This is a genomic window from Sphingomonas fuzhouensis (assembly GCF_034659795.1).
Lineage (GTDB): Bacteria > Pseudomonadota > Alphaproteobacteria > Sphingomonadales > Sphingomonadaceae > Sphingomonas > Sphingomonas fuzhouensis.
In genome coordinates, this window is record NZ_JAXSQY010000001.1 from 409,968 (window position 1) to 523,073 (window position 113,106).

Annotated in this window: 105 protein-coding genes, 2 other RNA genes and 1 pseudogene (2 of these 108 running past the window's edge); 51 read left to right on the forward strand and 57 right to left on the reverse strand. The window is 66.6% G+C overall.

Annotated features, from left to right (window positions below; all coding sequences use genetic code 11):
* From coxB to U1H82_RS02035, 5 genes are all read right to left on the reverse strand, one after another.
* Positions 1 to 543, reverse strand: the 5' portion of a protein-coding gene (gene coxB, locus U1H82_RS02015) for a cytochrome c oxidase subunit II (RefSeq protein ID WP_322963255.1). Its footprint begins 426 nt before the window's first position; 543 of the gene's 969 nt are visible here — the first part of the coding sequence; its start codon is at positions 541 to 543; its stop codon lies off the left edge, out of view.
* Positions 544 to 615: 72 nt separating this feature from the next.
* Entirely contained in the window at positions 616 to 1,119 is a 504-nt protein-coding gene (locus U1H82_RS02020) for a TspO/MBR family protein (protein WP_322963256.1), read from the reverse strand.
* 43 nt (positions 1,120 to 1,162) lie between these two features.
* Positions 1,163 to 2,563: a PepSY-associated TM helix domain-containing protein gene (locus U1H82_RS02025; protein ID WP_322963257.1), complete on the reverse strand. Its 1,401-nt coding sequence runs from the start codon at positions 2,561 to 2,563 to the stop codon at positions 1,163 to 1,165.
* Positions 2,564 to 2,573: 10 nt separating this feature from the next.
* Positions 2,574 to 4,763 (reverse strand): TonB-dependent receptor, encoded by a 2,190-nt coding sequence (locus tag U1H82_RS02030; RefSeq protein ID WP_322963258.1) that lies wholly within the window; start codon positions 4,761 to 4,763, stop codon positions 2,574 to 2,576.
* Positions 4,764 to 4,853: 90 nt separating this feature from the next.
* Positions 4,854 to 5,300, reverse strand: a complete 447-nt coding sequence (locus U1H82_RS02035) for a hypothetical protein (RefSeq protein ID WP_322963259.1) — start codon at positions 5,298 to 5,300, stop codon at positions 4,854 to 4,856.
* 168 nt (positions 5,301 to 5,468) lie between these two features.
* Here U1H82_RS02035 and U1H82_RS02040 point away from each other — a divergent pair, with 168 nt between their 5' ends.
* The 3 genes from U1H82_RS02040 (at position 5,469) to U1H82_RS02050 (ending at position 9,563) form a co-directional block, all read left to right on the forward strand.
* Positions 5,469 to 8,063, forward strand: coding sequence for a PAS domain-containing protein (locus U1H82_RS02040; protein ID WP_322963260.1), 2,595 nt, complete (start codon positions 5,469 to 5,471; stop codon positions 8,061 to 8,063).
* Positions 8,064 to 8,130: 67 nt separating this feature from the next.
* Complete coding sequence (locus tag U1H82_RS02045) at positions 8,131 to 8,835, forward strand: hypothetical protein (RefSeq protein WP_322963261.1); 705 nt, start codon at positions 8,131 to 8,133, stop codon at positions 8,833 to 8,835.
* 32 nt (positions 8,836 to 8,867) lie between these two features.
* Positions 8,868 to 9,563 carry an HAD family hydrolase gene (locus tag U1H82_RS02050; RefSeq protein WP_322963262.1) on the forward strand — a complete coding sequence of 232 codons (696 nt, stop codon included), beginning with the start codon at positions 8,868 to 8,870 and terminating at the stop codon, positions 9,561 to 9,563.
* Between the two features lie 162 nt (positions 9,564 to 9,725).
* On the opposite strand, the gene U1H82_RS02055 is transcribed toward U1H82_RS02050, so the two are convergent.
* Both U1H82_RS02055 and U1H82_RS02060 read right to left on the reverse strand, forming a co-directional pair.
* Entirely contained in the window at positions 9,726 to 10,643 is a 918-nt protein-coding gene (locus U1H82_RS02055) for a cell wall hydrolase (protein ID WP_322963263.1), read from the reverse strand.
* 136 nt (positions 10,644 to 10,779) lie between these two features.
* Positions 10,780 to 13,212 (reverse strand): TonB-dependent receptor, encoded by a 2,433-nt coding sequence (locus U1H82_RS02060; protein WP_322963264.1) that lies wholly within the window; start codon positions 13,210 to 13,212, stop codon positions 10,780 to 10,782.
* A gap of 176 nt (positions 13,213 to 13,388) precedes the next feature.
* Here U1H82_RS02060 and U1H82_RS02065 point away from each other — a divergent pair, with 176 nt between their 5' ends.
* Positions 13,389 to 15,062 carry an alkaline phosphatase D family protein gene (locus U1H82_RS02065; protein WP_322963265.1) on the forward strand — a complete coding sequence of 558 codons (1,674 nt, stop codon included), beginning with the start codon at positions 13,389 to 13,391 and terminating at the stop codon, positions 15,060 to 15,062.
* Between the two features lie 21 nt (positions 15,063 to 15,083).
* On the opposite strand, the gene U1H82_RS02070 is transcribed toward U1H82_RS02065, so the two are convergent.
* Entirely contained in the window at positions 15,084 to 15,827 is a 744-nt protein-coding gene (locus tag U1H82_RS02070; protein WP_322963266.1) for an AcvB/VirJ family lysyl-phosphatidylglycerol hydrolase, read from the reverse strand.
* 204 nt (positions 15,828 to 16,031) lie between these two features.
* Between U1H82_RS02070 and U1H82_RS02075 the strand changes: the two genes are divergently transcribed.
* Positions 16,032 to 19,334, forward strand: coding sequence for a trifunctional glycoside hydrolase family 18/polysaccharide deacetylase/glycosyltransferase family 2 protein (locus U1H82_RS02075; protein WP_322963267.1), 3,303 nt, complete (start codon positions 16,032 to 16,034; stop codon positions 19,332 to 19,334).
* A 207-nt stretch (positions 19,335 to 19,541) separates the two neighbouring features.
* On the opposite strand, the gene U1H82_RS02080 is transcribed toward U1H82_RS02075, so the two are convergent.
* From U1H82_RS02080 to U1H82_RS02090, 3 genes are read right to left on the reverse strand one after another with little or no spacing between them, the layout of a single operon-like run.
* Positions 19,542 to 20,867: a sensor histidine kinase gene (locus U1H82_RS02080; protein WP_322963269.1), complete on the reverse strand. Its 1,326-nt coding sequence runs from the start codon at positions 20,865 to 20,867 to the stop codon at positions 19,542 to 19,544.
* 8 nt (positions 20,868 to 20,875) lie between these two features.
* Positions 20,876 to 21,565: a winged helix-turn-helix domain-containing protein gene (locus U1H82_RS02085; protein ID WP_322963271.1), complete on the reverse strand. Its 690-nt coding sequence runs from the start codon at positions 21,563 to 21,565 to the stop codon at positions 20,876 to 20,878.
* Complete coding sequence (locus U1H82_RS02090) at positions 21,534 to 21,944, reverse strand: hypothetical protein (RefSeq protein WP_322963272.1); 411 nt, start codon at positions 21,942 to 21,944, stop codon at positions 21,534 to 21,536. Before U1H82_RS02090 ends, U1H82_RS02085 begins: the two co-directional genes overlap by 32 nt.
* A 367-nt stretch (positions 21,945 to 22,311) precedes the next feature.
* On the opposite strand from U1H82_RS02090, the gene mprF reads away from it, so the two are divergent.
* On the forward strand, positions 22,312 to 24,867 hold the full coding sequence (mprF, locus tag U1H82_RS02095) for a bifunctional lysylphosphatidylglycerol flippase/synthetase MprF (protein WP_445977868.1): 2,556 nt from the start codon (positions 22,312 to 22,314) through the stop codon (positions 24,865 to 24,867).
* 31 nt (positions 24,868 to 24,898) lie between these two features.
* Here the strand turns inward: mprF and U1H82_RS02100 are convergent, their stop codons facing one another.
* Positions 24,899 to 25,921: a glycosylasparaginase gene (locus U1H82_RS02100; RefSeq protein ID WP_322963275.1), complete on the reverse strand. Its 1,023-nt coding sequence runs from the start codon at positions 25,919 to 25,921 to the stop codon at positions 24,899 to 24,901.
* Between the two features lie 354 nt (positions 25,922 to 26,275).
* Between U1H82_RS02100 and U1H82_RS02105 the strand changes: the two genes are divergently transcribed.
* The gene (locus U1H82_RS02105) at positions 26,276 to 29,371 is read left to right on the forward strand and encodes a TonB-dependent receptor plug domain-containing protein (protein ID WP_322963276.1); all 3,096 of its coding nucleotides are present in this window, start codon (positions 26,276 to 26,278) and stop codon (positions 29,369 to 29,371) included.
* Positions 29,372 to 29,803: 432 nt separating this feature from the next.
* Positions 29,804 to 32,887 carry a TonB-dependent receptor domain-containing protein gene (locus tag U1H82_RS02110; protein ID WP_322963277.1) on the forward strand — a complete coding sequence of 1,028 codons (3,084 nt, stop codon included), beginning with the start codon at positions 29,804 to 29,806 and terminating at the stop codon, positions 32,885 to 32,887.
* Between the two features lie 114 nt (positions 32,888 to 33,001).
* On the opposite strand, the gene U1H82_RS02115 is transcribed toward U1H82_RS02110, so the two are convergent.
* From U1H82_RS02115 to U1H82_RS02125, 3 genes are read right to left on the reverse strand one after another with little or no spacing between them, the layout of a single operon-like run.
* Positions 33,002 to 33,943 carry a Gfo/Idh/MocA family protein gene (locus U1H82_RS02115; protein ID WP_322963278.1) on the reverse strand — a complete coding sequence of 314 codons (942 nt, stop codon included), beginning with the start codon at positions 33,941 to 33,943 and terminating at the stop codon, positions 33,002 to 33,004.
* Positions 33,944 to 33,948: 5 nt separating this feature from the next.
* Positions 33,949 to 34,578, reverse strand: coding sequence for a 2-dehydro-3-deoxy-6-phosphogalactonate aldolase (locus tag U1H82_RS02120; protein WP_322963279.1), 630 nt, complete (start codon positions 34,576 to 34,578; stop codon positions 33,949 to 33,951).
* Positions 34,575 to 35,465: a 2-dehydro-3-deoxygalactonokinase gene (locus tag U1H82_RS02125; protein ID WP_322963280.1), complete on the reverse strand. Its 891-nt coding sequence runs from the start codon at positions 35,463 to 35,465 to the stop codon at positions 34,575 to 34,577. The genes U1H82_RS02120 and U1H82_RS02125 overlap by 4 nt, the downstream gene beginning before the upstream one ends.
* A gap of 469 nt (positions 35,466 to 35,934) precedes the next feature.
* Between U1H82_RS02125 and mqo the strand changes: the two genes are divergently transcribed.
* From mqo to U1H82_RS02140, 3 genes are all read left to right on the forward strand, one after another.
* A complete protein-coding gene (gene mqo / locus U1H82_RS02130) occupies positions 35,935 to 37,650 on the forward strand; it encodes a malate dehydrogenase (quinone) (protein WP_322963281.1) in 1,716 nt (571 codons plus the stop codon).
* Positions 37,651 to 37,837: 187 nt separating this feature from the next.
* Positions 37,838 to 38,332, forward strand: coding sequence for a free L-methionine (R)-S-oxide reductase MsrC (gene msrC, locus U1H82_RS02135; RefSeq protein ID WP_322963282.1), 495 nt, complete (start codon positions 37,838 to 37,840; stop codon positions 38,330 to 38,332).
* Between the two features lie 136 nt (positions 38,333 to 38,468).
* Positions 38,469 to 39,428, forward strand: a complete 960-nt coding sequence (locus U1H82_RS02140; RefSeq protein WP_322963283.1) for an RcnB family protein — start codon at positions 38,469 to 38,471, stop codon at positions 39,426 to 39,428.
* Between the two features lie 110 nt (positions 39,429 to 39,538).
* Here the strand turns inward: U1H82_RS02140 and U1H82_RS02145 are convergent, their stop codons facing one another.
* A complete protein-coding gene (locus tag U1H82_RS02145; protein WP_322963284.1) occupies positions 39,539 to 40,804 on the reverse strand; it encodes a M20/M25/M40 family metallo-hydrolase in 1,266 nt (421 codons plus the stop codon).
* Positions 40,805 to 41,044: 240 nt separating this feature from the next.
* On the opposite strand from U1H82_RS02145, the gene U1H82_RS02150 reads away from it, so the two are divergent.
* Positions 41,045 to 41,422 (forward strand): hypothetical protein, encoded by a 378-nt coding sequence (locus tag U1H82_RS02150; RefSeq protein ID WP_322963285.1) that lies wholly within the window; start codon positions 41,045 to 41,047, stop codon positions 41,420 to 41,422.
* A 66-nt stretch (positions 41,423 to 41,488) separates the two neighbouring features.
* On the opposite strand, the gene U1H82_RS02155 is transcribed toward U1H82_RS02150, so the two are convergent.
* The 6 genes from U1H82_RS02155 to U1H82_RS02180 all read right to left on the reverse strand — a co-directional run bounded on the left by U1H82_RS02155 (position 41,489) and on the right by U1H82_RS02180 (position 45,643).
* Entirely contained in the window at positions 41,489 to 42,355 is an 867-nt protein-coding gene (locus U1H82_RS02155) for a manganese catalase family protein (RefSeq protein WP_322963286.1), read from the reverse strand.
* 31 nt (positions 42,356 to 42,386) lie between these two features.
* On the reverse strand, positions 42,387 to 42,908 hold the full coding sequence (locus U1H82_RS02160; RefSeq protein ID WP_322963288.1) for a ferritin-like domain-containing protein: 522 nt from the start codon (positions 42,906 to 42,908) through the stop codon (positions 42,387 to 42,389).
* Positions 42,909 to 42,933: 25 nt separating this feature from the next.
* Entirely contained in the window at positions 42,934 to 43,791 is an 858-nt protein-coding gene (locus U1H82_RS02165) for an SDR family oxidoreductase (RefSeq protein ID WP_322963289.1), read from the reverse strand.
* A 75-nt stretch (positions 43,792 to 43,866) separates the two neighbouring features.
* Entirely contained in the window at positions 43,867 to 44,691 is an 825-nt protein-coding gene (locus tag U1H82_RS02170; RefSeq protein ID WP_322963290.1) for a hydrolase 1, exosortase A system-associated, read from the reverse strand.
* Complete coding sequence (locus tag U1H82_RS02175) at positions 44,679 to 45,374, reverse strand: alpha/beta hydrolase family protein (RefSeq protein WP_322963291.1); 696 nt, start codon at positions 45,372 to 45,374, stop codon at positions 44,679 to 44,681. The genes U1H82_RS02170 and U1H82_RS02175 overlap by 13 nt, the downstream gene beginning before the upstream one ends.
* Positions 45,371 to 45,643: an acyl carrier protein gene (locus U1H82_RS02180; protein WP_322963292.1), complete on the reverse strand. Its 273-nt coding sequence runs from the start codon at positions 45,641 to 45,643 to the stop codon at positions 45,371 to 45,373. Before U1H82_RS02180 ends, U1H82_RS02175 begins: the two co-directional genes overlap by 4 nt.
* Before the next feature lie 105 nt (positions 45,644 to 45,748).
* On the opposite strand from U1H82_RS02180, the gene U1H82_RS02185 reads away from it, so the two are divergent.
* From U1H82_RS02185 to U1H82_RS02240, 12 genes are all read left to right on the forward strand, one after another.
* On the forward strand, positions 45,749 to 47,239 hold the full coding sequence (locus U1H82_RS02185) for an AMP-binding protein (RefSeq protein ID WP_322963293.1): 1,491 nt from the start codon (positions 45,749 to 45,751) through the stop codon (positions 47,237 to 47,239).
* Positions 47,236 to 48,462 (forward strand): pyridoxal-dependent decarboxylase, exosortase A system-associated, encoded by a 1,227-nt coding sequence (locus U1H82_RS02190; RefSeq protein WP_322963294.1) that lies wholly within the window; start codon positions 47,236 to 47,238, stop codon positions 48,460 to 48,462. Before U1H82_RS02185 ends, U1H82_RS02190 begins: the two co-directional genes overlap by 4 nt.
* Positions 48,463 to 48,557: 95 nt before the next feature.
* The gene (locus tag U1H82_RS02195; protein WP_322963295.1) at positions 48,558 to 49,196 is read left to right on the forward strand and encodes an XrtA/PEP-CTERM system exopolysaccharide export protein; all 639 of its coding nucleotides are present in this window, start codon (positions 48,558 to 48,560) and stop codon (positions 49,194 to 49,196) included.
* A 12-nt stretch (positions 49,197 to 49,208) separates the two neighbouring features.
* A complete protein-coding gene (locus U1H82_RS02200; RefSeq protein WP_322963296.1) occupies positions 49,209 to 50,720 on the forward strand; it encodes an XrtA system polysaccharide chain length determinant in 1,512 nt (503 codons plus the stop codon).
* The gene (locus U1H82_RS02205) at positions 50,717 to 51,769 is read left to right on the forward strand and encodes an AAA family ATPase (protein ID WP_322963297.1); all 1,053 of its coding nucleotides are present in this window, start codon (positions 50,717 to 50,719) and stop codon (positions 51,767 to 51,769) included. The genes U1H82_RS02200 and U1H82_RS02205 overlap by 4 nt, the downstream gene beginning before the upstream one ends.
* Complete coding sequence (locus tag U1H82_RS02210) at positions 51,766 to 53,487, forward strand: hypothetical protein (protein WP_322963298.1); 1,722 nt, start codon at positions 51,766 to 51,768, stop codon at positions 53,485 to 53,487. Before U1H82_RS02205 ends, U1H82_RS02210 begins: the two co-directional genes overlap by 4 nt.
* A 19-nt stretch (positions 53,488 to 53,506) precedes the next feature.
* Positions 53,507 to 54,814, forward strand: a complete 1,308-nt coding sequence (locus U1H82_RS02215) for an ExeA family protein (protein ID WP_322963299.1) — start codon at positions 53,507 to 53,509, stop codon at positions 54,812 to 54,814.
* Positions 54,804 to 55,676, forward strand: a complete 873-nt coding sequence (locus tag U1H82_RS02220; protein WP_322963300.1) for an XrtA system polysaccharide deacetylase — start codon at positions 54,804 to 54,806, stop codon at positions 55,674 to 55,676. Before U1H82_RS02215 ends, U1H82_RS02220 begins: the two co-directional genes overlap by 11 nt.
* A complete protein-coding gene (locus tag U1H82_RS02225) occupies positions 55,673 to 56,710 on the forward strand; it encodes a FemAB family XrtA/PEP-CTERM system-associated protein (protein WP_322963301.1) in 1,038 nt (345 codons plus the stop codon). Before U1H82_RS02220 ends, U1H82_RS02225 begins: the two co-directional genes overlap by 4 nt.
* Positions 56,707 to 57,882, forward strand: coding sequence for a TIGR03087 family PEP-CTERM/XrtA system glycosyltransferase (locus U1H82_RS02230; RefSeq protein WP_322963302.1), 1,176 nt, complete (start codon positions 56,707 to 56,709; stop codon positions 57,880 to 57,882). The genes U1H82_RS02225 and U1H82_RS02230 overlap by 4 nt, the downstream gene beginning before the upstream one ends.
* An 11-nt stretch (positions 57,883 to 57,893) precedes the next feature.
* Positions 57,894 to 59,414, forward strand: a complete 1,521-nt coding sequence (gene xrtA, locus U1H82_RS02235; RefSeq protein WP_322963303.1) for an exosortase A — start codon at positions 57,894 to 57,896, stop codon at positions 59,412 to 59,414.
* 6 nt (positions 59,415 to 59,420) lie between these two features.
* Entirely contained in the window at positions 59,421 to 61,307 is a 1,887-nt protein-coding gene (locus U1H82_RS02240; RefSeq protein WP_322963304.1) for an XrtA/PEP-CTERM system amidotransferase, read from the forward strand.
* Positions 61,308 to 61,425: 118 nt separating this feature from the next.
* Here U1H82_RS02240 and U1H82_RS02245 read toward each other — a convergent pair whose 3' ends face one another.
* The 4 genes from U1H82_RS02245 to U1H82_RS02260 all read right to left on the reverse strand — a co-directional run bounded on the left by U1H82_RS02245 (position 61,426) and on the right by U1H82_RS02260 (position 65,151).
* A complete protein-coding gene (locus U1H82_RS02245; protein ID WP_322963306.1) occupies positions 61,426 to 62,409 on the reverse strand; it encodes an alpha/beta hydrolase in 984 nt (327 codons plus the stop codon).
* 125 nt (positions 62,410 to 62,534) lie between these two features.
* Positions 62,535 to 62,681 carry a hypothetical protein gene (locus U1H82_RS02250; RefSeq protein ID WP_322963307.1) on the reverse strand — a complete coding sequence of 49 codons (147 nt, stop codon included), beginning with the start codon at positions 62,679 to 62,681 and terminating at the stop codon, positions 62,535 to 62,537.
* On the reverse strand, positions 62,681 to 63,730 hold the full coding sequence (locus U1H82_RS02255) for a 1,9-bis(guanidino)-5-aza-nonane synthase (RefSeq protein ID WP_322963309.1): 1,050 nt from the start codon (positions 63,728 to 63,730) through the stop codon (positions 62,681 to 62,683). The genes U1H82_RS02250 and U1H82_RS02255 overlap by 1 nt, the downstream gene beginning before the upstream one ends.
* 185 nt (positions 63,731 to 63,915) lie before the next feature.
* Positions 63,916 to 65,151, reverse strand: a complete 1,236-nt coding sequence (locus U1H82_RS02260; protein ID WP_322963310.1) for a type III PLP-dependent enzyme domain-containing protein — start codon at positions 65,149 to 65,151, stop codon at positions 63,916 to 63,918.
* A gap of 141 nt (positions 65,152 to 65,292) precedes the next feature.
* Here U1H82_RS02260 and U1H82_RS02265 point away from each other — a divergent pair, with 141 nt between their 5' ends.
* The 3 genes from U1H82_RS02265 to mtgA all read left to right on the forward strand — a co-directional run bounded on the left by U1H82_RS02265 (position 65,293) and on the right by mtgA (position 67,188).
* The gene (locus tag U1H82_RS02265; RefSeq protein ID WP_322963311.1) at positions 65,293 to 66,255 is read left to right on the forward strand and encodes a threonine ammonia-lyase; all 963 of its coding nucleotides are present in this window, start codon (positions 65,293 to 65,295) and stop codon (positions 66,253 to 66,255) included.
* Positions 66,255 to 66,419: a hypothetical protein gene (locus U1H82_RS02270; RefSeq protein ID WP_322963312.1), complete on the forward strand. Its 165-nt coding sequence runs from the start codon at positions 66,255 to 66,257 to the stop codon at positions 66,417 to 66,419. The genes U1H82_RS02265 and U1H82_RS02270 overlap by 1 nt, the downstream gene beginning before the upstream one ends.
* Before the next feature lie 94 nt (positions 66,420 to 66,513).
* Positions 66,514 to 67,188: a monofunctional biosynthetic peptidoglycan transglycosylase gene (gene mtgA / locus U1H82_RS02275; protein ID WP_322963313.1), complete on the forward strand. Its 675-nt coding sequence runs from the start codon at positions 66,514 to 66,516 to the stop codon at positions 67,186 to 67,188.
* Positions 67,189 to 67,509: 321 nt separating this feature from the next.
* Here the strand turns inward: mtgA and U1H82_RS02280 are convergent, their stop codons facing one another.
* The 8 genes from U1H82_RS02280 to U1H82_RS02315 form a co-directional block, all read right to left on the reverse strand.
* Positions 67,510 to 67,761 carry a hypothetical protein gene (locus U1H82_RS02280; protein ID WP_322963314.1) on the reverse strand — a complete coding sequence of 84 codons (252 nt, stop codon included), beginning with the start codon at positions 67,759 to 67,761 and terminating at the stop codon, positions 67,510 to 67,512.
* Positions 67,762 to 67,834: 73 nt separating this feature from the next.
* A complete protein-coding gene (locus U1H82_RS02285) occupies positions 67,835 to 68,158 on the reverse strand; it encodes a YbaB/EbfC family nucleoid-associated protein (RefSeq protein ID WP_322963315.1) in 324 nt (107 codons plus the stop codon).
* Between the two features lies 1 nt (position 68,159).
* Positions 68,160 to 69,830, reverse strand: a complete 1,671-nt coding sequence (locus U1H82_RS02290) for a DNA polymerase III subunit gamma/tau (protein WP_322963316.1) — start codon at positions 69,828 to 69,830, stop codon at positions 68,160 to 68,162.
* 119 nt (positions 69,831 to 69,949) lie between these two features.
* Positions 69,950 to 70,047, reverse strand: an RNA gene (ffs, locus tag U1H82_RS02295) — signal recognition particle sRNA small type.
* Positions 70,048 to 70,118: 71 nt separating this feature from the next.
* Positions 70,119 to 70,448: a hypothetical protein gene (locus tag U1H82_RS02300; protein ID WP_322963317.1), complete on the reverse strand. Its 330-nt coding sequence runs from the start codon at positions 70,446 to 70,448 to the stop codon at positions 70,119 to 70,121.
* Positions 70,449 to 70,546: 98 nt separating this feature from the next.
* The gene (locus U1H82_RS02305) at positions 70,547 to 70,852 is read right to left on the reverse strand and encodes a 2Fe-2S iron-sulfur cluster-binding protein (RefSeq protein WP_322963319.1); all 306 of its coding nucleotides are present in this window, start codon (positions 70,850 to 70,852) and stop codon (positions 70,547 to 70,549) included.
* Complete coding sequence (locus U1H82_RS02310; protein ID WP_322963320.1) at positions 70,849 to 71,910, reverse strand: cysteine desulfurase family protein; 1,062 nt, start codon at positions 71,908 to 71,910, stop codon at positions 70,849 to 70,851. Before U1H82_RS02310 ends, U1H82_RS02305 begins: the two co-directional genes overlap by 4 nt.
* Positions 71,907 to 72,953, reverse strand: coding sequence for a cysteine desulfurase family protein (locus U1H82_RS02315; protein ID WP_322963321.1), 1,047 nt, complete (start codon positions 72,951 to 72,953; stop codon positions 71,907 to 71,909). The genes U1H82_RS02310 and U1H82_RS02315 overlap by 4 nt, the downstream gene beginning before the upstream one ends.
* A 121-nt stretch (positions 72,954 to 73,074) precedes the next feature.
* Between U1H82_RS02315 and U1H82_RS02320 the strand changes: the two genes are divergently transcribed.
* Both U1H82_RS02320 and U1H82_RS02325 read left to right on the forward strand, forming a co-directional pair.
* Positions 73,075 to 73,731, forward strand: a complete 657-nt coding sequence (locus tag U1H82_RS02320) for an alpha/beta hydrolase (RefSeq protein ID WP_007404127.1) — start codon at positions 73,075 to 73,077, stop codon at positions 73,729 to 73,731.
* 42 nt (positions 73,732 to 73,773) lie between these two features.
* Positions 73,774 to 74,949 carry an alpha/beta hydrolase family protein gene (locus U1H82_RS02325; RefSeq protein ID WP_322963322.1) on the forward strand — a complete coding sequence of 392 codons (1,176 nt, stop codon included), beginning with the start codon at positions 73,774 to 73,776 and terminating at the stop codon, positions 74,947 to 74,949.
* A 50-nt stretch (positions 74,950 to 74,999) separates the two neighbouring features.
* Here the strand turns inward: U1H82_RS02325 and rpoH are convergent, their stop codons facing one another.
* Both rpoH and U1H82_RS02335 read right to left on the reverse strand, forming a co-directional pair.
* The gene (gene rpoH / locus U1H82_RS02330; protein WP_007404166.1) at positions 75,000 to 75,905 is read right to left on the reverse strand and encodes an RNA polymerase sigma factor RpoH; all 906 of its coding nucleotides are present in this window, start codon (positions 75,903 to 75,905) and stop codon (positions 75,000 to 75,002) included.
* A gap of 68 nt (positions 75,906 to 75,973) precedes the next feature.
* Entirely contained in the window at positions 75,974 to 76,921 is a 948-nt protein-coding gene (locus U1H82_RS02335; RefSeq protein WP_322963323.1) for an RluA family pseudouridine synthase, read from the reverse strand.
* Positions 76,922 to 76,938: 17 nt separating this feature from the next.
* Between U1H82_RS02335 and U1H82_RS02340 the strand changes: the two genes are divergently transcribed.
* The 10 genes from U1H82_RS02340 to U1H82_RS02385 all read left to right on the forward strand — a co-directional run bounded on the left by U1H82_RS02340 (position 76,939) and on the right by U1H82_RS02385 (position 86,597).
* The gene (locus tag U1H82_RS02340) at positions 76,939 to 77,391 is read left to right on the forward strand and encodes a M67 family metallopeptidase (RefSeq protein ID WP_322963324.1); all 453 of its coding nucleotides are present in this window, start codon (positions 76,939 to 76,941) and stop codon (positions 77,389 to 77,391) included.
* Positions 77,388 to 78,032: a histidine phosphotransferase family protein gene (locus U1H82_RS02345; RefSeq protein WP_322963325.1), complete on the forward strand. Its 645-nt coding sequence runs from the start codon at positions 77,388 to 77,390 to the stop codon at positions 78,030 to 78,032. The genes U1H82_RS02340 and U1H82_RS02345 overlap by 4 nt, the downstream gene beginning before the upstream one ends.
* 70 nt (positions 78,033 to 78,102) lie before the next feature.
* Positions 78,103 to 80,430 carry a chemotaxis protein CheA gene (locus U1H82_RS02350; protein WP_322963326.1) on the forward strand — a complete coding sequence of 776 codons (2,328 nt, stop codon included), beginning with the start codon at positions 78,103 to 78,105 and terminating at the stop codon, positions 80,428 to 80,430.
* On the forward strand, positions 80,430 to 80,858 hold the full coding sequence (locus tag U1H82_RS02355; RefSeq protein ID WP_322963327.1) for a chemotaxis protein CheW: 429 nt from the start codon (positions 80,430 to 80,432) through the stop codon (positions 80,856 to 80,858). The genes U1H82_RS02350 and U1H82_RS02355 overlap by 1 nt, the downstream gene beginning before the upstream one ends.
* A gap of 82 nt (positions 80,859 to 80,940) precedes the next feature.
* Positions 80,941 to 81,306 (forward strand): response regulator, encoded by a 366-nt coding sequence (locus tag U1H82_RS02360; protein WP_322963328.1) that lies wholly within the window; start codon positions 80,941 to 80,943, stop codon positions 81,304 to 81,306.
* Positions 81,307 to 81,340: 34 nt separating this feature from the next.
* Complete coding sequence (gene cheB, locus U1H82_RS02365) at positions 81,341 to 82,450, forward strand: chemotaxis-specific protein-glutamate methyltransferase CheB (protein WP_322963329.1); 1,110 nt, start codon at positions 81,341 to 81,343, stop codon at positions 82,448 to 82,450.
* A gap of 56 nt (positions 82,451 to 82,506) precedes the next feature.
* The gene (locus U1H82_RS02370; RefSeq protein WP_322963330.1) at positions 82,507 to 83,349 is read left to right on the forward strand and encodes a CheR family methyltransferase; all 843 of its coding nucleotides are present in this window, start codon (positions 82,507 to 82,509) and stop codon (positions 83,347 to 83,349) included.
* Positions 83,350 to 83,416: 67 nt separating this feature from the next.
* Entirely contained in the window at positions 83,417 to 84,106 is a 690-nt protein-coding gene (locus tag U1H82_RS02375) for an N-acetylmuramoyl-L-alanine amidase (protein WP_322963331.1), read from the forward strand.
* 72 nt (positions 84,107 to 84,178) lie between these two features.
* Positions 84,179 to 84,560: RNase P RNA component class A (gene rnpB, locus U1H82_RS02380), an RNA gene on the forward strand.
* A 54-nt stretch (positions 84,561 to 84,614) separates the two neighbouring features.
* Complete coding sequence (locus U1H82_RS02385; RefSeq protein ID WP_322963332.1) at positions 84,615 to 86,597, forward strand: energy transducer TonB; 1,983 nt, start codon at positions 84,615 to 84,617, stop codon at positions 86,595 to 86,597.
* Between the two features lie 21 nt (positions 86,598 to 86,618).
* Here the strand turns inward: U1H82_RS02385 and U1H82_RS02390 are convergent, their stop codons facing one another.
* From U1H82_RS02390 to U1H82_RS02400, 3 genes are all read right to left on the reverse strand, one after another.
* Complete coding sequence (locus tag U1H82_RS02390; protein WP_322963333.1) at positions 86,619 to 87,695, reverse strand: hypothetical protein; 1,077 nt, start codon at positions 87,693 to 87,695, stop codon at positions 86,619 to 86,621.
* A 69-nt stretch (positions 87,696 to 87,764) separates the two neighbouring features.
* The gene (locus U1H82_RS02395; protein WP_322963336.1) at positions 87,765 to 88,403 is read right to left on the reverse strand and encodes a carbonic anhydrase; all 639 of its coding nucleotides are present in this window, start codon (positions 88,401 to 88,403) and stop codon (positions 87,765 to 87,767) included.
* A complete protein-coding gene (locus tag U1H82_RS02400; protein ID WP_322963338.1) occupies positions 88,400 to 89,938 on the reverse strand; it encodes a SulP family inorganic anion transporter in 1,539 nt (512 codons plus the stop codon). The genes U1H82_RS02395 and U1H82_RS02400 overlap by 4 nt, the downstream gene beginning before the upstream one ends.
* A 229-nt stretch (positions 89,939 to 90,167) precedes the next feature.
* On the opposite strand from U1H82_RS02400, the gene U1H82_RS02405 reads away from it, so the two are divergent.
* Positions 90,168 to 90,707, forward strand: a complete 540-nt coding sequence (locus U1H82_RS02405; protein WP_322963339.1) for a J domain-containing protein — start codon at positions 90,168 to 90,170, stop codon at positions 90,705 to 90,707.
* Positions 90,704 to 90,997 carry a (2Fe-2S) ferredoxin domain-containing protein gene (locus U1H82_RS02410; RefSeq protein WP_322963340.1) on the forward strand — a complete coding sequence of 98 codons (294 nt, stop codon included), beginning with the start codon at positions 90,704 to 90,706 and terminating at the stop codon, positions 90,995 to 90,997. The genes U1H82_RS02405 and U1H82_RS02410 overlap by 4 nt, the downstream gene beginning before the upstream one ends.
* A gap of 222 nt (positions 90,998 to 91,219) precedes the next feature.
* Here U1H82_RS02410 and U1H82_RS02415 read toward each other — a convergent pair whose 3' ends face one another.
* Genes U1H82_RS02415 through U1H82_RS02460 form a run of 10 tightly spaced genes read right to left on the reverse strand, consistent with a single transcriptional unit; the run spans position 91,220 to position 95,067 of the window.
* Positions 91,220 to 91,621 carry a SufE family protein gene (locus U1H82_RS02415; protein ID WP_322963341.1) on the reverse strand — a complete coding sequence of 134 codons (402 nt, stop codon included), beginning with the start codon at positions 91,619 to 91,621 and terminating at the stop codon, positions 91,220 to 91,222.
* A gap of 38 nt (positions 91,622 to 91,659) precedes the next feature.
* A complete protein-coding gene (locus U1H82_RS02420) occupies positions 91,660 to 92,328 on the reverse strand; it encodes a hypothetical protein (RefSeq protein WP_322963342.1) in 669 nt (222 codons plus the stop codon).
* Positions 92,329 to 92,330: 2 nt separating this feature from the next.
* Positions 92,331 to 92,570 carry a hypothetical protein gene (locus U1H82_RS02425; RefSeq protein ID WP_322963343.1) on the reverse strand — a complete coding sequence of 80 codons (240 nt, stop codon included), beginning with the start codon at positions 92,568 to 92,570 and terminating at the stop codon, positions 92,331 to 92,333.
* A gap of 33 nt (positions 92,571 to 92,603) precedes the next feature.
* Positions 92,604 to 92,861: a hypothetical protein gene (locus tag U1H82_RS02430; RefSeq protein ID WP_322963344.1), complete on the reverse strand. Its 258-nt coding sequence runs from the start codon at positions 92,859 to 92,861 to the stop codon at positions 92,604 to 92,606.
* Between the two features lie 28 nt (positions 92,862 to 92,889).
* A complete protein-coding gene (locus tag U1H82_RS02435) occupies positions 92,890 to 93,186 on the reverse strand; it encodes a hypothetical protein (protein WP_375339478.1) in 297 nt (98 codons plus the stop codon).
* 15 nt (positions 93,187 to 93,201) lie between these two features.
* Entirely contained in the window at positions 93,202 to 93,498 is a 297-nt protein-coding gene (locus tag U1H82_RS02440) for a hypothetical protein (RefSeq protein WP_322963345.1), read from the reverse strand.
* Positions 93,499 to 93,539: 41 nt separating this feature from the next.
* On the reverse strand, positions 93,540 to 93,923 hold the full coding sequence (gene pspC, locus U1H82_RS02445; protein WP_322963346.1) for an envelope stress response membrane protein PspC: 384 nt from the start codon (positions 93,921 to 93,923) through the stop codon (positions 93,540 to 93,542).
* A gap of 1 nt (position 93,924) precedes the next feature.
* Positions 93,925 to 94,218 (reverse strand): envelope stress response membrane protein PspB, encoded by a 294-nt coding sequence (gene pspB, locus U1H82_RS02450; protein WP_322963347.1) that lies wholly within the window; start codon positions 94,216 to 94,218, stop codon positions 93,925 to 93,927.
* A 2-nt stretch (positions 94,219 to 94,220) separates the two neighbouring features.
* Entirely contained in the window at positions 94,221 to 94,889 is a 669-nt protein-coding gene (gene pspA, locus U1H82_RS02455) for a phage shock protein PspA (RefSeq protein ID WP_322963348.1), read from the reverse strand.
* A gap of 31 nt (positions 94,890 to 94,920) precedes the next feature.
* Positions 94,921 to 95,067 carry a hypothetical protein gene (locus U1H82_RS02460; protein ID WP_322963349.1) on the reverse strand — a complete coding sequence of 49 codons (147 nt, stop codon included), beginning with the start codon at positions 95,065 to 95,067 and terminating at the stop codon, positions 94,921 to 94,923.
* A 174-nt stretch (positions 95,068 to 95,241) separates the two neighbouring features.
* On the opposite strand from U1H82_RS02460, the gene pspF reads away from it, so the two are divergent.
* Both pspF and U1H82_RS02470 read left to right on the forward strand, forming a co-directional pair.
* The gene (gene pspF, locus U1H82_RS02465) at positions 95,242 to 96,285 is read left to right on the forward strand and encodes a phage shock protein operon transcriptional activator (RefSeq protein WP_322963350.1); all 1,044 of its coding nucleotides are present in this window, start codon (positions 95,242 to 95,244) and stop codon (positions 96,283 to 96,285) included.
* Between the two features lie 66 nt (positions 96,286 to 96,351).
* Positions 96,352 to 96,963, forward strand: a complete 612-nt coding sequence (locus tag U1H82_RS02470; protein WP_322963351.1) for a superoxide dismutase — start codon at positions 96,352 to 96,354, stop codon at positions 96,961 to 96,963.
* Positions 96,964 to 97,154: 191 nt separating this feature from the next.
* Here U1H82_RS02470 and U1H82_RS02475 read toward each other — a convergent pair whose 3' ends face one another.
* From U1H82_RS02475 to U1H82_RS02490, 4 genes are all read right to left on the reverse strand, one after another.
* Positions 97,155 to 97,769, reverse strand: a complete 615-nt coding sequence (locus U1H82_RS02475; protein ID WP_322963352.1) for a septation protein A — start codon at positions 97,767 to 97,769, stop codon at positions 97,155 to 97,157.
* Entirely contained in the window at positions 97,766 to 98,701 is a 936-nt protein-coding gene (ftsY, locus tag U1H82_RS02480; RefSeq protein ID WP_230481486.1) for a signal recognition particle-docking protein FtsY, read from the reverse strand. The genes U1H82_RS02475 and ftsY overlap by 4 nt, the downstream gene beginning before the upstream one ends.
* On the reverse strand, positions 98,698 to 99,957 hold the full coding sequence (gene mtaB / locus U1H82_RS02485) for a tRNA (N(6)-L-threonylcarbamoyladenosine(37)-C(2))-methylthiotransferase MtaB (protein WP_322963354.1): 1,260 nt from the start codon (positions 99,955 to 99,957) through the stop codon (positions 98,698 to 98,700). The genes ftsY and mtaB overlap by 4 nt, the downstream gene beginning before the upstream one ends.
* Before the next feature lie 169 nt (positions 99,958 to 100,126).
* Positions 100,127 to 101,602, reverse strand: coding sequence for a putative bifunctional diguanylate cyclase/phosphodiesterase (locus tag U1H82_RS02490; RefSeq protein WP_322963764.1), 1,476 nt, complete (start codon positions 101,600 to 101,602; stop codon positions 100,127 to 100,129).
* Positions 101,603 to 101,910: 308 nt separating this feature from the next.
* Here U1H82_RS02490 and ffh point away from each other — a divergent pair, with 308 nt between their 5' ends.
* The 3 genes from ffh to rimM all read left to right on the forward strand — a co-directional run bounded on the left by ffh (position 101,911) and on the right by rimM (position 104,591).
* Positions 101,911 to 103,434, forward strand: coding sequence for a signal recognition particle protein (gene ffh, locus U1H82_RS02495; RefSeq protein ID WP_322963356.1), 1,524 nt, complete (start codon positions 101,911 to 101,913; stop codon positions 103,432 to 103,434).
* Positions 103,435 to 103,491: 57 nt separating this feature from the next.
* Complete coding sequence (rpsP, locus tag U1H82_RS02500; RefSeq protein ID WP_322963358.1) at positions 103,492 to 103,878, forward strand: 30S ribosomal protein S16; 387 nt, start codon at positions 103,492 to 103,494, stop codon at positions 103,876 to 103,878.
* A gap of 152 nt (positions 103,879 to 104,030) precedes the next feature.
* Complete coding sequence (gene rimM / locus U1H82_RS02505; RefSeq protein WP_322963359.1) at positions 104,031 to 104,591, forward strand: ribosome maturation factor RimM; 561 nt, start codon at positions 104,031 to 104,033, stop codon at positions 104,589 to 104,591.
* Here rimM and U1H82_RS02510 read toward each other — a convergent pair.
* Positions 104,581 to 105,489: an NAD(P)/FAD-dependent oxidoreductase gene (locus U1H82_RS02510; RefSeq protein ID WP_322963360.1), complete on the reverse strand. Its 909-nt coding sequence runs from the start codon at positions 105,487 to 105,489 to the stop codon at positions 104,581 to 104,583. The genes rimM and U1H82_RS02510 overlap by 11 nt on opposite strands.
* 86 nt (positions 105,490 to 105,575) lie before the next feature.
* On the opposite strand from U1H82_RS02510, the gene U1H82_RS02515 reads away from it, so the two are divergent.
* From U1H82_RS02515 to rplS, 4 genes and pseudogenes are all read left to right on the forward strand, one after another.
* Entirely contained in the window at positions 105,576 to 105,848 is a 273-nt protein-coding gene (locus U1H82_RS02515; protein WP_322963361.1) for an AbrB/MazE/SpoVT family DNA-binding domain-containing protein, read from the forward strand.
* Positions 105,841 to 106,224 carry a type II toxin-antitoxin system VapC family toxin gene (locus U1H82_RS02520; RefSeq protein WP_322963362.1) on the forward strand — a complete coding sequence of 128 codons (384 nt, stop codon included), beginning with the start codon at positions 105,841 to 105,843 and terminating at the stop codon, positions 106,222 to 106,224. Before U1H82_RS02515 ends, U1H82_RS02520 begins: the two co-directional genes overlap by 8 nt.
* A pseudogene (trmD, locus tag U1H82_RS02525) lies at positions 106,221 to 106,936 on the forward strand (tRNA (guanosine(37)-N1)-methyltransferase TrmD); the annotation flags it as partial. The gene U1H82_RS02520 and the pseudogene trmD, both read left to right, overlap by 4 nt.
* 15 nt (positions 106,937 to 106,951) lie before the next feature.
* Positions 106,952 to 107,344: a 50S ribosomal protein L19 gene (gene rplS, locus U1H82_RS02530; RefSeq protein ID WP_175310865.1), complete on the forward strand. Its 393-nt coding sequence runs from the start codon at positions 106,952 to 106,954 to the stop codon at positions 107,342 to 107,344.
* A 105-nt stretch (positions 107,345 to 107,449) separates the two neighbouring features.
* Here rplS and U1H82_RS02535 read toward each other — a convergent pair whose 3' ends face one another.
* Entirely contained in the window at positions 107,450 to 108,091 is a 642-nt protein-coding gene (locus U1H82_RS02535; protein ID WP_322963363.1) for a peptidylprolyl isomerase, read from the reverse strand.
* 181 nt (positions 108,092 to 108,272) lie between these two features.
* Here U1H82_RS02535 and U1H82_RS02540 point away from each other — a divergent pair, with 181 nt between their 5' ends.
* Positions 108,273 to 109,304 carry a TonB family protein gene (locus U1H82_RS02540; protein WP_322963364.1) on the forward strand — a complete coding sequence of 344 codons (1,032 nt, stop codon included), beginning with the start codon at positions 108,273 to 108,275 and terminating at the stop codon, positions 109,302 to 109,304.
* A 131-nt stretch (positions 109,305 to 109,435) separates the two neighbouring features.
* On the opposite strand, the gene rpoD is transcribed toward U1H82_RS02540, so the two are convergent.
* Entirely contained in the window at positions 109,436 to 111,463 is a 2,028-nt protein-coding gene (gene rpoD / locus U1H82_RS02545; RefSeq protein ID WP_322963365.1) for an RNA polymerase sigma factor RpoD, read from the reverse strand.
* 142 nt (positions 111,464 to 111,605) lie between these two features.
* Positions 111,606 to 113,106 carry the 3' portion of a DNA primase gene (dnaG, locus tag U1H82_RS02550; RefSeq protein WP_322963366.1) on the reverse strand. Its footprint extends 347 nt past the window's final position, so 1,501 of the gene's 1,848 nt are visible here — the last part of the coding sequence; the start codon falls outside the window, past its right edge; the stop codon is at positions 111,606 to 111,608.

Genomic DNA, 113,106 nt, shown 5'->3' on the forward strand with positions numbered 1-113,106 from the left:
GACCAGGCTGTTGATGCGGCCGGGGATCATGTCCATCTTGCCCGCCAGTCCCGGTATCCAGAAGCTGTGCACGACATCGCCGCCGCTCAGGCGAAAGGCGACGGTGCGGCCGGTGGGAATACGGATTTCATTGGCGCTGAGGACGGGCGGGCGGCCGGGCGGCGCATAGGCGACGCGCCACCAGAATTGCTCGCCATCGACCGCGATGGTCAGGTCGGCGGGCGAGGTCGGGCGGGGCCGCATATAGGGCAGTGAATAGGCGAGCAGCCCGAGCAGGATGATGGTCGGGATGATCCCGCCCAACCACAGGACGATCCGCATCCCCTTGCGATGGTCGATCGATCCCTCGGGCGCGCGGACGGCATGGCGCATCAGCAGCGCGACTCCGCCCGCAATCACCACCGCGCCGATCAGCATGATGATGAAAAGGTGGCGAATATCGGCCGCATCCGCCCCGAATGGCGCCAGCGTGGATTGATGCGTGTTGCATCCCGCCAGCAAACCGGCCGTCAGAATCAGAGTGGCGCTGCTTTTCCCCCGCATGGCCCCCGAACGTTTCCTTGGCGGAATAGTTCATGTGGGCTTCATCTAAAATTCATGTTTGCGGCATTTCTGCTATCGATTGTCGTTGCGGCGCCACACCTCCCCGGCCAGCAGGGTCGCAAAGCCCAGCCAGGCCGCCAGCGGCATGACGCTGACCGAGGCCGGGCGATCGACTTTCCATGCAGTCGCCGCGAGCGCCGTGGTGCCGAGCGCCATCGCGCCAGCGGCGGCAGTGCTGGCGCCGGTGCGGCGTTCGCGGAAGAACAACTCGGTCCAGCCGCCGATCATCGCGCTGTTGCCCAGCCATAAAGCGACCGAGGCATTGCGGGCGGACGATGCTGGCTGGCGGAGCAGGCGATAGCCGCCGACCGCCGCCAGCGTCTCCAGCACGGGCCACACCGCGCCGAACACTTTGTCGGGCGGGGTGAAGCCGGGCTTGTCGAGCCGCGCATACCAGCGGCGGATGCGTGGGTGCGACGGGTCGGGGGCGTTGCGCCGCCCGATCACCGCGCTCAACCCCAGCACACCCGCTGCGATGCCGCCCGCCACCAGCGGTGAGAATCCCTGCTTCTTCATGGCCTTCGTCCCTTCCGAATGTCGGGGGGATAACGGCCATCGCTCAAGCCTGTTCAACAGCGATGCGGCGGCGGCTCCACAGCAGGACACGGTCGAGCAGGCCGATGACGATCAGCGACAGGCCGAACAGCGGCAGTGCGATGCCCGCTGCCACCAGCGATACGAGCAGCCCGCCGACCCGCGCGCCTGACAGCTTGGGCGGTGCGCCGACGCGTCCGGCCGGGCGTCGTTTCCACCACATGGCGACGCCGCTGAACGTCAGCACCCAGATGGCGATGCAGGGGATCAGCATCAGCAACTGGTTCGCACGGCCGAAATAATTGCCCATGTGAAGCTGGACACCGGATTCCACCGCACGGCCCAGGATGCCGTAATCGGCATAGCGGACCTCAGGCCCGATGGGTTTGAAGCTATAGCGGTCGATATAGAGCGTCTTCTGCCCCACCGGCCGGTCGGGATAGGTGAAGACGGTATAGACCCCGTCTGCTCCCTTGGGCAGGAACAGTCGGTAGCTGCCCGTCCAGCCATGTGCGCGCAGGATGTCGGTCACCCGGTCGGTGCCGCGAATAACGGCGGGGTCGTGGGTCGCGCCGGGCATTTCGGGACCGTGATCGGCATGCTCGCCGCCCATGGCAGGCATCGCCGAGTGGGGCATGGGGGCGTCTTCGAGCGTCCAGGGCGCATCGCCCAACGCGGCCTTCATCGGCACGCTATGGGGAATGTTGTACTGGCGGAAGGAAGGAGGATAACCCACGCCGAGGGCTGCACCGACCCGGTGGACCATCGGCCCGCTGATCCCGGCCCAGGGCAGGCCGGTGACGATCAGGAAGCCGATCAGCGCGACGGTCCATACGCCGAACGGCCCATGCAGGTCGCGCCAGAAACGCCGCCCGCGCCCGCGCAATCTGGGCCAGAGCGTCCCCGCCGCCGTGAACCGCCCGCGCGGCCACCACAGAATGACACCGGTGACGAGCAGCACCAGCGCCCAACTGACCGCCAGTTCGACCAGCCGCTCGCCGAACACACCCATCAGCATCGACCGGTGCATGGCATCCGCCCAGCCGACCAGCGTGCGGTCATAGACGACGCTGCCCAGCACCTTGCCCGTGCCGGGATCGACTGCGACCCGGCGCGGCGGTCCCTCGGTCGGCTGGACGAACACCACCGCCGAGCGGTCGTTCGTTTGGGGCATATCGACGCGCGATGCGCTGCCCGGATAGGCGGCGAGCGCGGCCCCGATCATCCGCGACATGGGCACATCGGCGCGGTGCGGCGCGACGAAGCGGAGTTCCGGGTAAAGTGCATCGTTCAACTCGTCGTTGAACAGATAGATGGCCCCGGTCAGGCTGAGCATCAGCAGGACCGGCGCGACCAGCAGCCCGGCCCAGAAATGCCAGCGCCAGATAGTCCGGTGAAAGGCGGCGTGGCGGGATGCGGGTGTCATGACATGCTCCTCACAACCGGGCCGTCAGCGCGATGTCGAAGGATCGCGGCGCGCCGATATAGATGTTGGTCGACGGATAACCGGAATATTCGCCGTAGAAGCGATTGGTCAGGTTCCGCCCGCGCAAGGTCAGGGTGGTGCGCTGACCGACCGGCAGCGACAGGCTGGCGTCAAGCAATGTGTGACCCGCGACATGAATGCTGTTCGCGGTATCGGTATAAAAGCCACCCGCCTGTCGCAGAATGCCGCCCAAGGTGACGTCGTGCGGCAGGGTGTAGAAGGCCGAGGCGAACAGCGTCGTGTCGGGCACGTTGATCGGCCGGTTGCCGCTGCGATCGATCCGCACACCGCCGACCAGCTCCGACAATGCGTCATAGCGCGCATCGACATAGGATGCCCCCGCCGTCAGCCGCAGCGACGGGACCGGGCGAAGCTCGCCGGTCAGCTCAACCCCGCGCGATGATTGCCGCCCGCCCTGCACGCTCAAGGCCGGGTTGGTCGGATCGCGGGTCAATATGTCCGACTGGGCGATGCGATAGACCGCACCGGTCAGCGTCGCGCGATTGCCCCAGCCGCTCGCCTTGAACCCCGCCTCGACCGCATGACCCTTGGTCAGGCGGAAGCGGCTATTGGCGATCGAGGCGAGCAGGATGGTCGACACCGGCGAGACGGCGGTGGTGTATTGCGCATAGAGCGTCACACCCCGCACCGCGTCCCAGGTCGTGCCCGCCCGCCACGACACCGGATCGAAGCGCGGCGCATTGCGATCGGTCGCACCGCCGACATTCTGGATCGTCGCCCGGTCGAGCGCGATATGGTCCCAGCGGACGCCGCCGACGAGCAGCCAGCGCGCGGTCAGATTGACTGCATCCTCGGCAAAGACCGATGCCTGTTTCAACCGCGAGCGGAAGGTCACATTGCCGCTGGTGAATACGGCCGCTGCGGTCGGCGCGACGATCAGCGCGGGGGTGCGCAGATCGACATCGAGCAGGGTGCCGAGCGGCGCCTGCTGGCGAAGGCTGGTGAAGTCGGTGGCGTTATACTCCGCACCCAGGCTGAAACGGTGGCGGAAGCCAGCGATCCGCCCGTCGCGCCCGATCACCGCGCGCGCGTTCCAGAAATGATGGTCGTGACGGAAATCCTGATAGCTTTGCCGGATGCTGCCATCGGGGAAGGTGGCGCTCGGCGCGACGAAGCTCTGCGTATCGGCGAGCAGGAAGGCGCGGCCGGCGGTATAGCCGGTCAGGTCCAGCGCGGCGGCCCAGCCGTCGCCCATCGCCCAGTCCAGCCGTGATCGGATCGTCGTCTCGTCCGCGCCGGACCAGCTCCCTTGCGGGTTATAGTTGCGCTGCCTCAGGCTCCGGTCGGCGACCAGCCCGCTGGTCGTGCGCACCGCATCGCTGGGGTCGAGCGCATAGCGCGTCGGGATCAGCGGCAGGCCCTGATAGGTCGCGTCATAGCGATCCTCGAAATGATCGACCGCGACCAGCAGCGACAGGCGGTCGCTCGGCCGGAACAGCGCGCTCGCGGTCAGCCCGGTGGACATGGTGGCATTATGGTCGACATCGTATAGGCTGTCGGATCGCTGATAGCTGGCATCGGCGCGCACGGCGATGTTGGACGATACCGGCAGGTTGACGCCGCCACCGGCAAAGACGGTGCCGAAGCTGCCGCCCGACACCATGAGGTCCAAAGTGCGTTCGCCGATCACGGGCTTGCGCGTCACCTTGTTGATGACACCCGCCAATGCGCCTTCGCCGTACAGGACGGAGGCGGGGCCCTTCAGCACCTCGATCCGGTCATAATGCCAGATATTGGTGTCGCGCTGGGCAACGGTGGAGGCCGCGATCCGCACGCCGTCTTGCAACACCGCGACGGTGTTGCCCGCAAAGCCGCGCATCGTGACGACCGCTGGATTGCCCGGCACATTGCCGGATATGGCACCGACGACCTGGTCGAACGCCTCGCGTGCGGTGCGGACGCCGCGCTTCTGCAGCTCATCCTGGGTCAGGATTTCGATGCTGGCGGGGGTTTCGCGGATCGACAGGGGCAACCGACTGGCGGCTTCGGCCCGATCGTCCAGCGTGTTGCCGGGCCGCTCCGCCGTCACGACGATCAGGGGCGACGAAGGCGGCGGCAGAGGCGGCGGTGCCGCCTGACCGGACAGGACCATGTCCGGCATCGCAAGGGGAAGAATCATGGAGGATGCTTTCGACCGACCCCCCGGCAGGGCGGGGGGGCAAGGTTCATGAGGACGCCGCGCGGAACCGCGACACCGGATGAAACGGGGTCAGGAAAGCGTCGGTGGCCCTCGCAAGGGCGGCCGCAGATAGGGCGTAGCGCGCGGTCGGGGCGCGACCGGCATCGCCAGCCCGATCGCCATGACGAAGGCGATGAACAGCGCCAGCTGGATCGGATCGGTCGCGGCCAGGCTCGGCGCGGCGAGCCCGGCAAAGGCGCAGGGCATGTCGTGCCCATGGCTCTTGTCGGAATGCCCCGCCGGATGACCGGCCGGGTCATGATGCATGACCATGGGGCCCATCGCCATGCCCGCGCCGTGCGGCATCGCTGCGGCCTCGGGCGCGGGCGTCGTGCTGGGGCACAGGATGATCGCCGCATGGCCATCGACCTGGCCGATCATATAGCCCGCAGGAATCAACAGCTTGAGCAACAGGGCCGCCGCGCAGAGCAGCACGGCCAGATGGCGTTGCGCGAACAGGCTGCGGATCGCCGTCACGGGGGCGAGGGGTAATGGAGGCGATCGGCCTTGTCACTCGGCCAGATCAGTTTTTGCCGAAAACCGGGAAGCAGACTGGGAATTTAACGGAAAATTCCTATTTCTCGTTTTGATACAGTTGGATAACAGGCGCTGGCGCTCGGCCGTGCTCTGTTGCAGAATTGAACCATGGTGCATTCCTCCGCTTTTGATTTCCTCGACGGCGTCGCGGGTCAGGTCGTCGACGAGATCGTCGCGTTCGACTGGACGACGACCAGCCTCGGCACGCCCGAGGCATGGCCGGTCGCATTGCGGAGCCAGTTGGCGACGATGATCGCCTGTCCGGTGCCGATGTATCTGGTCTGGGGGCCGGACCTCATCTCCTTCTATAACGACGCCTATCGCCCGATCCTGGGCTATCGCGCCGCCACCGCGATGGGCACGCCGTTCCGCATCCTGTGGGGCAGCATCTGGGACGAGATCGCGCCCCTGGTCGACATCGCCCTGTCGGGCCGGGTCGCGCAGATGACCGACATGCGCCTCGACCTGGCGCGTGAGGGGCGGCCGGAGGAGAGCTTCTGGACATTTTCCTATTCGCCGGTCTTTGACGATCACGGTGCGATCGCCGGCATGGTTTGCGTCACCGGCGAGACGACCGCGCGCGTGCTGGCCGAGCGGCGGCAGCGCGAGGCGGACGAGCGGCTGGAACTGGCGCTGAGTTCCGGCGCGCATGTCGGCATGTGGGACTGGGACGTGTTGAACGACTCCGTCCGCTCGGATCGGCGCTTCGCGTCCATGTACGGCGTCGATCCGACCGCTGCCGAGACGGGGATGCCGATTGCCGAGTTCTTCCGGGGAATCCACCCCGAAGACCGCGACCGGGTGGAGCGGGAAGTCGCCGAGGCGATGGCCGGAACCGGCGACGAGGCAGGGCGCTTCGTGTCCGAATATCGGCTGGTCCAGCCCGACGGCACGATCCATTGGGTCTCGGCGCGGGGTCGCTGCATCACCGACGACAGCGGACGCTGCGTGCGCTTTCCGGGCGTCAGCTTCGACATCACCGACCGTATCCGTATCGAGCAGCAGTTGCGGGAGAGCGAGGCACGCGCCCGGCTGAATGCCGAGCGGGTGCAGCTGGCGCTGGAAGCGGGCGCGATCATTGGCACCTGGTTCTGGGACCTGCCCTCCGACCGGTTCACGGTGGACGAGCCGTTCGCGCGCAATTTCGGGCTGGACCCGGCACTTGGCCATGACGGGTTGACCCTGGCCCAGGTGGTCGAGACGGTGCATCCGGACGATCAGGCGGGGCTGGCCGAGGCGATCGAAGAGGCGATCGCGCGCGGCGGCCCCTATGCGCATCAATATCGCGTGCGGCGGCATGACGGCCGCTATCACTGGCTGGAGGCCAATGGCCGGGTGGATCATGCGGCCGACGGTACGCCGCTGCACTTTCCCGGCGTGTTGATCGATGTCGGCGTCCGCCGGGCGCTGGAGGCCGAGCGCGACACGGCCATCGCCGAGCTGCGCGCCCTGACCGACCAGCTGGAACAGCGCGTCGCCGATCGCACCGCCGAACTGATGCGCGCCGAGGAGGCACTGCGCCAGAGCCAGAAGATGGAGGCGGTCGGCCAGCTGACCGGTGGTCTGGCGCACGACTTCAACAATCTGCTGGCGGGGATTTCGGGCTCGCTGGAACTGATGGCGCTGCGATTGTCGCAGGGACGGGTGAACGATCTCGACCGTTATATGGACGCGGCGCAGGGGGCGACCCGGCGCGCGGCGGCGCTGACCCACCGGCTGCTCGCCTTTTCCAGGCGGCAGACGCTGGCGCCCCGGCCGACCGATATCGGGGCGCTGGTCGCTGGTATGACTGACTTGATCCGCCGCACCGTCGGGCCGAGCATCATGCTGGAGACCGAGAGCGCGGGCGATCTGTGGACCGTGCTGGTCGATGCGCCGCAGCTGGAAAATGCGCTGCTCAACCTGTGCATCAACGCGCGGGACGCGATGCCGGGCGGCGGGCGGATCACGATCGAGATGGTCAATCGTCGCCTGCGTGACGGCAATGCGCGTGACGGGGCGCGCTTCGCCGACATCCCGGACGGCGAATATCTGGCGCTGTGCGTGACCGACACCGGCACCGGCATGACCCCCGACGTGATCGAGAAGGCGTTCGACCCCTTCTTCACCACCAAGCCGCTGGGGCAGGGGACGGGGCTGGGGCTCAGCATGATCTATGGCTTTGCCCAGCAATCGGGCGGGCAGGTGCGCATCCACTCGACGCCGGGCGAGGGGACGACGGTCTTCCTCTATCTACCCCGCCACCATGGTCCGGCCGAACGGGACAGCGACGACGCGACCGGCGTGACGGCCAACCCGTCGGGCGCGGGCGAGACGGTGCTGGTCGTCGATGACGAGGCGACCGTCCGCATGATGATCGCCGATGTGCTGCGCGACATGGGATATCGGGTGATCGAGGCGGCGGACAGCGTCGAGGGGTTGGCGGCGTTGCGGTCGGATGCGCGGATCGATCTGCTGATCACCGATGTCGGCCTGCCGGGTGGCATGAACGGGCGGCAACTGGCCGAAGCGGCACGGGAATTACGACATGAATTGAATGTCATGTTCGTCACGGGCTATGCGGAGAATGCGGTGCTGAACAGCGGGCATCTGTCGCCGGGCATGCAGTTGCTGACCAAGCCCTTCACGGTGGATGCGCTGGTCATGGGGATTCAGGCGGCAATGGGCGCGGGTGCGCGGCGGTACGAACCCCACGCCACCTGATCCCATCAGCGGCGATGGCTCCCCGGCACCGCGGTACTGCGTAACGCCTGGGAGTTTCACGATGTTCATGACCAGCCGCCTGGCCCTTTCCTCCTTGGGGCTGCTGTTCTTCAGCGTGTCCGCCGCCGCCCAGTCCGGCCCCGACATCCCCGAGCCGATGGTGTTCGACATGGTCCGCCCGCTGACCGCCAAGGCGGGCGAGATCGAGGTCAACACGCTGGCGCAGCGCGATCTGACCGGCCCGCGCGGCGAGCTGGAATGGGCCCCCGAGGTCGAAGTGGCGGTGGCGGACGGCTTTGCGGTCGAGCTGGAACTGCCGCTCATCAACAACCGCGTCGTCCAGTACAAGATGGGGCTTCAGAAGCGGCTCGGCACCTTCCGGGGCGGGCGGAGCATCCACGGCGTCCAGTATCTGGGGTTGCACGATCGCGCGGAGGGCGGCTGGACTTCGACCCTGTTATGGCTGCTCGGCAATCGCTTTGGCGAGCGGTGGAGCACGATGACGATGCTGGGCGTCGGCGATGTGACCTTACGCGATGGCAACGAGACCGGCACGATCATCAACCATTCGACCTTTTACGATGTGAACCCCGACACGGTGCTGGGGTTGGAGGTCAATCGGCAGAATGGCCAGGGCGCCTATTGGCTGCTGATGCCGCAGGTCCACCGCGCGTTCGGCAAGCTGGGGGTGCAGGGCGGCGTCGGCGCTGAAAAGGGGCGGGCCGAGCGGTTCCGGCCGCGTTTGGGCTTGCGCCTCATCCGCGAGCTGTGATGGAAACGCCGCCGCCACATGGGAGATACTCGATGACCATCGCGCTGATCTGCCTGGATGCGGACGATACGCTCTGGCACAATATGCGCCATTTCGCGGCGACCGAGGAAGCCCTGGTCGGCCTGCTCGCCCCCTTTGCCGAGGCGCGGGTGGCGCGGGCCACGCTGGAGGCGTGCGAGGCGCGCAACCTGCGGCTCTATGGCTATGGCGCCAAGGGCTTTACCCTGTCGATGATCGAGACGGCGGTGGAGCTGGCGGGGCCGACGCTACCCACTGACCTGATCGCGCGGCTGCTGGAGGCGGGGCGGCAGTTGCTGGCACATCCGGTCGAACTGCTCGACGGTATCGCCGAGACGATCGAGGCCTTGCGCGAGCGGGGCAGGCTGGTGCTGGTGACGAAGGGCGACCTGCTGCACCAGGAAGCCAAGCTCGCCGCATCCGGGCTGGGCCAGTATTTCGACGATGTCGCGATCGTCAGCGACAAGACGCCGGACACCTTCGCGCGAATTTTCGAGCGCCACGGCGTCGCCCCCGAAGCGGCGGTGATGGCAGGGGATTCGATGCGCTCCGACATTCTGCCCGCGCTCAAGGCGGGTGGCTGGGCCGCCTATATCCCGCAGCCGCTGGCGTGGAGCCATGAGGCGGGCGAGGTGCCGCTCGACCATCCCCGCTTCCGCCAGCTGGAGCGGTTGGGCGACCTGCCCGAATGGATCGACACGATCGGCTAATCTTTCCTCCCCTGTAAGGGGAGGTGGCAGGCCGAAGGCCTGACGGAGGGGGGGCACCGTGGGCGCGCGCGGGATACCCTCGGCACCGGAGATACCCCTCCACCACCGGGCTGCCGCCCGGCGGTCCCCCTCCCCCTATGGGGGAGGAATGGATTGGCCCGATCAGCCTGGATCGCTTTCCTCGCCGACGATCACGCCGGAGGGGGCTTCCTCGCCGCCATGGGCGAAACCGTTGCGATGGATGCGGACCCCCGCCGTCGATACCGGCGCGGTATTGGCCTCCGCCCGCTGCTCGCCGCGATGGATGGCGACGCCATAGGCCGTCTCCGCCATCGGTGCAGCCGCAGCGGCCCCGACCGGCGAGGGCAAGGGGATATTCGGCTCCACGCCTGCATAATTCTGGCGGAACGACAGGTCGCGTTCCAGCGCCCCGCGCCAGCGATAGAAGATATGGGTGCCGACCGCTCCGATCCGGCTGAGGCTGGAGGCCCACCAGGGGAGCACGTAATTGGCATGGTAGAAGGTCGCCGCCCCGACCGGCGCATAGACCAGTCCGGCCAGCGCGGCTTGCGCGACGGCGGCGGCACGGCCCCAGGCGGCGGGGTCGCGCGGTTGCAGCATCGATCCGTCACAGGTGAAGCTGAATTGGCAACCCGTCGACCGCTCCGACCCCTGATAGACGACGCCGCAGATGCTCTTGGGAAAGGCCCGGTCGCGGACGCGGTTGAGCACCACCTGCGCCACCGCGCGTTGACCGTCCACCGGCTCGGACCGCGCTTCGTAATAGATGGCGGCGGTCAGGCATTCGGCGGCGCGTGCCGCGTCGGTCGCGGTGCGGGCGATGCCGCTAAAGGCGGGGGCGGCGGCCATTTCGATGGGCGTGTTGCCGATCAGCGTGTCGGGCAGATCCTTGTCGGGTACGTCGAGCGCGAGCTGGCGCAGCAGCGTCCGTGCGGTCGGCGGCGGTAAGTCCAGCGTCAGATGCGCAGGCGCATGCCGGGTCGGCGTGCAGGAGGTGGCGATCGCCAGGGTCGCCACCAACATCAACCAGCGCAGCACGATATCCGCTTCCCAACCCATGGTCCCATCGCACAGCGCCTAGCGGACCGGGGTTAGAAAGCGGTTAAGTGCCGATAACCGTGGGGGCGATGGCACGTCGTTCGCTCAGCGCCGACGAGCCCCTCCCCAGACGGGAGGGGAAAGATCTTTACCTCGCTTAGAAGCGTGCGCCCAACTCCACGCCATAGAAACGCGGCTCGCCCGCGATATAGGTGGGCGTGCCGAACATGCCGCCGGTATTGCCCGCATCGATCAGATAGCGCTTGTTGGTCAGGTTGCGCGCGAAGGCGCCGACATGGAAACGGCTCTGGTCACCGAATTCGACCCCGGCGCGCAGGTTGACGAGCGTATAGCCGCCCTGCGAGATCGCCTCGCTATTGGGCAGTTCGAAATACACCTTCGAGCGATAGGTGGCGCTGGGCGTCGCATAGAAGGTCGCCGACGAGCCGACCGGTACGCGCAGGGTCGCGCCGCCCGAAGCGGTGGTGTCGGGTTGCAGGCGGAAGCGGTTGCCCGCGAACACGCCGTTCGACGGATCATTGGCGATGCCGCCGTCGATATAGGCGAAGGTGCCGAACAGGCTGAGCCAGCGATGGACCGCCAGATTGCCCTCCAGCTCGACGCCGAGATTGTTCGCCGACCCGGCGCTGCGCGTCACGGTCAGGCCGTTTTCGAACACGGAGACCTGAAAGCCCTTATACCGCTGATAGAAGACCGAGGCCGCGCCGGTGAAGGCGCCGATCCGCCCCTTGATACCGCCTTCGTAATTCCAGACATTTTCCGCCGGTATGATCTGAAGCCGGGGAACGGCGCCCGAATTGGCGACCGAAAGCGGCACCACGCGCTGCGCATCGAGCTGGACGACCGGCGAGCGGCGACCCTTGCTGATCGTCGCATAGACGTTCACGTCGTCGCTCAGGCGGTAGAGCGCATTGAAGCGCGGCAGCAGCGCGGCATAGCTGCGCTCGGCGGTGAATTTCTGGCCCTTGGTATTGGCCGCGCCGAGCAGGCTGGTGAACAGCCCGGCGCCCGCCAGCAACCGGCTGTCGGGCATGACCGAACTATAGCCCGACTGGCGATCCTCGATCAGCACGCGCGCGCCTGCGGTCAGTTCCAGCGCGGTGGTGGGAAGCCAGGTGGCGTCCGCGAAGACCGAATAGGTGTCGGTATTGCCGTAATTGGCGAAGCTGGCGCTATAGGGCAGCACGGTCGCCGCGCCGCGCGACAGGATCGCGGTCGCCCGCGCGCCCGGCACGGTGCCGTCGGGCGCGACACACGACGTACCGGTGGGCACGCCCGCCGCGTTCAGCAGCTGGCGGACGGGCGCGAAATCGCGCGCCACCGAACAGGCGAGATAGGTGCCTTCCTCGGTCGAGAAGGGCACGCGCTGCTGCCCGTTTTCGAAAAAGGCGTTCCAGCCGAACGAGGCGCGGTATTTCGGCCCGTCAAAGGCAAAGCGGCCCTCATGGCTCCACTGATCGCCCTTGGCGTCCTCGCCGAACTCGAGATACCAGGCCGGGCCGCCGTCCGCGTCGAAGATTTCCAGCGCGTCGAACCGGCGATAGCCGTTGACCGTGGTGAAGGTGATGCCCGGCGCGACATCGACCGCCACCGTCAGGTTTGCATCATAGACGTTGCGGGTCAGGCCCAGCTTGCGCTTGCCCAGGACCTCGGCCGAGAAGGGCGAGCCCGACAGCTCGGCATAGCCATAATCGCCGGTCTGGCCGCCGGTGGGGGCGAAGACGCGGCTCTTGAACGCGGTGCCGGGATTGCGCTGTCCGTCATAGGTCAGGACCAGATCGGCGGTGACCGAGGAATTGGGTGTCCAGCGCAGCGAGCCGCGAAGCCCACGCTGATCCTGGCCATTCAGATCGTCCTGATCGACCCGCCCCTGATTCTGGTTCGCCACCTTCGGATCGCCCGCGATATTGCGGACATAGCCGTCGCGATATTTATAGGCGAAGGCGATCCGGCCGGCGAGCGTGTCGTTGCCCGCGTTCAGATAGCCCGACACCTGGGTCCGGTCGAAATTGCCATAGGACGCCAGGATGCCGCCCTCGGTCCCGGCGCGGGGCTTGGCGGAGATGATGTTGATCGCGCCGACCGCGGCGGCGGTGCCGAACAACGTCGCCTGCGGACCCTTCACGACCTCGATCCGCTCGATATCGTACAGGTCCTGATAGGCGCCGCGCGTCCGGCTGATGTCGACGCCGTTATAGTATAGCGTGACGCGTGCACCCTGCTGCGCCGAGCCCGAGTCCGAGGTGATGCCCCGGATCACGAAGCCGGGGTTGTTCGCGCTCTGCTCCTGGATTTGAAGGCCGGGGATGTACTGCGCCACCTCCGACAGCGAATTGACGCCCAGATCGGCCATGCGCGCGCCCGAAATGGCGGTGACCGTCAGGGGCACGTCCTCGATCCGCTGTTCGCGCTTCTGGGCGGTGACGATGACCTCGGGATTGTCCTGCGCATCGCGCGGATCGGCCTGGGGCTGGATCATGGCCTGCGCCGCTGCGGCCTGGGTGAAGGCGACCTGCGACAGGCCAGCCAGCAAGGTGGCCAGCGTCACGCGGCCAAGGATCGAATTCATGAAAAGCCCCCCGGTATTACCTTATTCTCGGGGGCACTTAGGGGGCAGGGATTACCAGTTGGTGTCCGGCATGTGTCACTTCCATGACGGACGCGGCGTGTCGCCAAACCGTCACGCCGCCGCCATCGCGCTGTCGTCAGCACGGCATAACGCCTTGGTTCGAAAGGACCGATACGATGACGATGATGAACCGACGCCGCGCGATCGCGCTGATGGGAAGCGGGGCGAGCCTGGCCCTGCCGACGACCCTGGCGGAGGCGGCGGCCCCGGCGGTTCGCTTCGAACACGGCGTGGCGAGCGGCGATCCGTCGCCGGTCGGCGCGATCTTGTGGACCCGCGCAACGCCGCCCGAAGGGCAGGCGGGTGATATCGCGCTGACCTGGCATGTCGCGCCGGTCGGCGGCGGCGATGCGGTCGGGCTCCATACCGGGCGGGTGTCGGCGCGTGCCGCCCGCGACTTCACCGCCAAGGTCGAGGTGACCGGCCTGCAACCGGGCCGCGACTATCGCTACTGGTTCGAGACGGCGGGCAGCCAGCGCTCGCCCGAGGGGCAGTTCCGCACCCTGCCGCGCGGGCGCGTCGACGAACTGGCGTTGGCGGTGGTGTCGTGCCAGCTTTATCCCGGCGGCCTCTTCAACGCCTATGACGCGATCGCCAAGACCGATCGGCTCGACGCGGTGGTCCATCTGGGCGACTATATCTATGAATATGGCGCGGACGGCTATGGCGCGCCGATCGGGCAGAAGCTGGGCCGCCTGCCCGAGCCCGCGCATGAGATCGTGACCCTGACCGACTATCGCCAGCGTCATGCCCAGGTGAAGCGCGATCCGGATATGCAGGCCGCGCACGCCCGCGCCGCCTTTATCTGCGTGTGGGACGATCACGAGGTCGCCAATGACGACTGGATCGGCGGCGCGGAAAACCATCAGCCCGCCGTCGAGGGCGACTGGGGCAAGCGCAAGGCGGCCGCCATGCAGGCCTATTTCGAATGGATGCCGATCCGCGATCCGCAACCGGGCCAGCCCTGGGAAGCGATCAACCGCAGCTTCGACTTCGGCGATCTGGCGACGCTCGTCATGCTGGAGACGCGGCTGCTCGCCCGGTCGAAGCAGGTGGTGACCGCCAAGGGTGGAGCGCCTGAGCCCAAGGAATATGCCGCGATGATGGCCGAACGCGCGCGGCCCGACCGCGAATTGCTGGGTGCGGGGCAGTTGAACTGGATCGAGCGGACGCTGACCGCCTCGGTCAGGGCGGGGACGCCGTGGCAGGTGATCGGCAACCAGGTGGTCATGGCGCGGATCGACGGCCCCGACCTCGAAAAGCAGATGGGGCCGCAAGGCTATGCCAGGCTGACCGCCCGCCTGTCGGAGGGTGAGCGCGCGCAGCTTGGCGAGGCGCAGGCGTCGTACCGCGCCGGTCTGCCGCTCAATTTCGACAGCTGGGACGGCTATCCGGCGGCGCGCGAGCGGCTTTATGCCGCTTTCCAGCGCGCGGGCAGTCGCCCCGTCGTCATCTCCGGTGACAGCCATGCCGCCTGGGCCAACGACCTGTATGATGCGGGCGGCAAGCTGGTCGCGGCGGAGTTCGGCGGCACCTCGATCACCAGCCCGTCCTGGGGCGACCTGATGCCCGGCATCGGGCGCGAGATCGCGGCGGCCAATCCCAAGGTGGTCCGCTTCTGCGATCAGGATGCCAAGGGCTATCTGCACCTGACGCTGACCCGCGACAGTGCGACCGCGCGCTACATGACGGTGTCGACCGTGCTGGCCAAGCCCTATGCGCTGGGCTGTGCCGCGATATGGCGGACGAAGCGGGGGGCCGATACGCCGATCGAGCCGGTCACCGCCTGACCGCGATCCCCCCTCCTTCCGCTACCGGGCGGGGGAGGGGGCGTGGCGCACCGCCGCCCGGACATGGGCGACCAGCGTGGCATCGTCATGGTTCATGTAATGGCCGCCGGGCAGGGCGACGACATGGACATTGGGCTTTCTCCACAACGGGCATAGGCTGTCCGGCTCGCGCACGCCGTAGATGCAGGTCACGGGTGCCCAGTCGATCTGCCGCGCGGTGGTGATCGCCAGGCTGTCGGGCCGCCCCATATAGGCGAGGCCCGACGGGTCGGAGCGGAAGAAGACCGTCTCGCCCGGCACGACCAGCACGATGGCCGACACCTTGGCGCGCAGATCGGTGGGTAGATGCGCAAGCCCCGTCTGGAGCATGTCGGCGCCATAGGATTGGCCGAGCAGCACCAGCTTGCGGTCGCCCATCTCGTCCTCGGCGCGGCGGACCATATCGGCGATGACCGCATCGACCTGTTCGCGGGTGCGCCGCTTGCGGAACAATACGGGCGAGTTGACGCCCATCACGGCGATCCCGTCCGCGCTCAACGCTCGCGCGATCACCCCGCCCATGCCGTAGCGCAGGCCCATGTCACCCGACAGCGACAGCACCAGGATCGGCTGAGCCTTGCCCTTGGCCGGAAAGCGCGTGAACGGGTCCTTGTCGAAATAACTGCCCGAATACAGAAGGATGGCAGCGATGCCGACAAGTAGAGTCAGGATGCCGCCCAGGATATGGGGCCATCGGGAGCGCAGGCGGGCGGGTAGATCGGCCATGGCATGTCCTAATGCGGGGGCGCGAGCATTGTCACGTATCGGATGAAGAAGACGCGGGGGCGACATGAAAAATCTGTAATGTTGCGATCACGCGCTCTATGTCCATGATCTGCCATCGGCTGGGCGATGGAAACGTGGGGTTAAGCGGCCGGGGGTAACTGGGGCCGCCCTTTCGTTCACGTATGAGACCAAGGATCGACATCGTTGACCAACCCGATCTTCTTTGACCCGACGGGCCGTCGGGGCGCGTGGGCGCGGCGTGCCGTTGCGGTGACGATCCTGGCGGTGGTCTTTGCCGCGATCGCCTTTGCCACGACGCTGGTCGCGGTGCCCAATTCGGGCGTGCTGCCCTTGCCCTTCGCGCGGCGCCAGGCGATGACGCTGGAGCCGACTGCGCAGTTGAAGGGGCGGCGCGGCGCCTGGTTGCCGCGCAAGGCGGTGGCGCAGGATCATACCCCGCTGACCATCGCCTTCTATACGCCGGGCAATGATTCCGCGCTGGCCTCGCTGCACGCGCATATGGGCCAGATCGACTGGCTGGTGCCCTCGCTGATGAACGTGACGGGGCCCAAGGGCGTGCTGACGATCGCTAACGATGCCAAGCTCGCCACCCTGTTGTCGCGCGTGGCCAAGCCGCCCCGGCTGCTGCCGATGGTCCAGAACCTGTCGGACGATGAGTGGGACGGCCAGACCATCGCGCGGATCATCGCCAGCCCGGCCGCTTCCGAAAAGCTGGCGACCCAGCTGGGTCAGTCGGTGACGGTCAACCGCCAGTCGGGCCTGGTCGTCGACTTCGAGAATTTGCCCGCCAGCGCGATGGCGGGCTATCCCCGGCTGCTCCAGCGGATCAAGGCGCATCTGCCCAAGGGCACCGTTCTGGCCGTCACCGTGCCCGCCGAGGATGATGCGTGGCAGTTGCAGCGGCTGGCCAAGGTCGTCGATCGCATCATCCTGATGGCCTATGACCAGCATTGGCAGACCGGCACGCCCGGGCCGATCGCGGCGCAGCCCTGGTTCCTGCAATCGTCGGAAAAGGCGCTGCGCGATGTCGGTCGCGACAAGCTGATCGTGGCGCTGGGCAGCTATGCCTATGACTGGCCCGCCAAGGGCCCGGCGGAGGCCAAGTCGATCGAGGAAAGCTGGCTGATGGCGCATGACAGCCATGCCAAGGTGTCGTTCGATCCGGCCAGCGGCAATGCGGGCTTTGCCTATGACGAGAATGGCGAGCATCATATCGTCTGGATGCTGGACGCCGCGACGAGCTGGAACCAGCTTCAGGCGCTCAAGCGGCTGGGGATCGACGATGTCGCCTTCTGGCAACTGGGATCGGAAGACCCCGGCCTTTGGGCCGACTTTGCCGCGTTTCGCAGCACGGGCAGCCGGGTTATTCCCCGGTTGGACACCATCACCTCGCCGTTGAACACCGATGTTGAAGGGCCGGGGGAAATCCTGCGCATCACGGCGGAGCCGACCGACGGGCGGCGGGTCGTGAAATATGACAAGGACGGCATCATCCGAAGCGAGGTCTATCAGGCCTATCCGACCCCCTATGTCGTCCAGCGCGCTGGGGCGCTGCCCAAGACGGTCGCGCTGACCTTCGACGATGGCCCCGATCCGGAGTGGACACCCAAGATCCTGGACGTGCTGGAGCGCGAGCATGTGCCCGCGACCTTCTTCGTCATCGGCGAGAACGCGCTGCAACATCCCCAGTTGCTGCGCCGGATCGTCGCGGACGGCAGCGAGCTGGGCAATCACAGCTACACCCATCCCAATATGGCGACGACCAGCGACCGGACGATCAAGCTGGAACTGAACGCGACCAAGCGTCTGATCCAGGCCTATACCGGCCGTTCGACCACGCTGTTCCGCGCACCCTATTTCGGTGACGCCGAACCGACCACCGGCGACGAAATCGGCCCGGCACTGGTCGCGCAGAATCTGGGCTATACGGTGGTCGGGCTGCACGTCGATCCCAATGACTGGCAGACGCCTGGCACCGATAAGATCGTCCAGCAGACGATCGATCAGGTCCACGGCGCGACGCCGGAGAATTCGGCGAATGTCGTGCTGTTGCACGACGGCGGCGGCGACCGGGAACAGACGGTCGAGGCGCTGCCGCGTATCATCAACACGCTGCGTGCCGAGGGCTATCGCTTCGTGCCCGCCTCGCAACTGGTGGGTATCAGCCGGGATCAGGCGATGCCGCTGGTCGAGGGGCATGACCTGCTGGCGGTGCGCACCGATGTCGCGATCTTCGTCGTGCTGGCCTTTCTATCGGCGGGGCTGGCCTGGCTCTTCTACCTCGCCATCGCCCTCGGCATTGCGCGGGCGGTGGTGATGGCCGGGCTCGCCTGGTTCCAGGGGCGCAAGTCGAAGCCGGTGCCGCCCGCCTTCACCCCCAGCGTTTCGGTGATCATCCCGGCCTTCAACGAAGAGCGCGTGATCGTCCAGTCGGTCGAGCGGGTCTTGGCCAGCGATTATCCGGGGCTTCAGGTGATCGTCGCCGATGACGGATCGAAGGACGGCACCAGCGCGGTGGTGCGCGAGGCGTTTGCGAACGAACCGCGTGTCCGTCTGCTGACCCTGGCCAATAGCGGCAAGGCGGCGGCGCTGAACCGGGCGCTTCAGGATGCGACCGGCGAAGTGCTGATTGCGCTCGACGCCGATACCCAGTTCGAGCCGGAGACGATCGCCAAGCTCGCCCGCTGGTTCGCCGATCCCACGCTGGGCGCGGTGGCGGGCGATGCGCGGGTGGGCAACCGGGTCAACCTCGTCACGCGCTGGCAGGCGGTCGAATATATCACCGCGCAGAATCTGGAGCGCCGTGCGCTCGCCGGGTTCGATGCGATGACGGTGGTGCCGGGCGCGGTCGGCGCCTGGCGTCGCGCCGCGCTCGATGCGGTGGGCGGCTATCCGGAAAATACGCTGGCCGAGGATCAGGACCTGACCATCGCGATCCAGCGGGCCGGGTGGCGCGTGACCTATGACCCGCGCGCCGTCGCCTGGACCGAGGCGCCCGAAAGCTTCCGCGCGCTCGCCAAGCAGCGGTATCGCTGGGCGTTCGGGACGCTGCAATGTCTGTGGAAGCATCGCGCCATTCTGCGGACCGGCAAGCCTGCCGGGCTTGCCCGGATCGGCCTGCCCCAGGCCTGGGTGTTCCAGATCCTGTTCGCCGCCATCTCGCCGCTGATCGACCTGGCGCTGATCCTGTCGATCATCGGGACGGCGGTGCGCGTCGGCCAGCATGGCTGGGCGCAGACCCATACCGATGTGTTCCAGATGGCGGCCTATTGGACCGTGTTCACCGCGGTCGATATCTGGTGCGGGTGGCTGGCATATCGGCTGGACGGCAACCGCGTGCGCTATCCGGCGCATCTGCTGGTCGCGCAGCGGCTGGTCTATCGCCAAATCATGTACTGGGTCGTCCTGCGCGCGATCGCCTCGGCCATCGGCGGGTGGATCGTCGGCTGGGGCAAGCTGGAGCGCACGGGGAATGTGGGGGCGTAAGGGCCTTGCCCCTCCACCACCCGGCTCCGCCGGGCGGTCCCCCTCCCCAAGCATAGCTTGGGGAGGAATGGGGCTTCGCAATCCTCCCCATCTCTGATGGGGAGGGGGACCGCCGGGCTTTAGCCCGGTGGTGGTGGGGCGAGGGGGGGCAGCTCATCGTCATTTTCGGCCCGTCATTGCATCGCTACGCTCGCAATGACGAAGCGATCATCCCAGCGTCAGGCGAACCCGTAATCCCGGCGCATTGTCCTCCAGCGCCACCGTGCCACCGTGGAGATGCGCGACCGCCGTGGCGAGCGAAAGGCCCAGGCCCGCGCCGCTTTCCGTGCGCGCGGCGTCCAGCCGACCGAAACGCTTCAGCGCCTCGTCGCGGCGCTCGGGCGGAATGCCGGGGCCGTCATCGGCGACGATCAGGACGGGTCCCGGCTCGACCCGGACGACGACAGCGCCCGCGCCATATTTCAGCGCATTGTCGATGAGGTTGGCGATCGCCTGACCCAGCAGCTCGCGGTGGACGCGGGCGACCAGCGTCTCGGGGGCATCGGCGCGGATCGTCATGCCGCGATCCTCGGCCAGCGGCTCGAACATGTCCGCCACGTCGCGCACCATCTCGGCCAGATCGGTATCGACAAACGCATCGCGACCCAGCCCGGCCTCGGCCCGGCTGATCCGCAGCGCGGTGTCGAGCATCGCGAGCAGCCGGTCGCCCTCGTCCAGCGCCCGGCTCACTGCGACGCGCGCATTCTCGTCATGGCTTTCCGCCAGCGCGCGGTCGAGCGTCGAGCGCAGCCGGGTCAGTGGCGAGCGTAGGTCATGCGCAAGGCCATCGGTCGCGACCTTCAACTCGGTCATCAGCAGCGCGATCCGGTCGAGCATCGCATTGACCGCCTTGGCCAGCGCGTCGAAGGCGTCGTCGCCGCCATTGGGGATGACCCGGCGCGACAGGTCCCCGGCGGCGACCGCATGGGCGGTCGCGACCGTGCCTTCCAGCCGCCGCTCGATCATCCGCGCGGCGATCCATGCGGCGAGCGCGGCGAGCACGATCGCCACCGCCATGCCGACCCCCATCGCCTCTTCCATGACAACGGCGATGCGCAGTTCGCTTTCGACGACATGGCCCGCCAGCATCCGCGATCCGTCGGGCAGGCGGGTCGCCATCACCCGCATCCGTTCGGGTGAGGAATGGCCGATACGGAAAATCTCGATCGTCGCCGCGCCGGGGGCGGGCACATTGGGCGGCCATTCGGCGATATTGCCCGCCACGAAGCGTCCATGCGCATCGGTCAGCAGGATGACCGACAAGGGCAGTCGGTCGGTGGTCAGCCGCCGGTCGACCGCAGCGCGCACCGCCGCCTGTCCGCCCGACAGCCACATGCCCGCCAGCTCATCGCGCAGTTCGCTGGCGGCATTTTCGGCCTGCGCCGCGATCTCTCCGCGGGTCAGATGGCGGACCGTGACGACCATCGCACCCGCGCCGATCAGTTGCAGCGCAAAGACCAGTAATGCGAACCGCAGCGTGGTCGAACGGAGCATCGCGGGTGCTATTTCTCGACCCCGAGCTTATAGCCCGAACCGCGGACCGTGTGCAGGAGCGGGCGGGCAAAGCCTTCGTCGATCTTCTTGCGCAACCGGCTGATATGGACGTCGGTGACGTTGGTGTTGGGGTCGAAATGGAAATCCCACACCCCCTCCAACAGCATGGTGCGGGTCACGACCTGATCGACATGTTGGAGCAGATATTCGAGCAGCCGATATTCGCGCGGCTGCAGGTCGATCGGCTTGCCCGCGCGCCGGACGCGGTGGGCGAGCAGGTCCATTTCCAGGTCGTCGCACACCAGCTTGGTCTGCGGCGCGCCGGTGGTCGTGGTGCCGCGCCGGATCAGCAGGCGAACCCGTGCCAGCAGCTCGGCAAAGACGAAGGGCTTGGTCAGATAATCGTCCGAGCCCGATGTCAGCCCCGCCACCCGGTCCTCCGGCGAGGTCAGGGCGGACAGGATCAGGACCGGTGATTCGATTCCCGCCGCGCGAATCGCCGCCAGCACCGCCATGCCGTCCATGCCGGGCAGCATCCGGTCGAGGATGATGCAATCGTAAGTGCCGTCGGTTGCATGAAAAAGGCCGTCGCGGCCATTGGCCGCATGATCGATCAGAAATCCCTCTTCCCGAAGCCCGTTGGCGATATAATCCGCCGTCGAGCGATCATCTTCGATCAGCAAAATCCTGTTGGCCACGCTGTCCTCCCGAGCCGCTCCTTAGCAGCGTGATCGTAAGGAGGCCATGGTCGCGCGCGACCTCGAGGCGAAGCGGCGACGCGGTGGGGAGCGAGGCTTCTTCGCGCAACATCGCGAAGGACGTGGCGGGGCGGCCATCGACCGACAGCACGGTGTCGCCGACCTGAAGCGGCGGCTTGGCCGACTTGGTCGCATCGCCGTCGACATCGCTGCGCAGGCTGGTGACGACCAGGCCGGGGCGACCGTCCGCGACGGGTGCGAAGGTCGCGCCATACAGGGTCGGGGGGCGATGCGGTCCGGCATGGAGCGGCATATGCCCGACCAGCAGCGCGACCGCCGCCCCGCCGGTCAGCGCGGCCATGCCCGCACCCCAGCCCACGATCCGCAACCCCTTCATCGGGGCAGCAGACCGGACATGCGGCACGCATCCACCGTAAGGGGCACGGCGTTGCGGATCACGGGCGGGGTCGATTCCTTCACCCTTTCGTCCTACGCGCTCAGACCTGAGGGAAGCGTGGGCGGTGCATGACGCTTCTGTCATGATTATGTGGAGGCGGTGATGACGAACTTGTCATGCCCCCGTAAGGCAGCCGGGGCGGCGACACTCCTATGCCGCGACGGACCCGCGCGAAACGGGATGAAATGCGAGTGAGATGAACGCGACTGGGGGCGGATATGACGAGCGGTCGAACAGGACCGATCGCAACGAAGACGCTGCGGTGACCGGCCATTCCGGCCCGTCGTCGATGATCGACCGGATCGTCGCCTATGCGCGGGCGCGGCGCGGCTATCTGGCGGTGGGCGCGGTCGTGCTGCTCGTCGCGCTGGGGCTGTCGGCGCTGCATCATCTGACCCGATCGGTCCGGTTCAGCGACGTACGCGCCGCCTTCTACGCGATCGACCCGCGCCAGATCATGCTGTCGGTCGGCTTCACCATCGCCAGCTATATCGCGCTGACCTTTTACGACGTCATCGCGCTGCGCGTCGTCGGCAAGCCGCTGCGCTGGCGGACGGCGGCGATGGCGTCGTTCACCAGCTATACGCTCAGTCATAATCTGGGGCTGGCGCTGCTGACCGGCGGGTCGGCGCGCTACCGTGTCTATGCCGCCGCCGGGCTGGACGGACCCGATATCGCGCGGGTGATCGCGATCGCCAGCGCGACCTTCTGGTTCGGGGTGTTCACCGTCACCGGCTTTGGCCTGTTGTTCCACGACGGGCCGATCACGGTCGAGACGCTGGTGCTGGCGCAAAGCCTGGTCCGCTGGATCGGCGGTGCGGTGATCGCGGGCGCGTTGTTGCTGATCCTGCTCTGCGCGCTGCGGCCCGGACAGCGGATCGGATGGCGGGCATGGAGCGTGCCGCTGCCCAGTCCTGCCCAGGCGGTGGCGCAGATCGGCATCGCCTCGCTCGAACTCGCCTGTGCCAGCGCGGCGTTGTTCGTCCTGCTGCCGGGCGCGTCGATCGACCTGCTCCCCGCCTTCCTGCTAGCCTATGCGCTGGCGATCATCGTCGCGCTGGTCAGCCATGTACCCGGCGGCATCGGCGTGTTCGAGGCGGTGGTGCTGGCGACGGTGCCGGTCGACCGGACCGACCTGTTCGCCGCGCTGCTCGCCTATCGCGTCCTCTATTATCTCGCGCCGCTGGCGCTGGGTATCGCGCTGCTCGCCTGGGACGAGGCGCGGCGGCGACCGATCAAGGCGTTGCGCGACCTGCGCCGGGTGCTGCTGGGCATCGCGCCGATGGTGCTGAGTGCCGCTTGTTTCGGTGGGGGGAGCATCCTGCTGCTGTCGGGATCGCTGCCCGCCATTCCGCAGCGCGTCCATCATCTCGTCCATATCCTGCCGCTGCCCTTTATTGAGGCGTCGCATTTCGCCGCCAGCCTGGTCGGCACCGGCCTGTTGCTGCTGGCGCCAGGGCTGTACCGTCGGCTCGACGGGGCGAGCCTGGCGGCGCGGGCGCTGCTGGTGGCGGGGGCCGTGTTCTCACTGGCCAAGGGCATCGATTATGAAGAGGCGGCGGTCTGCCTGAGCATCGCGCTGCTCCTTCAGATGAGCCGCCGCGCCTTTTACCGGCGCACCTCGCTGGTCGCGCGGCCCTTGTCGCCCGCCTGGCTGTTCAGCGTCGCGGTGGTGATCGTCGGCACGGGCTGGCTCGGCTTCTTCGCCTATAAGCATGTCGCCTATCAGGAGTCGCTGTGGTGGCGTTTTGCATTGTCCGACGACGCCTCGCGCTTCCTGCGCGCCGGGCTGGGGGTCGCGGTGATGCTGGCGGGGGCGGGGCTGTGGCGGCTGTTCCTGGCCGCGCCGCCGGGCGAGGCGGACCATCCGGCGATGGAGCAGGTGCTCGCCATCGTCCAGGAGGCCGAGCGGACCGACGCCGCGCTGGCGCTTCTGGGCGACAAGCGGTTCCTGTTCTCGCCGGAGGGCGACGCCTTCGTCATGTATCAGGTGCGCGGCACCAGTTGGATCGCGATGGGCGACCCCGTTGGCCCGCGTGCCGCCTGGGCCGATCTGTTGTGGCAGCTTCGCACCATGGCGGACGCGGGGCAGGGGCGGCTGATGCTCTATCAGATCACCCCCGACTGCCTCGAAATCGCGATCGAGATGGGGCTTCAGATCATCAAATATGGCGAGGAAGCGCTGATCGACCTCTCCACCTTCGCGCTAGAGGGCGGGCGGATGCGTGGGCTTCGCCAGACGCTCAACCGCTTCCGCACGCGCGAGAATGCGCGTTTCGCGATACTGCCCGCCGCCGAAGTGCCCGCGATCATGCCCGAGCTGAAGTCGGTGTCCGACGACTGGCTGCTCGCCAAGGGGCATGGCGAAAAGGGGTTCAGCCTGGGGCGGTTCGACCCGGCCTATCTGGCGCTGAACGATTGCGCGGTGGTGCGGGTGGAAGGGCGGATCGTCGCCTTCGCCAATATCTGGAAGGCGGGGGACAAGCGCGAACTGTCGGTCGACCTGATGCGCCATGTCGAGGACGCACCGGGCGGGGTGATGGACTATCTGTTCGTCGAACTGATGCTGTGGGGCCAGGCGGAGGGCTATGGCCGCTTCGCGCTCGGCCTGGCGCCTTTATCGGGTGTCGGCGGGCGGCGGATGGCGCCGACCTGGGCCAAGGTTGCGGCGCTCGTCTTCCGGCATGGCGAGCGTTTCTACGGCTTTCGGGGCCTGCGGGCCTATAAGGAGAAGTTCCAGCCGGAATGGGCACCGCGCTATATTGCGGGGCCGCGGGGACTGGGGCTGGTCAAGGCGCTGCGCGACCTGAACGCGCTGATCGCCGATGGGGGTGAGCCGGTCTAAATCCTCCCCTGCAAGGGGAGGAATAAGATGATTACGCCTTGAACAGGGACGGGGCCTTTTCCACCCGCGTCCGCCCCGCGGCATCGGTCACCGCATAGGTAAAGCCCGGCAACAGGCAGAAGGCCCCGATCCGGCCGCTGGTGTCCATCGCGAGAAAGCCGACCTGCACCCCCTTGATCGCATTGCCGCGCAAGGACGCGATATGGCGTGCGGCTTCCTCGCACGCCGCCTGCGGGCTCATCCCGTGCCGCATCGAGGCGACGACGCGCGCCGTGCCGACGGTGCGGGTGACTTCCTCGCCCAGACCCGTCGAGGTCGCGCCGCCCACGCCGCGCTCGACATACAGGCCCGATCCGACCTGCGGCGAGTCCCCGATCCGCCCGCGCATCTTGAACGCCATGCCGGAGGTGGTGCAGGCGCCCGCCATCCGCCCGCCGGCATCGCGCGCCAGCATCCCGATCGTGTCATGGTCCAGCGCTCCGCCCGGCGTGCCGGGCCGCCCTGCGCCATAGGTGCCCGTCTCGCTATTGGCGACGGGCTTGTAATCTTGCGTCTTCAGCCAGTCGCGCCAGGCCTTTTCCGCCTCCGGGGTCAGCAGGTTGACGCGCGGGAAACCCCGGTCGCGGGCAAAGCGGGTCGCGCCTTCGCCGACCAGGAAGGTGTGCGGGGTATGCTCCATCACCGCGCGCGCGACCGAGATGGCGTGGACCGTATCCTCCAGCGCGCCGACCGCGCCGACGCCGCCCGCATCGTCCATGATGACCGCATCAAGCGTCACATGCCCGTCGCGGTCGGGATAGCCGCCATAGCCGACCGAATGATTGTTGGGATCGGCCTCGGGCACCATCACCCCGGCTTCGACCATGTCGATCAGCGACCCGCCGCTGCGCCCCCGCGCAAAGGCGGCGTCATTGGCGGGTGCGCCGAAATCCCAAGTGGAGACGATCGTCGCGCGCGAGGGAGCGGCAGCCTGGGCAAAGGCGCGCGCGGGTGCGGCCGCCAGCCCCGCTAACGAGGCGATGCCGCCGAGAAAGGCGCGCCGTTGGTCCTGCATTCGTCTGCTCCATCCCGAAAGGGGCGGTCCGGCCCCGCTGATCCGGGATAGTGCGGGGGGAAAGCGAAAGCCGCAAGGGGTCGCGCAACCGATATGGGACCACTTTACGAATCAAGGCTTTGCCGGATCGATCGCTTCCCCTTCGGCACGTCATTGGCACTGTGTCGAAACATTGCTGATGCTCTAATCTAAAGCATTGAAATCGTTTTAATTTGTGTCTTTCCGGTGACAGTCGGCCTGCAATGTCCGGATGGGTGATGCATAGGTATGCATTAGGTATTGACGCTATGCGGCAAACATAATGTCCTTGCCCTCTACCCGGCATCCCATCGGCCGGGATGAAGGGGAGACCTCATGAAAATTCAGCAATCCGCATCATGGCTGGCGATATCCGCCGCGTCCCTGATGGTCGTCGCGCCCGCCGCCGCACAGCAGGTCGGAGCGACCGCGACCCAGGACGGCGCCGCCCAGGATCAGGCCAATGACAGCTCGATCAGCGCCGATGCCGCCCAGACCCGCGCCGCCGCGATCACCGGTACGCCGCAGGCCACCAGCGGTGGTGAGGTCATCGTCACCGGCACCCGCATCACCCGGCCCAACCTCGCCTCCGCCGCGCCGATCACCTCGGTGACCCGCCAGGACATTCAGGCGCAGGCGCCGCTCAATGTCGAGGAAGTCCTCAACCGCCTGCCGCAGGTCGCCCCCGATGCGCAGTCCAACTATGCCGATTCCGATGGTCGCCAGCGGATCAAGCTGCGCAATCTGGGCTTCGAGCGGACGCTGGTGCTGGTCGACGGCAAGCGTCTGGGCACCCAGAACGGGCAGGATACCGGCATCATTCCGGCAAGCCTGCTGGAGCGTGTCGACGTGCTGTCGGGCGGTGCCTCGTCGGTCTATGGTTCGGATGCGATCTCGGGCGTCGTCAACTTCATCCTGCGCAAGGATTTCGACGGCATCCGTCTCGATGCGAATTACAATTTCTACAACCATCTGAACAAGGACACGCTGGTCACGCCGATCGCCAATGCGGCCGGGTTCACCAGCCCCCGCGGCCTGACCAATGACGGCGGCCGTGCCGACCTGACGCTGACCGCGGGCAAGAAGCTGCTCGACGACCGTCTGAACGTCTCGGGCTTCTTCAACTATCGCCAGGCCAACCTGGTCCAGAACGGCGCGCGTTCCTATGCCGCCTGTCCGGTCGCGCAGTTGACCAAGGATTCGGCCCTTTCCTGCTCGCCGCTGTCCACCTATTCGCGCAGCGGCTTCGTCTCGCCCGTGTCGGGCCCGAACGCCAATGCGCAATATGTGAACAATCCGGACGGCTCGCGTACCTTCGTGCCCTGGGGGCCGGGTGCGGGCAATGCCGCCAACCCCTATGACGACGTATCCTTCCAGCGCGCCAATGAGCGGTATACGGCGGGTGGCTTCGTCAACTTCAAGATCGCGCCCGAGGTCGAGATCTACGGCGACGGCATCTGGTTCCGCGACACCTCCGAAAACCCGACGCCGCGCCGCGTCTATGCCTATTCGGTGCAGGGCACGACGCCCTATCAGGTGAATTGCGACAATCCCTTCCTGTCCGCCGGGCAGGCGGGTGCCCTGGGCTGCGCGCCGGGCAGCACCGGCTATGTGCCGCTGGACGTGCGCTATCGCTTCGATGGCCAGCCCGCCCAGGCGGACCGCTTCGTCAACATGGGCTTCCGCGCGAGCGGCGGCGTGCGTGGCAATATCGGCGACGCCTGGTCCTATGACGTGGGCGGCGTCTATGCGCGCAACCAACAGGATTGGTATCTCGGCCCGACGTCGCAGAACGACCGCGTCAACCGTGCGCTCGACGTCGTGTCGGTGAACGGCACGCCGACCTGCCGCTCGGTGGTCAACGGCACCGATCCGTCCTGTGTGCCCTTCGACGCATTCCGCGCCGGATCGGGCAGCAATGCGCTGACCAACTATCTGTTCTCCAGCGGCGCGACGGGCCAGCGGCGGACGATCACCCAGCTGTTCGACGCGATCGCGGTCGTGAACGGCGACCTGACCACCTATGGCATCAAGTCGCCTTGGGCCGACGAAGGCCTGGCCGTGTCGCTGGGCACCGAATATCGCAAGGACCGGTTGCTCTCGACCGCCGATGCGGGTTTCGTCCAGCAATATGGCAACCAGGATGCCCGTCTGTCTCAGGATGTCTGGGAATCGAACATCGAGCTTCAGGCGCCGCTGATCCAGAACAAGCCGTTCGCGCATCTGCTTCAGACCAATGGCGGCTTCCGCGTGTCGAAGTACAGCTCCAATCCCAAGAGCTTCTCGACCTGGAAGATCGAAGGGCTGTACGCGCCGGTTGCCGACCTGACCTTCCGCGCCTCGTACAACAAGGCGCAGCGCGCGCCGACGGTGATCGAGATCCGCCAGGCGACGCAGATCAACTATGGTCGCAACACCACGCTGACCGATTTCTGCGCGCCGGTGTCGCGTACGCTGCCGGACGGCACCGTGACGACGGCACCGCTCGCCTCACGCGAATTGTGCAGCAAGACGGGCCTCGCCGACAATCTGTACGGCAGCGCGTCGCTGCTCTGCCCGACCGAGGGCTGCACCACCCGCACCGGCGGCTTCACCGCCGATCCGGAGACCGCCTATACGCTGACCTATGGCCTGGTCGTGAAGCCCAGCTTCATTCCGGGCCTGGTCTTCTCGGCCGATCGTTATCAGATCCGTCTGGTCAACTCGCTCGGCTATAATGGCGCTGATTATTATCTGCAGGGCTGTCTGGCCTCGAACGGCGATCCGTTCTTCTGCAACGGCATCGTGCGCGATCCGACCACCGGTTCGATCGGCAATGCACCCGCGGGCAATCCGTCGGCTGGTTTCGTCCGGCAGGGCACGACCAACTATTACCGGTCGCTGGCCTATGGCTGGGATTTCCAGGGGCAGTATTCGCTCGACCTGAACAATGCCGGGCGGATCGACTGGGGCTTCAACGGTTCGCTGTCGACGCTGGCCGGTGGCCAGGATTCGCCGCTGCGCAGCCAGTATAACTGCGCGGGCTATTTCTCGAACGGCATCTCCTGCGGCCAGCTGATCCCCAAGTGGATGCACACGCTGCGCACCACCTGGACCTCGGCGGACCGTGTGTTCAATGTGTCGTTCAACTGGCGCTATACCGGCTCGCTGACGACCGCGAACAATTCGGGCAATCCGGACATCGGCGGCACGCCGGAGCGGTTCCAGAACACCTTTGCGCGCATCGCGCCGCAGAGCTTCTTCGACCTGGCGCTGAGCTGGAACATCGCCCGGAAATTCGCTTTCCGGGTCATCGCGAACAACCTGTTCGACAAGACGCCGCCGATCATCCCGAACTCGTACCAGGTCGCCCTTTCGCGCTCCAACACCGCGCCGCAGCGTTACGACGCGCTGGGTCGCCAGATCGCGATCGGGACGACGATCAACTTCTGATCCTCTTTTTCCAAGCCACGGAAAGGCCGATCCTCCCTATGGAGGATCGGCTTTTTTATTGCCGTGCCTGCCATCCCAGCCCCCAAAAAGGCCTTTATATGGCTGACCCGCAAAGCTCGTCGGAATGGCAGCAACAGTGATTGATGCACATCAACAGCGGCTTGTTAAGCCGTGTTGGATTTTGCTTTTGGTAAGGTATTGAAAAACGAAGGCAATGACGAATTTGGAAAATTGAAAAACGTATTTACTCACCATTTATCAAATACTTGGCAAAGCTTTGCCCTGTTGCGTATGGGCCACAATTGCGGACCAAATCGTAATTGATCTTAGATCGGTATACCTCTGGCTATTGACCACCCGCCCGGACTGTATTGTCTGTGCGATACGCCGATCAGCGCAATGACGCCGACGGCCAAATAGGGGGTTTATTCAATGAAGCTGCTTCACCCGATCTCATGGCTTGCTTTGTCGGCCGGTGCGCTGGTCGCCACGCCCGTTCTGGCTCAGCAGTCCGGCGCAAACGCACAGGCCGATACCCAGGACACTGTATCGTCCAGCGCGAATGCTGCGCAGACCCGCATGGCGGCGATTACCGGCACGCCACAGGCCAGCAACGACGGCGACGTGATCGTCACGGGCACCCGCATTGCCCGTCCGAACCTTGCCTCGGCCTCGCCGATCACCTCGGTCACCGCGCAGGACATCCAGGCGCAGGCGCCGCTGAACGTCGAGGAAGTGCTGAACCGCCTGCCGCAGATCGCACCCGACGCGCAGCAGAACTACCAGGATTCGGACGGCCGCCAGCGGATCAAGCTGCGCAGCCTGGGCTTCGAGCGCACGCTCGTTCTGCTCGACGGCAAGCGTCTCGGCACGATGAATGCCCAAGACACCGGCATCATTCCCGCCTCGCTCCTCCAGCGCGTCGACATCCTGTCGGGCGGTGCCTCGTCCGTCTATGGTTCGGACGCGGTTTCGGGCGTCGTCAACTTCATCCTGCGCAAGGATTTCGACGGCATCCGCGTGGATGCCAACTATAATTTCTACAACCATCTGAACCGCAGCAACATCGTCACCCCGCTGGCGCAGGGTGTCGGCTTCAAGACCCCGCTCGGCTGGACCAATGACGGCGGCCGTGCCGACGTCACGCTGACCGCAGGCAAGAAGCTGCTCGACGATCGGCTCAAGGTGTCGGGCTTCGTCAACTATCGCAATTCGGAACTGGTCCGTACTGGCGATCGCTCGATCGCGGCGTGTCCGCTCGCGCAGTTGAGCAAGGACGGCCCCCTGACCTGTTCGCCGGTGTCCACCTATTCGCCCGCCGGTTACATCTCGCCGCGCTCGGGTCCGAATTCGGGTACGGCCTATGTCAACAATCCGGACGGCTCGCGCAGCTTCGTTCCCTATGGCCCGCGCTCTGGTGTCGCGGCCAACCCTTATGATGATTATTCCTTCCAGCGTCAGGGCGAGCGTTACACGGCGGGCGGCTTCCTGAGCTTCCAGATCGCGCCCGAGTTCGAACTTTATGGCGACGCCATCTGGTTCCGCGACAAGTCGATCAATCCCAGCCCGCTCCGCGTCTACAGCTACACGGTCTATGGCTCGACGCCCTATCAGGTGAACTGCAACAATCCATTCCTGTCGGCAGGGCAGGCGGGCGCGCTGGGTTGCGCGTCGGGTGCCACCAACTCGGTCCCGCTCGAAGTCCGCTATCGTTTCGACGGGCAGCCCTATCTGGTCGATACCTATATCAACCAGGGTATCCGGGCGACCGGCGGCCTGCGCGGCAAGGTGGGTGATGCGTGGACCTATGACATTGGCGGCGTCTACGCGCGCAACCAGCAGGACCTGCGTAACTCTCCCTATGCCGATCCCGACCGGGTCAACCGCTCGCTGAACGTCGTCAACGTCAATGGCACGCCGACCTGCGTTTCCAACCTGAGCGGCGGCGACAGCGCCTGCGTACCGTTCGACGCCTTCCGCGCCGGATCGGGCAACACCGCGCTGACCAATTATCTGTTCAACGGTCCGGGTAGCCAGAGCGGGGTCAACGGCCAGATCGGTATCCTGTACGACGTCATCAGCACGGTGACGGGTGACTTGGGCAAATACGGCATCAAGACGCCTTGGGCGAATGACGGTCTGGCGATCGCGCTGGGTGCGGAATATCGCAAGGATCGCCTGATATCGACCGCGAATGACGTCTATATCAGCCAGAATGGTGACAGCCGTAGCGACCTGCGTCAGGACGCCCTGGAATCGAACATCGAACTCCAGGCACCGCTGATCCAGGACAAGCCGTTCGCGCATCTGCTTCAGACCAATGGCGGCTTCCGTCTCTCGAAATACAGCTCGAACCCCAAGAGCTTCTCGACCTGGAAGATCGAGGGGCTGTACGCGCCGGTATCGGACGTGACCTTCCGCGCCTCGTACAACAAGGCGCAGCGCGCGCCGACCGTGGTCGAAATCATGCAGGCGACGACCATCCGCTATGGTCGCAACGGTACGCTGACCGACTTCTGCGCCCCCGTTCAGCGCACCCAGGCCGACGGGACGGTCACGACCGCACCGCTCGCGTCGCGCGACCTGTGCCGCAAGACCGGTCTGGCCGATAATCTGTACGGCAGCACCTCGCTGCTCTGCCCGACCGAGGGCTGCACGGTGCGCACCGGCGGTTATACCGCGGACCCGGAGACGGCCTATACGCTGACCTATGGTCTGGTGGTGAAGCCCAGTTTCGTGCCCGGCCTGGTCTTCTCGGTCGACCGGTATCAGATCCGCATCGTCAACTCGCTGAGCTTCAACGGGGCCGACTATTTCCTGAACGGCTGTCTGGCATCGAACGGCGATCCTTATTTCTGTCAGGGGATCGTGCGCGATCCGACGACGGGCTCGATCGCCAATCCGCCTGCCAACAACCCGACCAGCGGCTTCATCCGCCAGGGCACGACGAACTTCTATCGTTCGCTGGCCTATGGTTGGGATTTCCAGGGCCAGTATACGCTGGGCCTGGGCGGCGCGGGTCGACTCGACTGGAACTTCAACGGTTCGCTCACGACGCTGGCCGGTGGTCAGGATTCGCCGCTGCGCAGCCAGTATAATTGCGCGGGCTATTTCTCGAACGGTATCGCCTGCGGTCAGCTGGTCCCGAAGTGGATGCACGGTCTGCGCACCACCTGGACGACGGCGGACAACACGTTCAACGCTTCGTTCAACTGGCGTTATACGGGGTCGCTCACCACGGCGTTCAATTCGGGCAATGCGGATATCGGCGGCACGCCTGCCAATTTCCGCAACACCTATGCCCGGATCGCGCCGCAGAGCTATTTCGACTTGGCGCTGACCTGGAATATCGCGCGGCAGTTCGCGTTCCGTATCATCGCGAACAATCTGTTCGACAAGAACCCGCCGATCATTCCGAACTCGTACACCGTGGCCCTGTCGCGGGCGAACACCGCGCCGCAGCGTTACGACGCACTGGGTCGCCAGATCGCGATCGGGACGACGATCAACTTCTGATGACGGGGGCGGGGTGCTTCGGCATCCCGCCGCTTTCCAAACGGAAAAGGCCGGTCACCCCTGGGGGCGACCGGCCTTTCTTTTTTCAGGTCGCCACTTTCGCGGCGGCCGGCTTCACTCCACGAAGTCTTCGACCTCACGCCGCTTGCCGCGCATGAAGGCATCCGCGACATGGCGCAGCGGGGCGATGTCGACGTCGGAGCGGCCGCCCTTCACCAGTTCGGCAAAGCGCGCATAGAGGCCCGGATATTCGCCGTGCAGCCCTTCCTCGTGATGCGGGGTCGAGCCGTCGGGCAGGGTCAGCACTGCGCCGCCCTCGGCCAGCTTCAGCGTGCCGTCGGTCGTCTCGACGACGATGTCCCAGCTCTGATGCCCTTCCTGCCGCCAGTCGAGGTCGAGCGTGACGGGGGTGCCGTCGGTCATGCGGAACGCCACGTCGGCGGCGATCGGCGCGTCGCGATTGGCCGGGAAGTCCAGCGTCGCGCGCTCGATGAAGAAGGGCTGCGGCATGATATGCGTCGCGATCGACAGCGCGTTGATGCCGGGATCGAACACGCCGAAGCCGCCCGCTTCCCAGATCCAGGCCTGGCCCGGATGCCATTGGCGCACATCCTCGCGCCAGGTGATCGCGGCCGACGTCACCTTGCGGGCGGACAGCCATTCCCGCGCAGGCTCGACGCCCAGCGCGTAACGCGAGTGCCAGCTGGCGAAGAGGGTGACGTTCGCCTTGGCCGCCAGCTCCTCCAGCACCGCCACCTCGGCCAGCGTCGCGCCCGGCGGCTTTTCGAGGAAGACGTGCCAGTTGTTCGCCAGCGCGGCGGCGGCGATGGCGTGGCGGACCTGGGGCGGGGTGCACAGCGCCACCGCATCGACCGTCACATCGCTCTTGGCGAGTTCGTCGATGTCGTGGAAATGCGGCACGCCCTCGACCCCACCCGGCGAGCGGCTGACGGTCGCGACCAGTTCGAAAGCCGGATTGCCTGCGATGGCGGGAACGTGCTGGTCATGGGCGATCTTGCCCATGCCGACCAGCGCGAGACGGATCGTGTCGGTCATCGGTATCAGCGTGCCTTTTCGACATAAGCGCGCGCCGACACGGCGACATCCGCCGCCGGCTTGCCCGCGCGATAAAGATTGGAGCCCAGGCCAAACCCGTCCGCGCCGTGCGCGCGCCATTCGGCCATATTGTCGGGGGTGATGCCGCCCACCGCCAGCACCGCGACATCGCGCGGCAGGACGGCGCGCTGCGCCTTGAGGAAGGTGGGCGAGGCGCCCTCGGCCGGGAACAGCTTCAGGCCATGCGCGCCCGCTTTCAAGGCGGCGAACGCCTCGGACGGGGTGAAATAGCCGGGGAGCGAGATCAGCCCTTGCGCGACACTGTACGCGATCACCTCGACATCGGTGTTGGGCGAGACGATCAGCGTGCCGCCCGCCGCCTTCACCCGGTCGACCTGCTCGGTGGTCAGCACGGTGCCCGCGCCGACGATCGCCTTGTCCCCGACATGGGCGGCGATGGCGGCGATGCTGTCATAGGGCTGGGGCGAGTTCAGCGGCACTTCGATCAGGGTGAAACCGGCGTCCACCAGCGCATCGGCGACGGGGATCGCTTCGTCCGGGGTCAGGCCGCGCAGGATGGCGACGAGCGGGCAGGCGGCAAAGGCCTTGGCAAAGCTATGGGCGGGGTCGGTCATGACAAATGCTCCCGAATGGCGTGAAGACCGGCGAGGAAACCGGCATGACTGTCGAGCGCGACGACGGTGCCCCCGCGTGCCTCGATCCCGATGGTGTAGAGGTCGGCGAGCAGCCCGCTCGACAGAAGATGGACGGTGCCGCCCGCCATATCCGGGACCGCGCCGATATCGCTGCCGATCAGCAGACCGCTGGCATAGGCCGCCGCGTCCTCGGCGGCGATCCGGCCGAGCAGGACCGAGGCGCGCACCCCGAACAGCGCCGCCGTCAGGTCGCACGCGCCGCTGCCGCGTGTCAGGCCGTCGCGAAAGGCGGGGCCGTCCGCGACCGGACCATCGAGCATTCCGGCGAGGATGCCGTGCCCCTTGACCAGTGCGAACAGCTCGCCGGTCATGGTCGTGGCGAAGTCGGTGATCCGGCCACCCGTCACATGGACCCATTTGTTGTGGGTGCCCGGCTGCGCGAACAGCGCATCGGCAGGGGCGAGGCCAGCGGCGACCGCGCCCAGCACCTGCACCTCTTCGCCGCGCATCACATCGGCGCGCGTATCGGTCAGCAGCGAGACGCCCGGAACGATCGTGACGTCCTGATCCTCGATCCGCGTCGTAGCCCTGGCAAGGGCGGGCAGATCGGCCGGGGCGGGGACATAGGCCGCCTCGCGCCAGCCGCGCGTCGAGCCGACCATGCCCGCCGCGATGATCGGAAGCGGTCCGAAGCGCGACCGGATCGCCGCGATCTCGGACGGATAATCCTCCGCTCGCATCGCCAGCACGCCGCGATCGTCGCGGACCGTGTCCAGCATCGTGCCATCGGCACCGATACGATAGATTCGCCGATTGGTCGTGCCCCAATCAATGGCGATATAGGCGGGCGTCACGTCTGATGGCACGGCTGGCACGCCCTCTCCGAAAAATTTTTCTAGGATGATTTGTAGGACAATAAAGGCGCTGGCGCAAGCGGAACGAATGAGGGGATCAGCCTGCGGAAACGGCGCGTTCCGGTCCAACATCGTCCAAAAACAAGTGGGTGATCCCAAACCTATCTATAATGCGATGCGTTATCTTTATTGGGCTGTGGTTGTGCGTGGCGCGACTTATGCTATTGCGCTGACAAAGGCATCGTCAGCGGGTGTCCGCGGATATGGACAGCCTGTTTCGGCTCGCTATGCGCAGGCGAAAATAAACCAGATCATAGCTTGGGAGGGATCGGAAGGCCGGGTTCGGCCGTGTTCCGCCGCCATGCGATGGTCATGATGGCGAAGGCGGTCCCCCGTCGGGACATATCACTGCCATGCCGTTCGCCACGACGATCGTTCGCGCGAAGGACGGGCATGAGCGATCATCGAGAAGGCGTCGAACATGCACAATGACGATCGGAACCAGGGCGTACGTTCCTCGGGCAGCGACCAGGGCGGGATCACGCGGCGCGCCATGATGGGCTCCGCGCTGGCGGCGAGCACGGCGGCGGTCGCGCCGTTCGCGGCAGAGGCGGCGGGTTCCGAGCACAAGGTCGACGTCCTGCTGATCGGTGGCGGCATCATGAGCGCGACGCTGGGCGTGCTGCTGCGCGAACTGGAGCCCAACTGGACGATCGAAATGGTCGAGCGGCTGGACAAGGTGGCCGAGGAAAGCTCGAACGGCTGGAACAATGCGGGCACCGGCCACTCGGCGCTGTGCGAGCTGAACTACACCCCGGTCAACGAGGCCGATGGGCGGGTCGAGATCAAGAAGGCGATCGAGATCAACGAACAGTTCCAGGTCACCCGCCAGTTCCTGAGCCATCAGGTCCGCACCGGCGTCCTGAAGAACCCGCGCAGCTTCATCAACTCGACGCCGCATATGAACCTGGTGTGGGGTGACGAGAATGTCGCCTTCCTGCAGAAGCGCCATGCCGCGCTGCTCGCCAGTCCGCTTTTCTCGGGCATGGAATTCACCACCGACCCACGCCAGATCGCGCAATGGGTGCCGGTGATGATGGAGGGGCGCAAGGCCGGGCAAAAGCTGGCCGCCACCCGCTCGACCCTGGGCACCGACTGCGACTGGGGTGAGGTGACGCGGCAATATATCCGCACGCTGCAGGCGCAGCCGGGCGTGACGCTGACCACCGGCCATGAGGTCCGCTCGCTGGAGCGCAATGCGGACGGCACCTGGCGGGTCACCGCGCGGGACCGCAAGACCGACGAGAAGCGGATCATCACCGCGCGCTTCGTCTTTGCGGGGGCTGGCGGCGGCGCGCTGCCCATCCTGCAGAAGTCAGGCATTCCCGAGGGCGACGACTATGCGGGTTTCCCGGTCGGCGGATCGTTCCTGGTCACCGAAAACCCCGCCATCGCCAAGCGCCATCTGGCCAAGGTCTATGGCAAGGCCGCGACCGGATCGCCGCCCATGTCGGTGCCGCATCTCGACACCCGCTATCTGAACGGCAAGCAGGTCCTGCTGTTCGGGCCCTTCGCCACCTTCTCGACCAAGTTCCTGAAGGAAGGGTCCTATTTCGATCTGCCCAAGTCGGTGACGCTGGACAATTTCCGCCCCATGCTGTCGGTCGGCTGGGACGAATTCGCGCTGGTCGAATATCTTGCCGGGCAGCTGATGCTCAGCCATGAGGACAAGATGAACGCGCTGCGGGAGTATTTCCCAGGCGCCAAGGACGGCGACTGGCGGCTGTGGCAGGCCGGACAGCGGGTGCAGATCATCAAGCGCGATCCCAAGAAGGGCGGCATATTGAAGCTGGGGACCGAGATCGTCGCGTCGAAGGACGGCTCGATCGCGGCGTTGCTGGGGGCTTCGCCGGGCGCGTCGACCGCGCCGTCGATCATGCTGAACCTCATCAAGAAGGTCTTCCCCGACCGGCTGGCGACCCCGGCCTGGCAGTCCAAGATCCGCGAGATCGTGCCCAGCTATGGCACCGCGCTGAACGAGGATCGCAACCTGCTGGCGCATGAATGGGCCGCGACCGCCGAGACGCTGCAACTCGCCATCGCCCCGCCGCAGGTGAGTGCCGCGTCGGTCACCGAGGCGCCGCGTCCGGAGGCGACGCGGGTCAGCCCCAACCGGCATCCCGATCTGGCGCTCTGATCCGGGCCTAGCCCTCCCCTTCAGGGGAGGGGTTGGGGTGGGGCCTCCCCATTGGCGCTACGCCTGTTGAAGCGCCCCACCCCCGGCCCCTCCCCTGAAGGGGAGGGGAGAAGAACTGTTCTCACGCTGAGTCGAAAGTGATCGCTCGGGGATGACGCAGGCGCCGCATCGCCCTACATCTCTGCCCATGTATCAGTTCGACATCGCCGCCGGATCGAAGGCGGAGCTTTACCGCGACCTCCATGCCGCGCTCGACGCGCTGACCGCCGGAGAGGCGGATGCGGTCGCCAACATGGCCAATGCCGCCGCGCTGATCTGGCAATATCTGCCCGATCTCAACTGGGCGGGTTTCTACCGGATGGTCGGCGGGGAATTGGTGCTCGGCCCGTTCCAGGGCAAGGCCGCGTGCATCCGCATCCCGGTCGGCAAGGGGGTGTGCGGCACCGCCGTCGCCGAGGCACGCACCCAGCGCGTCGCCGATGTCCATGCCTTTCCCGGCCATATCGCCTGCGATGCGGCCAGCCGGTCCGAACTGGTCGTGCCGATACTCATCGACGGTGCGGTGGTCGGCGTGCTCGATCTCGACAGCCCCGAGCCCGGCCGGTTCGATGACGCGGATCAGGCGGGCTGCGAGGCGCTGATGACGCTCCTGGCGCCGCGCCTTGCCGCCATGGCGGGTTGAGGTTCCCGACCGGGCCTGCCCCGATTCGGGACGTGTGCGGTCGCTTTCGATGCAGGCAGCGCGCTGATATCAAACCTTGTTTCGGCTTCGGCGTTGAGGGGGGCGTCGCTGCATTGAACAGGGGAAATTGTCCGTCATGCGAAGCTCTCCGCCGTTGATCGCCCTGACCCTCGCCATGGTGCTGAGCGCGCCTGCGCTGGGACAGGCCGGTGCCCGCTATCCACGCCCCGATGTCAATCCCGAGCCTTCGCCCGCGCCGGTCGCCAGCCGCGATCCGGTGGTCCGCACGACCATGGTCGGCGTGCCGCCCGCGCGGGCGGATCGCTGGGGCAGCCGGGTCGGCGGGCGCTGGTGGGGCGGGGCGAATGCGCCGGGCGGCTGGCGCGCCTATCGCCGTCCGGTACGCGGCATGACGGTGCCGTCCTATTGGACCGATCCACGTTTCAGAATCGAAGACTGGGCGGTCTATACCCTGCCGCAGCCACCGGTCGGCTATCACTGGTCGCGCTATTATGACGATGCGGTCCTGCTCGATGGGCGCGGATCGGTCTATGACAGCGTCTATGGCGTGAATTGGGACGGGACGCCGGATTATGCCGGAGCGCCTTATCCACCGCCGCCGCCACGGCGTGACGACGGATTGGGCGGTGCCGCGATCGGGGCGGTCGCGGGTGGCATCGCGGGCAATCTGATCGGTGGGCGGGACAACCGGCTGGGCGGCACGCTGATCGGCGCAGGCGTCGGCGCGGCGGCGGGCTATGCGATCGACCGGGCCGAGGATCGGCGGCGGTCGATGGCGCCGGGCTATGACGATTACAGCTATCAGGGCGATTATCCGCCGCCGCCACCGCCCGCCATGGGGCGGCGCATCGTGACGCGGGACGGGACGACCGTCACCACCACCACGACGGTCGGGACATTGGGCGCGGACCGGTCGGGTTATTATGACCAGGGTTATTATTATCCCGCTCCCACCGTGACGACGGTTGTGGTACAGGGGGCCCCAGTTGTTACCACGACGACGACCACCACGACCGAGGTCGTGCGTTCGGGCCCGCGCCGCGCGCGGGTGCGCAGCAAGCTGGTTCGTCGCTGACGCCTTCCCCCAGGGGGGATTTCCACCCGAGAGACGCCGGGCTGGAAATCGGGATGCCGCTCCGACTCTCCCGCGGGGCGGCATCCTTTTAATCCGCAATCGATCGCCGCTCAGCGCCCGCCAAAGGTGACGAGGCTTTCCGAACCATCCGCCGCGATCGCCGAGACGCCGACGAAATGATCGTCGACCGGGACTTGGGTCAGCACCGCCTTGGTCTCGGTCACGTCGCGCGACTGGGACCAGTCGGACTGGTCGTTGCGCCGCCAGTGGATGCGATAGCGGGCGGCACCGGGCACGGCCACCCATTCGACCTGGGTGTCACGCGACAGCGCGCCGCTGATCGTCACCTTGTCCGGTGCGGGCGGGGCGGCGGCGAGGCGGGCCAAGGTGGCGATATTGATCGCGGTGACCTTCGCCAGATAGGGGAAATCCATCTTGTCGATGGTGTCGCCATAGGCGACCGTCCCTTCCTTGCGCAGGTCCTGATGCTGCGCGTCCCAATCCTCGTTCGCGACCGAGAAACGAATGGCGGGATAGCCCAGCTTCAAAAAGGGTTCGTGATCGCCCCCGCGCCCGAACCGGTCGGGCCGCCGGTCTAGAAATACGTCGAGGCCACCCAGCTTGGTCGCGACGCCGTGGATCGCCTTGGCCAGCGCGCGACTGGGGCCGTCATCCTCGCCGCCATTGCCGCGCCGCTGCATCTGCTGCGGCAGGTCTTCCGACGCGCGGATGCCTTCGGAGAAGACGCGCACCCAGCGCGCCTCGCGCACGCCGCCCTGGCCCACCGTGTTGCCGACGATATCGTTGTTGAGCATCGCCGACACCCGCCAGTTGCGTGCTTTCGCCGTGTCGGCCAGCAGGGTGGAGCCCCACAGCCCCTGTTCCTCGCCAGAGAAGACGGCATAGACGATGGTCGCGTCGAACTGCTGCTTCGACAATTGCCGTGCCGCCTCCAGTACCAGCGCCACGCCCGAGGCGTCGTCATTGGCGCCGGGCGCGTCGGAGGTCGCGTCCATCACGTCGGTCACGCGACTGTCGATATGCGCGCCGACGATGACGACGCGGTTTGGGTCGCGCCCCCGTTGGATGCCCAGCACATCCTCGACCATCACGCCGTTCGGCGCGCGCGGGCCGGTGAAGCGGCGGTTGATCCGCTCGACGGTGATGCAGCCGTTACAGCCTTGGCCGATCGTCTCGAACTGCCGCGCCGCCCAGTCGCGGGCCGCGCCGATGCCGCGCTTGGGGTCGGTGGTGGTCGAGGCGGTGTGACGCGTGCCGAAGCCGACCAGCGCTTCGACATCGGCCTTCAGCCGGGCAGGGGACGGAGCGGTGGCAGGCGTCGCGGCGGCGGCGGCGAGCAGAATGGGAAGGATCATCACACCAGACTGGCCGAGCGGGCAAGGGGAGGCAAGTGGCGGATTTCACGGCCTAACCCGCCCCGCAATTGCGAGCGCAGCGACGCAATCCTGGGCGTCGTGGCGTGTGGCTCCTGGATTGCTTCGCTGCGCTCGCAATGACGGGGTCTGCTGTTAAGTGGTTGACGTAGATGGAATTATGGACCGTCGCTCGCGCGCTCACGTTGCTCCCTTACCCATGACAGCGATTAAGGAAGCATCATGAACGCCAAATCCGTCAGCCTGGGCCTCGGCCTGTTCTCGCTCGCACTCGGCGCGGCTGAGCTGTTCGCATCGCGCCGCATTGCCGAACGCCTCTCGGTGCCGGGCGGGGCCAGGACCGTCAAAGCGTATGGCGTGCGCGAAGTCGTCGCCGGGGTCGGTCTGGTCCAGGCGCCTGCCCATTCCGCCCGCGTCTGGAACCGGGTGGCGGGCGATCTGCTCGATCTGGGGACGTTGGCGCTGTCGGTGCGCCGGTCGCCAAAGGAGCGGGCGGTGTGGGGTGCGATCGGCTTCGTCGCTTTTGCCACTGCGCTCGACCTGCTGACTGCGCGGGCGCTGGACCGGACGACGGGCAAGACGATGCCGGTCGGCGCGTGATGCGAAACCGCCCCGAACCATGTGGTTCGGGGCGGTTCCTTATTTTCTCAGGTGCGGGGAGGATGTTCAGATCGCTGGCTTCTCTCCGATCTGTTCGGCCTGGGCGCTGCTGTCCGGGCGGGCCGGGCCGAGTACGGGTTCCTCGCCCATCGGCTCGTTGCGGAACACGGTGAATTCGCCACGACCGTCGACGCTTGGCCCCTGGGTCCAGCGCCCTTCCGGATAGGTGCCGTCGACCGAGGTGACGAAGAAGTCGTAATTATGGTCCTGGCTCTCCTTGGCTTGCGGGAAGGAGTTGGGGATGGGGAGTGCGGCCTCGGCGCCCAGTTCCTCGATCACGGCCAGCCATTGCTCCTGATGCATGGTGTCGCGCGCGATCATGAAGTGCAGCATGTCCTTCATGCCCTGATCGTGCGCGGCATTGTAGAGACGGGTCGCCAGCACGCGGCCGGTGCTTTCGGCCGCGACGTTGCAATACATGTCGGCGGCGATGTTCCCGCTGGCATAGATATGGCTCATGTCGAACGGGATGCCGTCCGAGTCCACCGGCTGCGCGGCGAGGCCGGTCGACAGGATATGCTTGTGCAGCGCGCCCTCGATCGCGTGGCGGGCACTGCCGCCGCCCATCACCGCGCCGACGATGCCGTCCGCCGCGCCCTCTTCCTGGAGCGAGGCGGGCGCCTTGTCGAGGTTGAGCGCGACGGCGGTCGCCAGCATCTCGATATGCCCGATCTCCTCCGTGGCGGTGTGGAGCAGCATGTCGCGATATTTGGGCGTCGGCGCGCGATTGCCCCAGGCCTGGAAGAAATATTGCATGCAGACGCGGATCTCACCCTCCACGCCGCCGATCGCCTGTTGCAACATACGTGCGAACAAGGGGTCGGGGCTTTCGCAGCGGACGGGATATTGCAGACGCTTGTCGTGATAATACATGATCGGTCTCGCTTGCTTGGGGGATCGGGGATCAGTGGCTGGCGGTCTCACCGGCCGCGCGACGTTCGAGATAGCGGCGGGTCAGCGCGGCATTGTTGTCGTCGACCCAGGCCGCCATCGACAGCTCTTCGTTCAGCGACTGGGTGAGCAGCGGCGTGGCGCTGCCAAAGCCGCCGACATCGGCGATGGTGATGAGCGATTTGTAAGCCGCCGCCTCGAAATTCTCGAAGGCGAAGTTCGCAAAGCTGTTCTTCAGGATTTCGTCGGGCGCGAAAATGTGGCCCAGCGCCGCCATATTGCCGGAGAAGCTCAGCGCCGCGTCCTTAAGCATCGAGCGGCTCTCGTTGAAGCCGTCCAATATGTCCTCCAGCCGGACGATCTGCTGCTCGGTCTCGCCCCGGTGCATCCGCAGATGGTCGGCCACGTCCGGATAGTTGGACAGGTGGTCGAGTTGCCGGTCGATCAGCGCCAGCGCCTGATGCTCGACCGCATGGGCGTTCTTCAGCCCGGCGATAAAGACCGCCGCGACGACGTCATTGGGTAGGGATGCCATGGATCATCGCTCCTTGGGTTAAGGATCAGAGGAAGGGGGTGCCGCCGGTTACGGGGATGGTCGCGCCGCTGATGTAGCTGGCCTCGCCGCTCGCCAGCAGGACGTAAGGGGGCGCGAGTTCGGCGGGTTGCGCGGCGCGGCCCATCGGCGTCTGCTCGCCGAAACTCTTCACCGCTTCCGGCGGCATGGTGGAGGGGATCAGCGGGGTCCAGACCGGTCCCGGTGCCACCGCATTGACGCGGATTTTGCGCTCGGCGAGCATTTGCGCCAGGCCAGCGGTGAAATTATGGATCGCGCCCTTGGTCGTCGCATAGGCGAGCAGTTGCTGGTTCGGCTTGTCGGCGTTGATCGAGGTCGTGTTGATGATCGACGCGCCCTCGCCCATGTGCGGCACGGCGGCCTTCACCAGATAGAACATCGCATGGATGTTGGTGGCGAAGGTGACCTCCCACTCTTCGTCGCTGATATCCTCGATCGCCTGAAAGCTCGCCTGATGCGCGGCGTTGTTGACCAATATGTCGACCCGGCCGAAGGTCTGGACCGCCCTTTCGACGATGGTGCGGCAATGCACCGGATCGCTGACGTCGCCGGGGATCAGCAACGCCTTGCGGCCCGCCTGTTCGACCAGCCGCTGGGTTTCGGCGGCATCCTCGTCCTCGGACAGGTAGGAGATCACCACATCCGCGCCTTCGCGGGCAAAGGCGATGGCGACCGCGCGGCCGATGCCGCTGTCCGCGCCGGTGATGATCGCCTTCTTGTCGGTCAGCCTGCCATGGCCGACATAGCTATGCTCGCCATGATCGGGGCGTGGGTCCATAGCCTCGGTCTGGCCGGGCATGTCCTGCTGCTGTTCGGGTTGGGGTGGGGTAGGGCGTTCGTTCATGGACCGTCTCTCCTTGCCCGGTCCAATGGGCAGGGCAGGGAGGCGTTCCGGAAAAAATCATGATCTTAAAACGCGTTAATCGCTATTTTTGAGTTCCCGTCCATCGTCGCGCAAAGCGCTCGCCCCGTCCGATGCGGTCGCTGCCAGATGGGTGAGGATGGCATGCTCCAGCATGTCCATCGCATCGGCATAGCTGTGGGAATCGGTCGGCAGCGTCTCCATCGCAAAGCCGTGTCCGCGCGCGGCGGCGCGGAAGGCGACACCGGTCGCATCCCCGCGTGCGACGATGATCGCGGCATCCTCGCCCCAGCCATGGATGGCGTGGAGCAGGGGCGCGGCGGTCGCGTCCAGCGGGGCGGGGGAGGCGGCGATCTTGGTCAGCCCCTGGCGCAGCTTGCCCAGGTCGACCGCACCGCGCGCCAGCCGCAACCACTCGGCCGGATTGACCAGCTTTCGCGCATAATGGCGACGGATCGCGGCGGCGGGGGGCAGGAGATCGGGTTCGTCCGACAGCCACGGATTGGACAGCAGGACGCGGGCAAACCCCGCCTCCGCGCCGAACGTCGCCAGCGCGGCGGCGGCGTCGCAATTGCCGAAGCCGATGACGCGGGTCAGGTTCGCCGCCTCGGCAAAGGCATCGATGGCGGCGGCGAGATCGGGGCCGCTCGACTCCCACCCGCCATTGGCGCCCTCGCTGTCGCCCACGCCGCGCCGGTCGAACCGGAATACCGGATAGCCCCGTGCGGCGATCCGCGCGGCCAGCATCGCCTGACCCCGATGCGCGCCCATGCGCGGCTCGTTGCCGCCGGAAACGATCATCAGACCGGTGTCGGACGCGCCTTCGTCCAGCGTGCCGATCAGCGTCGCGCCCTCGCAACGGAAGGAAATCAGCCTTCGCATGAGGCGATCCACTGCGCGATGTCCTCGGCCAGCAGGGCGGCGAGGTCGGGATCGTCCTGCGGCTCCGCCCGGCGCCAGGGTGGCACGGCGTCGATCAGGCGGTCGGCGGGTGCCCGGTCATGGCCCAGCCGCACGACCCGGCGCGGCACGCCCGGCTGGTCGAATGGTTCTGCCCCTGCCAGCCCGGCGAGGAAATGCGGCGAGACGCGGTTGCCCGCGACCCGGACCGGCGATTCCGCGCCGAACACGCCATGCTCGTCGCCGCGCAGGCCCGCCGCCGCGCGCACCCGGATCACGTCGCGCAACACCGCTTCGCCGGTCATCGGCGTCAGGTGCCAGCGTCCGGCCAGCAGTGCGAAACCATCGACCAGTGCGCCGCCCCGGATCGACACGGCATAACAGCGCCGGTCGCCCAGCGCCTCGGCCGCCGCCTGATGTGCGTCGCGCCATTGCAGCAGGCTGGCCTTTTCGGTGTCGATCAGGCTCTCGCCCGTGCCCGGCCAGTCGGGCAGCGCGCCGCCGATGCCGTGATCGGCCAGCCGCCGCAGCATCGCCACCGCCACGCTGCGCATCCGGTTCGCCTCTTCCCAAAAGGGCATCGCGACCAGCACGACCGGCCCCTGGGACGGCCCGAAGCGCAGCATCGCCTCGCGCCCGCCGGGCCAGTCATAATAGTCGATCAAGCGTGCGCCTTGGCGTTCGCGAAGGCCACGAGCTGGCCGAACGTCTCCAGCATCTCGCCATCGACTTCGTCATCCTCGATCAGGATGCCCAGCCGGTCCTCCAACTCGGTCAGCACGCCCGCCACCGCCATCGAGTCCAGTTCGGGCAGCGCGCCGAACAAAGGCGTATCGGCGTCGAAGCTGTCCACCCGCTCGGCCGACAAGCCCAGCACATCGGCCAGCACGCCGCGCACTGCCGCTTCCACTTGCCCGTTCGTCTGGAGTTCCAAACCCTGTCGCCCTGTTGTTGGTCTCTTTGCGACAGCGTTAGAGCGGCGGGGGGCGTTGGGCAACCAGCTGTCGACTTTGCCCCATGCTGCCCTGTAGATGGCGCGATGACCCTCGATCCGACCGCCTATCCGATCGACCATGCCTTGCGCGGGGCGGGTGATGCGCCTGCCTTGCTCGATCGCGAGGGCGGGCTGAACTTCGCCGAAGCCGAGGCGGCGGTGGCGCGGCTGGCGGGATGGCTGGCGGCGCGAGGGTTCGCGCCCGGCGCGCGGGTGGCGACGTGGTTGCCCAAGACGCGCACCGCCGCGCTGATGCCGCTCGCCGCGCCGCGTGCGGGGCTGGTCCATGTGCCGATCAATCCGCTGCTCAAGCGCGCCCAGGTCGCGCATATCCTGGCCGATAGCGGCGCGGCGATGCTGCTGACCCATGGCCCGCGCGCCGCGACGCTGGAGGAGGGCGATGTGCCGCAAGGCGTGCCGGTGATGACCGAGGCCGGGCAGGGCGATGCGCTGCCTCGATCGGCGGCGGATACCGATGCACTGGCGGCGATCCTCTATACCTCCGGTTCGACGGGGCGGCCCAAGGGGGTGATGCTGAGCCACGCCAATCTCTGGTACGGCGCGGTGTCGGTCGCCCATTACCTGAAGCTGACGCCCGACGACCGGGTGCTGGGCGTCCTGCCCTTCAGCTTCGACTATGGGCAGAACCAGCTTTTCTCGACCTGGGTGGCGGGGGGCGCGGTCGCGCCGCTTGACTATTTGACCCCGCGCGATGTGGTGAAGGCGGTCGCGCGTTACGGTGCGACGACGCTGGCGGGGGTGCCGCCGCTCTGGACGCAGTTGCTGGGCATCGACTGGCCGGACGAGGCGGTCGCGTCGATCCGGCGGCTGACCAATTCGGGGGGCGCGTTGACGCCGCGCCTAGTGCGGGGGCTGCGGGTGCTGTTCCCGGCCGCGGACCTCTATGCGATGTACGGCCTGACCGAGGCGTTCCGTTCGACCTATCTCGACCCCGCATTGATCGACGCGCACCCCGATGCGATCGGCCGCGCCATTCCCTTTGCCGAAGTGATGGTGCTGCGACCCAATGGCAGCCGCTCCGCGCCGGGGGAGCCGGGCGAATTGGTCCATGCCGGGCCGCTGGTGGCGCAAGGCTATTGGCGCGATGCCGAGCGGACGGCGCAGCGTTTCCGCCCGACGCCGGACCATGCGCGCGCGGTATGGTCGGGCGATACGGTGGTCGAGGGCGCGGACGGCCTGCTCCGCTTCGTCGGGCGCGATGACGAGATGATCAAGGTCGCCGGCAATAGGATCAGCCCGCAGGAGATCGAGGAGGCCGCGCTGGCCGGTGGCGAGGCGCGCGAGGCGGTGGCCTTCGGCATCGCCGACGCGGCTTTGGGGCAGGCGATCGTCCTGATCCTGGGCGGTGATCCGGCACAGGAGGCGGCACTGCGCGCACGGCTGAAGCGCGACCTTCCCAATTTCATGCAGCCGTCGCACGTCGTCTGGACGCACGCGCTGCCCCGCAATGCCAATGGCAAGCTGGACCGCGCCGCACTGCGCCGGGACTGGACCGACAAGGACAAGATGTCATGAAGCCGATGGGGCCGATCCCCCCCGAATTTGCCGCGCAGACCGGGGCATTGACCATCGCCGGGCGCCGTGCGGAGGATTGGATGGTGGGGAAGGACGGGCCGGTCTTCGTCTACGACCCGGCCATCGTCGCGGCCCGCATCGCACGGTTTCGCGTCGCCTTTCCATCGATCGACCTGCATTATGCGATCAAGGCCAATCCCTTCCCGCCGCTGCTTGCCGCGATGGCGGGCCTGGTCGACGGGTTCGATGTCGCTTCGGCGGGCGAACTCGGCAAGGTCATGGGGCTGGGCAAGCCGGTCAGCTTCGCGGGCCCCGGCAAGCGCGACGCCGAATTGACGGCTGCGATCGAAGCGGGCGTGACGATCAACTTGGAATCGGAAGGGGAGGCGCGCCGCGCCTTGGCTATTGCCGAGCGGCTTGGGCGGACCCCGCGCCTGGCCGTCCGCGTGAACCCCGATATCGAACTCCGTGGGTCGGGGATGAAGATGGGCGGGCGGCCGTCCCCCTTTGGCATCGATGCCGAGCGTGTGCCCGCGCTGGTCCGCGATCTGGTGGTGGCCGGGGCCGATTGGCGCGGCTTTCATATCTATGCGGGCAGCCAGGCACTCGATCCCCAAGCGATCATCGACACGCAGGCCGCCACCATTGCGCTGGCCGCGCGACTGGCCGACGAGGCCGGGCACGCGCCGCCGCTGGTCAATCTGGGCGGCGGGTTCGGCGTGCCCTATTTCGCCGGGGACACGCCGCTCCCGGTGGAGATGGTCGGTGCGGCGCTGGAACAGGCGATGGGCCAGCGCCCCGCGATCCTGACCGACAGCCGCTTCGCGATCGAGCTGGGTCGCTGGCTGGTCGCCGAGGCCGGAGTCTATCTGGCGCGGGTCGTCGATCGCAAGGAAAGCGGCGGCGAGACCTTCCTGATCCTCGACGGCGGACTGCACCATCAACTGGCGGCGAGCGGCAATTTCGGCACCGTCGTCCGGCGCAACTATCCGCTGGCGGTGGCGCATGCGATGGGCGGCGAGGCCGCCGAGACGGTGTCGGTGGTCGGCCCCTTGTGCACCCCGCTCGACCGGTTGGGCGACCGGGTCGCGCTGCCGCATGCCGAGGCCGGTGACATCGTCGCGGTGTTTCTTGCCGGGGCCTATGGAGCGACTGCCAGCCCTTCGGCGTTTCTGGGCCACCCGGCCGCCGAAGAGATTCTGGGCGGGGTCCGCGCGGCATAACGCTCTGTTCACCTCTTGGGTGGCATAGCGAGATTGCGCAATTTGCCTTTCGTCTCCGTACCCTGGGGGGCGAAGGGTTCAGGAGTAACGTTCGCATGGCATCGTTCGCCCGCCCTCTCTTGTTCGCAGGCCTTTGCGCCTCGACGCTGACCGCCTGTTCGACGGCGAGTCCCAAGGCCGAGCTGCCCTCGGCCGGGTATGTCGCGCGCAAGGAGCAGCCGGGCGAGGAATATGTCATCGGCCCGCTTGATACGCTGAACATCTTCGTGTGGCGCAACCCCGACCTGTCGGCCAAGGTCCAGGTGCGCCCCGACGGCCGCATCACCACGCCGCTGGTCAACGACATGCCCGCGGTCGGCAAGACGCCCGCGATGCTGGCCGAGGACATGAAGAAGGCGTTGTCGGAATATGTCTCGAACCCGATCGTGTCGGTGATCGTCGAGAATTTCTCCGGCACCTATAGCCAGCAGGTGCGGATCGTCGGCGCGACCGAGCGGCCCGCCTCCATCCCCTACCGTGCGAACATGACGCTGCTCGACGCGATGATCGCGGTCGGCGGGCTGAACCAGTTCGCGGCCGGTAACAAGGCCAAGCTGGTGCGCACCGATCGCGAAACCGGCAAGCAGCGCGAATATGCGCTTCAGATCAACGATTTGCTTCGCAAGGGCGATTCGAGCGCCAATGTCCGGCTGGAACCGGGTGACGTCATCATCATCCCCGAATCGATGTTCTGAGGCGGCCCGCGCGTGTCGAGTATTCAGGACGAGATCCGGATCGCGATCCATGCGATATGGATACGCCGCTGGCTGGCGCTGGCGGTGGCGTGGGCGGTGTGCATCGTCGGGTGGCTGTTCGTCGCCCAGATCCCCAGCCGATATGAATCGCGGGCCCGCATCGCGGTCCAGAATACCCAGATCCTGCCCGACGGCATGGGCGCTGGCCCGAACGGCCAGATGGGCTCGGTCGATCAGGTCCGCCAGACGCTGATCTCGGCGATCAACCTGCAAAAGGTGGTGCGCGGCACCGACTTGGCCAGCACCGTGTCGAGTGATGCCGATGTCGCCGCGCGGGTCGCGCAACTGGCGAGCGCGATCAAGATCGAGAACCAGCAGGACACGATCTTCCAGCTGACCGTCACCCAGTCCAGCCCCAAGCTGGCACAGCAGGTCGCGCAGAAGCTGATCGACATCTTCGTCGAATCCAATCTGGTCGGCGATCGCAACAACACCAACCAGAGCCTGGCCTTTCTCGACAAGCAACTGAACGAGCGGCAGAAACAGCTTCAGATCGCGGAGGCCAAGCGCGCCCAGTATCAGAACCAGTTCATGGGCGGCCTGCCCGGCAGCGGTTCGGTCGCGGACCGGATCGGGCTGGCGCGCTCGCAAATGGCGCAGGTCGACAGCGATCTGGCCGCCGCCCAGTCGAGCTTCGCGGCGGTCCAGGGCCAGCTTGCGGGTACGCCGCGCACGGTCAGCGAAGGCGGCGGCGTCGCGGTCAGCCCGGCCCGCGCCCGACTGGCGGCGATTCAGGGGCAGCTCGCCGATGCCCGAGCGCGCGGCTATACCGACAATCACCCCGATGTCGTCGCGCTGAAGAACCAGCTTTCCGCCGCCCAGGCGGCCGTCAAGGCCGAGCCTGCCGGGGGCGCGGCGGGGGGGCAGCCCAATCCGCTCTATATGTCGCTCCAGTCGATGGCGGCCGAGAAACAGGCGCAGCTCGCCAGCCTGAAGATCCGCAAGAGCCAGTTGCAGAACGATCTCGACCGGCTGAACGCCAGCCTGGCGAGCGATCCCGAGGCCGCCGCCGCACAGGGCGCGATCGACCGGGATTATCAGGTGCTGAAGGACAGTTACGACCAGTTGCTACGCCAGCGCGAACAGGTGGCGCTGCGCGGTCAGGCGCAGAACCAGACGGACTCGATGCGCTTCACCGTCATCGATCCGCCGACCTATCCGCGCGCGCCGAGCGCGCCGAACCGGATGCTGTTGCTCACCGGTGTGTTCGCCGCCGGACTGGGGCTGGGCGTCGGATCGGCCTTTGCCCTGTCGAAGCTGCGCCAGACCTTCACTACGCCCCAGTCGCTTCAGCGGGCGATGGATATGCCGGTGATCGGCGCGATCGGCGAAGTCGTCACGCGCGGCCAGGCGGCGGCGCGGGCGCGACGGATGAAACTGTTCCTGGGTGGGACGGCGGCGCTGGGTGCCGCCTATGGGATGGTCCTGGCAATCGAGCTATTGCAACGGGGAATGGCCGCGTGAACCGAAACGTGAAACCCCCAAAACCCCGCCGGGAGCCCTCGCTGCTCGAACGTGCTGCGAATGTCTATGACTTCCGGTCCTATATGCGCGCGCCGGACGCCGAGCCCGAGCCCGACGCCGATCCGGTGGTTGAGCAGACGCCCGTCGCGGAAACGCCGGTCGCGCCGTTCGCACCCCCGGTCCCCGAGGTCGCGTCGAGCCCGGTGCCCGATATCGACCCTTCGCTCAGCGCCATTCCGCCCGAGTTCCTGGCCAAGCCGGGCGATGAGGAGTTCTTGGCGAGCGAATATAATCCCGGTTTCTCCGACGTCGCGATGATCGACCGGGCGATGCTGGCGGAGAACGGGCTGATCGTGCCGGGCGCGCCGATCGGGCCGCTGGCTGAGGAGTTCCGGCTGGTCAAGCGCCAGCTCATCATCACCAGCCAGCGGCTGGTCGAGGGCGGCGACGACGACCGGGCGCGCGTCGTGCTGGTCTGTTCGGCGCGGCCGCAGGACGGCAAGACCTTCTGCTCGGTCAACCTCGCTTTGTCGCTGGCGGCCGAGCGGGATACCGAGGTGCTGCTGGTCGATGCCGATGTCGCCAAGCCCGATGTGCTGGCCCGGCTGGGGCTGCCCGATGGGCCGGGGCTGCTCGACGCGCTGATCGATAGCAGCATCGATGTCGAGTCGCTGGTGATGCGCACCGATATCCCGCATCTGTCGGTCCTGCCCTGCGGCACCAAGACGGCGAGCGATACCGAACTGCTCGCCTCGGCCCGGACCCGTGCGGTGTTGCAGCGGTTGCTGACCGCCAATCCGCGTCGCCTGGTGATCTTCGACTCGCCGCCCGCGCTCGCGGCGTCGCCTGCGGCTGTGCTGGCGATGCTGGCCGGGCAGGTGATGATGGTCGTTCGCGCGGATCGTACCCCGGAAAGCGAAGTGACCGCCGCGATCGCGCTGCTCGATGCGTGCGACCATATCCAGCTGGTGCTGAACAGCGTCGCCTTCGTGCCCGGCAGCCGCCGATTCGGTTACTACGGCAAATATGGCAAGGACGGCGCTGCGTGATCGCCGGGCGGCGCATCCTGTTGTGCGGCTTGGGGGTGGTGGCCGCCTGGCCGACCGCGCTGGCCGCGCAGATGCAGGGTGCGCCGTTCGCGTCCGGTGCCGGGCAGGGTGCGGGCGCCGGCTATCCTGCCCCCACCGATCCGGCGGGACAGCAGGGCAGTGGGCGGGCGGATCGGCCAGTGCAGCGGCGCGCGCAGATCAGCCCCTATGTCGAACTGGGGCAGGTGCTGGTCGCCGACCTGACCGGTGGTGATACGGTTACCTATACGACGCTGGCGGCGGGCGTGAACGCGCAGGTGCAGACCGCACGGGCGCAGGGGCAGGTCAGCTATCGCTATGAACACCGGATCGACTGGAGCGATCGCGGCGGCAGCGGGGATGTCCATAGCGGGCTGGCGCGGGCTTCCTATGCCCTGACGCCCGAATTGCGGCTCGACGGCGGTGCGCTGGCGACGCAAACGCGGGCCGATAACCGGGGTGCCGCGCCCGGCCTGTCGATCGGCAACGTCGCCAATATCTCGCAAATCTATTCGGTCTATCTCGGTCCGTCGCTGGCCACACGGGCCGGGCCGGTGCAGATCGGCGCCAATTACCGGCTGGGCTATACCCGTGCCGACACGCCGGGGATTGGCGGCCTGGCACCGGGCCAGCCCCGGCTCGACTATTTCAGCGACAGCTGGAACCAGTTGGCGACGGTCAGCGCGACGACGCGGCCCGGTACGATCCTGCCGGTCGGCCTGTCGCTCAACGCCGCCTATGACCGCGACGATGCCGGTCAATTGTCGCAGCGTTACGAGGGCATCTTCGCGCGCGGCGATGTGCTGAAGCCGATTTCACCCTATGTCGCGGTCACCGCCGGGGTCGGATATGAGCATATCCAATCCAGCCAGCGCGACCCGGCCGTCGATGCCGCCGGTCGCCCGCTGGTCGACAGCCGGGGCCGGTTCATCACCAACCCCAATGGCCCGCGTCGCATCGCCTATCGCACCGACGGCGTCTATTATGATGCGGGTGTGATCTGGCGCCCCGATCGTCGTACCTCGGTCGAGGGGCATGTCGGCCAGCGTTACGGATCGCTCAGCGTCACCGGCAGGGCCCATTACCAGGCGTCGCGTGATGTCGTGTTCTCGGCGGCGGTCTATGACGGTATCCAGACCTTTGGCCGCCAGCTGCGCAACGGCCTGTCCGACCTGCCCACCAATTTCGTCGAGACGCGCGACGTCTTTGCCCAGCAGTTCAACGGATGCGTCTTTTCGGCGGGGGGCACCTCACCGGGCGGATGCCTAAACGATGCGCTGCAATCGGTGCAGACCGCCGTCTACCGCGCACGCGGGCTGGATGCGGCGATGACGATGCAGCGGGGGCGTTCCACTCTGGGCGTCGGGCTGGGCTATACCAGCCGCCGCCTGTTCGCGCCGGACGAGGTGCCGGGCATTATCGTCCAAGGTGCGCAGGACGACAGCTATTACGGCCAGATTTTCCTGGGCAGGGCTTTTGGTCCCCATTCGGGACTTAATGTGAATGGCTTCGTTAACTATTACGTCTCTAGGTTGGCGGGGGCCGAGGACGTGGTATCGCTGGGAACGACCGCCAGCTATTACCGCAACTTCGGTCGGCTCGGAACAACCGCGTCGGTTGGATTGTACCACTTCTCGGTCGGTGACCTGACCAACGCGCTCTCGGCGCAGGCTCTGGTCGCCGCACGGTATCAATTCTGACCGGCCGAAAGGCACGATGATGTACGAGACCCATTTCGGGCTGGGCGAACGCCCGTTTCAACTGACGCCGGACCCGCGTTTCTGGTTCCAGACGGCCACCCACGGCAAGGCGATGGCCTATCTGGGCTATGGGCTGGCGCAGGGTGAGGGCTTCATCGTCATTACCGGCGATGTCGGCGCGGGCAAGACGACGCTGGTCGGGCATCTGGTCGAGACGCTGGATAGCAAGCGCCTGCGCGTCCTGCACATCGTGTCGACCGCGGTCGAGCCGCAGGATTTGCTGCGGGTCGTGGCCGGGCAACTGGGCGTCGATGCGCAGGGGCTGACCAAGGCCGCGCTGCTGGCCGCGATCGAACGCGCGCTGAACGGCGTCGCGCGCGAAGGGCGCCGCATCCTGCTGATCGTCGACGAGGCCCAGGCGCTGCCGCTCGCCTCGCTCGAGGAACTGCGCATGTTGTCCAATTTCCAGGCGGGCGGCCATGCGCTGCTTCAGATCCTGCTGGTCGGGCAGCCCGAATTTCGCGAGCGCCTGCTGGGCTCGGCCGCCGTCGAGCAGCTGCGCCAGCGGGTCATCGCCATCCATCATCTCGACCCGATGGAGCCCGAGGAAGTCCCCGATTACATCGCCCACCGCTTGGCGGTCGCGGGATGGACCGGACGTCCCGACTTCGCCGCCGATGCTTTCGACGCGTTGTACGATGCCTCGGGCGGGGTGCCGCGCCGGTTGAACGTGCTGGCGGGCCGCGTGCTGCTGCAGGCCGCGATCGAGGGTGTCGAGTTGATCGGCCGTCAGACGGTCGAAAGCGTCGCCGCCGACATGGCCGCCGATATGGGCGCGGGCCGGGACATGCCGATACAGGCGCAGCCGGAACCGGTCGCGCCGCTCTTCACCGCGACACGCGGCAACGACCTGTTGTTCGGGGTGGGCGCGCCGCTGACCGGATTGAATATGAACGGGCATCAGGCGGCTACTGCCCGGCCCGATCCGATCACCCGTGTCACGCCCGAGAACGAAGCGGCACCGCGCCCGACCCACCGCGTCGTCGCCCCGCCGCCCGCGCCCGAGCCGGTCTCGCTTCATCCAATCCCCGAACCCGCGCCCGTCATGGACGAAAAGCCCGCGTCCGAGCCTTCCGCCACGGCGTCGCAGACCACCGCGCTGGAGGACCGTGTCGCGCAGCTGGAAGCACGGCTGGAGCAGCAGGAGGCGGCGTTGCGGCGTGTCTTGACCCTGCTGGTCGACTGGTCCGAGATCGACAATCGCAGCGAAGTCCGTCGCGAAGCCGGTGCCACGATCCGACCGGGAGCCTGGGGCCATGCCGCCTGAACCTGCCGGGCCGCTGGATCGGCCGCTCAACGGCATGTCGGTCGATGTCGAGGAATGGTTTCAGGTCGGGGCGTTCGAGCGCACGATCGACAAGGGCGATTGGGACCGTCTGGACAGCCGGGTCGAGGCCAATACCGACGCCGTCCTGTCGCTGTTCGCCGAGACGGGGACGCGCGCGACCTTCTTCACGCTCGGCTGGGTGGCGCATCGTCACCCTGGGCTGATCCGCCGCATCGTCGCAGGCGGGCACGAGATGGCGAGTCATGGCTGGGACCATCAGCGGGTTTTCACCATGACCGCCGACCAGTTTCGCGCCGACCTCGCACGCGCCCAGGCGGCGATCGAGGATGCCAGCGGCCAGGCGGTGACCGGCTATCGCGCGCCGAGCTTTTCGATCGATCAGCGGACGCCCTGGGCACATCCGGTGCTGGCCGAGGCGGGCTATTGTTATTCCTCCAGCGTCGCACCGCTGCGGCACGATCATTATGGCTGGGCGGACTCGCCGCGCTATCCCTGGCGGCCGTTGGCGGATGGGGACCTGATCGAGTTGCCGGTGACGGTGGCCGAGTGGGGCCGCAGGCGGTTGGCGACCGGTGGCGGGTTCTTCCGGATGCTGCCCGCCAAGCTGACCGATATCGCGGTGGGGCAGGTCAATCGCGACCGGCACGGCGCGATCTTCTATTTCCACCCCTGGGAGGTCGATCCCGACCAGCCGCGCGTCGCCAACGCGCCGCTCCGCTCGCGCATCCGGCATTATAGCCGGTTGCGTGCCATGGCGGGCAAGCTGCGCGGATTGCTCGGCCGTCATGACTGGGGCCGGGTCGATCAGGTCGCGGCCGAGGAAGCGGCGCGGCTGGCATGACCCTATGCGCGCCGACGATCCGCGTCGCCGATCTGGCGCGCGACGACGTGTGCACGCGGATCGACGCCTTTGTTCGCACCCAAGCGGAGGGTACGCCCTTCCATCTGACCGGCTGGTTGAAGGCCGGGGCCGGGGGCTGCGGTCAGACGGCGCATTATCTGGTCGCCGAGGACGCGGACGGGGCGATCGTCGGCGTCCTGCCGCTGAGCGAGATACGCTCCCCCCTGTTCGGGGCGGCGATGGTATCGACCGGCTTCGGCGTCGATGGCGGCGTGCTGGGCGAAGGTGTCGCGGCGCTGGCCGAGGCGGCCTGGAGCCTGGCGGGCGAGAAGGGGATCGAGTCGGTCGAACTGCGCGGCGGACCGGTGCCCGACGGCTGGACGGCGGATGGGGAGAGCTATTTGGGCTTTGTCCGGCCGATCGCGGCGGATGACGAGGCCGAGATGAAGGCCATTCCTCGCAAGCAGCGCGCCGAACTGCGCAAGGCGCTGGCGCAGGATCTGGAGGTCGTCACCGGCCGTGACCCGGCAATGCTGGCCGAGCATTACCGCGTCTATGCCGAGTCCGTCCGCAATCTCGGTACGCCGGTCTTTCCGGCGAAGCTGTTTCGCGAGGCGGTTGCGCGGCTCGACGCCGATATCCTGACCGTCCGGCATCAGGGCCGTGCCGTGGCGAGTGTGCTCAACCTTTATCATGGCGGCACCGTCTATCCCTATTGGGGCGGGGGGACAAAGGCGGCGCGGGGCCTGCGCGCCAACGACCTGATGTATTTCGCGCTGATGCGCCATGCCCGCCAGCGCGGCTGCCACCATTTCGATTTCGGTCGGTCGAAGGTCGGGACGGGCGCGGCGGCCTTCAAGAAGAATTGGGGGTTCGAGGGGCAGCCGCTGGTCTATGCCAGCCGCAGCGTCCATGGGCCACGTGCGATCAACCCGCTCAACCCCAAATATGCGCTGATGATCGCGCTGTGGAAGCGCCTGCCGGTCCCGGTGGCGCGGATCGTCGGGCCGCCGATCGCACGGGGGCTGGGATGAAGGGGGCTGGGTTGAAGGACCTGCTGTTCCTCGCGCACCGGGCGCCCTTTCCCCCCGATCGCGGTGACAAGATCCGCAGCTATCATGTGCTGCGCCATCTGGCACGCCATTGGCGGGTCCATCTCTGCGCCTTTGCCGAGCAGGACGCCGAGGAGCAGCTTCCGCCCGAGCTTCAGGCCGAACTCGCCAGCCATCACATCCTGCGCCGTACCAAGCCGATGCCGCTTGCCGCGCTACAGGCGCTGGCGACGGGCAAGCCCATTTCGTTGACCGCCTTTGCCCATCCCGGCATGGCGCACGCGGTGGCACAGGTGCGGGCGCGCCACCGACCCGCGGTGACCTATATCTTCTCGGGTCAGATGGCGCAGTATCGGGGGGGCGAGCCGACGATCATGGATATGGTCGATGTCGACTCCGCCAAGTTCGCGAGCCTGGCGCTGACGGCCAAGGCCGGGATGCGATCCGTCCTGAACCACGAAGCCCGCCTGCTCGGCCGCTATGAACGGCAGGTCGCCCAGTCGGTCGCGGCGACCCTGTTCGTCAGCGAGGCGGAGGCGGCGCTGTTCCGCTCCGGCGGTGGACGGGGCAATATCCTGGCGGTCGAGAATGGCATCGATGCAAGCCGCTACGACCCCGCTGCCGTCGATCCGGATATGGGCGAGGGGCGGCTGATCGTCTTTACCGGGCAAATGGATTATCGCCCCAATATCGATGCGGTGACGCGCTTTGCCGAGCATATCCTGCCGCTCATTCGCAACGCCTGTCCGGCGGCCCGCTTCGCGATCGTCGGCCGCGCGCCGACCCCGGCGGTGCGGCGGCTGGCCAGCGAGGCGGTGATCGTGACCGGCGAAGTGCCCGACACCCGCATCTGGCTGGCCCGTGCCGCCGTCTGCGTCGCCCCGCTCGATCTGGCGCGCGGTATCCAGAACAAGCTGCTGGAGGCCATGGCCATGGCGCGGCCGGTCGTCGCGTCGGTTGCGGCGGCGGAAGGGATCGACCATGGCGGTACGATCATGGTGGCGGGCGACGACCGCGACTTTGCCAACCGGGTCATCGCTGCGCTGAACGGTCCGGCCGACAATCCGGCGGCGCGGGCGCGGGTGCTGGAACGCTATGACTGGGGGGCGCGACTGGCACCGCTCGACCGATTGCTGGGGGATATCACATCGTGACCGCAGGGGACATGCCGAACACCGGGGAACAGGCGGCGTCGGTTCCGGGGCAGGGGCGCTGGGCCTATCACCTGGCCTTGCTGGCGGGGGCGGGGCTGTTCATCCTGCTGCTGTTCCGCAGCGACGCCGCGCATCTGGCCGATATCTGGTGGACCAGCACCACCTATGGCCATTGCCTGTTCATCGGGCCGGTCGTCGGCTGGCTGATCTGGCAGCGCCGCGCAGAGCTTTCGCAACTGACCCCCACCGCCTGGTGGCCGGGGCTGTTCGTCGTGGGCGGGGGCGGCCTGCTCTGGCTGTTGGGCGAGTCGGCGACCGTGGCGTTGATTCGCCAGCTGGGCCTGATCGCGATGCTGGAGGGGGCGGTCATCGCGCTGCTGGGCCCGATGGTCGCACGGGGCATGTTGTTCCCGCTCGCCTATGCCTGGTTCCTGGTGCCGTTCGGGGCGGAGCTGGAAAAGCCGCTTCAGCAGATCACCGTATCGATCGTCATGCCGCTGCTCGACTGGAGCGGCATTCCCGCCTCGGCCGACGGCGTGCTGATCCATGCGGGACGTTACTGGTTCGAGGTGGCGGAGGCCTGTTCGGGGTCGAAGTTCGTGCTGGCCATGGTCGCCTTCGCCGCGCTCGTCGCCAATCTGTGTTTCCGTTCGCCCTGGCGGCGGGCGATCTTCATGATCGTCTCGCTGATCGTGCCGGTGCTCGCCAATGGCGTGCGCGCCTGGGGGACGATCTTCGCCGCCGACAAGACCTCAATCGAGGTGGCGGGCGGGTTCGACCATATCGTCTTCGGCTGGGTCTTCTTTGCGATCGTGATGGCGGCGGTGCTGGCGATCGGGTGGCAGTTCTTCGATCGCGCGCCTGACGATCCTGCCTTCGCCCCCGCCAGCCTCTCCGCCATGCCGCGCCGCCGGATCGATCCGTTGCTCGCCGCGATCCTGGCGGTGGCGATCTCGGCGCTGTTCCCCAGCTGGAGCAGCTTTGCCGGTTCGCGCGCGGCGAGCCTGCCCGCGCATATGACATTGCCCGATGTGCCGGGCTGGATGCCGACGCAGCAGGTGACGGCGTGGCAACCCCATTATCCGGGCGCGGATGCGGTGCTGTTGCGCAGCTATCGCGATGGGGACGGGCATCAGGTCGATCTGGCGGTCGGCGTCTTCGCCCGCCAGCGCGAGGGCGGCAAGCTGGGTGCGTTCGGAACCGGCGTGCTGCACGAGGATGATCGCTGGATTCGCGTCGCCGATCTCGGCCGCATCGCGGGCGGCGACGCCATGCGGATGACCACGGCCGGACCGAACGGCCAGCCGGTCGAGCGCGACGTTGCGACCTGGTATCGGATCGGCAATAGGTTGACCCCGGATATGCGGCGCGTGAAACTGGAAACGATGAAGGCCCGGTTGCTGGGACAGCGCCAGACGGCGGTGGCGGTGCACGTCTCGAGCGAAGGCGACGACCCGCGCGCGATCAAGGCCTTTGTCCGCGCGCTGGGCCCGATCGATGCCTTTGCCGATCGTCTGACGGGACAGCGCTGACCCCCCATGTGCGGTATTGCCGGTCTCTTCCATCCCGCCACGCCCAAGCCGGTCGACCCCGCACGGCTGCGTGCGATGATCGGTGCGCAGGCGCATCGCGGGCCGGACGGGCAGGGGGTATGGACCGCGCCCGGCGTCGGCTTCGCCCATGCCCGGCTGTCGATCATCGATGTGGCGGGCTCGCCCCAGCCGATGGTCGATGGCGAGGTGGCGGTCTGCTTCAACGGCGAAATCTATAATTATCGCGAGCTGCGGGAGGAATTGCGGGCCAAGGGCGCAGTGTTCCACACCGATGGCGATACCGAGGTGCTGCTGCATGGCTGGCGGCATTGGGGCCCTGCCATGCTCGATCGGCTGGTCGGCATGTTCGCCTTTGCCGTTCATGACGCCAAGGCGGGGGCGCTGTTCCTGGCGCGCGACCGGCTGGGGGTGAAGCCGCTGCACTGGGCGGAACTGCCCGATGGCGCGGTCGCCTTCGCGTCGGAGATGAAGGGCATCCTCGCGCACCCGCTGTTCCGGCGGCGGCCCGATATCCGCGCGGTCGAGGATTATCTGGCGTTCGGCTATGTCCCCGACGACGCCAGCATCGTCGCGGGCGTCCACAAGCTGCCCGCCGGGCATTTCCTGCTGATCGAGCGTGGGCGCCCCATCTCCCGGCCACGCCGATGGTGGGATGTCGACTTTTCGAACCGCGAAAGCGGATCGGCCGCGCAATTGGGCGAAGGACTGCTCGCCCGGATGCGCGAAGGCGTGGTCAGCCGTATGGTCGCCGACGTGCCGCTGGGCGCGTTCCTGTCGGGCGGGGTCGACAGCTCTGGCGTGGTCGCACTGATGGCGGAGGCTAGTCCACGCGCCGTGCGCACCTGCACCATCGGTTTCGAGGAAGCGGGGCATGACGAACGCGGCTATGCGCGCACCATCGCGCAGCGCTTCGCCACCGATCATAGCGAGCGGGTGGTCCGTGCCGACGACTTCACGCTGATCGACACGCTGGTCGCGCAGTTCGACGAGCCCTTTGCCGATGCCTCGGCGCTGGCGACCTATCGCTTGTGCGAAATGACCCGCGAGCATGTCACGGTCGCGCTGGCGGGCGACGGCGCGGATGAAATATTGGCGGGCTATCGCCGTCATGTCTTCCATGCGGGCGAGGAGCGGGTGCGCGGTCTGTTCCCGGGGGAGTTTCGCCGGGGCCTGTTCGGAACGCTCGGCCGCCTCTATCCTAAGGCCGACTGGGCCCCGCGTCCCCTGCGCGCCAAGACGACGCTGCTGGCGCTGGGGATGGACGGGGCGGAGGCCTATGCCCTTGCGGTCGGCGTGACCGGGCCCGAGGCGCGGGCGCGGCTCTTTTCGGCGGAGGCGAAGGCGGCGCTGGGCGGGCACCGGGCGGAGGATCGCTACATCGCCGCGATGCGCGACGCGCCCGCGCGCGATGCCATGGACCGGGTGCAATATGCCGATCTGAAGATCTGGCTGCCCGGCGATATCCTGACCAAGACCGACCGTATGTCGATGGCGGTCGGTCTGGAGGCGCGCGAGCCGTTGCTCGATCACCGGCTGGTCGAATATGCCGCGCGCCTGCCCGTTGCGATGCGGTTGCGCGGGGGGCAGGGCAAGTGGCTGATGAAGAAGGCGCTGGAGCCCTATCTGCCGCGCGATATTCTCTATCGCCCCAAAATGGGGTTCGTGACGCCGATCAGCGCCTGGTTCCGGGGGGCTTTGGCGGATGAGGCGGCCCGGCTGGAGAAATCCGGGCTGCTGCGCGAGACGGGCTGGTTCGACCTGGCCGAACTGGGCCGGATCGCGAGCGACCACCGCGGAAGCCGAGCCGAGCATGGCCGGACCCTGTGGCAGATGCTGATGCTGGAACGGAGCCTGAAGCGGCTCTTCGCATGATTCCTCCCCTGTAAGGGGAGGTGGCAGCCCGCAGGGCTGACGGAGGGATATTGCGGTTAGCGAGGACACCCCTCCACCAGCTTCGCTGGTCCCCCTCCCCTTGCAGGGGAGGATGTTACTACGACTTCAACGTCTGTGTGATCCAGCGATCGAACAGGTCGGGCCATAGCCGCTCGGGTGAGCCCTCGGGCGCGCTGAGTGCGCCGAAACCATGGCCGCCCTTTTCGAAGAAATGCGCCTCGACCGGCACCTTGGCGGCGCGCGCCTGGGTCAACACGTCGATCGACTGGTCGAGCGGCACCAGCCCGTCATCGACCGCATGGACCAGGAAGAGCGGCGGCGTATTCGCATTGATCCGGCGCGGCGTGTCGTAGCGCGCTTTGGTTGCGGGATCGGGATTGGGCCCGAGCAGATTGTCGCGCGAGCCGGGATGGGTATTCGGCGTCGACAGGCTCGCGACCGGATAGACCAGGCCAGAAAAGCGTGGGTGGGCCGATTGCCGGTCGGCGGCATCCACGGGCGTATAGACCTTGTCGTCATAACCCACGGTCAGCGAGGCGGCGAGATGCCCGCCTGCGGAGAAGCCGACGATGCCCAGATTGGCGGCGTCGATGCCATAGCGTCCCGCATGGGCGCGGATCAGCCGCATCGCACGCTGCGCATCCTGAAGCGGCACATTGGCCTGATCGTCCCACCCCTCGGACGGCAGGCGATAGGATAGCGCGAATACGGTGATGCCGTGCGGGTTGAGCGTCTTGGCGACATCGATCCCCTCATTCTGGATCGATACGAAGCCATAGCCGCCGCCGGGGATGGTCAGCACCGCTCGTCCATCGGGACGCTGGGGGCGAAAGACCGCGACGATCGGATTGGCGGTGCCGCGTAGCCACAATTCCTTGCGCCCGGCAGGGCCGTTCATCGACGGATTGGGCGTAGGCAGCGTGGCGCGCGCGCCGGGCGGACGGCCGGGCCAGAGCGGGAAATGCTCGGCGGGTGGCCAGGGCGTCATGGCTGCGGGCGTGGCGGGTGCGGCCTGTGCGGCAACGCGGGTGGCCAGCGGCACGGTCGCCATGGCCCCGATCAGGGAGCGTCGATCGATCACTTGCATCCTCTCATCCTCAGCGCCTGATAGCGCTATGCCGGACGAGGGTGCCGGGGCGGCGTGCGGCGATCAAGCGAAAAGCGGGTGCATGAAAAAGGGCGGGACCTATATGGTCCCGCCCCCGATCAGTGGCCGTATTTCTTGATCCCGCGCCGGCGCAGCTTTTCGCGCTTGCGTCGACGGCTATAGGGGATGGCGAAAGCCAGACCCGACAGCAGCACTGCCCCAATTATGATATAGGCAAGCTGCTCCCGTTCGAAGAATTCAAACATTAGTCGAAAATCGCTCCCCAACGACGCTTGGCGCGCTCACGCCAATGGCCGCGGTGATACGCGTCCGAGGCGAGGAGCGGCATGACCGAACCAGCTTCGGCGAATACCATCTGTTCGAGGGCCGTGTCCACCTTGCCCCAGCTTGCCGCTTCCTTCAGCGTCGAGGACGAGCAGGCGCCGTCGCGCACGTCGGCGACGGTGATCTGCACCGCGTACTTGTGCATCTCGACATCGTCATGGCCCAGGATTTCGGCGCAAACCACGGTATCCTGGATGAAATTCTTCGGCACGCCGCCGCCGATCATCAGCAGGCCGGTGGTGCCCGCCTTGATCTTGATGTCGGTCAGTTCGCGGAAGTCGGCAATGGCGTCGAGCACCATGTACGGCTTGCCTTCCTTGGCGCGCTCGACCTGATGCTTCACCAGACCGAAGCCCGCCGACGAATCGACGAAGGCCGGGCAGAAGATCGGCACGTCATGCTCATAGGCGAGCTTGACGAGGCTGTTCTCCTTCTTGCCGTGCTCGGCCAGATACTTGCCCATCTCGCGGATGAAGGCGCGGCTCGAATAGGGCTTCGGCTCCAGCGAGTCGGCGATCTTGCCGATCGTGTGGTCGCAGTCCTGCAGCTGCTCTTCGTCGATATAGGTGTCGTAGATGCGGTCGATGTAGAGCGAACGCAGCGTGTTGTCGTCCGGCACTTCCAGCGCCTGGTAATGCTTGTGGCCCAGGCCCTCGAAGAAATCCATGTCGACGATCGACGCGCCGGTCGCGACGACACCGTCGATCATGTTCGAGCGCAGCAGCTCGGCATAGAGGTCCATGCAGCCGCCCGCCGAGGTCGAACCCGCGATGACGAGGAAGATCGAGCAGTCCTTGTCGGCCAGCATCTGGTTGTAGATGCCGGTCGCGCGCGCCAGGTCGCGGCTGGTGAAGCTCATCTTGCCCATCGAATCGATGATCGGGCGGGCGTCGAACTTGGTGATGTCGATATGCTCGACCACGCTGGAGAGCAGCTCGGCCTTGCGGTTGTCGTTGATCGTGTCGGTCATGATGGTTCCATCATCATCGAGAAGCCGTCGTCGTTATTGGGGACGCGGTAACCCGGCTGGCCCGGTCCTGCGGCATGTGCGGGAACGGGTATGGGAAGGGGCCTTATCGCGGTCGAAACCGCAATGCCACCCCATTCCCCCCTCGCCGAAGCGAGAGGGGATAAAGGCGTGCTAGTGTCGCTGGGTTACAGCTTGACGACGTTGGCCGGAAGGACCTGCTCGACCTCGTCGCGGTACACCGAGAACATCGGCTCGTCGTCGGTCACGACGAACTCGTGACAGGTGAAGCCGTTGAACTGGGTGCGCATGGCCTGGCCATACGCGCCGAGCATCCCGATCTCGAAATAATCGCCGGTATTCGTGTCCGCGGGCAGCGGGAACGGACCCTGCATGAAATCGAGATCGTCGCAGGTCGGACCCCAGAAGCTGAAGTCCATGTCGCGCGCGTCCGAGCTCGGCTCGCGCAGCAGCTGGACCGGATACTTCCACCCGATATGCGCCGCATCGAACAGCGCGCCGTACGCGCCGTCATTGATGTACAGCTCGTTGCCGCGACGACGCTCGACACGCACCACGACCGACGAATATTCCGCGCACAGCGCCCGGCCCGGCTCGGCCCAGAGTTCGGCCGAATAGGACACCGGCAGGCTCTCGAACGCGCGGTGGATCGTCTCGAAGAAACGCTCCAGCGGCGGCGGGGTCATGCCCGGATAGGCCGAGGGGAAGCCGCCGCCGACATCGATCACGTCGACCGTGACGGCCGCCGCGACGATCGCCGCACGCACCCGCTCCATCGCCGCCGAATAGGCGTCGGGGGTCATGGTCTGGCTGCCGACATGGAAGCAGATGCCCAGCGCATCGGCGACCTGACGGGTCGCGATCAGCAGGTCCTTCGACTCTTCCAGGCTGACGCCGAACTTCGATCCCAGGCTCAGCTTGGCATATTCGGACGACACGCGCATGCGGACGCACAGGGTCAGGTCGGTCGCGCCGTTCGTGGCGCGGACGATCTTCTCCAGCTCTTCCAGGCAGTCGAGCGAATAGGTGCGGACGCCGTGCGTGAAATAGGCCTCGGCAATCGCCTCTTCCGACTTCACCGGATGCATGAAGCAGCAGACGGCCTGCGGTACGACCGACTTCACCAGACGAACTTCCGCGATCGAGGCGGTGTCGAAATGGGTGATGCCATTGTCCCACAGGATCTGGATCAGATCCGCAGACGGATTCGCCTTCACCGCATACATCGGGCGGCCCGGAAACTTCTCGACGAAGAATCGGGCAGCGCGCGCAGCGGCGTGCGGGCGAAGCAGCGTGACCGGATCAGCCGGACGACGCTTGGCGATGTCGATGCCGCGCTCCAAATTGGAGGGGACGGCGGTCGAGTGGGCAGCTAGCCCCAGCGCGCGATGATTCTGGTGCAACTCAAGGGACCTCCAATTGCCTGACGGCATACGGTGACAAAAAGCTGCCTTGCGGTTGGAAGTCCCATGGGGCAGCGGAGGCGCGAAATAGGGTCCGCTTTTTCGATTGTAAAGCGGTAGAGAGGGCGTCGGAGATAAAAAGTGACAATCTTAAGACAACCGACCAAAGCAGGGGTCCGGGACGCGGCCGAAAAGATCGCCCGCATCCTGCCGCCATCGCCGATATTTCCCTTGAATATCAAAGGGAAGATGGTGGCGTTCAAGGCCGAATCCCTGCAGCCGATCGGCGCGTTCAAATTGCGCGGCGCCTGGCACCGGTTAACCGCTTTGGACGAGGTTTCGCGGGGCCGCGGCGTCGTTGCGTTCTCGTCGGGCAATCATGCGCAGGGAATCGCCTGGGCCGCGCGGCGGCTGGGGATCGCCGCGACGATCGTGATGCCCGCCGATGCACCGCCGTCGAAGCGTGAGGGCACGCTCGCGCTGGGCGCGGAGATCGTCGACTATGACCGGGCGACCGAAAGCCGCGAACTGATCGCCCGGCGACTCGCTGAGGCGCGGGGGGCGACGCTGGTGCCCAGCTTCGACGACCCCTGGGTGATCGAAGGGCAGGGCTCGGCCGGGATCGAGGCGGCGTCGCAGATGGCGGCGCTGGGTCTTGGCGCACCCGCCCATGTCGTGTCGCCGTGCGGGGGCGGCGGGCTGGCATCCGGCCTGGCGCTGGCGTTGCTCAAGGCGCGGGTGACGGTGGTCGAGCCCGAGGGCTGGGACGATATGCGTCGCTCGTTGGAGGCGGGGTGGATCGAGCCGGTGGGCGACAATCCGCCACCAACCGCATGCGACTCGCTCCAGACGACGCGGGTGTCGCCCCTGACCTTCGAGGTGCTGGCCCGGCGCGGCGCGGAGGGCGTCGCGGTGAGCGAGGCCGAGGTGGCGGCGGCACAACGCTTCGCCGCCGAGAAACTCAGGCTGGTGGTGGAGCCGGGCGGGGCGGTGGCGCTGGCCGCGCTGCTCGCGGGCAAGGTTGCGGCGGAGGACGGGATGCTGGTTCTGCTGTCCGGCGGCAATGTCGACCGCGCCGCCTATGCGCGGGTGCTGGCGGGCTGATGGAGTCGATCGCCCAGGCCGCGCCGGGGATCGCGATGCTGGCGGCGTTTGCGTGCGTCGCGGGCGGTGTCGTGACGATCCGGCGCGGGGATCGGCGTAAAGGAGCGCTGATGCTGGTGATGGCGGTGGTCTTGGTGGGGAATGTGCTGATCTGGATTTTGTAGTTCCCTGTTCCCCGGCCTTTGCCGGGGGACAGGGCCTTGACCAATGTGTCGTGGTCCGTGACCTGCGCTCCAAACCCCGCTAAGGACCGCGCCCATGTTCCGCATCGCTCGCTGGGCCCTGAAGGCCGTGCTCGCCTTTGTGATCGTCAGTGTCGTCTGGGTCGGCATCTATCGCTTCGTGCCGCCGCCGATCACCTTCACCATGCTGGGCGACGTGATTGGCGGGCATGGCGTAACCAAGGATTGGATGCCCTTGTCCGAGATGGACCCGAACATGGCACGCGCCGCGATCGCGGGCGAGGATGCGCGCTTCTGTTCGCACAGCGGGTTCGACTTCAAGGCGATGGCGAGTGCGGCCGCGCGCAATGCCAAGGGCGGGCGGATACGCGGCGGCTCGACGATCAGCCAGCAGACGGCGAAGAACGCCTTCCTGTTCCAGAATGGCGGCTATATCCGCAAGGCGTTCGAGGCGTGGTTCACCTTCCTGATCGAGCATCTCTGGGGCAAGCGGCGGATCATGGAGGTCTATCTCAACATCGCCGAGACGGGCATCGGCACCTATGGCGCCAATGCCGGGGCGATGCGCTATTTCGGGCATGACGCCTCGCACCTGTCGCCGACCGAAGCAGCACGGATCGCCGCTGTCCTGCCGCTCCCGAAGAAGCGCGCAGCGGTGGCGCCGACCGGGTTCGTGCGCAAGCATGGCAATGTGATCGCGCGTTATGTCGGGGTGGTGCGACGGCAGGGATTGGATGCCTGTATTCGGTAGGGGGGCGGTCTCGGTGAGACACCTCTCCCTCCCCCATCCCCTCCCGCCTGCGGGAGGGGCGTGCCTGGGGTGGGCGATCGGTTCATTTAGAGCAGGATGACGTCAGTTTGACCCAATCCGTCATTGCGAGCGTAGCGAAGCAATCCAGTGTCCGGGCAAGACGCTCTGGATTGCTTCGCTACGCTCGCAATGACAAATCCAGCTCATGTCATCCCGCTCTAACGCACGGCAGGCGCAGGACGCTCGCCAAGGAGCGCACCCCTCCCGCAGGCGGGAGGGGATGGGGGAGGGCCTCGCCGCAAGCGACGAAGCCCGCGTCCATTACTTCCCGTCGCCGGAAATCGCGTCGCCCGCCTTCTTGGCGGTATCGCCGACGCTCTTGGCCGCAGAAGTCACGGCCGCATCGCGGCGGTTTTCCGCGCCGCCCCGGCTGAACAGATAGAAGCCGCCGACCAGCACCGCGATCAGCAGGACGATGGCGATCGCCATGCCGCCGCCACCGCTGCGGCGTTCGATCACCGTGGTGTGCGGCTGTTGGGTGCCGTAGGTTTCGGTTACACGTTCGTCGGCCATGACATTCCCTCCTTTATGTGTGGGGGAAGCAACGCCATGGCCGCCATACCGTTCCCGAAACGACGGGACCGGATCAGAAGGGCAGCTTGAACCCCGGCGGCAGCGACAGGCCGCTGGTCATCTTCGACATTTCGCTGCCCGAGGCGGCATCTGCCTTGGTCCGCGCGTCGTTGATCGCGGCGGCCAGCAGATCTTCCAGTATGCCCTTTTCCGAGGGCTGCATCAGCGAATCGTCGATGGTGATGCCGATGATCCGGCCCTTGGCCGAGGCCTTCACCTTGACCAGGCCGCCGCCCGAGACCCCTTCGACCTCGATCGTGTCGAGATTGGCCTGGGCCTTTTCCAGCTCGTTCTGGACGTTCTGGGCCATCGCCAGGATTTCGTCGAGATTCTTCACATCATGCTCCGTTCACACTGCGTTTGCCAGGCCATTCCATCAATTCGGCCTCGGGGAAAGCCTCGCGGGCGGCGCGGACCATGTCCGACTCCCACGCGGCGGTCTTGATCGCTTCCTCGGCGGCGACCTGCTGCTCGTGCAGCGTCGGCTGGCCGGGCACATCCTCCAGCGTGATGCGCCAGACCTGCCCAGTCGAGGCCTTCAAGGCCGCCACCAACTCGCTCAGCGTATCGGCTGCGATGGGGCGCGATCCGCTGAACACGACGTCCGGGGGAGTATAACGCACGAGACGCGCGCCGTGGCGCAACCGTGCGGCCAAGGCCAGTTGCCCCATATCGTCCAGCCGGTCGATCATCGCGACGAAGCTGTCGGGCAGCTTGGGCGGCTCGGGCTCGGCCGGCGCCGCGATGGCGACGGGGGCCGGGGCGGCGGGCGCGGCTTGGGTCACCGCCGGCGCATTGGGGGCCGCTACCCCGCCGTCGCGAATCTGCCGTGCCAGGTCGCCCGGATCGGGCAGGGTCGAGGCATGGATCGCCCGCAGCAACGCCATCTCCGCCGCCTCGATGGGCAGCGCGGCGCGCGCGACTTCGTCATGGCCTTTCAGGAACAGCTGCCACAGCCGGTGCAGCGCCGGGAAGCTGAGCGCACCGGCCCATTCCTCCCGCGCGGCGCGTTCTTCCAACGGTTGCGCGGCGTCAGGCGGCGTGCCGACCTTGGTCAGGGTGATGCCGTGCACCGTCTCCAACAGCGACCGCAGCACCGATTGCGGATCGACGCCATAATCATATTGCCGCCGCAGCGAGGCGAGCGCCCCCGCGCCGTCGCCGTTCAGGATCAGCCCCAACAGGTCGCGCACCGCGCCACGATCCGACAGACCGAGCATCTCGCGCACGGCCTGTGCGGTGACGCCGCCGCCCTCCAGATCGGCATGGGCGATCGCCTGATCGAGGATCGACAGGCCGTCGCGCGCCGAGCCTTCCGCCGCGCGGGCAACCAGCATCAGCGCCTCGTCCTCGGCGGTGACGCCTTCCTTGACGCAGATATCGGCGAAATGCGCAGCCAGCTTGTCCGCCGTGATCCGTCGCAGGTCGAACCGCTGGCAGCGCGACAGGACGGTGATCGGGACCTTGTTGACCTCGGTCGTGGCGAACAGGAATTTCACATGCGCAGGCGGCTCCTCCAGCGTCTTCAACAGCGCGTTGAAGGCGTTCTTGGAGAGCATGTGGACTTCGTCGACGATGTAGATCTTGAATCGTGCGGAGACGGCCGCATAGCGCGACGCCTCGATGATCTCGCGCACGTCGTCGACGCCGGTATGGCTGGCGGCGTCCATCTCGATCACGTCGATATGGCGACCTTCGGCGATGGCGCGGCAGGGCTCGCAGACGCCGCAAGGGGAAATCGTCGGGCCACCGGTGCCGTCGGGACCGATGCAGTTCAGCGCCTTGGCGATCAGCCGCGCGGTCGAGGTCTTGCCGACCCCGCGCACGCCGGTCATCAGAAAGGCATGGGCCAGCCGGTCGCGCTTGATCGCGTTGCCCAGCGTCTGGACCATCGCGTCCTGCCCGATCAGCGCCTCGAAGGTCTGCGGCCGGTATTTGCGCGCGAGGACGCGGTAGGCTTCGGCCTTGGCAGGCTGGGGCGGTTCGCCCAGGTCAAACGAATCAGCCATGACGGGTGGGACAGGTCGGGGAGAGGCAAATCATCGCCGACCAACATAGGGGCTCGTGCACGCGGCGTCATCAACGGATACGCCGATCGCGTACCGGACAATGGTGCTGAAAATGTGCGGAGGGTGGGAGCCGGAACGACCCGCAGCGAAATCGTTACGGCTGCTTCCGTCAGGACCTGACCGGGTTGGCGACGACTACGTCCGCCCGACTCCCGCCGCGCATATGGCGAAGCGGAGCCGGGGGATCAAGCCCTTATCCCACCGGCTCCGTCCGTGACGAACTTTAGATCAGCGATAGACGTTGAAGCATCGACGCTGCGGACCGTCCCAGGTGCGCACCCAGCGGCAGGTCACGCGGGGACGGCCATAGCCATGGCCGCGCCAGCCGGGGCCACGATCCCAACGCGGGCCACGGCCCGGCCCGTGATGCCAACCAGGGCCACGATCCCGACCGGGACCGCGATGATGCCAGCCAGGCCCATGATCCCAACCCGGACCCCGGCCCGGTCCCGGACCCCAGCGGTCGTGCGGTCCATGCGGCGCGGCGGCGGCGGGCGTGGCGGCGGAGAGCCCCGCAACGGCGATCAGGCCCGCTCCCATCACAGTAAGAAGTTTCATGACGCATACTCCCGTTTGAAACCCGCCCGGTGGCGAGCATGAGGAAAGAATGCCGAATCGCTGATGATGGATGCCTGAACTTACCTGTTATCGAATGTTCATGGTAATCGGGCGACCAGCCCGTCCAATTCCTCGCCCAGCATGATCTGGCAGGCCAGACGGCTGAACCGGGTGGCATCGGGGACGAGGTCGAGCATGTCCTCTTCCTCCGCCGATGGGGCGTGCAGGCGCGCAAGAAAAACCGGGTCGATCAGGACATGACAGGTCGCGCACGCCATCTGGCCGCCGCAGGTGCCCTCCAGCGGCTGCCCGGTGCGCTGCCCGGCGCGAAGCAGCGTTTCGCCGGGCACGCCATCCGTCGACGTGGCGGTGCCATCGGCGGCGATGAAGGTCAGCGCGATCATGGCCGCTGCGCCTTGGCGGCGGCGTTGATCCGCTCGATCGCGTCGGCCAGTTCGGTCTCCGTGGTATAGCGCCCGAAACCGATCCGGATCGAGGATTTTGCCTGCCGCTCGCTCAGGCCGAGCGCGGTCAGGACATGGCTGGGGCGTCCCGATCCGCTGGCACAGGCGCTCCCGGCTGAAAAGGCGATGTCGCGGCAATCCGACATCAGCCGTGCGACGTCGAGCCCGTCGCGGCGGACATTGAGGTTGCCGTGATAGCGCTGTTCGACCGATCCGTTGAGTATCCAGCCGGAACCCAGTCGCGCGATCGCGCGCGACCAGAGCCGCTCGACATGCGCGGCGTCGTCATCCGCGCGCGCCGCCATCAGCTTCGCCGCCGTGCCGAACCCGGCGCATAGCGCAGGGCTGAGCGTCCCCGAGCGTCCCCCTTCCTGATCGCCGCCATGCAGGAGCGAGGGCAGGGCGATGCCGTCCCTGATCCACAGCGCGCCGATCCCCTTGGGACCGTAGATCTTGTGCGCCGAGATGGCGACGAGGTCGACCGTTTCCGGGATCGCCATGCGGCCATAGCCCTGAACCGCGTCGCACAGCATCCAGGCGCCCGCGCGATGGGCCTGCTCGGCCAGTTCGGCAATGGGCTGGACCGTGCCGACCTCGTTGTTGACCAGCATGGCGGCGACCAGCCCGACACCCGCCGCAATCGGCTCCGGCGTGACCAGCCCTTCGCCATCGACCGGCAGCACGGTCAGCGGCCGTCCGGTCGCGGCGGCGGTGTCGAGCACCGCGGCATGTTCGATCGCGGTGGTGACGATGCCGCCGCTGCTCCCCTTTATCGCCCAGTTCAACGCCTCGGTCGCGCCGCTGGTGAAGACCACCCGCCCGCCGGGGGGCAGCAGCGCCGCCACCTGATCGCGGGCCACCTCCACCGCGGCGCGCGCCTGTCGCCCGGCCCGGTGGGGGGAATGGGGATTGGCATGGCCTTGCTCCAGCCAGGGGAGCATCGCCTTCAACGCTTCGGGGGCGAGCGGGGTCGTCGCCTGATAGTCGAGATAGATCATGCCGCACGCCTGCCCCGCGCGATGGCGCGCCAGGCGGTAACGAAGCGGTCCACATCCTCGCGCGTGGTCGTTCGGCCGAAGCTGACCCGCACCACCTCGCGCCCCGCCTCGACGCTCCAGCCGAGCGCGGACAGGACGTGACTGGGCTTGAGACTGCCGCTGGCGCACGCGCTGCCCGCCGAGACGGAGATGTGCGCGAGGTCGAACTGGATCAACTGCGCCGCCGATGGCTTGCCGGGCATGTGATAGCTGGCGATGGCGGGGTGGCGGCGGCTGGTATCGGCCACGACGATGCCGCCTGAACGGCGGATGGCATCGTCGCAATGCGCGCGCAGATCGCTATGATCCGGCTCTGCCTCGGCCAGCGCGGCGGCATAGCCCAGCACGCCTGGCATATTCTCGGTGCCGGGGCGATAGCCGCGCTCCTGCCCGCCGGTCGGGGCAAGCAGCGCCAGGTCGCGGACCAACAGCGCGCCGATCCCCGGCGGACCGCCGCGCTTGTGCGCCGACAGGGCGACGAGATCGGCATGGTCGATCACCTCGGGGTCGGCCCCTGCGGGCATTTGTGCCGCGTCGACCAGCAGGATATGGCCGGCGTCATGGATCGCCTCGGCCAGTTCGGCGATGGGCTGGCGCACGCCGGTTTCGCTATTGGCCCATTGCACCGTCACGACGCTGCGCGGGCCGCTCAGGTCGGGCAGGCGGAGTATGCCATCCGGCCCGACCGGCATGACGATCGCATCCGGCGCCGCGCGCAGCACCGCGTCATGATCGATCGCCCCGACGAAGCGCCGCTCCGCCATGGTGCGGGTCAGCGCGATCGACAGCGACTCGCTCGCCCCGCTGGTGAACAGCAGCTCATGCTTCCAACCGAGCGACCGTGCGATGGCGGCACGGGCATCCTCCAGCATGCGTTTCGCGGCACGCCCCTCGGCATGGGGGGAAGACGGATTGGCCCAATGCGCGCACCCCTGCGCCAGTGCGGCGCGCGCCGACTCGGTCATCGGGGTCGTCGCGGCATGATCGAGATAAAGGCGCGGCATAAAGTGGGGCAGGGTTCGTTCCGTATCTGAAATGATCGAACAATTGCGAAAATGGCGTGTCCGCCTATATAGCGCAACGTTCCCGGCGCTCCACCAGCGCGATCCAGATCGGCGAGTTTTGATGCCCGAAGTTATTTTCCCCGGCCCCGAAGGCCGTCTCGAAGGCCGTTTCGCTCCCGCTCCGCGCCCGCGCGCGCCCGTCGCCATGATCCTGCACCCGCACCCCAATGCGGGCGGCACGATGAACAACCGGATCGTTCAGGAACTCTACAAGACCTTCCAGCGGCGTGGGTTCGCGACCCTGCGCTTCAACTTCCGTGGCGTCGGCAAGAGCCAGGGCACGTTCGACAACGGCATCGGCGAGCTGTCCGACGCCGCCTCGGCGCTCGACTGGGTGCAGAGCTTCCACCCCGAAGCCTCGACCACCTGGATCGCGGGTGTCAGCTTTGGCGCGTGGATCGGGATGCAGCTGCTGATGCGCCGCCCGGAAATCCGCGGCTTCATCTCGGTCGCGCCGCCCGCCAACATGTACGACTTCACCTTCCTGGCGCCGTGCCCCTCTTCGGGCATCATCATCCAGGGCGAGGCCGACGAGGTCGCCACCCCGGCGGCGACCCAGAAGCTGGTCGACAAGCTGCGCACCCAGAAGCACATCACCATCCATCACGACACCATCCCCAAGGCCAACCACTTCTTCGAGCATGAAATGCCCGAGCTGATGGGGTCGGTGGACCGGTATCTGGATATGCGCCTGGACCCGAACTCGCCGATCCGGTGACCCCGTGATGGACAGGTGGGGCGGTATCGGTATGATACCAATATGGTCCGCCGCCTCGCTTGCTCCGCCCTTGCACTGACCCTTTGTTTCGGCGGCATTTCCGCTCCAGCCTCGGCGCGAAGCGGAGTCTCGCGTCAGAGCGCCACGCATTCGCTGAGTCGGGCAGGCGCGGCGCGGGCGCTTCTGGCGCTGACGGCCGAACGACGGCGGCAGATCGTCGCACAATATGGGGCGGCGGTCGCCGCCAAGACGCTGACGATCGGCGACAAGACGATGAAATGGGGGGATCGCGAATATGGCGCGGTGCCCAAGGGCGGGCACAGCCTGTGGATTTCGCTGCACGGCGGCGGCAATGCCGCGCCTGCGGTCAACGAACAGCAATGGCATAACCAGATCAAACTCTATCAGCCCGCCGAGGGACTGTACGTCGCGCCGCGTGCGCCGACCAACACCTGGAATCTATGGCATGAAAGCCATATCGATCCGCTGCTCCAGCGGTTGATCGATGCGGAGGTGGCAGTCAACGGCGTCGATCCCGATCGCGTTTATCTGATGGGGTATTCCGCAGGCGGCGATGGTGTGTGGCAGTTGGCACCGCGCATGGCGGATCGATTCGCGGCGGCGGCGATGATGGCGGGGCATCCGGGTGACGCATCGCTGCTACCCTTGCGCAATCTGCCGTTCGCTATTTTCATGGGCGGCGCCGACAGCGCCTATGACCGCAATCGTCTGGCGGCGGAAAAGACCGCCGATCTCGACAAGCTGCACGCCGCCGATCCGGGCGGGTACGTCCATATGTCGCGCATCTATCCGGGGCTGCCGCACTGGATGAATAGGCGTGACGCGGAGGCGCTGCCATGGATGGCCGGTTTTACCCGCAACCCTTGGCCAAAACGCCTTGTCTGGGTGCAGGACGATGTAACGCATGATCGCTTCTACTGGCTGCAAATCCCCGATCCGGCGGCGGTGAAGGCCGGCGACCGGATCGATGCGCAGGTCGATGGTCAGACGATCGCGCTGAGCGGCAATATTCCCAAAGGTCTGACGCTGCGCCTGTCCGATAAGCTGGTCGACCTTGATCGCCCTATCCGGGTCATGGTCGACGGCCATGAGGTCTTCCATGGCCGGGTGGCCCGGACCGCAGCCGCGATCCGCGCGTCCCTATTGGAACGGTTCGATCCCAAGTCCGCCGCGACCGCGCTGTTGACGCTGCCCTGACAATGGGACGTCGGCCGCACCGCCGATAAGGACGGTGCGGCTGGTTCTGTTCAGGCGGCCGCCAGCAGCCGCTTTTCACCGGCGATGCGCATCATCGCCTTTTGCAGCTTTTCGAACGCGCGCACCTCGATCTGGCGGACGCGCTCGCGGCTGACGCCGTAGACCTGGCTCAGTTCTTCGAGCGTCTTGGGATCGTCGGTCAGGCGACGCTCGGTCAGGATGTGCTTCTCGCGGTCGTTCAAATCGTCCATCGCGCTGACCAGCATGTCGTGGCGGACATCCGCCTCCTGCTGCTCGGCGACGACCGAGTCCTGCAGCGGCGCGTCATCGGCCAGCCAGTCCTGCCACTGGCCCTCGCCATCCTCGCGCATCGAGACGTTGAGCGACGTGTCGCCTCCCATCGCCATGCGGCGGTTCATGCTGATGACCTCGTCCTCGTTGACGCCCAGATCGGTGGCGATCTTGGTCACGTCCTCAGGCCGCAGGTCACCATCCTCGAACGCGTCGAGCTTCGACTTCATCCGGCGCAGGTTGAAGAACAGCTTCTTCTGCGCCGCCGTGGTGCCCATCTTCACCAGGCTCCACGACCGCAGGATATATTCCTGGATCGAGGCCCTGATCCACCACATCGCATAGGTGGCCAGGCGGAAACCGCGATCGGGCTCGAACTTCTTCACACCCTGCATCAGGCCGATATTGCCCTCCGAGATCAGCTCGGAGGTGGGCAGGCCATAGCCGCGATAACCCATCGCGATCTTTGCCACGAGACGCAGGTGCGAGGTGACGAGCTGCGCCGCCGCCTCCGGGTCGCCATGCTCCTGAAAGCGCTTGGCGAGCATATATTCCTGCTCCGGGGCAAGGATCGGGAATTTCTTGATCTCGGCGAGATAGCGGTTGAGCGACTGCTCCCCGCCCAGTGCAGGAATCGTCGCCGGGACGTTGCTGCCTTTTGCCATGATCCTTATCTCCCTTTCTGGAGCGTCATTCCGTTTCGCCCCGTCGTCGGGCGCGAGGCGGTCTTCTGCTATACGTGAAGCCGACTGAACAGTTCCTGCATGTCGGGCGGCATCGGGCTCTCAAACGCCAAAGCGTTACCGCTTATGGGATGAATAAAGCCCAGATGCGCCGCGTGCAGGGCTTGGCGCCGGAAATCGAGTTCATCGAGCAGGGCTTTTTGAGCACCCTTTGTTCTACCATAAACCGGATCGCCCAGCAAGGCGTGACCCAGCGATTGCATATGCACCCGCACCTGATGCGTCCGGCCCGTCTCCAGTCGGCATTCGACCAGCGCCGCGTTGTTCAGCTTTTCGATGGTGCGGTAATGCGTCACGGCGCGCTTGCCGCCCTGCACGATTGCGACCTTCTTGCGGTTCTGCGGGCTGCGGGCGAGCGGCGCGTCGACCGTGCCGTCGGCGGGGCGGGGGATGCCCCCGGTGATCGCGCGGTAGCGGCGGTCGATCGAATGCGCCGCGAACTGCTTGGCCAGCCCCTCATGGGTGCGGTCGGTCTTGGCCGCGACCATCAGGCCGGAGGTGTCCTTGTCGATCCGGTGGACGATGCCGGGCCGCGCGACGCCGCCGATGCCCGAGAGCGATCCGCCGCAATGGTGCAGCAGCGCGTTGACCAAGGTGCCGTCGAGATTGCCCGCCGCCGGATGCACGACCAGCCCGGCGGGCTTGTCGATGACGATCAGGTGCTCGTCCTCATAGGCGATGACGAGCGGAATATCCTGCGCTTCGTTGTGCGCGGGTGTCGGGGCGGGCACGGCGACCTGGAACAGATCGCCCGCCGCCGCGCGCTTGGCAGGGTCGCGGGCCATCACGCCATCCCGCGTCACCGCGCCGCTGGCGATCAGCACCTTCAGCCGTTCGCGCGACAGAGTCGGCACCGCATCGGCCAGCGCACGGTCCAACCGCCAGCCGTCCGCCGTGGGCGCGATCCGCGCGTCGATGATGGAAACCCCCCGGTCCATAGATTAGATAAATGGGCATGACCGTAACGATTTCAAGCGACATGCTGAACGTCATTCGCGCGGCGGCCGCGGCATCGCCGGGCGCCGAAGTCTGCGGATTGCTGCTGGGCGAGGGGGACATGGTGGTCGAGGCGCGGCCCTGCGCCAATGTCTCGGACGAGCCCTGGCACCGTTTCGAGATCGATCCGGTCGCGCTGATTGCCGCGCACCGGGCCGCGCGCGGCGGCGGCCCGGCGGTGATCGGCCATTATCATTCGCACCCCTCCGGCCTGGCCCAGCCCTCCGCCCGTGACGCCGCCGATGCCGCGCCCGACGGCACGATCTGGCTGATCGCGGGCGGCCAAGCGGTCACCGCCTGGCGCGCGGTCGCGACGGGCCGACGCCATGGCCGGTTCGATCCGCTCGACCTTGCTTGCGCCGAGCTGACACCCGCGTCACATAGGGGAACTTCGTCGAGGGATTTTGCATGACCGTCAGCCCGGTGGATTTCGCGAGCCTGTTATGTTCGCGACTGTGCCACGATCTTTTGTCGCCGGTGGGCGCGCTGAACAACGGGCTGGAATTGCTCGCGGATGAAACCGACCCCGCGATGCGCGAGCGGTGCATGGAGTTGCTCGCCGACAGCGCGCGTGCTTCGGCCAACAAGCTGAAATTCTTTCGTCTGGCGTTCGGCGCGGGCGGTGGCTTTTCCCACCGGGTCGACACCGCCGAAGCCAAGGCCGCGATCGAGGGGCTGCTGGTCGACAATCGCCGCACGACGCTGGGCTGGCTGGTCGAATCGCCGTCGCTGCCCAAGCCCGCGATGCGCATCCTGGTCAATCTGGCGCTGATCGCCACCGAGGCGCTGGCGCGCGGCGGCACGATCGATATCGGTGCGGAAGCGGGCCGCGAGGCGATCGAGATCGCGATCCGGATCGAGGGGCCGCGCATCCTGCTCGATCCCGAGATCCGCCGTACCCTGATGGAGGGGCAGGGGGCCGAACCGCTTGCCTCGCGCACCGCACCCGCTTTCCTGGTCCATACGCTGACCACCGAGCATGGCGGCATGACCCTGGTGACCGAGCCTGCGCCCAACACGATGATCCTGGGGGCGGCGATCCGCGCGGGGTAAACGCCCTTTTAATCTTGTGGCGGCAAGAGGGGGCGACCGGCGGGCGAGCCGGACACGCCCTCGGGGATTTATGGACGACCTGCTGCAGGAATTCATTGCCGAGACTCGCGAAACGCTGGAGGCGCTGTCCGGCGAGATCGTCGCGTGGGAAGCCGCGCCTGCCGACCGCGCGCGTCTGGATGCGATTTTCCGCTTCGTCCATACCGTCAAGGGCAGCTGCGGCTTTCTGGACCTGCCACGCCTTGCCCGATTGAGCCATGCGGCCGAGGATGTGCTGGCCGCCGCGCGCGATGGTCAGCGTATGCCCGATACCGCGCTGGTCGATGCGGTGCTGGCGATCGTCGACCGGATCGGCGCGATCGTTGAGGGTATCGCGGCGGACGTTCCACTCGACGATTCGGATGACGACGCGCTGATCGCGGCATTGTCGCGGGTGGCGGACCCGGTGGCGATGGTCCCGGCCCGGCATGCGCCCATTGCACCCCGTTCCGCGCCGCGCAGCATCCGCCTGAACGTCGATCTGCTCGACCGGATGATGAGCGGCATGTCCGACATGGTGCTGGCGCGCAACGAACTGGCCCGGCGGCTGCGCGACGCTGTGCTCGACCCGCGCGTCGAGGCGGCGCTCGACCAGCTGTCACTGACCGTCGCCGATATGCGCGAGACCGTCACCCGCACCCGGATGCAGAAGGTCGAGGGCCTGTTCTCCGCGCTGCCCCGGATGGTCCGCGACACGGCGGCCGAACTGGGCAAGGCGGTGAGCTTGCGCATCGAGGGATCGGACGTCGACCTGGACCGCGAGATGATCGAGATGATGCGCGACCCGCTGGTCCACATCATCCGCAACGCGATCGACCATGGTATCGAGACGCCCGCCGAACGCCGCCGCCTGGGCAAGTCACCGACCGGCCAGATCTTCGTCGCCGCGCGCCAGTCGGGCAATCAGATTCTGATCGAGATCGAGGATGACGGTGCCGGGATCGATGTCGGGCGCATCGCGGCCAAGGCGGTGGCGAACGATGTCCGCTCGGCCACCGAGATTGCGGGCATGACCCCCGCCGAAAGGCTGAAGCTGGTGTTCGAACCCGGCCTGTCCAGCCGCGACACCGTCTCGGCGGTGTCGGGGCGCGGGGTCGGCATGGACGTGGTGCGCGCCAATATCGAGCATGTCGGTGGCCGGATCGCGCTCGACAATCGGCCGGGGCGTGGCCTGACCATCACCATCCAGGTGCCGCTGACCCTGTCGATCATGTCGACGATCGTCGTCGCGGTGGGGGATCAGCGTTTCGCCATCGCGCGCCAGGCGATCGAGGAGATCGTCAAGGTGCGCGGCGATCAGGTGCGGATCGATCCGGTCGGCGATATCCGCGTCGCGACCGTGCGCGGCCGTCGCCTGCCGATGCTGGCGCTCGCGCCCTTTCTGGATGTCGGCGAGGGCGATCCCGCGACGCTGGTGATCGTCTCCACCCGTGAGGGGGACTATGCACTGGGCGTGGACGATGTGCTCGACACCGAGGAAGTGGTGGTCAAGCCCGCAGCACCTGCGGTGATGGGCACCGGGCTTTATGCCGGGCAGACCCTGCCCGACAGCGGCCTGCCCATGCTGCTGCTCGACGGGAGTGGTCTGGCGCAGGCGGCGGGGCTTCGCTTTCAGCGCGAGGCGATCGCGGCGGCCGAGACGGTTGCCGAGGATGCGGCCAACCCCGCGCTGTTGTTCGAGGATCTGGACGGTGCGCGCCGCGCCATTCCGCTTGGCGCGATCGACCGCGTCGAAAAGGCGTCGGCCTCGGCCGTGCACCGCTCGGGCGGCCGGACCCGGCTGATCGTCGACGGCGCGACCATGCCGCTTCATCATGTCGACGCCGCCGCGCTGGACGCAGCGATGGCGGGCGGCGAGGTCGAGGTGCTGCGGCTGACCGATGGCGAGACCGAATGCGCCTATGCGATGGCCTGTGCGCTGGAGATCATCCAGCTGCCCGCCGAGATCGCGGCGGCGACGACCGGCGGCGCCGTGCTTGGCGTTGCGGTGTGGGAAGGGCGGGCCATCGAAATCCTCGACCCGCTGGCGCTGTTCCTCGATTCGGGAACGACCGAGGCGGGAACGGGGGCACCGCTCTGTCTGCTCGATGGCGAGGGGGCCGTGTGGATGGACCGGTTCCTGCGACCCGTGCTGGAGGCGCATGGCTATCGCTGCGTCCTGCGGCCTGCCGCTGACGAGACGCCCGCCGTCCGCCTGGTGATGGAGGAAGATGCGTCGCCTGCCGACGGAACGGATGCGCCTGTCGTGCGCCTGCGTCGCGATCGGGACGGGCGGGCCGATACCGACAGCATCTACCGTTACGACCGACCCGCGCTGATCGCCGCGCTGGCGGGCTATGCGCGTCGGGGTGGCCGCTGATGCCGCTGTTCCTGATCGCCAGCATCGCCGGGCAGGGCGTGGTCTTCGACGCCGATCAGGTCGATTCGGTCGTCGATATCGGCGAGATCGTGGCCGTGCCCCGCGCCGAATCCTCGGTTCGCGGACTGACCGCGTTGCGCAGCCGGGTCATCACCGTCGTCGACACCCGCCGCGCGCTGGGGCTGGAGCCGATGCCGCTCCATGTCCGCCGTGCGGTCATCACCCGGCAGGACGGGCATTATTACGCCATGCTGGTCGACGCGCTCGACGATATCGAGACGTTCGACATGCGCCCGATGCCGCATGTCGCCCCCAAGGAAGGCCGCTGGTCGCGCGCCGCCAACGGCATGGTGTTCCGTGATGGCGAGCCGCTTCTGGTGCTCGACCTGTCGCGGCTGGTGCCGCAGCCTGCCGCCCTGGTGGCCTGACCAATTAACCCCGCCGTTACTTTCGCCCGCTAAATCCGGGATCAGGTCCTGGTGGGATCGCGGTAGAAATAGGGCGTACCGAATGAAAACCTGTCTCGTCGTCGATGACTCCAAGGTGATCCGCAAGGTCGCCCGTCACATATTGGAGACGCTCGACCTGGAAGTGCGCGAGGCCGGGGATGGTCGCGAGGCGTTGGAGGCGTGTCTTCTGGCGGTGCCCGACGTCATCCTGCTCGACTGGAACATGCCGGTGATGAGCGGCATGGATTTCCTGCGCGCGCTGCGCGAGGCCAATCTGACGCCGCGCCCGCGCATCGTGTTCTGCACCACGGAAAACGGCATGGCGCATATCCGCGCGGCCATCGATGCTGGTGCCGACGAATATATCATGAAGCCGTTCGATCGCGACACGCTGGAAAGCAAGCTCCAGCTTGTCGGCATGATCTGATCCCGATCGGATCGCTGTTCGAACCGGCGCCGCCATGGCCTTCATCCCTCCGCCTCTTGTCGAAGCTGGCCAGCCTGCGACGGTCCCCAGCGTCGCCACACGCGTCCTGATCGTCGATGACTCGGCGGTCGCGCGGGCATTGATCGCGCGTGCGATCGAACCGCATGCGCGTTTCCAGGTCGTCGGCGCGGTCAGCCATGTCGAGGCGGCGTTGCGCTTCCTGGAGGATCAGGCCGCCGACATCATCCTGCTCGACGTCGCGATGCCGGGTATTGACGGCATCTCCGCGCTGCCTGGGTTGCTCGCGGCGGGGCGGGGCGCGCGGATCATCATCGTCTCGGCCTCGACCCCGGCGGGTGGTGCGGCGGCGGTGCAGGCGCTCGCCCATGGTGCGGCCGACACGCTCGACAAGCCAAGGCCCCAGGGGCTGGCCGGGTTCGGCGACGCGCTGCTCAATAAACTCGATACGCTCGCCCAGCCCCAGGATCGCGCGGTCGCCCCGCGCCCTGCGCCAGCCATGCCCCCCGCCCAGGCCTCCATGCGGATCGTCCAGGCGAGGCCCGATATCATCGGGATCGGTGCATCGACCGGCGGCATCCATGCGCTTGCCAAGCTGCTCGCCCCGATCCCGGTGACGATGACGGTGCCGATCGTGGTGACGCAGCATTTGCCCGCCACCTTCATCCCCTTCTTCGCGGTGCAACTGGCCGCCGTGGCCAAGCGCCCTTGCGTCATGGCCGAGGACCGGATGCGCATCCGTTCCGGCCAGATCCTCATCGCGCCCGGCGATGCGCATGTCACCTTCGTCCGGCTGACCGATGGCGGCGCCGCGATCCGGTTGAAGCTGGACCGCGTGCGCAGCGGCTGCCTGCCCTCGGTCGACCCGATGTTCGCGTCGATGGCCCAGCTATGGGGCGAGCGGGCCTGGGGCATCGTGTTGACGGGGATGGGCCGCGACGGACTGGAGGGCGCGCGGCTGCTGCACGCGGCGGGCGGAACGATCATCGCCCAGGACCGGGAGAGCGCGGTCGTCTGGGGCATGCCCGGCGCGGTCGTGACCGACGGGCTGGCGGATGCCGTGATGCCTCCCGATGCGATCGGCGGGATGATCGCGGCTGGGATCGCGGGCGGAGGGCGCGCCTGATGGTCCTGGTCCCCAGCTGGACGCCAGCCACTCCTCCTCGCGTCGGAACCATGGCCATGCCACACGCTCCTTTGTCGGGTCAGGCGCTGGCCGTGCTGACCGCGCTGCTCGAGGCGCGGACCGGCCAGCAGATCGCCAGCCATCGTTCGGCCCGCGTCGATACCGTCCTGATGCCGTTGATGCGCGAGCGGCGGATGGAGACCCTCGACCAGCTGGTCTATGCCGTGCTCGACGGGCGCGATCCGCAACTGGCGGGCCGGGTCATCGATGCGCTGGTCAATGGCGAAACCTCTTTTTTCCGCGACCCGCATGTCTTCGAGCATATCACCGAGATGGTCGTCGAAATCGAACGCGCGGGCCGTCGCCCCCGGATCTGGAGCGCGGGCTGTTCGACCGGGCAGGAGCCGCTGTCGCTGGCGATGATGTTCGCCGAACGGCAACAGGCGCTGGGCACCCCCATGCCGGAGATCATCGCAACCGACGTGTCCGAGGCGGCGATCGCCCGCGCCCGCACCGGTTGCTACACCCAGTTCGAGGTGCAGCGCGGCCTGCCCATCCGCCAGATGGTCCGCTGGTTCGAGGGGCGGCCGGGCAATGAATGGGTGGCGCGCCCCGAATTGCTGCGTCACGTCATGTTCCGGCAAATGAACCTGACGGTCGATGCCGCACCGGGCGGCAGCTTCGACCTGGTGCTGTGCCGCAACGTCATGCTCTACTTCGCGCCCGAGCCCAAGAAGCGCGCCTTCCGCATCATCGCCGAGGCGATGCGCCCCAACGGGCTGCTGATGCTGGGGGCAGGGGAAACGGTGATGGGCCAGACCGATCTGTTCCGGCTCGCCCCCATCGGCCGCGGCGTTTACGAGAAATGCGGCAGCGACGATCCCGCCCGCCATGCATGAAGCCATATCCTTGGCGCTGGCTTCCCGCTAACAGGGGCGGACGAACCGGGGTCGCTCAGGAGGTTGCATGACGATCGTCGACACGCCGTCACCCAATTTCGACGCGCGTAGCCTGCCCATTACGATGATCGTATTGCACTATACGGGGATGCAGGATGCGGAATCGGCGATCGCCCGCTTGCGCGATCCCGAGGCGAAGGTGTCCTGCCATTATCTCGTCGCCGAGGACGGTACGATCCTGCGCATGGTCGACGAGGCGGAGCGCGCCTGGCATGCGGGCCGCTCGCACTGGCGATCGATCGAGGACGTCAATTCGGCGAGCATCGGGATCGAGATCGTCAATCCCGGCCATGACTGGGGCTATCGCCCGTTTCCCGATGAACAGATCGCGGCGGTAATGGAACTGGTCGCCGACATCCAGAAGCGCCACGGCATCACGCGCGGCAACATCGTCGGCCATTCCGACATCGCGCCTGCTCGCAAGCGCGATCCGGGCGAGCTGTTCCCCTGGGGGGCGCTCGCACGGCGGCGGCTGGCGCTGCCGCGCCCGACCCGTAACCTGATGGACCCGATGTGGACCGAGGCGGGCTTCTGCCTGGCGCTGGAGCGATTCGGCTATGACGTGACCGACCGGATGGCGGCGATCATGGCGTTCCAGCGGCGGTTCCGCCCCGAACTGATCGACGGCGAGATCGATGCCGAGTGCCGCATGATCCTGCTCGCGCTGCTGCTGCCGCGCCCGCAAGGGGACGACTGACCGGCGCGGGGGCGGGGCCCATGGGGCACAAAGCCCTTGCCCTCCCCGCCAATCCGGCTACATCGCGCGCAGCCAGAGGGCCGGGCGGCCGCGGCCTCGGGAAACCGGGGGCGAGGAAAGTCCGGGCTCCACGGAACGACGGTGCCGGGTAACGCCCGGCGGGGGTGACCCCAGGGACAGTGCCACAGAGAGCAGACGGCCACGGCTTCGGCCAGGTCAGGGTGAAAGGGTGCGGTAAAAGCGCACCGCGGTCCCGGTAACGGGAACGGCATGGCAAACCCCACCGGGAGCAAGACCGAATAGGGATGGCATGGCGCTTTACGCGTCGGGGCGTGTTCCCGCCCGCCATCCGGGTTGGTTGCTTGAGGCGATGTGCAAACATCGTCCTAGAAGAATGGTCGCCCATCCGGCTTTTGCCGGTGGACAGAACCCGGCTTACAGGCCCTCTGGCTTTACCCTTTCATTTGCGGCATCCTGCGGCCTCCAGCTTTGGGAGGGCGGGGGGATCATGACGTCTGGGAGATATGTGGCGGCCGGTCTGGCAGGACTGGCGGCGGTGACGGGTGCGGCCGCGATGGCGCAACAGGGGGCTTCGGCACCCGCACCGGCTCAGACGCTGCAACAGCAATATGACGCGGCCACCGCGCTGGATCAGGGCAAGGATGCGGCGGCCGCGCTCGCCGCCTGGACGAAGATCGCCGGGGCGGTGAAGCAGGGTGGTCGCACCTGGGCCATCGCCACGGTGCGCAAAGGCGGCGCGCAATATCGGCTGGGCCAGTTGGACGAGGCGGCGGCCACGATCCGCACGGGATTGGCCGCGCTGCCGACGACCGACGCGACGCTGACCGACGATCGCTACAACGCCTATATGATGCTTGGCCGGGTGGCGGCGGAGTCGCTCGATTATGCCGATGCGGTCGCCCAATATGGCAAGGCGGAGGCGATCGCGACCGACGATATCACGCGGCTGGCCCCGATGATGGCGGCGGCACGGGTGCAGACCTTTACCGACCCGGCGGGTGCCTCGGCGCTGCTCGACCGCGCCGACGCGATCGCCGCCCGGACGACGCTGACCAAGGTCGATCAGGCGGCACTGCTCCAGACCCGGATGCGGCTGGCGATGAACACCGGCAAGCTGGACGCGGCCAATGCGATGGGTCCCAAGGTGATTTCGCTGCTCGGTGGCATGGGCCTGGACAAGGTTAGCCTGCGCGATGTCGCGGCCCGCTCCGACGCCGCGATCGCCGCGCTCCTCCTCCACCACGAGGACAAGGCGCGGGAATATATGGCCTATACGGGCGCTGGCCGCTCGGCCAAGGGGCAGTTCCAGTCCGCCAGCCTGATGACCCCGCCCGAATGCGGCGGTGAGGCCGACCTCAAGCCCGAGGACGTCGCCATCGTCCAGTTCGGCGTCGGCGATGATGGCAGCACCTTCGGTGTCGAGCCCATTTATTCCTCGGGCGGCGGCGAAAAGGGGTTGGCCTTCGCACGGGCGGTCAAGAGCTGGGCCTGGACGCCGGAGGACATGAAGGATCTGGCGCCTTTCTTCCGCTACAGCGTCCGGTTGGAGATGCGCTGTTCGACCGCCTATGCGCGCCCCTCGGTCGGCGAGGGCTTCGACGCCAGCTTTGCCGAATGGCTGACCAGCAAGGGGCTTGCCGCCCCCGGCAAGCCCGAGGTCGGCGAGGCGGCGCTCGTCCGGCAGCGCGCGGCGCTGGCCGCGGCCGAGGCCAAGGGGCAGGCGCCCGCCACGCTGGCGGCGATCCGGGCGCTGATGAGCAATCGGACATTGGGCAGCGACGAGCGCACCACCCTGGTTGCCCGCGCCGATCAGCTCATGGCGCAGACCGACATGCCGGCCATGGCGCGGCTGTTCTTCGCCATTCCGGCGCAGGAGGGGCGCATCCGCAACTGGGGCGGGCGCGGTCGCTATGCGGCGGCGATGACGCCGCTGCTGTCCGAAAAGCCCTATGCCGACGATCCGCAGGCGCGTGCGGCGCTACGGCTGTTGATCGCGGACCATGAGGACGGCCGGATCGCCGAGCCGTTCCTCGATCAGGTGGTGAATGACGGCGGGCTCGGCGCGCGCGATCCCTTGAAGGTCGGCGCGCTGATCCGGCTGGCCTCGCTGGCCAAGCGACGCGGCGACCTGGCGCTGGCGCGCGAGACCTTCGCCAAGAGCGGGCTGGCCGCGTCGCAATGCGCCACGCTCGACGCGACGCCTAAGGCGGTCACCTCGCCGGGCGGCGATGCCTTTCCCGAAGAGGCGCGGCGCTGGGGCTTCGAAGGGTGGGTGCGCAACGAATATGACATCGATGCCGACGGCCGCGCGAAGAACGCCCGCACGATCGTCAGCTATCCGCCCTTCATCTTCTCGGAAGCGGCCGAGCGGATGTTCTCGTCCATGCGTTACCAAAAGACGTTCCGCCCCGATGGCGGCCTCGGCTGCGGCGCGAACAGCAGCGGGGTGCGGTTCCAGCTTCCCGGCTGACCGCGCTCGGGCGGCTCCGGTTCAGGAGCCGCCCAGCGACTTGGAATCGATGGTGATGGACGTGCCTTTGACCCGCGCGTTCGGTGTGCCCTTCATGACCAGGTCGAACACCTGTTCGGGGCGCGGCAGCGCGGCGAAGGAGGAAAAGCTGGTCGCATTGTCCTCCACGTCGTTCAGGCGCACCGCATAGGCCGGGTTCTTGGGGCGATCGACCTGGCTCATGACGCTGGGAAAGATATCGACCGTCCGCCCCGCATCGAACAGCGCCAGCGTATATCCTTCCGCCACCGGCCCGTTGCGATAGACGCCATAGCGGGTGGTGGCCGCGCCGTCGCGACACAGCGGCGGCACGGGCTTTTCCGGCTCGGCGGGGGTGTCGCTCTTCGTGTCCTTGGCATGGGCGGCGAAGGCGGCGCTCAGCAGCAGCGTCGCCAGCGTGTCTGCGCCATTGGGCTTCTCGGTCTTGGCCTTGGGCATATGCGCGAAGTCGGTCTGCTCGGTGCATGGCATGATCGGCGCGGCGGGGCCCGGATAGGCGGGGGTGGTGGCGATGGCGGGCTTCAGTGCGGCGATCATCTCCGACATCTTGGCGTCCAGCGCATCGGCGGTCAGCTTGCGCGCCGACAGGCGGACCACCAGCATCCATTCACCCATCGGCATCACCGCCAGCGCGGTGCTGCGATAGGGGCTGCTGAGCACCGAATAGCTTTGGCGCAGGGCCACGGCCGGGCCGCTGCCGAGCGGCGCGAAGGCGATCGGATCGGCGCTGGCGGGGGCGCCCTTTTCGAAGACCGGCCGCTCCTCGATCGCGATGCGCGACCGGTCGAACCATAGCGGCACGTTGGGCCGCGCCGGGTGGAACAGGAACAGCGTGGCAAGCAGGTCCTTGTCGGGACTTGCGAAATTGACCGTAACGTCATGCTCGGTCGTGGTTGCATCGGTGATGTCGGTGCGCGGCAGCCCGGCGACGACCGGGCGAACGATCAGCCGCGTCTGGGCGTGCATCCAGCCCTTGTCCGCCGGGACCGGCAGATCGCGTGCTGACGCTGTGCCGGTTATCGCCAACGCGGCCATCGCCGCGAATCCCGAAATGCGCATGGTAATCCCCCTCCCGATTCAGGAGAGGCTAGGCGGCGGCGGGGCCGCGAGCAAGCGGCCCCTTGGGGGTTAGACCAGAACCTTGTCCGGCCGCTCCATGCCGTCGAGATCGGTGGTCGCGTCGATTTCCAGCAGCGTTTTGATATGCCCGTCACGAATGTCATAGACCCAGCCGTGCAGCCACAGCTCGCGCTTCGCCGCGAACGCCTTCTGGATGGTATCGAGCCGGGCGAGGTGGCGGAGCTGCTCCATGACATTCACCTCGACCAGCCGGTTGACCTTGGCGGCCTGGTCGGGCTGCGCGTCGATCTCGTCACGGTGGCGGTGCAGCACGTCGCGGGCATTGCCCAGCCACTGGTCGAGCGGCCCCTCGGTCCCGCCGTTCAGCGTCGCCTGCACCCCGCCGCAACCGTGATGGCCGCACAGGATGACGTGGCGGACCTGCAGCACATCGACCGCATATTGGACGACCGACAACAAGTTCAGGTCGTCGTCATGTACGAGATTGGCGATGTTGCGGTGCAGGAACATGCCGCCGGGCGGGGTCATGGTCAGCTGTTCGGGCGTCACCCGGCTGTCGGAACAGCCGATCCACAGAAAGTCGGGCTTCTGCCCCACCGTTTGCCGCTGGAAGAAGTCGGTCTTCTCTTCGAGAAGTTCGGTCGCCCATGCCTTATTGGCGAGCAGGAGCTGCTTATATTCCCTCATGCGTAGCGCACTCCCGTCGAAGGGGCCTTGATCATCGGGGCGGTCCGCTCGGCGACGTCGCTGCGCACGATCACGCTGATCCCGCGATAGTCGGCGCCCTTGATGAAGGCATTGATGATGTCGATATTGTCCAGATCGACATAGGAGGTCGAGGACAGGTCGATCAGCAGATTGGCATTGTCCGGCACCTTGGCCAGCGACTTCTGCAACTCGTACTTATGGATAAAGTACAGGTTGCGCCGCGCGCGGATCAGGCAATCCTCGTCGTCGCAGGCAAAGGTCAGCGCCGGGCGGAAATTTCGCGCCACCACGAAGACGAAGCCGACGACCAGCCCGACGACGATCCCGATCAACAGGTCGGTACGCAGGATCGCCAGGATGGTGACGATGAACGGGATGAACTGGCTCCATCCCTGTTTGTAGCGTTCGGTGAACAGCTTGGGCTTGCACAGCTTATAGCCGGTGGCGATCAGCACGGCGGCGAGGGCAGCGAGCGGGATTTGGTTCAGCACGACCGGGATCAGCGCGACGGACAGCAGCAGCCAGGTGGCATGGAGCATGGTCGACAGCTTGCTCTCCGCCCCCGCATCGACATTGGCCGAGGAGCGAACGATCACCGAGGTCACCGGCAGACCGCCGAGCAGGCCGGAGACGATATTGCCGCCGCCCTGCGCCATCAGTTCCCAATTCTTGTCGGTGGTCCGGCGACGCGGATCGAGTTCGTCCACCGCCTTGACGCTGAGCAGGGATTCCAGGCTGGCGACGATCGCCAGCGTGATCGCGGTGGTCCACACCGCGCCCATGCCGATCGCGCTGAAATCGGGAAGCTGGAACTGGCCGAGGAACTGCGATGCACTGCCCGCGACCGGCACGCGCACCAGATGCGCACCCGCCAGCTGCCAGTCGGGCCGCAGCGCGCCGAGCAGTATGTTGCCGACCACGCCGATCACCACGACGACGAGCGGCCCCGGCAGCAGCCGCAGCGGGCCCTGCTTGGGCTTGGCATGATCCCACCAGAACAGGAAGGCGAGTGACACCGCGCCGATCAGCACCGCGCCGGGGGCGATATCGTTGCTGACGCTGCGCCACAGATCGGTGAAGGTATTGCCGCCCGCCCGGCTGGCATATTCGAAGCTGCCCTCGAAATCGCCGTCATAGCCGATGGCATGGGGCACCTGCTTCAGGATCAGGATCAGGCCGATCGCTGCCAGCATGCCCGTAATGACCGAGGAGGGGACGAACTCGGCCAGCACGCCCGCCCGCGTGAAAGAGAAGGCGAGCTGGAGCACGCCTGCCAGCGTCACCGCCAGCAGAAACACTTGGAAGCTGGGCAACCGCTCGATCGCCTCGAACACGATGACGGTCAGGCCCGCGGCAGGCCCAGCGACGGACAGGGGGGACTTGGACAGGAAGCCGACGACTAGGCCGCCCACGATCCCGGCGATCATCCCGGCAAAGGGCGGTGCGCCCGAGGCGACCGCGACGCCAAGGCATAGCGGCAACGCGACCAGCGCCACCACGATCGAGGCTGGCACGTCCGCTCTCGCGGTGGCCAGGAAAGAACGACTTTGGGCCATGACGGCTCCTGTCAAAGCTGGGCGTCCGCATATGCCCGGAACGGACATGAATATATGATGACGTATATTTCATGACTTAGCCGCTGGCAGCCGGTCAAGGGGCTGGATCGGCCATTTTAACCAATGTCGGCAGAAAGCATCTGCCTCCCTGCTTGCGCCGACGCCGAAGTCGCTTAAATCGGCCGCTGTGGCGCGTTCTTCTACCCGATCCAATGACTGGGGCTTTCCTCGCTGGCGCAGCTATGGCGCGTCGCGCGAGGCCAAGCCCGTGCGTATCTGCGACCGGCATGGTTGCGACCAGCCGGGCAACTGCCCCGCACCCAAATCGCCCAACAGCCCCGATCGCTGGTATTTCTGCGAGGCGCACGCCGCCGAGTATAATCGAGGCTGGGACTATTTTCAGGGCCTCAGCGCCGAGGAAGCCGCCGCGCGCGAGGCATCGGAACGGCGGACGAGCGCGGGCTATGCCCAGTCCAAGCATCAGGCCTGGGCCGGGCCGGGCGACGGCACCCGCTCGCGCGACGAGATGCGCGCGCTGGATGCGCTGGGGCTGGAGCCGGATGCCGAGTTCGACCTGATCCGCGCGACCTGGCGCGGCCTTGCCAAGGCGAACCATCCCGATATCCGCCCCAACGACCCCGAGGCGGCGACCAAATTCCAGCAGGTGCAAGCGGCCTATGAAGTCCTGCGCGCCGCCGAGGAACGCCGCAGCTGGAAGCCCGAATGATCCGTCGCGCCAAGGCGGAATGGGAAGCGACGGTCCTGGTCTGCGGCAAATGCTCGAAAAAGGTCGGCGGCGGGTTCGGCCCGAAGGGCAAGACGCCGCTGGCCAAGGCGCTCAAGCGGATCTTTGGAAAGGGGCGCAAGGCGTCGGTCGGGGTGATCGAAACCAAATGCCTGGGGCTGTGTCCGAAGAACGCGGTGACGTTGGTCGATGGACGCAAGCCGGGTGAGTGGCTGGTGGTGACGCCCGACGAGGATATTGAGGCGATCGCGGCACGATTGGGGCGGGGGTGATTGTTCTACAGGTGGGGCTCGGTGGGACCTCGAGCCCTCCCCCATCCCCTCCCGCCTGCGGGAGGGGAGCGGCTAGAGGCACTCGCAGGTTCTTTCGGCGATCGTTAGGCCAAGGGCAGGCACCGTTGGAGCGGGCTTACGGTCGCCAAGAAACACGCCCCTCCCGCAAGCGGGAGGGGATGGGGGAGGGTAACGGGGTCTCACCGAGCCTCAACCCACCCATCAATACCGCCCGGCCGTCTCCCGGATCAGCGCGATCATGTTGGGAATTCCCTGCGTCCGGTTGGAACTCAACTGGTTCTTCAGGTCGAACGGCGCCAACTCACCCTCGATATCGGTCGCCAGGATGTCCGCGGGCGCTTTATCCTGCACCGTCTTCAGGACGAGTGCGATGATCCCCTTGGTGATCGCCGCATTCGAGTCCGCCAGAAAATGCAGGCCCTCGCCCTCGCCCTTCATCGGATAGACCCAGACCGAGGCCGAGCATCCGCGCACCAGCGTCGCATCGGTCTTCAGCGCCTCGGGCATCGGCTCCAGCGCGCGGCCGAGGTCGATCAACAGGCGATAGCGATCGTCGGCGTCGAGGAATTCATATTCGTCGCGGAGTTCGGCAAGATCGGACATAGGCCCGCGCTACCGTGCTTCGCGGTCCACGACAACCATCAGGGGGCGAGCAGCGCGTCGACCGATCCGCCGTTGCGGGCGAGTTCGGCTGCGACCCGGCGGCGGCCTTCATAATAGGTCAGCACGCGGGCGTGCGGATCGCGTTCGCGAATGCGCGCCTCGTCCTCCGGGTGGAGGCTGGTCTCTTGCGCGACATAATCCGGATAACCCTCGCGCTTCCAGGCGGGGAGGCGAAGCGCGGCCCATTCGCCGATATGGTCGGCGACCAGCCGGTGGGTCATCTCATGCGCGATCGTGCCCGACAGCGTCCGCACCCCGCCCAGCGCGGCGCCGTTGGTCACGCGGTCCGCCGCGACCGAGCTGCGGTTGAAGACCAGCGCATGCGCAAAGGGACGGCGAAGGGCGATCGCGCCTCCTGAGCCTATCGACAGGATGTCCCACCGCCATCCGCCATCGGTCAGCACCAGCTGCCGCGACAATCCCGGCCGATCGAGCGGGCTCGCCGCGAGCAATGTGTCGGCGCGGGCCAGTACCTTTGCCATCGCAGGCCGGTCGATCGGCTGTTCCGACAGGACCGTCGTCGTGCCGAAATCGGCGCGATAGGGAAAGGCGAGCGCGGCGGGGACATGGACGACCCCGGCGACGATCACTGCGGCGCCACAGCCGATCCGGCTACCCCAGCGGCGAAGAGCGGCGAGACGGGGCATGATCAAAGGTCGACACCCGCCGCAATGGCTTCGAGCTTGCGGATGCGCTCCTTCAAATCCGCCATCTCGATCCGCGATGCGGCCGAACCTGCGGGTGGGTAGGGCATGTCGTGGTTGCGCTCGAACTCGCGGTTCTTCAGTTGCAACCATCCGCGCCAGCCCGCGAGACTTGCGGTGACGATCATCGCCAGGCCCGCCAGGCCTGCGGTCGCGATCACGATGTAAAGATTGGTGTCGGTCATGATCCGGGCTCCCTGTCCGTATCAATGGTTGGCTTAGCGGTCGCGCAGCCGCTCGATCTCGCGGTCGAGATCGATGCTCTTGCGCTCGTCGGTGATGACGCGCTCCAGCACCTGGATGCGCTCCTTGAGCTGCTGGACCTCGGCGCGTAGCGCCTGGGTGTCGTGCGAAGCGTCGCTGCGCAGATGCTCGATGATGTCGAGGCCGGGCGAGCGGCGATGCTTGGCCTTGAAGATGCTGGCGATCATGACGATCGCGACGATCATGACGACCATGAACTGTCCGCCGGACATGATGGTAACTCCCCTCTGAAATCTTATGTCAGTGTTCGATGCGGGCCGGCGTTTCGCCGGGTACGCGCAGGCTGTCGATCTCGTCGCTCAGCGCCACGCCGCGATCGGTGATGATCCGCTCCAGCACCCGGACCCGCTGTTCCAGCTTCTCGGTCTGGGCGGCATATTGTGCCGCTTTTTCGGCGACCATCGAGGCTTCGGTGGCCAACTGCTTTTCGCGAAGGGCGAACCAGGGCTTCAGAAAGACGCCGCCGATGATGGCGATCAGGCCGCAGCTGATGCCCAGGATCGGGATCAGGATACCGAGTATGGGGATCAAATTCATCTCTTTCGTCCTCCCTTAGCGATCGCGCAGCGCGTCGATTTCGCGTGCGGTCCGCTCGGCGGGGTCGGTGGCGATGCGCTCCAGCACCGCGATCCGCTCTTCCAGTCGAGAGACCTGGCCGACCAGCTTCTGGTTCTCGGCGGTCAGCAATTCGACCTTGCGGCCATCGGCGATGTCGCCCTTGTGCGTCATGCCGCCCCAGTCATTTTCCAGACTGTAGCCGTGCTTGGCCCGTATCCAGGTGGTGATCACCCAACCGATCGTCGACATTGCGATGATCGCCAGGACGAAACCCGGTCCTCCCCAAGACATGATCCATACTCCCATAGGATAGTTGATGTGTCAGCGCGGCCTCAGCGCAGGCTGTCGATCTCGTCGGCCAGCTGGCGGTTGCGGCTGGTGTAGTGCAGTTCGATATCGGCAAGGCGACGGTCGAGATCGCGGAATTTCGAGCGGACCTCGGCGGTCGAGCGGCGCGGATTGCTGCGGACGCCCTGCCAGAACTTGGCGTCGTCGTCCGACTGGTAGAGGCCGATCGGCTTGGCGGTCGCCATCCAGGCGACCAGCATATAGGCAAGCGGGACCCAGGGCATGCCGACCCCGGTGACGGTCAGCAGGACCGCGGCGATGCGGACCCACAGAACGTCGACCCCGGTATAGTCGGCGATACCGGAACACACGCCCTTGAACTTGGCATTCTGCTTGTCGAGGTAGAATTGGGTGCGGCTGGCGGACATGTCAGTTCCTCCGATCGAGGCTGTAGTCGGGTTGGCCGAGGCGTTGTTCGGAACGCCATTCGGACTGCGACAGGCCGGGTTTGAAGTCGGGATGGTCGGCGGCGATGATCCGCTCGACCGTGTTCACCCGATCCTCGAGGCGACGGGCGAGAAGATACATCTCGTCCAGCATCTTTTCGTCTTCATCGGTGATCTTGGGGGCGTGCTTCCACTTGGTGACATAGTGGAGGATCAGCCACGGCGCCCCGATGAACAGCATGCCGCAGACGAGGATCGGCAGAAGATCGTCCAGCATTCTCAGCCCTCCTTGTTCAGGCGCGCCTTGAGCGCGGCGAGTTCGGCATCGACCCGGTCCGAGGCGCGCAGTTCGGCGATCTCGTCCTCGAGCGTCTTGGGGTTCGCGCCCAGGCCCAGCGCTTCCGCGCGACCCTCGGCCTCGTCCACCTTGCGTTCCAGAATGTCGAAGCGGCTGAACGCGTCGTGCGTCTTCGGCCCGTTCCACATCTCGCGTAGACGATAGCGGTTGTTGGCACTTTCCAGACGGGTCTGGACCGCATTCTGCTTGGTCCGGGCTTCGCGCAGCTTGTTCTGCAGCTTGGCGATATCCTCTTCCGAGGCGCGCAGCGCATCGTCGAGCACCTGGACTTCGGCCTTTAGCTGGTCGGCCATGTCGGCCGCCTTCTGGCGTTCGATCAGCGCGGCCTTGGCCAGGTCCTCGCGGTCCTTCGACAGCGCCAGTTCGGCCTTTTCGGTCCAGCTGTCCTGAAGCTGGTCCAGCTTGGCGATATGGCGGCGGATTTCCTTCTGGTCGGCGATCGTGCGGGCGGCGGACGCGCGCACCTCGACAAGCGTTTCCTCCATTTCGAGGATGATCATGCGGATCATCTTCGCGGGGTCTTCCGCCTTGTCCAGCAGATCGGCGAAATTGGCGGCGACGATGTCGCGGGTGCGGGAGAAAATGCCCATCGGATACTCCTTGATGGCGGCTATTCGGGGATTATGCGGTCGGTGCCTCGATCGCCGCAACCGAAGTCTGCACAGGCGCGACATGCGCGGGGGCGAGGGCGCCCATCAGGCAGGTGGCGCTCATCAGGACGGTGCAGGCGATGGCGGCGATCTGGCGGGTGAGGGTGGTGGCGAACATGGTGAAAACTCCCTGAATTTTTGTTTCGGTCCGCTCATCGGCGGGATGTCAGAAGCTTTGCAGGAGGCGTGCCAGTTTTAAAAATGGCGCAAATACAAGGACTTGATAAATAGTTGCGCAGCGCCAACGATTGCACTCTTGCCAAGGCTTGGGAAAATCCGCCACCTGTTGGGAATGGAGCGAACGAGTCAGGTCATCGGCCAGTCGGGGGCCTTTCTGGACGCGCTGGAACGGGCCAGCCGCGCCGCCGCGCTCGACCGTCCGGTGCTGGTCATCGGCGAGCGCGGGACGGGCAAGGAACTGGTCGCCGAACGCCTTCATCGCCTGAGCGGGCGATGGGACCAGCCGCTGGTCATCATGAACTGCGCAGCACTGCCCGAGACGCTGATCGAGGCCGAACTGTTCGGCCATGAAGCGGGCGCGTTCACCGGCGCAACCAAGGCGCGGGCGGGACGGTTCGAGGAAGCCAATGGCGGCACCTTGTTCCTCGATGAACTCGGCACATTGTCGATGGCGGCGCAGGACCGGCTGTTGCGCGCGGTGGAATATGGCGAGGTCACGCGGATCGGCTCGTCACGGCCGTTACGCGTCGATGTCCGTATCGTGGCGGCGACCAACGAGCATCTGCCCGACAAGGTCGCGGCGCATCAGTTCCGCGCCGACCTGCTCGACCGGCTGTGTTTCGAGGTGGTGACGCTGCCGCCGCTTCGTGCGCGCAAGAGCGACATCATGGTGCTCGCCAATCATTTCGGACGGCGCATGGCCGCCGAGATCGGATGGGAAAGCTGGCCCGGCTTCGGTCCGGCGGCGACCGACGCGCTGATGGAGCATCGCTGGCCCGGCAATGTCCGCGAACTGCGCAATGTCGTCGAGCGCGCCGTCTATCGCTGGGATCGGGAAGGGCCGGTCGATGCGATCGAGATCGACCCCTTCCGCTCGCCCTATCGTCCGCAGGGCCAGTCACCCGCCGCCGCGAAGAGTGAGCAGGGCGGCGCCCTCGCGCCCGCACCGACGAACGACGGTGACGAGGTGGCGGCCTGCGATGTCGGCCCGTCCGACTTCAAGTCGCGCGTCGCCCGGTTCGAGCGGGAGCTGCTGACCAAGGCGCTGGCCGACAATCGTTTCAACCAGCGGACGACGGCCGAGGCGCTCGGCCTGTCCTATGACCAGCTTCGCCATGCGCTTCGCCGCCATGATTTGATCGGAACGGTTGCGTAACCGCACTTGGGGAGCCATTTGGGGTCTCTGGCGTTGCCACAGGCAAACCCCAAAGGAGCATTTACGATGGCTTTCGAACTGCCGCCCCTTCCGTACGACTATGACGCGCTGGAGCCGGTCATCTCCAAGGAGACGATGACCTTCCACCACGACAAGCATCATGCCGCCTATACCAACAAGCTGAACGAGGCGGTTGCGGCCGACACGTCGCTTCAGGGCAAGTCGATCGAGGACATCCTGGCCAACATCTCGTCGGCCCCGGCCGCCGTCCGCAACAATGGCGGCGGCTTCTGGAACCATGACTTCTTCTGGAAGATCATGACCAAGCCCGGCACGACCCAGCCCTCGGGCAAGCTGGCGGAAGCGATCGAGGCGTTCGGCGGTCTCGACAAGCTGAAGGACGAATTCAACACCAAGGGTGCGGGCCAGTTCGGTTCGGGCTGGGCCTGGGTGATCGCGGATGCCGAGGGCAAGCTGAAGGTCACCTCGACCCCGAACCAGGACAACCCCCTGATGGACGTCGTCGCCGACAAGGGCACGCCGATCCTGGGTAACGACGTGTGGGAGCACGCCTATTACCTGACGTACATGAACGACCGTCCGGGCTATCTGAAGGCCTGGTGGGACGTGGTGAACTGGGACGAAGCCGGTCGCCGGTACGAGGCGGCGGTCGCGTAAATTCGCGGCTATTCGTTTCGGATAAGGGAAAGGGCGGCTCCGTTGGGGCTGCCCTTTTTCTTATCTATTCCTCCCCTGCAAGGGGAGGTGGCGCGCATAGCGCGTCGGAGGGGTGTCCCGTTATCGAGAGGGCGACACCCCTCCGTCAGGCCTTCGGCCTGCCACCTCCCCTTGCAGGGGAGGAATAGGATTCATTCCACCGGCGGTTCGTCGACCTTCGCCGCTTCGGCATTCAGCCCATGCTTCAACAGCATCGGAATATTCGCGATCGCAAAGCCGATGGTCAGCGGCATCGCGCCCCACAGCTTGAACCCGACCCAGAAATCCCAGGTCGAATTGCGCCACACCGCTTCGTTCAGCACCGCCATGAAGGCGAAGAAGCACGCCCAGTTGCGCGTCAGCTTGCGCCAGCCCAGCTCGGTCAGTCCCGGATAGACATTGCCCAGCACCATCTGGATCAGCGGTCGCCCGGTCGCGAGCCCGAAGAAGAGCAGAGCGGAGAACATCGCATAGACGATGGTCGGCTTCATCTTGATGAAGCGCTCGTCGTGGAAATAGAGGGTCAGGCCGCCGAACACGACGACCAGGATGCCCGACATCCACAGCATGGGCGAGATGCGGCCCAGCTTCACCTTGCTGACGATCATCGCCACCACGGTCGCCGCCATGAAGACGCCCGTCGCCACCAGCACGCGGGTCAGCGCGCCGATGGGTGCGAGGAAATTGACCGCGAAGAACAGGATCAGCGGGCCATATTCGATGCCCGCCTTCAGTCCGGCGCTCGCTTCGTTCCTGGGCGCGTTCACTTGCGGCCTCCTTCGATCCCGGCGATGATCCGGCTGACCTCGTTGGCGTCGAAGGGACGCAAATCGGTCATGCCTTCGCCGACGCCGATGGCATGGATGGGCAGGCCGTATTTCTCGGCCGCCGCGACCAGCACACCGCCGCGCGCGGTGCCGTCCAGCTTGGTCATGACCAGGCCGGTGACGCCCGCCACGTCCTTGAATACCTCGATCTGATTGAGTGCGTTCTGGCCGGTGGTCGCGTCGAGGACGAGCAGAATGTCATGCGGTGCCTCGGGGTTCAGGCGGCCGAGCACGCGGCGAATCTTGGACAGCTCGTCCATGAGCTCGCGCTTGTTCTGGAGGCGCCCGGCTGTGTCGACGATCAGCACGTCGATGCCGGTCGCGGTCGCCTGCTTCACCGCTTCATAGACGATGCCCGCCGCGTCGCCGCCTTCCTTGCCCGACACGATCGGCACGCCGACCCGCTCGGCCCAGGTCGCGAGCTGGCCGATGGCGGCGGCGCGGAAGGTGTCGCCCGCCGCCAGCATCACGCCGTAATCCTGCTCCATGAACAGATGCGCCAGCTTGGCGATGGTCGTCGTCTTGCCCGATCCGTTGACGCCGATGACCAGGATCACCTGCGGCCGGGGAAAGGCGTCGATCTCCAGCGGAGTGGCGACCTTGGCCAGCGCCTTCTCCACCTCCTCGGCGACGACCAGGCGGATGCCCAGATCCTCCATGTTCCGCTCGAAACTGCCCTCGGCCAGCCGGGTGCGGATATGGCCCGCCGTCTCGGGGCCCAGATCGGAGGCGATCAGCGCTTCCTCGATCTCGTCGAGCGTATCGTCGTCGAGCCGCGCGGTGCCCAGCCCGGCGAGATTGCCGACCAGCCGGTCCGAGGTGCGACGGAAACCGCCGAGCAGCTTGTCGTGCCAGGAGGAGGAAGAACTCATGCCAATTGTCCGATCAGATGGGTTTCGGTCGCCGCCGTGACCCGAACGCGGGCGATGCGGCCCGGTTCGGCGGCGGGGGAAAAATGAACGTCGGCGAAGTCGGGCGCATGGCCGCGCGTGCCCGGCCGTTCGACGAGTACGTCGCGGGTCTGGCCGATCTGGGCCGCCAGCCAGTCGCGGCGACGGCGCGCGGCGGCCTCGCGCAACCGGGCGGCGCGTTCGCGACGCAGCGGGTGGGGAACCTGCGGCATCCGTGCGGCGGGGGTGCCGTCGCGCGCCGAATAGGGAAAGATATGCGCATGGACGATATGGGCGTCGTCGATCAGCGCCAACGTGTCGGCCGCCATCGCGTCATCCTCGGTCGGGAAGCCCGCGATCAGATCCGCCCCGATTGCGATCTCGGGGCGGGCCTTCAATAGCCGCTCGACGATCGCGACCGATTGGGCGCGGCTGTGGCGGCGCTTCATCCGCTTGAGGATCAGGTCGCTGCCCGCCTGAAGCGACAGATGGAGATGCGGCATCACCCGCGCCTCGCCCGTCACCAGTTCGAACAGACGGTCGTCGATCTCGATTGAGTCGAGCGAGGACAGCCGAAGTCGGGGCAGGGCGGGGACATGGGTCAGGATACGCTCGACCAGCAGGCCCAGGCTGGGCTGGCCGGGCAGGTCATGGCCATAGCTGGTCAGGTCGACGCCGGTCAGTACGACCTCCTGGTGACCCAGCTCGACTGCGCGGGCGATGCGTTCGATCACGAGGCCCGCAGGCACCGAACGGCTGGGGCCCCGCCCGGTCGGAATGATGCAGAAGGTGCAAGCGTGGTCGCAGCCATTCTGCACCTCGACGAACGCCCGCGCATGGCCCGCAAAGGCGGACACCAGATGTGGCGCGGTCTCGACCACGCGCGACAGGTCGGCGACTAGCATCGGCTCGGCGGAGGTCCAGCTTTCAGGCCGCAGCTTGTCGGCATTGCCCAGCACGCGCGCGACCTCGGGCATGGCGGCGAAGCTGGCCGGGTCGATCTGCGCGGCGCACCCCGTCACGACGATCTGTGCCTCGGGGCGTGCCTTGGCCGCGCGGCGGATCGCGGCGCGGGTCTGCTTCACCGCTTCGTTGGTCACGGCGCAGCTGTTGACGACGACCATGTCCTCCCGCCCGGCGGCCAGCGCGCGGATCGTTTCGCTCTCGGCGATGTTCAGGCGGCAGCCCAGACTGATGATCTCGGGACCAACAATTTCAGGGCCAGAAGAGGGTGACATGACCGCCGATCTAGGGATGGATGAAGCAAGTGTCCACGGACAGGCGCGTACCCTGCTCGACTTCTAGCTCGGTCTGGCGCCCAAGGACGATGCGCTCGACCGTGCGATTGCCGAGCGGTTCGGGGTGTTCGCAACCAGCTCCTCTCGACCGAGGCCGAGCGCGCTTATCTCAGCCAGCCAGACGCGGGGTGGTGATAGGGGGCGCGGTAATGCCCGCAAGCAGGCGCTTCTCGGCCAGCAACTGACGCACCTGCGCCAGATCGAGCGGCGGACCGTAAAGCGAGCCTTGCCCATGCGAACAGCCGATGTCGCGCAGCCGCGTCTCGATATCCAGATCGCGCACGCCCTTGGCGGCGATCGGCAGGTGCAGGCTGTCGCCCAGTTGGACGATGGCGGTGACGATCGCGCAGCAATCGGGGTCGGCGGCCATGTTGCGGATGAAATTGGGGTCGATCCGCACCCGGTCGAAGGGCAGGGCACGCAGATGCGCCAGGCTGGAATAGCCGCGCCCGAATGCGTCCAGCGCCAGGGCGATGCCCTGATTCTTCAGGCTGACGACGATCGACTGCGCCAGGGCCAGATTGGCGAACAGCGCATTCTCGGTAATCTCGATCTCCAGCCGATGGGCCGGAAAGCCGCATTCGGTCAGTGTCTTGATGACCTTCTGCGCCAGCCAGGCGTCCTGGAACTGCGAGGCGGCGAGCGGGATCGACAGGGTGATCGACGGGTCCCAGTCGCGCGCCGCCGCCATGGCCTGGCGCATCAGCGACAGCGATACCTCGCCCGACAGGCCGCACGCCTCGGCGACCGGCATGAACCGCTCGGCGGTCATCGCGCCCAGCATGGGGTGGTCCCAATAGCCCGACACCTCGAACCCGGTCAGGCGCGCGGTGCCCAGATCGACCTGCGCCTCGAACCGGGGCTGGATATCGCCATGGGCCAAAGCGGCGCGCAGATCGGTGATGATGGCGTTGCGCTCGGCCATCGCCTCTTCCATCGCGGGCACGAACCATAGCGGCTTGCCGTCGCTGCGCGCCTTGGCGGCGATCAGCGCGAGGTCGGCCTGGCGGACCAGCCGGTCGATCGTGGCGGAGCCGTCGTCGATCCGGGCCAGCGCGATGGCGGCACGGGGGGTGAGTTCCTGTTCGGCCAGGCGCACCGGCTGGGTCAGCCGCACCGCCAGTCGTTCGGCCAGCCGCTCGATCCGGTCGCGGCCGCGCGGGTCAAATGGGATGAGGCAGCCGAAGCAATCCCCTTCGAAGCGGGCGACGATCGCTTCGGGCGGGGCCTCGCTGCGAATGGTCTTGGCGACGTGCTGCAACAGCATGTCGCCCGCCTCATGGCCGAAGGACCCCGCGATCGCACGGAACCGGTCGATATCGATCAGCATCAACGCAACGCCGCGATGGCGGCGCTGCACGGTTTCGATCAGCCTCTGGCCCGCATCGTGGAAATAGCGACGGTTGGTCAGGCCGGTCAGTGGGTCGAGCTGCTCGGTAGCGGGGGATTGTACCTGCGATGCGGGCATCCGCCCATAGACGATGATCGCGGCGATGGCGGTCGCGAGCAGCAGGGCTTTGGCCGCGGAGTCGAACCCGAACTGGATCAGCAAGATCGCAGCGGCCAGCGCGACGACGCCACCCATGGCCGCCACGCCCGAAAATCGAGCATAAGCAGGGGCGTTGGCAGCAATTTGGCGCGAGCCGGGCATGGCATAGCGGTCGCATGTCAGGTGTGTACAATAGGTTAACGTCGCGTCCGGTTTTGCCCGACTTGCGCCCATCCGCATTTTCCCATAAGAGCGGCCCCAAGTTCCGTTTCGGAATGTGAAAGAGAAGCGCCCAAGGGTGCACGCTGGCCGGCGAGGTTTCGCCCGCCGGCGCTTTTGCGTTTGGACGGTCTGCTTGGGTTTTGATCCGTGGTCTGACGGCCCGGTCGTAATGAGGTGAGGCGATGTTCGACAGCTTGAGCGATCGGCTTGGCGGCGTTTTCGACCGCCTTCGCGGCCGTGGCGCGCTGACCGAGGCGGATGTCCGCACCGCGATGCGCGAAGTCCGCGTGGCGCTGCTGGAAGCCGATGTCGCGCTGCCCGTCGCACGCGATTTCGTCGACAAGGTCACCGAACAGGCGATCGGCCAGAACGTCCTGCGTTCGATCACGCCGGGCCAGCAGGTCGTCAAGATCGTCCATGACGCGCTGGTCGCGATGCTGGGCGCGGATGCCAGCGAGCTGCTGCTCGACGTCACGCCGCCCGCCGTCGTGATGATGGTTGGCCTTCAGGGTTCGGGTAAGACCACCACCACCGCCAAGATCGCCAAGCGGCTGTCGAGCGGCGCGATGGGCCGTGATCGCAAGAAGGTGCTGATGGCGTCGCTCGACGTCAATCGCCCGGCCGCGCAGGAGCAGCTGGCGACGCTGGGTACGCAGGTCGAGGTGTCGACCCTGCCGATCATCGCGGGCCAGCAGCCGGTCGAGATCGCGCGTCGCGCGCTCCAGGCCGCCAAGCTGCAGGGCTATGACGTCCTGATGCTCGACACCGCCGGTCGTCTGCACGTCGATCAGGCGCTGATGGACGAGATGAAGGCCGTGGCGGAAATCGCCCAGCCTCAGGAAATCCTGCTCGTCGTCGACTCGCTGACCGGCCAGGACGCGGTGAACGTCGCGACCAGCTTCTCCGAGCAGGTGCCGCTGACCGGCGTGGTGCTGACCCGTATGGACGGTGACGCGCGCGGTGGTGCGGCGCTGTCGATGCGCGCTGTCACCGGCAAGCCCATCAAGTTCGCCGGTGTCGGCGAAAAGATGGACGCACTGGAAGCCTTCCACCCGGAGCGTGTCGCGGGCCGCATCCTCGGCATGGGCGACGTGGTGTCGCTGGTCGAGCGCGCCGCCGAGACGATCCAGCAGGAAGATGCCGAGCGCATGGCCATGAAAATGGCCAAGGGTCAGTTCGATCTGAACGACCTGCGCGGCCAGCTGGCCCAGATGCGTCGCATGGGCGGCCTGGGCGCGCTGGCGGGCATGATGCCGGGCATGAAGAAGGCGCAGAACGCGCTCAATGATGCCGGTGGCGACAAGATCCTGCTGCGCATGGACGCGATCATCACCTCGATGACGCCCAAGGAGCGCACCAAGCCCGAACTGGTCAACGCCAAGCGCAAGATCCGCATCGCCAAGGGGTCCGGCACCACGGTGCAGGACGTGAACAAGCTCCTGAAGATGCATCAGGAAATGGCCACGGCGATGAAGAAGATCAAGAAGATGGGCGGCATCAAGGGCATGATGGCGATGCTCGGCAAGGGTGGCCTTGGCGGCCTGGGCAATGCGCTGGGCGGTCCGCAGATGGGCGAGATGCTCAACAAGGCGGGCGGCGGTGGCGGCCTGCCGGGCATCGGCGGCATGGGTGCGGGCGGCGGCAAGCTGCCCGAGGGCATGCCGAAACTGCCCCCCGGCTTCGAAAATCTCCTGAAGAAGAAATAACCCCCGCGCCGGACGGAATGCCGGTGAATTTAAACGTTTTAACTCAAGGACTGAAATATGGCTCTCAGCATTCGTCTGTCGCGTGGTGGCTCGAAGAAGCGCCCTTACTACCGCATCGTGGTGGCCGACGCCCGTGCGCCGCGCGACGGCAAGTTCATCGAGAAGATCGGCAACTACAACCCGCTCCTCGCCAAGGACAATGAGCAGCGCGTGCAGCTCGACGCCGAGCGCGCGAAGCACTGGCTGGCCAATGGCGCGCAGCCGACCGACCGCGTCGCCCGCTTCCTGGATGCCGCCGGTGTCCGTGAGCGCGCCGCGCGCAACAACCCGAACAAGGCGAAGCCGGGCGAAAAGGCCACCGAGCGCGCCGAAGAGCGTGCCGAGAAGCTGAAGGCCGCGCAGGAAGCCGCCAACGCTCCGGCCGAAGAAACCGCCGAAGCCTAATGGCTTTCGGCTTTGCGCTGCCCCGGTCGGTCGCGATCGGGGCAGCGCAAGGCACCGGATACGGGGTCATGCGTTTCCCAAAGCCAATGGCTTAGGAGACACGCGCATGACCCCGCCGACCGAACCCGATCCCCGGACCGCCCCCGACGACCATGACGACGCGACCAACCAAGGCGTCTCCGCGCCAGACCCCGCTGAAGGCGGAAACGACGCCCCCGACGGGGACGGCAACTCGCCCAACGGGTGAGCCGCGCGTCACGCTGGCGGTGATCGTCGGCGCGCACGGCATTACGGGCGAGGTTCGGTTGAAGGTCTTTGCCGACGACCTGTCGGACTATCGCTCGTTCAATGACGGCACGTTGACGCTGAAGTCGACGCGCGAAGGCTCGAACGGCGTTATCGCGCGCTTTGCCGAAGTGACCGACCGCAACGCCGCCGAGGCGCTGCGTGGTACGGAATTGACGGTGGCGCGCTCCGCTCTGCCTCCGCTGGAGGACGGCGAATATTATCATGCCGACATTATCGGCTTGTCGGCCATCGCCAGCGATGGCGAGGAACTGGGCCATGTTGCGCTGATCGAGAATTTCGGTGCTGGCGACGTGCTCGAGATCGAGCGTCCGGACGGTCGCCGTTTCATGGTGCCGATGAAGGCGCAAGCCGTGCCCGAATGGAATCAGGACCGCCTGATCGTGGAACGCGCCTTCATCGTCTGATCGGGCGTTGCTCGTTCAATAGATTGCGGATCGTCGTAGCCGCGACTCCTGCCTCGCCCATGGCGTGGCTGATCTGATCCAGCCCCTTCACCACATCCCCCGCCGCAAACAGGCCGGGGACCGAGGTGCGCTGGTGGTCATCGACCTCCAGGCAACCGCTGGGGTCCGCCTTCGCGCCCGCCGATACCGCCAGTTCCGACCGGATGCGGGAGCCCATCGCCGGATAGACGCTGTCGAAGTCCATCCGCCCGCTCGCGGTGTCGAGCGCGATCCGATTCCCCTCGATCGCCCAACCACCGCAGGGACCATCGACATGAGCGATCCCCGCCTCGTCCAGCGCCTTTGCACATGCCGGATCGAGATCATGGGCCGCGTCGGGCGCGATCAGTGTCACGTCGCGCGTAAAGCCGCGCAGGAACAGCGCCTCGCGCATGCCATGGTCGCTGGTGCCGATGACGCCAACGCGCTTGTCGGTGACCTCATAGCCGTCACAGACCGGGCAATAGCGGATCAGCCCGCGCTCCAACGCCGGATCGTGCACCTCGGGCAGGAGCTTGCGGGGGCGATGGTTGACCACGCCGGTCGCCAGCAGGACGGTCCGTGTCGCATATTCCGCACCATCGGCGACCACCAGGAAGTGACCGTCTTCGGGCTGGATCGCGGTTACCCGGTGCGGCGTGCAATGCGCGCCATAGCGCCGCGCCTGGTCATGCATCCGGGCGAGCAGCGCCTTGCCGCTGATCCCTTCCGGAAATCCGGCATGGTTGTGGGTGCAGGGGATCATCGCCGCGCGGCTCGATCCGCTGTCGAACATATGGATGCGCAGGTGATAGCGGGCGAGATAGATGGCCGCCGTCAGCCCCGCAGGCCCCGCGCCGATGATGATGCAATCGTCCATGGCGGGGGCAAAGCGTGAGCCTTCGCAACGTTCCTTGGAGTTTCCCGAAGCATCATGTATATACGTGACGTATATACGGAGGGAATATGGGCAAGGACTATCAGGCGAAAGTCTTCCGCTCGGGCAATTCGCTGGCGCTGCGTTTGCCCGCAGCGCTGGGGTTGGCGGAAGGAACGGAGATGACGCTTCGGGAAGAGCAGGGACGCTATGTGTTCGAGCCCGTGCAAGCGCCGCGCAAGACGATCGACCTGACGGGTATCGCGGGGTCGATGCCGTGGCTGAAACCGATTGAGCGGGAAGACTTCGAAATGGAGCCGCGCCCGTTGGATTGGGACGGAAAGCTGCTCGACCGTGATTGAGCCGCGCTATCTGCTCGACTCCAATATCTGCATCTATGTCCTTCGCGATGCGGAGGGCCGGGCGGCGCAGCGGCTCGCGACCTGTGAACCGGGTGCCGCCGTGGCCTCCGCCATTACCTATGCCGAGATCATGCGCGGTCTGGAGCGCCACGGCACCGAGGCGGTGGCGGCCTTCGATCGCTTTTTCGATCGGGTGCCGATATTGCCGTTCGACCAGCGGGCGGCATCGGCTTATGCGGAGATACCGTTCCGGCGGGGTCGGTTCGATCGCCTGATCGGTGCCCATGCCCTGGCGACGCGCCTGACACTGGTAACGAACAACGAAGCCGACTTCGCCGACATCCCCGGCCTGACCATCGAGAATTGGACGCTGTGACCTTCCGCGCGACGATATTGACGCTCTACCCGGAGATGTTTCCCGGACCGCTGGGCCATTCGCTCGCGGGGCGGGCGCTGCGCGAGGATCGCTGGGCGCTGGAGACGGTCCAGATCCGCGACTTCGCAACCGACAAGCATCGCTCGGTCGATGACACGCCCGCAGGCGGCGGCGCGGGCATGGTACTGCGCGCCGATGTGTTGGCGGCGGCGGTGGACTCGGTGGCCGACGACCGGCCTGTGCTGGCGATGACGCCGCGAGGCCGTCCGCTCACCCAGCCGCATGTTCGCGAACTGGCGGCGGGGCCGGGCGTCACCGTGTTGTGCGGCCGCTTCGAGGGCTTTGATGAACGCTTGTTCGAGGCGCGGGGCATCGAACAGGTGTCGATCGGCGACTATATCCTGTCGGGTGGTGAGATGGGGGCGTTGGTGCTGCTCGACGCTTGCGTTCGGCTGCTTCCCGGCGTAATGGGCGCGGCTTCCAGTGGAGTCGAGGAAAGCTTCGAAAGCGGCCTCCTCGAATATCCGCAATATACCCGACCTGCGGAGTGGGAAGGGCGCACGATCCCTGAAGTGCTGCGATCGGGGGATCATGCGAAAATCGCAAAATGGCGTCATGCCAGGGCTTGCGAGGATACACGGTCAAGGCGGCCGGACCTTTGGGAACGTCATGAGGGCGTTCGGGTCGGTCGCCCTCTGGCGCGCGGCGACGATTGAGGAATAGTGTCATGAACGTGATCCAGCAGATCGAAGCTGAGCAGATCGCCAAGTTCAACGAGACGAAGAAGATCCCCGAATTCCGCCCCGGCGACACGCTGAAGGTCGGTGTGAAGGTCGTCGAAGGCGAGCGTACCCGCGTCCAGTTCTATGAGGGCGTCTGCATCGCCCGCTCGAACAAGGGCATGGGCTCGTCGTTCACCGTCCGCAAGATCTCCTTCGGTGAGGGCGTGGAGCGCGTCTTCCCGCTCTACTCGCCGAACGTCGACTCGATCGATGTCGTCCGCAAGGGCGCCGTGCGTCGTGCCAAGCTGTACTATCTGCGTGGCCGCACCGGTAAGTCGGCGCGTATCGCGGAGCGTCGCGACACGCGTCCGGCCAAGGGCACCGCAGCCGCCGAGTAATCGGCGCTACGGACCCAGCGGTTCGACAGGGAAAGGGCGGTGGCACCAGGCGGTGTCGCCGCCCTTTTCTTATGGGCGTCTACGCCACGGCGACGCCAGGGGGCATCACCCCCCGAAATTATAGAGCCACATGCGCGGTTCCTTGGTCGGCTGTGGCTTGCCGTCCAGTCGCTTGGCGGAGATCAGCGTGACGGGCTTCAGGATCATCTGGCCCTTCATCGCGTCCTGGCCGCCGCCAGAGGGCTTGGCGAGGATCTTCTTCACCGTGTCCATGCCCGCCACGATGCGCCCGAACGCGGCATAGCCGTCATAGCCCGGCCGCGCGTCCATGCCCGGCGTCGGGCCGACGGTGATGAAGAAATTGCCGCCCGCCGATTCCGGTGTCGCCCCCCGCGCCATCGAAATGGTCGCGTCGAGATGCTTGATCCCGGTCTTGGCCGTCGTCTCCAGCGGGAAAGGGGGCAGGATGCGGCGGGCGTCGGTGCGGATGCCGCCCTGGACGAAACCCTTCTTGGGATCGCGCTTGTCCCGCGCCGCCCGGTAGAAGCTGGTTCCGTCGAACCGTCCGTCATCGACATAGGCCAGGAAATTCTTGCTCGTCGCAGGCGCATGGCGCGTGTCGAGCGCGACGACGATCGGGCCCTCCGAGGTGTTGAGCTGCACCCGGACATAACCGGGGCGGGGGACATTCTGGCTGGCGGGAGCGGCTGCGGTCAGCAGGGCGAGAAACGGCAACGCATACTTCATGGCGCCCCGATTACCGCCTTCGCCGCGTCTTGTGGAGGGGGCGAGTGCCTGACCGTGATGTCACCGGCGGTCAGCGCCCTGTTACGGCCGGATGATACGATCTGTGTCTGATATTCCGGGGGGCGAAGCGATGCGATCTGTCCTGATAGGGTGTGCCTGCTCATGTCTGGTGACAATGCCGGTGGCGGCTCAGACGGTCGCCACGCCGCCTGTGCCGGACGGAGCGGTGACGGACTGGGTGCATCCTGACGACTATCCGCCAGCGTCCATGCGGGCGGGGGACGAGGGGCGGGTGTCGGTCCAGCTCCATGTCGATGCAAGCGGCATGGTCACGGGCTGCCAGGTGACGAATAGCAGCGGCCATCCGCTGCTCGATGCACAGACCTGCAGGGTCCTGACCCTGCGCGCGCATTTCAAACCGGCGCGCGATGCCTCCGGGCAGGCGATTGCCGCGACCACGCCCGTCATGAGCTTTCGCTGGCAAATCCCGGAAGGACGTGGCGCTTCGGTAGGGGGCGCTGCACCTGCGCCGCTTTCTCCCGGCGATCAAAATATCGTCAATGAGGGAATGACTTTTCTAAAAAGTCTCGGCTCGCCACAGCTGCCCGCGACTTTGCCGGTGACGCCTGACCGTCTCGCACTCGCCAACAGACTGATGGATGTCGCAAGCAAGCAAAGCGATCCGCAAGAGTTGGAAGACGCGGCCCTTTCGCTGGCGGAAGAGCGCTTCGTCAAGACCGTGGCGGGGCTGCCTCCGCGGGGCCAGTTGCTTGCGAAGGCCGATCTGCATGCGGCCTATGATGTCGCATGGCGGCATAATCGTCAGCGTAATCTGGATCGCCTGGAGCGTTATTACGCCGCGCGTCTGACCGATGACGAGATGCGAAAGATCATCGAATTCTTCTCGTCGGGTATCGGATATCAGAGCGTCCATCATGGCGAAGAATGGACGCAGGCCAATCGTCAGGCCTTGGGCATGGCCATGTTCGAGCATCCCGAACTCGCCAAATGGGCCAAGGTGAATTTGGATATGATGCAAGGGCTCGCGGCCCAGATGCACGACCAGGAACGAGCCTTTCAAGCCGATCTGTCGGCGGCGCTATGCCCCAGGCTGGCGCGCGATCACATCCAGCTGTCGACTTGCCCGGCCATCAAGTCGACGCCCGTTGCAAGTAATGCCCGGCCAGCCAAACTGCTCACTACGCATTTCTAAAGCGGGATGACATGATATCGACTGACCCCTCCTCTTCACGGGAGGGGCTTGCATCGTCATCCCTCTCCAAAAGAAAAAAGGGCCGCCGATCCTTCGACCGGCGGCCCTTTTCGGTAACTTCAAACCCGCCCTTACTGGTCGAGGAAGCTGCGCATCTTGCGGCTGCGGCTGGGGTGCTTCAGCTTGCGGAGCGCCTTGGCCTCGATCTGGCGGATGCGTTCGCGCGTCACGCTGAACTGCTGGCCGACCTCTTCCAGCGTGTGGTCGGTATTCATGCCGATGCCGAAGCGCATACGAAGCACACGCTCTTCGCGCGGCGTGAGGCTGGCCAGGACGCGGGTGACCGTTTCCTTCAGGTTCGCCTGGATCGCCGCGTCGACCGGGATGACCGCGTTCTTGTCCTCGATGAAGTCGCCGAGATGCGAATCCTCCTCGTCGCCGATCGGCGTTTCGAGGGAGATCGGCTCCTTGGCGATCTTCATCACCTTGCGCACCTTCTCCAGCGGCATGGAGAGGCGCTCGGCCATCTCTTCCGGGGTCGGCTCGCGGCCCTGCTCGTGCAGGAACTGGCGGCTGGTGCGGACCAGCTTGTTGATCGTCTCGATCATGTGGACCGGGATGCGGATCGTCCGCGCCTGGTCGGCGATCGAGCGGGTGATCGCCTGGCGAATCCACCAGGTCGCGTAGGTCGAGAACTTATAGCCGCGACGATATTCGAACTTATCGACCGCCTTCATCAGGCCGATATTGCCCTCCTGGATGAGATCCAGGAACTGCAGGCCGCGATTGGTGTATTTCTTGGCGATCGAGATGACGAGGCGCAGGTTGGCCTCGACCATTTCCTTCTTGGCGATCCGCGCCTCGCGCTCGCCCTTCTGCACCATATTCACGATGCGGCGGAATTCGGTCAGCGCCATGCCGGTCTGCTGCGAAATCTCGGCGATCTCGCTGCGGATGCGGTCGACCGTGGCGGCTTCGTTGCTGGCGAAATTGCCCCACTTCTTGTCGAGGCCGCGCACGGTGTCGAGCCAGTTCTCGTCCAGCTCGTGACCCAGATAGCGGTCGAGGAAGTCCTTGCGGTTGACCTTGTGCCGCTCGGCCAGGCGCAGCATCTGGCCGCCCAGCGCGGTCAGGCGGCGGTTGAAGGCGTAAAGCTGATCGACCAGGAATTCGATCTTGGCGTTGTGGAACTGGACGCTCTCCACCTCGGCGGTCAGCTCTTCGCGCAGCTTGTGATATTTGCGCTCGTCCGCCGCCGACAGCTCGCCGCCCAGCGCCATGGACTCCAGGCGCTGCTGCTGGATCTTCGAGAATTTCTTGTAGATCGAGGTGATGTTGGCGAACTTCTCCAGCGCCTGCGGCTTGAGCGTTTCCTCCATCTGGGCGAGGGACAGGGTGTTGTCCTCTTCCTCGTCCTCGGCACGGGGCCCGCGACGTTCGCCGCCCTCGCCATCCTCGTCATCGACCGAGGGTTCCTCGGGCTCTTCTTCTTCCTTGAACTGGGGACCGGCGTTCTTGGCGCTGATCTCGCCATTGTCGTCCTCGTCCTCCTCGCCCAGATTTTCCGGGCCGGCGTCCTTGGACAGCATGGCGTCGAGATCGAGGATCTCGCGCAGCTGCATCGTGCCTTCGTTTAGTGCGGTCGACCAGTCGATGATCGCGTTGAAGGTGATCGGGCTTTCGCACAGCCCCAGGATCATCGTGTCGCGACCCGCCTCGATCCGCTTGGCGATGGCGATCTCGCCTTCGCGCGACAGCAGTTCCACCGCGCCCATCTCGCGCAGGTACATGCGGACCGGATCGTCGGTGCGATCGACGGTTTCCTTCTTCTTGGCCTCGGGCTGCGGACCGCCATCGGCATCGGCATCCGTGGTCTCGGCGTCGTCGGCCTCTTCCTCGGACTCGCCGTCCTCGCCCTGTTCCTCATTCTCGACTATATTGACGCCCATCTCGTTGAGGGCGGCCATGATATCCTCGAGCTGGTCGGAGGACATCTGGTCCTGCGGCAGCGCTTCGTTCAGCTGGTCGTAGGTGATGTAGCCGCGCTTCTTGGCGCGCGCGATCAGCTTCTTGATCGACGCCTCGTTCAGGTCGATCAGCGGCGCATCGCCCGTTTCCGTGGTATCGGTCGTATCCGCCGCCATATTCGCCTTCGCCATCAAATGCCCTCAGGGTTCCGTGCCCGGCCTCTGTCACACCGCTCGCTGTTCATGCAAGCGGGTGAGGGGGCCATGCGTAATTTTCCAGTGCGGGCGTGGGTCGCCCAATATGCCCCGGATATGGGGCGCGGGGTTGCCTGTATCAAGCGGCCTCCCCGGCTTGCTTCTCCGCCAGATCGCGGGCCGCCTCCAGCCAGCGATAGAGTTCGTCGCGCGATTGCGCGTGTGCCGCATGGCACCGCGTCTGTTCGGCGAAGCGATCCTCGGTCATGTCAGTCTGGAACGCCTGCACCGCGCGTTCGCGGTTCGCGCGCGTTTCGCTTTCCTCCAGCATGACCTCGATGATCTTTTCCAGGTCGCGGACCGCAATGGCGGGATCGCTGGCCTTGCTGAAGAAGCTGAACGCCAGGTCGCGGGTATAGTCGCGCGCGTCGATCGGGTGGACGTCGGTGGTCGCCATGATCTGTTCGATCAGGCTTTCCGCCTCCGCCGCGTCCTTGCGCGAAAGGTGCGGGTCGTTGACCGCCGCGTCGAGCAGGTGATGCCGCCAGTCGTTGAGATAGCGGTCGCCCATGTCCAACCGGCTGATCTCGTCCATGTACCGGCACAGGACATGCGGATAGCGCATCAGGCCCAGCAGCACCGCACGCTTCAGGCTATATTCGACGCCGCGCCCGACATGGCGATTGGCCTCGGCCACGGCCTGATGCACCGCCGCCGCATTGACCCGGCGGATGCCGAAGATGTCGAAATAGCGCGACATCATCGCGCGCTTGTACTCGTAGGCCAGATCCTTGTGCGGGATCTGCTGCGCCAGTTCCTCCAGCCGTTGTTTCAGCGCGGCGCGGCCCTCGGGCGTGTCGGTCTGCGCTTGTGCGATTTCCGACTGCCAGAGCAGGTCGCTGAGCGGCGTCGCGCGGGTGAGTACGTCCTCAAAACCCGCCGCGCCCTTTTCCTGGACTAAATCGTCGGGGTCCTGACCCTGGGGCAGGGTGACGAAGGACAGGCTCTTGCCCGGCTGGAGCAAAGGCAGCGCACGGTGCGCGGCGCGGATCGCGGCCTTCTGGCCCGCCGCGTCGCCGTCGAAGCAGAGCGTCGGCACGTCGACCATCCGCCACAGCCGTTCCAGCTGATGCTCGGTCAGCGCGGTGCCGAGGGGGGCGACGGCTTCCTCAATCCCGGCCTGGGCGAGGGCGATCACGTCCATATAGCCCTCGACCACCAGTACGCGGCCGGATTTGCGCACGGCGGGCGCGGCGCGGTCGAGATTGTAGAGCGTGCGGCCCTTGTCGAAGAGCGGCGTGTCGGGGGAATTCAGATATTTCGGCTCGCCCTCGCCGATGATCCGGCCGCCGAACGCGATCACCCGGCCGCGCGCGTCGCGGATCGGGATCATCAACCGGCCGCGGAACCGGTCATAGGGGTCCTTGCCCTCGACCTTGATGAGCAGCCCGCACTCGATCAGCGCCGGATCGCCAAAATCCTTCAGCGCCGCCTTCAGCTTGCCCCGGCTGTCGGGCGCGAAGCCCAGGCCGAAGGCGCGGGCGGTTTCGGGCGTCACCCGGCGGCGGGTCAGGAGTTCGCGTGCGTCACCGCCGGATAGGCCGCCCAGCTGCTCGGAGAACCATGCGGCCGCATCGGCC

Excerpts from the sequence above, each read along its gene's own strand:
- msrC (WP_322963282.1), top strand. The coding sequence starts at position 37,838 with ATGTATCAGTTCGACATCGCCGCCGGATCGAAGGCGGAGCTTTACCGC.
- U1H82_RS02350 (WP_322963326.1), top strand. The coding sequence starts at position 78,103 with ATGGACGACCTGCTGCAGGAATTCATTGCCGAGACTCGCGAAACGCTG.
- U1H82_RS02250 (WP_322963307.1), bottom strand. The coding sequence starts at position 62,681 with ATGTTTGAATTCTTCGAACGGGAGCAGCTTGCCTATATCATAATTGGG.
- U1H82_RS02170 (WP_322963290.1), bottom strand. The coding sequence starts at position 44,691 with ATGCGAAGGCTGATTTCCTTCCGTTGCGAGGGCGCGACGCTGATCGGC.
- U1H82_RS02240 (WP_322963304.1), top strand. The coding sequence starts at position 59,421 with ATGTGCGGTATTGCCGGTCTCTTCCATCCCGCCACGCCCAAGCCGGTC.
- U1H82_RS02300 (WP_322963317.1), bottom strand. The coding sequence starts at position 70,448 with ATGAAACTTCTTACTGTGATGGGAGCGGGCCTGATCGCCGTTGCGGGG.
- ftsY (WP_230481486.1), bottom strand. The coding sequence starts at position 98,701 with ATGAGTTCTTCCTCCTCCTGGCACGACAAGCTGCTCGGCGGTTTCCGT.
- U1H82_RS02195 (WP_322963295.1), top strand. The coding sequence starts at position 48,558 with ATGGCATCGTTCGCCCGCCCTCTCTTGTTCGCAGGCCTTTGCGCCTCG.
- U1H82_RS02435 (WP_375339478.1), bottom strand. The coding sequence starts at position 93,186 with ATGAATTTGATCCCCATACTCGGTATCCTGATCCCGATCCTGGGCATC.
- rpsP (WP_322963358.1), top strand. The coding sequence starts at position 103,492 with ATGGCTCTCAGCATTCGTCTGTCGCGTGGTGGCTCGAAGAAGCGCCCT.
- U1H82_RS02340 (WP_322963324.1), top strand. The coding sequence starts at position 76,939 with ATGACCGTAACGATTTCAAGCGACATGCTGAACGTCATTCGCGCGGCG.
- U1H82_RS02535 (WP_322963363.1), bottom strand. The coding sequence starts at position 108,091 with ATGAAGTATGCGTTGCCGTTTCTCGCCCTGCTGACCGCAGCCGCTCCC.
- U1H82_RS02415 (WP_322963341.1), bottom strand. The coding sequence starts at position 91,621 with ATGTCCGATCTTGCCGAACTCCGCGACGAATATGAATTCCTCGACGCC.
- U1H82_RS02150 (WP_322963285.1), top strand. The coding sequence starts at position 41,045 with ATGAACGCCAAATCCGTCAGCCTGGGCCTCGGCCTGTTCTCGCTCGCA.
- U1H82_RS02360 (WP_322963328.1), top strand. The coding sequence starts at position 80,941 with ATGAAAACCTGTCTCGTCGTCGATGACTCCAAGGTGATCCGCAAGGTC.
- U1H82_RS02190 (WP_322963294.1), top strand. The coding sequence starts at position 47,236 with ATGAAGCCGATGGGGCCGATCCCCCCCGAATTTGCCGCGCAGACCGGG.
- ffh (WP_322963356.1), top strand. The coding sequence starts at position 101,911 with ATGTTCGACAGCTTGAGCGATCGGCTTGGCGGCGTTTTCGACCGCCTT.
- U1H82_RS02065 (WP_322963265.1), top strand. The coding sequence starts at position 13,389 with ATGACGATGATGAACCGACGCCGCGCGATCGCGCTGATGGGAAGCGGG.
- U1H82_RS02160 (WP_322963288.1), bottom strand. The coding sequence starts at position 42,908 with ATGGCATCCCTACCCAATGACGTCGTCGCGGCGGTCTTTATCGCCGGG.
- rimM (WP_322963359.1), top strand. The coding sequence starts at position 104,031 with ATGACGACGCGACCAACCAAGGCGTCTCCGCGCCAGACCCCGCTGAAG.
- U1H82_RS02140 (WP_322963283.1), top strand. The coding sequence starts at position 38,469 with ATGCGAAGCTCTCCGCCGTTGATCGCCCTGACCCTCGCCATGGTGCTG.
- U1H82_RS02050 (WP_322963262.1), top strand. The coding sequence starts at position 8,868 with ATGACCATCGCGCTGATCTGCCTGGATGCGGACGATACGCTCTGGCAC.
- mtgA (WP_322963313.1), top strand. The coding sequence starts at position 66,514 with ATGTTCCGCATCGCTCGCTGGGCCCTGAAGGCCGTGCTCGCCTTTGTG.
- pspC (WP_322963346.1), bottom strand. The coding sequence starts at position 93,923 with ATGTCCGCCAGCCGCACCCAATTCTACCTCGACAAGCAGAATGCCAAG.
- U1H82_RS02335 (WP_322963323.1), bottom strand. The coding sequence starts at position 76,921 with ATGGACCGGGGGGTTTCCATCATCGACGCGCGGATCGCGCCCACGGCG.
- U1H82_RS02110 (WP_322963277.1), top strand. The coding sequence starts at position 29,804 with ATGAAGCTGCTTCACCCGATCTCATGGCTTGCTTTGTCGGCCGGTGCG.
- rplS (WP_175310865.1), top strand. The coding sequence starts at position 106,952 with ATGAACGTGATCCAGCAGATCGAAGCTGAGCAGATCGCCAAGTTCAAC.
- U1H82_RS02410 (WP_322963340.1), top strand. The coding sequence starts at position 90,704 with ATGATCCGTCGCGCCAAGGCGGAATGGGAAGCGACGGTCCTGGTCTGC.
- U1H82_RS02395 (WP_322963336.1), bottom strand. The coding sequence starts at position 88,403 with ATGAGGGAATATAAGCAGCTCCTGCTCGCCAATAAGGCATGGGCGACC.
- U1H82_RS02315 (WP_322963321.1), bottom strand. The coding sequence starts at position 72,953 with ATGCCGCGCCTTTATCTCGATCATGCCGCGACGACCCCGATGACCGAG.
- U1H82_RS02470 (WP_322963351.1), top strand. The coding sequence starts at position 96,352 with ATGGCTTTCGAACTGCCGCCCCTTCCGTACGACTATGACGCGCTGGAG.
- pspF (WP_322963350.1), top strand. The coding sequence starts at position 95,242 with ATGGAGCGAACGAGTCAGGTCATCGGCCAGTCGGGGGCCTTTCTGGAC.
- U1H82_RS02165 (WP_322963289.1), bottom strand. The coding sequence starts at position 43,791 with ATGAACGAACGCCCTACCCCACCCCAACCCGAACAGCAGCAGGACATG.
- U1H82_RS02080 (WP_322963269.1), bottom strand. The coding sequence starts at position 20,867 with ATGCTCCGTTCGACCACGCTGCGGTTCGCATTACTGGTCTTTGCGCTG.
- U1H82_RS02460 (WP_322963349.1), bottom strand. The coding sequence starts at position 95,067 with ATGTTCGCCACCACCCTCACCCGCCAGATCGCCGCCATCGCCTGCACC.
- U1H82_RS02100 (WP_322963275.1), bottom strand. The coding sequence starts at position 25,921 with ATGCAGGACCAACGGCGCGCCTTTCTCGGCGGCATCGCCTCGTTAGCG.
- U1H82_RS02420 (WP_322963342.1), bottom strand. The coding sequence starts at position 92,328 with ATGCCCCGTCTCGCCGCTCTTCGCCGCTGGGGTAGCCGGATCGGCTGT.
- U1H82_RS02320 (WP_007404127.1), top strand. The coding sequence starts at position 73,075 with ATGCCCGAAGTTATTTTCCCCGGCCCCGAAGGCCGTCTCGAAGGCCGT.
- U1H82_RS02355 (WP_322963327.1), top strand. The coding sequence starts at position 80,430 with ATGCCGCTGTTCCTGATCGCCAGCATCGCCGGGCAGGGCGTGGTCTTC.
- mqo (WP_322963281.1), top strand. The coding sequence starts at position 35,935 with ATGCACAATGACGATCGGAACCAGGGCGTACGTTCCTCGGGCAGCGAC.
- U1H82_RS02375 (WP_322963331.1), top strand. The coding sequence starts at position 83,417 with ATGACGATCGTCGACACGCCGTCACCCAATTTCGACGCGCGTAGCCTG.
- U1H82_RS02145 (WP_322963284.1), bottom strand. The coding sequence starts at position 40,804 with ATGATCCTTCCCATTCTGCTCGCCGCCGCCGCCGCGACGCCTGCCACC.
- rpoD (WP_322963365.1), bottom strand. The coding sequence starts at position 111,463 with ATGGCGAAGGCGAATATGGCGGCGGATACGACCGATACCACGGAAACG.
- U1H82_RS02120 (WP_322963279.1), bottom strand. The coding sequence starts at position 34,578 with ATGACCGACCCCGCCCATAGCTTTGCCAAGGCCTTTGCCGCCTGCCCG.
- U1H82_RS02515 (WP_322963361.1), top strand. The coding sequence starts at position 105,576 with ATGGGCAAGGACTATCAGGCGAAAGTCTTCCGCTCGGGCAATTCGCTG.
- xrtA (WP_322963303.1), top strand. The coding sequence starts at position 57,894 with ATGCCGAACACCGGGGAACAGGCGGCGTCGGTTCCGGGGCAGGGGCGC.
- U1H82_RS02045 (WP_322963261.1), top strand. The coding sequence starts at position 8,131 with ATGACCAGCCGCCTGGCCCTTTCCTCCTTGGGGCTGCTGTTCTTCAGC.
- U1H82_RS02325 (WP_322963322.1), top strand. The coding sequence starts at position 73,774 with ATGGTCCGCCGCCTCGCTTGCTCCGCCCTTGCACTGACCCTTTGTTTC.
- U1H82_RS02310 (WP_322963320.1), bottom strand. The coding sequence starts at position 71,910 with ATGATCTATCTCGACTATCAGGCGACGACCCCGCTCGCCCCCGAAGCG.
- U1H82_RS02060 (WP_322963264.1), bottom strand. The coding sequence starts at position 13,212 with ATGAATTCGATCCTTGGCCGCGTGACGCTGGCCACCTTGCTGGCTGGC.
- U1H82_RS02490 (WP_322963764.1), bottom strand. The coding sequence starts at position 101,602 with ATGGGTGGCGTCGTCGCGCTGGCCGCTGCGATCTTGCTGATCCAGTTC.
- U1H82_RS02385 (WP_322963332.1), top strand. The coding sequence starts at position 84,615 with ATGACGTCTGGGAGATATGTGGCGGCCGGTCTGGCAGGACTGGCGGCG.
- U1H82_RS02255 (WP_322963309.1), bottom strand. The coding sequence starts at position 63,730 with ATGACCGACACGATCAACGACAACCGCAAGGCCGAGCTGCTCTCCAGC.
- U1H82_RS02155 (WP_322963286.1), bottom strand. The coding sequence starts at position 42,355 with ATGTATTATCACGACAAGCGTCTGCAATATCCCGTCCGCTGCGAAAGC.
- U1H82_RS02105 (WP_322963276.1), top strand. The coding sequence starts at position 26,276 with ATGAAAATTCAGCAATCCGCATCATGGCTGGCGATATCCGCCGCGTCC.
- U1H82_RS02055 (WP_322963263.1), bottom strand. The coding sequence starts at position 10,643 with ATGGGTTGGGAAGCGGATATCGTGCTGCGCTGGTTGATGTTGGTGGCG.
- U1H82_RS02280 (WP_322963314.1), bottom strand. The coding sequence starts at position 67,761 with ATGGCCGACGAACGTGTAACCGAAACCTACGGCACCCAACAGCCGCAC.
- U1H82_RS02430 (WP_322963344.1), bottom strand. The coding sequence starts at position 92,861 with ATGTCCGGCGGACAGTTCATGGTCGTCATGATCGTCGCGATCGTCATG.
- rpoH (WP_007404166.1), bottom strand. The coding sequence starts at position 75,905 with ATGGCAAAAGGCAGCAACGTCCCGGCGACGATTCCTGCACTGGGCGGG.
- U1H82_RS02425 (WP_322963343.1), bottom strand. The coding sequence starts at position 92,570 with ATGACCGACACCAATCTTTACATCGTGATCGCGACCGCAGGCCTGGCG.
- U1H82_RS02225 (WP_322963301.1), top strand. The coding sequence starts at position 55,673 with ATGACCCTATGCGCGCCGACGATCCGCGTCGCCGATCTGGCGCGCGAC.
- U1H82_RS02185 (WP_322963293.1), top strand. The coding sequence starts at position 45,749 with ATGACCCTCGATCCGACCGCCTATCCGATCGACCATGCCTTGCGCGGG.
- mprF (WP_445977868.1), top strand. The coding sequence starts at position 22,312 with ATGATCGACCGGATCGTCGCCTATGCGCGGGCGCGGCGCGGCTATCTG.
- mtaB (WP_322963354.1), bottom strand. The coding sequence starts at position 99,957 with ATGTCACCCTCTTCTGGCCCTGAAATTGTTGGTCCCGAGATCATCAGT.
- U1H82_RS02510 (WP_322963360.1), bottom strand. The coding sequence starts at position 105,489 with ATGGACGATTGCATCATCATCGGCGCGGGGCCTGCGGGGCTGACGGCG.
- pspA (WP_322963348.1), bottom strand. The coding sequence starts at position 94,889 with ATGGGCATTTTCTCCCGCACCCGCGACATCGTCGCCGCCAATTTCGCC.
- U1H82_RS02220 (WP_322963300.1), top strand. The coding sequence starts at position 54,804 with ATGCCGCCTGAACCTGCCGGGCCGCTGGATCGGCCGCTCAACGGCATG.
- cheB (WP_322963329.1), top strand. The coding sequence starts at position 81,341 with ATGGCCTTCATCCCTCCGCCTCTTGTCGAAGCTGGCCAGCCTGCGACG.
- U1H82_RS02040 (WP_322963260.1), top strand. The coding sequence starts at position 5,469 with ATGGTGCATTCCTCCGCTTTTGATTTCCTCGACGGCGTCGCGGGTCAG.
- U1H82_RS02440 (WP_322963345.1), bottom strand. The coding sequence starts at position 93,498 with ATGTCTTGGGGAGGACCGGGTTTCGTCCTGGCGATCATCGCAATGTCG.
- U1H82_RS02230 (WP_322963302.1), top strand. The coding sequence starts at position 56,707 with ATGAAGGGGGCTGGGTTGAAGGACCTGCTGTTCCTCGCGCACCGGGCG.
- U1H82_RS02030 (WP_322963258.1), bottom strand. The coding sequence starts at position 4,763 with ATGATTCTTCCCCTTGCGATGCCGGACATGGTCCTGTCCGGTCAGGCG.
- U1H82_RS02290 (WP_322963316.1), bottom strand. The coding sequence starts at position 69,830 with ATGGCTGATTCGTTTGACCTGGGCGAACCGCCCCAGCCTGCCAAGGCC.
- U1H82_RS02305 (WP_322963319.1), bottom strand. The coding sequence starts at position 70,852 with ATGATCGCGCTGACCTTCATCGCCGCCGATGGCACCGCCACGTCGACG.
- U1H82_RS02390 (WP_322963333.1), bottom strand. The coding sequence starts at position 87,695 with ATGCGCATTTCGGGATTCGCGGCGATGGCCGCGTTGGCGATAACCGGC.
- U1H82_RS02215 (WP_322963299.1), top strand. The coding sequence starts at position 53,507 with ATGTACGAGACCCATTTCGGGCTGGGCGAACGCCCGTTTCAACTGACG.
- U1H82_RS02370 (WP_322963330.1), top strand. The coding sequence starts at position 82,507 with ATGCCACACGCTCCTTTGTCGGGTCAGGCGCTGGCCGTGCTGACCGCG.
- U1H82_RS02270 (WP_322963312.1), top strand. The coding sequence starts at position 66,255 with ATGGAGTCGATCGCCCAGGCCGCGCCGGGGATCGCGATGCTGGCGGCG.
- U1H82_RS02020 (WP_322963256.1), bottom strand. The coding sequence starts at position 1,119 with ATGAAGAAGCAGGGATTCTCACCGCTGGTGGCGGGCGGCATCGCAGCG.
- U1H82_RS02345 (WP_322963325.1), top strand. The coding sequence starts at position 77,388 with ATGACCGTCAGCCCGGTGGATTTCGCGAGCCTGTTATGTTCGCGACTG.
- pspB (WP_322963347.1), bottom strand. The coding sequence starts at position 94,218 with ATGCTGGACGATCTTCTGCCGATCCTCGTCTGCGGCATGCTGTTCATC.
- U1H82_RS02115 (WP_322963278.1), bottom strand. The coding sequence starts at position 33,943 with ATGACCGACACGATCCGTCTCGCGCTGGTCGGCATGGGCAAGATCGCC.
- U1H82_RS02025 (WP_322963257.1), bottom strand. The coding sequence starts at position 2,563 with ATGACACCCGCATCCCGCCACGCCGCCTTTCACCGGACTATCTGGCGC.
- U1H82_RS02070 (WP_322963266.1), bottom strand. The coding sequence starts at position 15,827 with ATGGCCGATCTACCCGCCCGCCTGCGCTCCCGATGGCCCCATATCCTG.